Origin of the sequence: Streptomyces erythrochromogenes (assembly GCF_036170895.1) — a bacterium.
GTDB classification, from domain to species: domain Bacteria; phylum Actinomycetota; class Actinomycetes; order Streptomycetales; family Streptomycetaceae; genus Streptomyces; species Streptomyces erythrochromogenes.
This window is the reverse complement of sequence record NZ_CP108036.1, coordinates 4,918,878-5,029,023: the sequence shown is the minus strand read 5'-3', so window position 1 is coordinate 5,029,023 and position 110,146 is coordinate 4,918,878. Positions and strand designations below refer to the sequence as shown.

The window sequence follows — 110,146 nt, the reverse complement described above, 5'->3', positions numbered from 1 at the left end:
ACCGGGCGCGGATGAGCTCACGAAGCCGAAGCGTCCCGAGCAAGCAAGGATCGACCATGGCTTCCAGCCTGACGACGGCCTCACCGAGCCCCGCTCACGAGAAGACCGTCCTCGGCCACCCGATCGGCCTGGCCACGCTGTTCATGACCGAGATGTGGGAGCGCTTCTCCTACTACGGCATGCGTGCGCTTCTCGTTCTGTACCTGGTCTCCGGCGGCGTCGACGCCGCGACCGGCAGCCAGGGCGGCGGCCTCGGCTTCACCGCGGCGACGGCCACGGCGATCTACTCCGTGTACGTGGCCATGGTCTACCTGATGGCCATGCCCGGCGGCTGGTTCGGTGACCGTGTCTGGGGCGCCCGCAAGACCGTCGCCATCGCCAGCTTCGTGATCATGGCGGGCCACGTGGCGCTCGCCGTTCCCGGCCAGCTCGCGTTCTTCGTCGGCCTGCTGCTGGTCGCGGTCGGCTCCGGTCTGCTGAAGGCCAACATCTCCACGATGGTCGGCCACCTGTACAAGGACGCGGACGACCCGCGCCGTGACAGCGGCTTCACGATCTTCTACATCGGCATCAACGTGGGTGCCTTCGCGGCGCCGATCGCCATCGGCACCATCGGCGAGACGATCAACTGGCACCTGGGCTTCTTCCTCGCCGCCGTCGGCATGGGCGTCGGCCTGGTCATCTTCCTGCTCGCCGGCCGCACCCTGAGCCCGAAGAGCAGCGTCGTCCCGAACCCGCTGAGCCCGGCCGAGCGCAAGGCCGTGATCACCAAGGCCCTGGCCGTCCTCGCCGTCGTCGCCGTCTTCTACGGTGCCGTGGTCGCGGCGGACATGTTCACCATCAAGTGGGCGCTGTACCCGATCACCATCGCCGGTCTGATCATTCCGGTCGCCGTCCTCACCCGCATCAAGCGGGACAAGGACCTGACCCCGGGCGAGCAGACCCGGATGAGCGCCTACATCTGGTTCTTCGTGGCCGCCGCCGTCTTCTGGATGATCTACGACCAGGGCGGTTCGACCCTCTCGCTGTTCGGTGACAAGAGCTCCGAGCGCAGCCTGTTCGGCTGGGAAGTCCCGACCACCATCTTCCAGTCGCTGAACCCGCTCTTCGTGGTGGCCCTGGCCCCGGTGTTCGCCGCCGCGTGGGTGGCGCTGGCCCGCCGCAACCGCGAGCCCAGCACCATCGTGAAGTTCTCGGTGGCCCTGATCATCGTCGGCGCCTCGTTCTTCGTCTTCGCCATCCCGCTGAGCCAGACCGCCGGCAACGACACCAAGGTCACCATGTGGTGGCTGGTGCTCATCTTCCTGATGCACACGCTCGCCGAGCTGTGCCTCTCCCCGGTCGGCCTCTCGGTCACCACGAAGATGGCGCCGCAGAAGTACGGCTCCCAGATGATGGGTGTCTGGTTCCTGGCCGTCACCGCCGGTGACTGCATCACCGGTCTGCTCGGCCTGGCCGAGGTCCAGCTGAACGGTGTCGGCGTGATCCTCTTCCAGGCGTTCGCCGCCGTGCTCGCCGGTGTCGCGATCTTCATGTACCGCAAGAAGGTCAACGCGCTGATGGGCGGCATGAACTGACCCGTTCCGCTCCGGCGGAAGGACGGCCCGGCACACCGGAAGGTGTGCCGGGCCGTTCCCGTGTCAGCGGGTGCCGCGCAGGCGGCGCCACGGGGTGAAGGTGAACACCGCGCCGCCGAGCAGGATCACCGTGCCGGCGACGAGGGCGAGGGCCTTGATGCCGCCCTCGTCCTCCGCGCCGGTGTCGGCGAGGCCGCCCGAGGCGGTGCTGCCGGTGGTGCTGGTGGAGGAGCCGGAGCCGCCCGGCTGGGCGGTGGTGTCCAGTTCCAGCGAGACGCCGCTGCTCGTCGCCTTGCAGGGGACGTTGATCGGCGTGGAGCCGGGGGCCATCGTGACGTCGATCGTCAGCTGGTCCGGGCTGAGCGTCACCTTGCCGGACTTGCCGGGCTTGTAGGTGCCGGTCATGTCGCTGAGGCTGACCGGGGCCTTGTCCGGGATCGGCTCGGCGTTGGCCGGGCCGGAGACCTTGACCGTGCCGCTGTCCGCCCCGCCGAGCTTGACGTCCATCGAGGGCTTGAGGGCTCCGGCGGGCAGGGCCATGGGCGCCGCCATCGCGCCCTTGGCGGTCTTGACGGTGAGGTCGTAGCTGCCGCCGTTCTTCTTGGCGTTGATCGTGACCGGGGTCTTGATGCCGCCCGGGACGACCGCTCCGCAGTCGAAGGCCACCTCGACGGCCTTGCCCGGGAAGTCGGTCTGGCCGCCTCCGCCGCCGCTGCCGCCCGAGGCCGTGGAGCCGCCCGTGGTGGAACCGCCGGTCGTGGAGCCGCCCGTGGTCGTGCCTCCGGTCGTCGTGCCGCCCGTGGTGGTGCCACCCGTGGTCGTACCGCCGCTGGAGCCGCCCGACACGTCGATGGTGGCGCCGCCCTTGACCTCGCCGACCGGCGCGCACTTGGTGACGAAGGTGCCGAAGGAGAAGGACACGGCGACGTCGTACTTGCCGGGGGTCAGGGTGATCTTGCCGGCCTTGGTGAGCTTCAGCTTGCCCTTCATCGTGGACATCTGCATGGGGGCCTTCTTGGGGATCGGCGGGTTCTTCTTCTCCCCGACGACCTTCAGCTCCCCGCCACCGCCGCCCACGGTGATCCAGCCGGTGGGCTGGACGGAGTCCTGCGGGATGTCCATCAGGTCCGTGTTGTTCGAGGCCGGCTTGACCGTCTCCCAGGACACGTCGACCTCGTCGCCGACCTTGGCCGTGGCCGGCGCGGTGACCTTGGCCGTGGTCTCGCCCTCCACCGGGGAGCCGCCGCCGGCCGGCGGCACGCACTTGACCTTGAACGTGGCCTCGGCGGCCTGGGCGGTAGGAGCCGTGATGGCGAGGCCCGCGCCGCCGAGCAGCAGCGCGACCAGGGCCGCGCTCACCCTCCGTCGGTTCTTCACGATGGTCCCTTCGTCGTCGAACGGTTCTCAGACGGTGCGGACGTCTGTGGTGCTGTCTCCGGCGCGCTGTCCGGGGTGAACCACGGCAGGACCGCCGTGGTGGTAGCAGGGGGCTCGGCCGACCGCTCCTTACGGGCGGCCGACGCGGCCGGGCGGGAGGCCGGGAGCCGGGGCAGCCGGGCGGTGACGGCCGCCGCGGCCTCGGCGGGACGTACGCCCCGGTGGCGTCCGGCGCCGTGCCCGGTGCGCGGCCGGACCCTGTCGACGACGGCCATGCCGATGCGGAAGACCGCGGCGGGGATCACCACGAGGAGCAGGCCCCAGAAGAGCAGCACCCCGTACGGGCGGGCCACGCCCCAGGGCTGGGTGGCCACGACCGTCTCGCCGTACTTCAGGGAGAGCGTGTAGTCGCCGTGGGCGCCCGCGGGGAGGGTGACGTCGAGCGCGACCTCCGCCTTGCCGCCGGGCGGGATGGACCCCTTCCAGCGGGCCTCCTCCCACAGCGGTGCGAACACGCCGTGGGCGGTGCCGAGCTGGAAGACGGGGTCCTTGACGGGGGCCGTGCCGAGGTTGCCGACGGTGACCTTGAACTTCCGGGCGGGCGGGGCGCCGAACCAGGTCAGGACCCCGTCCTCGCCCTCCAGCCGGACCCCGGTGAGCATCGCGAGGCGGCCCGTGCCGGATTCGGCGGGCAGCTCGGCCACCGGATGGTCGGTGATCTTCAGGGGGACGGCGACGGTGGACCGGTCGCCGTTGACGGAGGTGACGTTGACGATGCAGGGGCAGGGTTTCGGCGGCGCCGCGACCGGCAGCTGGGCCGCGAAGCGCCCGTCCTCGGCGACGGAGACGGCCGCCCCGTCGGCGTTGGCGCAGCTGTTGGTGCCGCCGATCATGTTCTGCCCGCAGACGAGCAGCATCACCAGGGTCTTGGCCCGCCAGCCGGTGCCCGTGACGGTGATCTCGGTGCCCTTGGCGGCCTCCTGGAGGGAGAGGGCCACGGTGGGTTTGCCCTCGTCCGCGGCGGACGGGACCGCGGGGATGAGTGCGAGGGCGCACGCCGCCAGCCCCACCAGGAGGGACCGGGCGGTACCGCCGAACGTGCCGCCGACCTTGCCGCCGACCTTGGCGCTCACCTGGAGGCTCCCGTCAGTTCGTGTTCCGGTGCAGGGCTCGTCGCTCCGGGTCTCCCGGAGGGGCCGCCGTCGGCCCCGCCGGCCGCCGGCCCCCGCCGCAGGCGCCGGCCGCGTACGAGGAACAGCGCGGCGAACGCCGTCCCGCCGAGGCCGAGCAGGCCGAGGCCCGTCCAGCCGGCGGCCCGCCACGGCACGAACCAGGCGGAGGCGGACGCTGCGGCCTCGGCGCCGCCGGGGGCGGTCACGGTGACGGTGACCCGGACCCGGTCGAGGACCGGGGCGCCGGGCCAGGGCTCGGTCAGCTCGACCCGCTGGCCGGGGAGCAGTTCGACCGGCACGGCCCGCGGGCCGCGGCCCGTGACCTCGCCGAAGGCGCCCTCGGCGCGGATGTCCAGCTCGGGGGCGAGGGCGACGTTGCCGCGGTTGACCAGGGTGTAGGAGACGACCGCGGCCGCGCCCCGGCCCCGTACGGCGACGTCCTCGACGGTGAGGGCGGCCAGGGTGGGGCCGCTGACCCGCAGGTGGACCCGTACGCCGGCCTCCCGGCCCGCTTCGGCGGCGATCACGGCGGCGGGGTGGTCGCCGGGCGGTGACGTCGGAGGCACGGTGACGGTGAAGGGGACCACCGCGCGGGTGCGGGGCGGGATCTTCACGGTGGCCCCGGCGCCGAAGCTGAACCAGGAACCGGCGCCGCCCGCACGGGGGGTTGGAGCGGCCGGGCGCACCGCGAAGGCGCCGTCGGCGGTGTTGTAGGCGTCGGCCCCGCGCAGGGTGACGGTGCGTTCCTGGTCGGTGGTGTTGGTCAGGGCGAGGCGGTCCTCCAGCACGGCGGCGGGGGCGCCCTCCAGGTAGAAGTACGGGCGGGTGCCGCCGGGCCGGGCCGCGGCCGTTCCGGCGGCGGGCTCGGCGGTCCAGCCCGGTTCGTCGGCGGCCGCCGACGGGGCCGCGGGCACCGTGTGCAGCGCGGTCGCCGCGAGCAGGACCAGGAGGAGGCGGACGTCCCGCCTGGTGGTGTGGAGCACGGGCATGGCCGGAGGCGCTCCGTTCAGGACCGGGCCTGCCGGCCGCGCCGGGTCAGCCAGAGCACGCCGGCCGCGCCGGTGAGCATCACGGTGCCGCCGAGGGTGCCGAGGGCGAGGGCGGAGTCGGTGGGTCCGGTCTGCGGGAGGGTGTCGGGGCGCGAGTCGCCGCCGGACGGTGCGCCGGCCCCGCCCGCCCCGCCGGCGGCGGTGACGTCCAGTTCCAGGGAGGGCCCCGGGCCGTTGCCGGGGGTGCAGGTGGTCGTGGTGCCCATCGCCTTGATGGTGAGCACGCCCGCGGTGAAGGTGACCTTGCCGCTCTTCTTGGGCGTGTACGTGCCCGAGAGGTCGGTGATCTTGATGGGGGTGTCGGGCGGCACGGCCTCCGGGTTGGACGGGCCGGAGACCGGTACCGACGCCTTCTCGGCTCCACCGACGACGATGACGGCGCTGGGGCTCATGGCGCCCTTGCCGAGCTCGATGGGGCTGGACGAGACGCCCTTCTGGAAGGACATCGTCAGCTTGTAGCCGTCGCCCTCCTTGACGGCCTTGATGTCGATGGGCGACACCGCCGACTTGTCCCCGATCGGGGTCTTGCACTCGTAGGCCACGTCGACGACCGCGGCGTGGGCTGTGGGGGCGGTGAGCAGCACCGCCGATCCGGCCAGCGCGGAGGCCAGCGCGAGCGCGGTGGAGCGTTTGCGGTCGGACACCTTCGTCTTCCCCTCGGGCCACAAATACCTGACGGCATATCAGATCGGTGGCTCAAGGTACGCCCGGGGCCTTGCGGAGGGAAGACAAAGGACAGGCCCGAATTGACCGTTCGTCAGTAGGCGCGGACACCCTTCTGCCACACCGCGGAAACGAGCGGTACGCCCGGCCGGTAGGCCAGGTGGACATGGCTGGGGGCGTCCAGCAGGGCCAGGTCGGCGCGGGCTCCCGGGGTGAGGACGCCGATGTCGCCGCGGCGCAGGGCGCGGGCACCGCCGGCGGTGGCCGACCAGAGGGCCTCGTCGGGGGTCATCCGCATGTCGCGGACGGCGAGCGCGATGCAGAACGGCATGGAGCTCGTGTAGGAGGAGCCGGGATTGCAGTCCGTGGACAGTGCGACGGTCGCGCCCGCGTCGATCAGGCGGCGGGCGTCGGGCCACTGGGCGCGGGTGGAGAACTCGGCGCCGGGCAGCAGGGTGGCGACCGTGGTGTCCGCCGCCTGGGCGAGGGCGTCGACGTCGGCGTCGGTGAGGTGGGTGCAGTGGTCGGCCGAGGCGGCTTCCAGCTCGACGGCGAGCTGCACGCCGGGGCCGTGGGAGAGCTGGTTGGCGTGGACGCGCGGGATCAGCCCGGCGGCGGCGCCGGCGGTGAGGATCGCGCGGGCCTGGTCGCCGTCGAAGGCGCCCTTCTCGCAGAAGACGTCGACCCAGCGGGCGTACGGGGCGCAGGCCGCCAGCATCTCGCCTGTGACGAGGTCGACGTAGCCGGCGGGGTCCTCGGCGTAGTCCGGGGAGACGATGTGCGCGCCGAGGTAGGTGACCTCGTCGGTGTGCGCGGCGGCGATGCGCAGGGCGCGGGCCTCGTCGGCGACGGTGAGGCCGTAGCCGGACTTGGTCTCGAAGGTGGTGGTGCCCTGACGGCGGGCCTCGTCGAGGTGGCGCACGAGGTTCGCCTCCAGCTCGGCGTCGGAGGCGGCGCGGGTGGCGGCGACGGTGGTGCGGATGCCGCCGGCGGAGTAGGCGCGGCCCGACATGCGGGCGTTGAACTCCTGGGTGCGGTCGCCGGCGAAGACGAGGTGGCTGTGGCTGTCGACGAAGCCGGGGATCAGGGCCCGGCCCTGCGCGTCGTACGCGGCGTCGGCGGCCGGGGCCTTGTCGGCGGGTCCGACCCATGCGATGCGGTCACCGTCGATGACGACGGCGGCGTTCTCGATGAGGCCGAGCCGCGAGCCGTCGCCGAGGGCGGGGTCGTTGGTGACGAGGCTGCCGATATTGGTGACGAGGGTGGTGGTCACAGGGTTCCTCTCAGAACTTGCTTGCCCCCACCCCGCCCCTTCCCGAAACCGGGCTCTGCCCGGACCCGGTCCTCAAACGCCGGACGGGCTGGAAAGAGAAGGGCGGGGCAGAGCAGCGTCAGGCGCGGAGGGCCGCGATCGCTTCGGACAGGGCGGACGGGACGTCCTCGACGAGGGTGTGGTGGCCGTCGCGGACCACGTGCCGGCCGCCTACCACCGTGTGGCGGATGTCGGCGGACGTCGCGGCGAAGACCGCCGTCTCGGCGCCGAGCCGCGGCAGCGGGCCGGCCGTGCGGACGGTGTCCAGGGCGACCGTGGTGAAGTCCGCGAGCGCGCCCGCCTCCAGGCGGCCCGCGTCGGGCAGGCCCAGCGCCGCGTGCCCGTCGCCGGTGGCGGCGGTGAGCAGCGCGTTGGCCGTCCAGTGCCCCCGCGTACGGCTGCGCAGGCGCTCGTTCAGCTCCATCGCGCGGGCCTCTTCGAGCAGGTCGATCACGGCGTGGCTGTCGCTGCCCAGGGAGAGCGGGCTGCCCGCCCGCTGGAGCCGGGTGGCCGGGCCGATGCCGTCGGCGAGGTCGCGTTCGGTGGTGGGGCACATGCAGGTGCCGGTGCCGGTGCCGCCGAGCAGGGCGATGTCCGCGTCCGTGAGGTGTGTGTTGTGGACGCCGGTGGTGCGCGGACCGAGCACCCCGTGGTCGGCCAGCAGCTGGCTCGGGGTGCGGCCGTGGGCGGCCTGGCAGGCGTCGTTCTCGGCGGTCTGCTCGGACAGGTGGACGTGCAGCGGCGCCCGCCGCTCCTCGGCCCAGCCGGCGACGGTGGCCAGCTGGTCCGCGGGCACGGCCCGCACCGAGTGGACGGCCGCGCCGATCAGGGCGTGCCCGCGCGGCTTGAGGGCGCTGACGCGTTCGGCCCAGGCGTCGGCGGTGCCGTCCGAGAACCGCTGCTGGTGGGCGTTCGGAGCCTCGCCGAACCCGGACGAGAGGTAGGCGGTGTCGAGGAGGGTGATGCGGATGCCGGCAGCCGCGGCGGCCTCGATCAGGGCCTCGCCCATGGCGTTGGGGTCGGCGTACGGGGTGCCGCCGCGCGCGTGGTGGACGTAGTGGAACTCGCCGACGTTGGTGATGCCGGCCAGGGCCATCTCGGCGTACACGGCGCGGGCGAGGGTGAAGTAGCTGTCGGGGGTGAGGTTCTGGGCGACCTCGTACATGAGCTCGCGCCAGGTCCAGAAGGTGCCGGAGCCGATCTGGACGGTGCCGCGCAGGGCCCGGTGGAAGGCGTGGCTGTGCGCGTTGGCCAGGCCCGGGACCGTCAGGCCGCGCAGCGGCTCCGCGCCGGGCGGCGGGGTGTCCACGCCGGTGCGCAGGGCGGCGATCCGCCCCTCGGCGTCGACCTCCAGGGCGACGCCCGGCTCGACGGGGGTACCTCCCGGCGGTAGCTGGGGGCGGGTGCCGAGCCAGGCGTGCTCCAGCCAGTACGTCGTCAGCGACATGCCAGGCCTTCCAGTACGTCGGCGAGGGCGAGGACGCCGGCCACGCAGTCGTCCTCGGCGGCGAACTCACGCGGGGAGTGCGAGACGCCGGTCGGGTTCCGCACGAACAGCATGGCGGTCGGGACGGCGGCGGAGAGGATTCCGGCGTCGTGTCCCGCCCCGGTGCCGAGGACGGGGACGGACCCGCCCAGGATCCGGTTCATCTCGTCGCGCAGGGCGTGCTCGAACTCGACGACCGGGGTGAAGGACTCCCGGACGATCCCGAGGTCGATGCCGTCCTGGTCGGCGCGCTCGCGCGCGGCCTTCTCGATGGCGGTGACGACGGTGTCGAGGGTGGCCTGGTCGGCGGCGCGGGAGTCGAGCCAGCCGCGCACCAGCGACGGGATGGCGTTGACGCCGTTGGGCTCGACGGAGATCTTCCCGAAGGTGGCGACGGCGCCGGCGAGGGCCGCCTCCGTACGGGCGGCCAGCACGGTCGCCGCGTACGTCAGCATCGGGTCGCGCCGGTCCACGAGGCGGGTGGTGCCGGCGTGGTTGGCCTCGCCGCGGAAGTCGAACCGCCAGCGGCCGTGCGGCCAGATCGCCGAGGCGATGCCGACCCGGTCCCCGGACAGGTCCAGGGCGCGGCCCTGTTCGACGTGCAGCTCGACGAAGGCGCCGATCCGGCCGAGCCGTTCGGGGTCGGCCCCGATGGCCTCGGGGTCGTATCCGGCGGCCTCCATGGCCTGGGGCAGGCTGACGCCGTCGGCGTCGCGCAGCTCGTACGCCTTCTCCTTGGTCAGCTGCCCGGCCGCGAGCCGGGAGCCGACGCAGGCGAGGCCGAAGCGGGCGCCCTCCTCGTCACCGAAGTTGGTGATGGCCAGCGGCCTGGAGAACTCCGCGCCCCTCCTGCGGAGTTCGTCCAGGGCCGCGAAGGAGGACACCACGCCGAGGGGGCCGTCGAAGGCGCCGCCGTCGGGGACGGAGTCCAGGTGCGAGCCGGTGACCACGGCGTCCCCGGCGAGGGGGTCGCCGAGCCAGGCCCACTGGTTGCCGTTGCGGTCGGTCTCGTACGTGAGCCCGCGCGCCTCGGCCTGCTCCTGGAACCAGGTCCGGCAGTCGGCGTCGGCCCCGCTCCAGGCGTAGCGGCGGTAGCCGCCGGTGTCGGCGTTGCGGCCGACGGGAGCCAGCTCGGCCCACATCGAGTGGAAGGAAACGCCGGTCACGCGTCGTCGCCCTCACGCATGGGGACGCGGACGCCGCGCTCGTCGGCGACCGTCTCGGCGATGTCGTAGCCGGCGTCGACGTGGCGGATGACGCCCATGCCCGGGTCGTTGGTGAGGACGCGGCGGATCTTCTCGCCCGCGAGCTTGGTGCCGTCGGCGACGGTGACCTGGCCGGCGTGGATCGAGCGGCCCATGCCGACGCCGCCGCCGTGGTGGATGGAGACCCAGGAGGCGCCGGAGGCGACGTTGACCATGGCGTTGAGCAGCGGCCAGTCGGCGATGGCGTCGGAGCCGTCGAGCATGGCCTCGGTCTCGCGGTACGGAGAGGCCACCGAGCCGCAGTCGAGGTGGTCGCGGCCGATGGCCAGCGGGGCGGCGAGGGTGCCGTCGGCCACCATCTCGTTGAAGCGCTCGCCGGCCTTGTCGCGCTCGCCGTAGCCGAGCCAGCAGATGCGGGCGGGCAGGCCCTGGAAGTGGACGCGCTCGCCGGCCATCTTGATCCAGCGGTGCAGGGACTCGTTCTCCGGGAAGAGCTCCAGCATGGCCTTGTCGGTCTTGTGGATGTCCGAGGCCTCGCCGGACAGGGCGGCCCAGCGGAAGGGGCCCTTGCCCTCGCAGAACAGCGGGCGGATGTAGGCGGGGACGAAGCCGGGGAAGGCGAAGGCGCGGTCGTAGCCGGCCAGCTGGGCCTCGCCGCGGATGGAGTTGCCGTAGTCGAAGACCTCGGCGCCGGCGTCCATGAAGCCGACCATGGCCTCGACGTGCTTGGCCATGGACTCGCGGGCGCGGGTGGTGAAGCCGGCCGGGTCCTTGGCCGCGTAGGAGGCCATGTCGTCGAAGTCGACGCCGACGGGCAGGTACGCGAGCGGGTCGTGGGCCGAGGTCTGGTCGGTCACGATGTCGATCGGGGCGCCCTCGGCGAGCATCTGCGGGAGCAGCTCGGCGGCGTTGCCGAGGAGGCCGATGGAGAGCGGCTTGCGGGCGTCACGGGCCTCGACGGCCAGCTGGAGGGCGTGGCGCAGGTTGTCGGCCTTGACGTCCAGGTAGCGGTGCTCGATGCGGCGGTCGATGGCGCGCGGGTCGACGTCGATGCAGATCGCGACGCCGTCGTTCATCGTGACGGCCAGCGGCTGGGCGCCGCCCATGCCGCCGAGGCCGGCGGTGAGGGTGATGGTGCCGGCCAGGGTGCCGCCGAACTTCTTGGCGGCGACGGCGGCGAAGGTCTCGTAGGTGCCCTGGAGGATGCCCTGCGTGCCGATGTAGATCCACGAGCCGGCGGTCATCTGGCCGTACATGGTCAGGCCGAGGTGCTCCAGGCGGCGGAACTCCTCCCAGTTGGCCCAGTCGCCGACGAGGTTGGAGTTGGCGAGCAGGACGCGCGGCGCCCACTCGTGGGTCTGCATCACGCCGACGGGGCGGCCGGACTGGACGAGCATCGTCTCGTCCTGCTTGAGGGTCTGCAGGGTGCGGACCATCGCGTCGTACGAGCGCCAGTCGCGGGCGGCCTTGCCGGTGCCGCCGTAGACGACGAGCTTGTCCGGGTGCTCGGCGACCTCGGGGTCGAGGTTGTTCTGGAGCATCCGCAGCGCGGCCTCCTGCTGCCATCCCAGGGTGCTGAGCTCGGTGCCGCGCGCGGCGCGTACGGGGCGGGGTCCTGACATGGCGGGTGCCTCCTCCGATGTTGTTAATTCCATTCACATACTCGCGCTCTGAATAGATTCAGTCAACAGCTGCGGGCGGCCCCGTCGGATGATGGGATGGCGGACATGGCCGCAGACACGGAGGGCAAGGGCGCCGCCGGGCGCCGGGATCTGGTCGTACGGGCCGCCGTCGAGCAGGGGCTGGTGGGCGGGGCCGACTCCGCGGAGCCCCTGGCCTGCCTGCTGGACGGCGACGGGATCCGGGCCTCCGCCGCGGCCCTGACCGCCGCCTTCGCCGACGCCCTGGCGCCCGGCACGCCCGTCCTGCACGCCTTCGCCGTGAAGGCCGCCCCGCTCGTGCCGGTGCTGCGGCTGCTCGCGGACGCCGGGCTCGGCTGCGAGGTCGCCAGCCCCGGCGAGCTGGCGCTGGCCCGCGCCGCCGGGGTTCCCGCGGCCCGGACCGTCCTGGACTCCCCAGCCAAGACGACCGCCGAACTGCGCGAGGCACTGGCGCTGGGCATCGCCGTCAACGCCGACAACCGCCAGGAGCTGGAGCGCCTCGACGCCCTCGTCGCCGCGGCGCCCACCGCCTCCCCGATCGGGGTGCGGATCAACCCGCAGACCGGCGCGGGCGCCATCGACGCGCTGTCCACGGCGACGTCCACCTCGAAGTTCGGCGTCGCCCTGCGCGATCCCGGGGCGCGCGCGTGGCTCGTACGGGCCTTCCTGGACCGGCCGTGGCTGACCCGGCTGCACATCCACTCGGGCTCGCAGGGCGTCCCCCTGGAGCTGATCGCGCAAGGCGTACGGGAACTGCACGCACTGGCCGAGGAGATCAACGCGGCGGCCGGGCGGCGCCGGATCGACACCCTCGACATCGGCGGCGGGCTGCCGGTCAACTTCGCCTCCGACGAGGCGACCCCGACGTACGCCCGGTACGTGTCCGCCCTGCGCGAGGCGGTCCCGGCGCTCTTCGACGGCTCGTACGGCCTGGTCACCGAGTTCGGCCGGTCCCTGCTGGCCAAGCACGGCCTGGTGCTGGCCCGGGTCGAGTACACCAAGAGCAGCGGATCCCGGCCGATCGCGCTCACGCACGCCGGCGTCCAGCTGGCGACCCGCACCGCCTACGCGCCGGCGGCCTGGCCCGTGCGGATCCTGCCGTACGACGCGAAGGGCGCCCCGAAGGCCGGCGACCCGGTGGCCCAGGACGTCGCGGGCCCGGCCTGCTTCGCGGGGGACCTGCTCGCCACGGGCCGGGAGCTGCCGCTGCTCGCCCCCGGCGACCTGATCGGCGTACCGGACACCGGCGCGTACTTCTTCACGGCCCACTACGGCTACAACAGCCTGCCGCGCCCGGCGGTCCACGGCTTCACGGTGACCCCGCGGGGCGGCGTCCGCTTCAGCCTCGCCCGGCCCGCGCAGTCCGCCGCGGACATCGTGGCGGAGGCGGGCGGCGCCTTCGGCGACGCGCTGCTGTAGCGCGGCTCACCCCGCCAGGGTGGCCGCCAGCGCCGGGGCCAGGCCCGCAACCAGGTCGTCCGGGCTCAGCGCGGTGACCGCGGGCAGCCGCAGCAGGTAGCGGGTCAGGGCCAGGCCCAGCAGCTGGGCGGAGACCAGGCCGGCCACGCGGGCGGCCCGGTCGGGGCCGAGGGCCGCCGCCAGCGCCGGGGCGACCTGCGCCGCGAACACCTCCCGCATCCGGTCCGCGGCCTGCTCGTTGGTGACGGCCGAGCGCAGCAGCACCAGCAGGGCGTCGTCGGCCGGATCGCCCCCCCACCGCTCGACGAAGTGGCGCACGAGGACGGCGGGAAGCTCCCCGGCCGACACGGCGCCCAGGTCGGGCAGGCGCAGGTCCACCGCCAGGGCGGCGTCGAAGAGCTGCTCCTTGCTGCCGAAGTACCGCATGACCATCGACGGGTCGATCTCCGCGTCCGCGGCCACCGCCCGGATGGTCGTGCGTTCGTACCCCTGGGCGGCGAACCGCTCTCGCGCGGCGCGCAGGATCACGGCCCTGGTCTGGTCGGATGAGCGTCGCTCCGTCATGTCAACAACCGTAGGCCAACATCCGTGTGCCAACAAGCGTTGACACAGTCGCGATGCAGGCGCATGCTGATGCCAACAGTTGTTGGCCAACGAACGTTGGCACGCCGGAGGAGGTCACCATGACCAGCACCGCCGCACTCCCGCTCCCCGCCCGCACCGAGGTCGCCATTGTCGGCGCCGGCCCCACCGGCCTCGCCCTCGCCGTGACCCTGGCGGGGGCCGGCATCGACTTCGTGCTCCTCGACCGGCAGGCCGAGGGCTGCAACACCTCCCGCGCCGCCGTCGTGCACGCCCGCACCCTGGAGGTCCTCGACGAGCTCGACCCGAGCGGCGCACTGACCGCAGACCTCGTCGGTCACGGCGTCCCCGTCTCCCGCTTCCGGATCCGAGACGGTGCCCGCCCGCTCGCGGCCGTCGACTTCGACCGCCTGCCCACGGCCCACCCGTACGCGCTGATGGTCCCCCAGTACGAGACCGAGGCCGTCCTGCTGCGCCGCCTGCGGGCGCTCGGTGGCGACGTCCACCGCCCGTACGAGGTGGCCGGCGTCACCCAGGACGCGGACGGGGCCACCCTCACCACCGCCACCGGCGAGACCCTGCGCGCCGCGCACGTCATCGGTGCCGACGGGATGCACAGCACGGTCCGCACCGCAGCCGGCATCGCCTTCGAGGGCAGCGCGTACGAGGAATCCTTCGTCCTCGCCGACGTGGGTCTGGACTGGGCCCCGGGCCCGCGCGAGGTCTCGCTCGTCTTCGGCGCCGCCGGGCTCATGGTGGTCGCCCCGCTGCCCGGGAGCACCCTCGGCGCCTCCGGGCGCTACCGGATCGTCGCCACCGTCGCCGAGGCCCCCGCCGAGCCCGACCTCGCCTTCGTCCGGCGCCTGCTGGACGAACGCGTCCCCGGCCAGGCAGCCGTCCGCGAACTGATCTGGTCCTCCCGGTTCCGGATCCACCACCGCGTCGCCGAGCGCTACCGCGCGGGCCGCCTGCTGCTCGCCGGGGACGCCGCCCACGTGCACAGCCCGGCCGGCGGTCAGGGCATGAACACCGGCATCCAGGACGGCTACGCCCTGGGCCGCGCCCTGGCCGGCGGCGACCTCGACGGCTACGAGGCCGCGCGCCGCCCCGTCGCCCTGCGCGTGGTGGCCCTCACCGACCGGATGACCCGGGTCGCGACCACCCGGAACAGGGCGCTGCGGGCCGTGCGCAACACCCTGCTGCCCGCCCTCGCCGGCATCCCGGCGCTGCGCACGCGCCTCGCCACCGAGCTGGCGGAGCTCAACTACCGCTGAGGCTCACTCCACGAACAGCCCGCGGGCCGCCGCCCGGGTGTCGAAGGCCTCCAGGCGGGCCTGCGCGTCCGGCAGCGCGTCCGCCATCGCCTCCAGCAGCACCCGGCCCAGCAGCATGGGCGCGCACGCCGTGTCGAAGGCCAGGCCGGTGCCGACCGGGGCGGGGATCAGCAGGTCCGAGTGGCGGGCCACCGGGGCGAAGGCCGAGTCCGCGACCGTCACCACGGTCAGGCCGGCCTTCCGCGCACGTTCCAGCGTGTCCACGACCTCCCGCGGGTGCCGGGGCAGTGCGAAGCACAGCAGGGCCGTGGCGCCCTCGTAGAGGGCCGCGTCGATGCGGTCCTCCATCATCGAGCCGCCCTCGTCGAGGAGCCGTACGTCCGGATGCACCTTGGCGGCGAAGTACGCGAAGCCGCGCGCCTGCGAGGACGCCGCGCGCAGCCCGAGCACCGGCAGCGGGGTCGAGGCGGCGAGCAGCCGCCCCGCCTCCTCCACCGGCGCGGGGTCGGCGAGCATCTCGGCGAGCTGCCGCAGGTTCTCGATCTCGCCCAGGACGGCCTGCTGGTACTCGTTGTACGAGTCCTCCCCGACCGCGGCGGCCCGCTCGGCCGGAGCCACCTCGCGCAGGTGCTTGCGCAGCGCGGGATAGCCGTCGAAGCCGAGCGCCACGGCGAACCGGGTCACCGACGGCTGGCTCACCCCCGCCAGCTCGGCGAGCTCGACGCTCGACAGGAACGGCACCTCCGCCGCCCCGCGCACCATGCAGTGCGCGATCCGCCGCTGGGTCGGCGTCAGCCGGTGCCCCTCGAACAGCGCCTGGAGCCGCGCCGCCGGGCTGTCGCTCATGCCGTCCCCCTCCGTCCCGGTGGTCTATTCAGTCACGGAGCACTCTGCATGCGGTTATGCAGCGGGGCAAGCCGGTGCCCGCGATGCGGATACGGGGGCTAGCCCCAGTGCCGGGGCCTGCGGCGCTTCCTACGGTGAGGGCATGGACGCCCACGCCCAAGAGCTGAAGAAGGAACTCGACGCGACGCTGAAGGCCCGGCGGGATCTGGGCCCGGAGTACGAGGCCGCGCTGGTGGACTCGTTCGTCGAGAAGGTCGACACCCAGGTCCGGCGCCGGCTCGCCGAGGAACGCCTGGCCGCGGCCCGCGGCGAGGGACCGTACGCCGGCCCGGTGGACGGGAACTTCGGCGAACGCTTCGGCTTCGCGATCATCACGCTGGTCCTGGCGGTCCCGCTGTCGGCCATCGGCGCCGCGCAGACGGGCTTCAAGGGGATGGTCGTGGCCTGGGCGGGCATCGTGGGGGTGAACTTCATCCACGCCGCCCGCCTGCGGAGCGCTCGGCCCGATTCCCTCGACTGACCGTCGCACCCGGGTGCGGCACCACTGCGGGGCGCTGCCCGGGCCTCGCGCCTGAAACCTCCGCAGCACCGGATCCGGCGAGCCGGGCCCGAAGGAAGGGGCGATTGCGCGGGGACCGCCGCACCCTCGCGGGCGAGGGGCGGGACGACGGCGGTCCCCGCGGTGGACACGGCCGGGTCAGGGCCGTCCGCGTCCATGGCGTTCGCTGGTCCGGGAGCCGCTCCGGACGTATGCGAACACCGTCGGTGGTGCCGGCCTGGTCCGGTCTCCCGGGCTCCCTGCCGACAACCACCACTGTGCCGGAGCCGTGTTAAGGCCGTGCTGCTGTCACGTGTCCGGCCCGTACCGTTTGCGCGACGGCCGGAAAACGCGGGTGCCCGGGCGGGCGTCGGGCCGTGTGGGGCCCGCGCCCCGTCCCCGGGCGGGCGGCGGGCTACTTCGCGGTCTTCGCCAGGAAGGCGAGGAGGTCCTGGCGGCTCACCACACCGGTGGGCTTGCCCTCGACCAGCACGATCGCCGCGTCGGCCTCGCCGAGCACCGTCATCAGCTCGGACACCGGCTCGCCGGAGCCGACCTGCGGCAGCGGGGAGCTCATGTGCTTCTCCAGCGGGTCGGAGAGCGAGGCGCGCTGCGCGAACAGCGCCGCGAGCAGCTCCTTCTCGACCACGGAGCCGATGACCTCGGCGGCCATCACGTCGGGGTGGCCGGCGCCCGGCTTGACGATCGGCATCTGGGAGACGCCGTACTCGCGCAGGACCTCGATGGCCTCGCCGACGGTCTCCTCGGGGTGCATGTGGACGAGGGAGGGGATGCCGCCCTCCTTGTCGTCCAGCACGTCGCCGATGCGGGCGGCCGGTCCGGCCTCCTCCAGGAAGCCGTGTCCGGCCATCCACTCGTCGCTGAAGATCTTGCTGAGGTATCCGCGGCCGCTGTCCGGCAGCAGGACGACGACCACGTCGTCCGGGCCGAGGCCCTCCGCGGCCTTGAGCGCGGCCACGACGGCCATGCCGCAGGAGCCGCCGACGAGGAGGCCCTCCTCCTTGGCGAGGCGGCGGGTCATCTGGAAGGAGTCCTTGTCGGACACCGCGATGATCTCGTCCGTCACGTTCGGGTCGTAGGCGGTCGGCCAGAAGTCCTCGCCGACACCCTCGACGAGGTACGGCCGGCCGGAGCCGCCGGAGTAGACCGAGCCCTCGGGGTCGGCGCCGATGACCTTGACCTTCCCGCCGGACACCTCCTTGAGGTAGTTGCCCGTGCCCGAGATCGTGCCGCCCGTGCCGACGCCGGCGACGAAGTGGGTGATCTTCCCGTCCGTCTGCTCCCACAGCTCGGGGCCGGTGGTCTCGTAGTGCGAACGGGGGTTGTTCGGGTTGCTGTACTGGTCGGGCTTCCAGGCGCCGGGCTCGCGTGCGAGGCGGTCGGACACGTTGTAGTACGAGTCCGGGTGCTCGGGGTCGACGGCGGTCGGGCAGACCACGACCTCGGCGCCGTACGCGCGCATGACGTTGATCTTGTCCATGGACACCTTGTCGGGGCAGACGAAGATGCACTTGTAGCCCTTCTGCTGGGCCACGATGGCGAGTCCTACACCCGTGTTGCCGCTGGTCGGCTCCACGATGGTGCCACCGGGCTTGAGGGCTCCGCTCTGCTCGGCGGCCTCGATCATCCGTACGGCGATCCGGTCCTTCACGGATCCACCGGGATTGAAGTACTCGACCTTCGCAAGGACGGTGGCCTGCAGGCCTTCGGTCACACGGTTGAGCTTCACCAGCGGGGTGTTGCCGACGAGGCTGATCATCGAGTCGTGGAATTGCACCATGTTCTCCAAGGAGGGGACTCCACGGGTTCTCCGGGAGGTCCGGCCAGGGTATGCGGAAAGGGATTGACCGACCGCTCGTACGGGGCAGGTAGGGGTCAATGAGACGCGAGGAGGTGGCCTGAAGGATGTCCAGGGCGAGAACAGCCCGCCGGATCGCGGCGGGGGCAGCGTACGGCGGAGGCGGCCTCGGACTCGTCGGGGCCGCCGCGGTCGGGCTGGTACTGGCGGAGGTGCAGTTCGCCAAGCGCACGGTGGGCACCGGGCTGGGCGAGCCGCCGCGCGCGGACGGGCTGTACGGGAGCGAGTTCGGCGGCCCCGAGCAGAGCCCGGGCCCGCTGCGGCTGGGCATGCTGGGCGATTCCACGGCCGCCGGGCTCGGCGTGCGCCGGGCCCGGCAGACTCCCGCGGCGCTGCTGGCCTCGGGGCTCGCGGCGGTCGCGGAGCGGCCGGTGGAGCTGCGCAACGTGGCCCTGTCGGGTGCCATGTCGGACGACCTCGACCGCCAGGTGGGGCTGCTGCTGGACCGGGACGCGCCCGCGCCCGACGTCTGCGTGATCATGATCGGCGCGAACGACGTGACGCGTCGGATGCCGCCGACCCAGTCGGTGCGGCTGCTGACGTCGGCCGTGCGCCGGCTGCGCCTGGCGGGCGCCGAGGTCGTCGTGGGCACCTGTCCGGACCTGGGCACGATCGAGCCGGTGTACCAGCCGCTGCGCTGGCTCGCGCGCCGCGTGTCACGGCAGCTGGCCGCCGCGCAGACCATAGGGGTGGTCGCGCTGGGCGCGCGTACGGTCTCGATGGGCGACCTGCTGGGCCCCGAGTTCGCCGCGAACCCGCGCGAGATGTTCGGCCCGGACTCCTACCACCCGTCGGCGGAGGGGTACGCGACGGCCGCCATGGCCGTGCTGCCGACGCTGTGCGCCGCGCTCGGCCTGTGGCCGGAGTCGGACCGGCTGGACGTGTCGCGGGACGAGGACATGCTGCCGGTGGCGAAGGCGGCGTCGGCCGCGGCGGGCCAGGCCGGTACGGAGGTCACGGCGGCCCGCGGCCCCTGGGTCCTGCTCAAGCACCGCCGACGGCGGCGGGTGCCGGGCGAGGACCCGGCCCCCGCGGCCCCGGACACGGCGGAGCTCGCCCCGTAGCGGCACGGGGTCCTGCGGCTCACGGCCGGGGAGGCGCACCCTTGGGGGTGTGGGCCCCGGCCGACCGGGCCGGCGGGAGCGACCGGCATCACACCCCCAGGCCGGTGCCTTCGACCGTACGGGGCGGTAACTTCGCATCCGGTCCCGCAACGACGCACCCCTTGGAGTCCCGATGCCCGAAGCCGTCATCGTTTCCACCGCCCGCTCTCCCATCGGGCGCGCCTTCAAGGGATCCCTCAAGGACGTCCGCCCGGACGACCTGACCGCAACGATCATCCAGACCGCCCTCGCCAAGGTCCCCGAGCTGGACCCGCGCGAGATCGACGACCTGATGCTGGGCTGCGGCCTGCCGGGCGGCGAGCAGGGCAACAACCTGGCCCGCATCGTGGCCGTGCAGATGGGCATGGACTTCCTCCCGGGCACGACCATCACCCGCTACTGCTCCTCCTCGCTGCAGACCTCCCGCATGGCCCTGCACGCCATCAAGGCGGGCGAGGGCGACGTGTTCATCTCCGCGGGCGTGGAGACGGTGTCGCGCTTCGCGAAGGGCAACTCGGACTCCTGGCCGGACACCCACAACCCGCTCTTCGGCGACGCGGAGGCCCGTACGGCCGCCGTCGCCGAGAGCGAGGGCTCGTCCTGGCACGACCCGCGCGAGGACGGCCTCGTCCCCGACGCGTACATCTCGATGGGCCAGACCGCGGAGAACCTGGCCCGCCTCAAGGGCGTGACCCGCCAGGACATGGACGAGTTCGGCGTCCGCTCCCAGAACCTGGCCGAGGAAGCCATCAAGAACGGCTTCTGGGCCCGCGAGATCACCCCGATCACCACCCCGGACGGCACGGTCGTCTCCACCGACGACGGCCCGCGCGCCGGCGTGACCCTGGAGGGCGTGCAGGGCCTCAAGCCCGTCTTCCGCCCCGACGGCCTGGTGACGGCCGGCAACTGCTGTCCGCTGAACGACGGCGCCGCCGCGCTGGTCATCATGAGCGACACCAAGGCCCGCGAGCTGGGTCTGACCCCGCTGGCCCGGATCGTCTCCACCGGTGTCACCGGCCTCTCCCCCGAGATCATGGGCCTGGGCCCGGTCGAGGCGTCGAAGCAGGCTCTGAAGCGGGCCGGCCTGACGGTCGGCGACATCGACCTGTTCGAGATCAACGAGGCCTTCGCGGCCCAGGTCATCCCGTCGTACCGGGACCTGGAGATCCCCCTCGAGAAGCTGAACGTCAACGGCGGGGCCATCGCCGTGGGTCACCCCTTCGGGATGACCGGCGCCCGCCTGACCGGCACGCTGATCAACAGCCTGCAGTTCCACGACAAGCAGTTCGGCCTGGAGACGATGTGCGTGGGCGGCGGCCAGGGCATGGCGATGGTCATCGAGCGGCTGAGCTGAGCCGTAGCGGAGGGTAGGGGTCGGCCCGAGGAACGAGGGCCGGCACCTGCCCGCAGCGGTGGCGAAGCCCAGCGCGACCGACAAAGAGGGCGGCTGAGCTGAGCCGTAGCGGAGGGTAGGGGTCGGCCCGAGGAACGAGGGCCGGCACCTGCCCGCAGCGGTGGCGAAGCCCAGCGCGACCGACAAAGAGGGCGGCTGAGCTGAGCCGGCTCCTCGGTGCCGAAACCCCGCCCCTGCGTAGCCGAAAGTAGGGCTCCGGTTACTGGATCATGGGCGGGGCCAGGCGCCGCAAGGACCCTTGGCCCGTACTGACGCCGGTTCTAATCCCGTCGCGGCCGACCTGTGACCGAATCTCCCCCAGGATGTGACCTATGTCCTGGGGGATCGGTGTTTATGCAGGTCAGAACCTGCACAGAGGTGCAAGGTGTGACGAAAGCCCTGTCCATTTCGTGACGTAATGCACTGCACGCCATTCCCAGGCCGGGACACTCTGATGTAGGAAGTCGGGGGATCGAATCACCTCAGGAGTTAGTCAGTGAGCGCCATGTCTCTTGCCCTGCTGCTGACCACGGCCGCTGCCACGGCCGTGGGCGCTGCTGCTCTGCACGCCGTCCACGGTCTGCGCAAGCAGGTCACCGCCCTGCGCAGTGAGCTGGCGGTGCCGGTGCACGCCCGCGGCACGACCGTCCCGCACGCCCGCCACGCCGCCGAGTCCCCCGCCGCGGAGATACGAGCCGCCGTGGCCGAGGCCCTGGCCGAGGAGCGCGAGCGGGAGCTGGCCGAGGCGCGCGCCTTCTGGGCCGCGCAGGAGGCGCGCGACGCCGCCGACGCCCCTTCGCTGCTGGGCGGTCTGCCCGGGCTCGGCGAGGACAGCCCGGTCTTCCTGCCCCGGCAGGCGGACCTGGTGGGCCTGGAGCCGGTCATGGGCGAGGAGGCGCTGGACGAGTTCCCCGGGTACCCGGAGGACTCGGCCGAGCTGGCCGCCGCCCGCCGGCGTCACCCCTCGCACCCCGACTTCGTACCGGTCCAGGCCTCGCACCCCGGCGCCGACCACGAGCGCACCGTGAACCGCCTGGAGGAGCTCGCCGAGGCCCGTACGGCCCTCGCGGACGTCCGTCCCGGCCCGCTGGGCACGCTCGACGTGTACGTCTTCACCGACGGCACGACGCTCTGCATGACCCCGGGGCACCGGGAGACCGCGGAGCGCCTCGCCGAGGCACTGCGCTCGGGCACCGCCCCGGTCCTGCTCGGCGGCTCGGGGATCTCCGGCGCCTACGCCCTGACCTTCTCCTGCGGCGACTCCGAGGACCCCGACAGCAACGTCTACATCCTCGCGGACCGCGTCATCGCGTCGCTCTGATCTCCGCCTGCTCCACCAGCGATACGGCCTCGTCCAACATCTCGGACGGGGCCTTCGCGCTTCCCCGGGCGCCCGATCCGTCGCGCAGGGCCTCGGCGAGGTCCAGTCCGGCCACCGCCACCTGGTCCCCGACGACGAAGATGCCCGCGTCCGGCATCTCCCGCGGCGCCTCGCCGGGCGCCTCCAGCCGCTGCGCCCGTACGGAGAGCTCGCGGGCCAGCTCCAGCGCCACGGCGGCCGCTCCCTGCTGGAGGCGGCTCTGCGGTGCGGCCCGCAGCCGGTCGGCGAAACGTTCCACGGCGGCGCTCAGGGGCGAAGTATCCAGCACCCGGCCGACCTTACGCGCCGCCCGGGCACCATTGCCAACGGGCGAACTCTCCGGCACGGTGGCGTGAAGAGAACAGCACGGCAAACCTTCCGGAGGCGCCCATGTCCGTAGAGTTCTCCGAGCAGACCCACCGCAACATGATCGACAGAATCCCCCAGACCACCGGTCGTGAGGTTTCCGACTGGCTCCGCACCGTCGACGAAGGCCCCTCCCTCGTCCGGTTCGAGGAGAAGGTCAGCTGGCTGCGCGGCGCGCACGAGCTGTCGTACGGCCAGGCCAAGGCGATCATCCACGAGTACGACCTGCGCAGAGCCGCACGCCGGTTCGGCTGACCCCCTCCCCCGACCCCGTAGTCCCTCCAGACGCGGGAAGGCCCCGCGAGCAGTCGCTCGCGGGGCCTTCCCCGTGCCGTGCGTGGCGCACCGTGCGGGCCGGGCGGCCCGCAGGTGCTGCTAGTCGTCGCCCGAGAGGATCGAGAAGATGCGCAGCATCTCGACGTAGATCCACACCAGGGTCATGGTGAGGGCGAAGGCCGCCAGCCAGGACTCCTCGCGGGGGGCACCGTAGGTGATGCCGTCCTCGACCTGCTTGAAGTCGAGGGCGAGGAAGCAGGCGCCGAGGATGACACCGATGGCGCCGAACAGCAGGCCGAGGCCGCCGCTGCGGAAGCCGAGGCCGTCACCGCCGCCGAAGACCGCGAACAGCGTGTTCACGAGCATCAGCAGGATGAAGCCGAGGGTCGCGGCCATCACGAAGCCGTAGAAGCGGCGGGTGACGCGGATCCAGCGCATCTTGTACGCGAAGAGCACGGCGGCGAAGACGCACATCGTGCCCATCACGGCCTGCATGACCACGCCGGGGCCGAGGTAGGTGCTGACGGCCGCGCTGATGACGCCGAGGAACACGCCCTCGAACGCCGCGTAGGCCAGGATCAGGCCCGGGACGGGCTTGCTCTTGAAGGACTGGATCATCGCGAAGACGAACGCGACCAGGGCGGCGCCGATGCCGATGGCGTACGACTTGCCGAGGTTGGCCGGGTCGACCGGCAGCAGCACCCAGGAGAGGGTCGCCGTCACGATGAGCGTGCCGAGCGTCATGGCCGTACGGCTCACGACGTCGTCCATGGTCATCGCGTTGGTGCGCGCCGGCGCCTGCGGCATGCCCGTGGCCGGGTCGGTCGCGTAAGGGTTGGTCGCGTACGGGTTGGTCCCGGCCTGCTGGTGCTGCGCGTCAAAGCCCGCGTAGCCACCGTTGTCGCGGCTGAACCCCCGTCGCGAGAAGACCGGGTTACTGCTCCTCATCTCACTCCTCCGTGGCCACCGAGCGCGGCCTTGCAACAAGAGTAATGCGCTCGCAAAGAAAGCACCCTACTGCTGGAGGAGGATCTTAGAAGAAGGCATGGCGAAGCGCAGGGGATAAACGAGGCGGCCCCGCCGCAACTGCGAGGAGGACCTCGCCAGAGCTGCGGAGTGCCCGGAGCCGGACTTGAACCCGACCCGTTAGGGCCTCTGACCTGCACTAACGTGCTGACCTCAAGGTCTCGTCCGGTCTCGATCCCCTTCGGCCGGTCTCGACCGGTCTTGACGGGCGTCCGTGTTCCCGGGGGAACACGCCCGGGAACACGCCGTGACCCGCCATCAGCTCGCTTTGCGGCCCTGCTGTACGCCGGGCGGCAGCTGCTCGCCAAGGCGGCGGAGGACTTCCTCTCGCACGCGCGCCGGCAGTCCATCGAGGATGGTGAGGATCGCCTCGACCTGGGGGTCGGAGGGCGGAGCGGCCGCCGACTCCGGCGCCTCCGGGGCGGCCGGCCCGGCGAGGACCGCCGGCTCGCCGCCGGCCTCGGCCACCTCGAACCCGCCCGTCTCCCACTGCAGCGCCCGCTCGAGGCCGCGGCGAGTGAGGTCCCCCCCGGCCTGCTCCCCCTTACGGATCGCCCGGAGGGTCTCGTACGAGATGCCCGCCTGTTCCGCGACCTGGCGCCAGTTCAGCCCGAGAGCCTGCCTCCGCCTGTTCATCGCGCCATCGAGCCCCGACAGCTCCGGCATCCCTACACCCTTCCACCCGACAGATTCAACGCAGATTAGCGCAGGTGCCTGCGGCCCGTATCAGTACCCGCAAGGGCCCACGCCGAATCTCCACAGATCCGTCTGCACAGATCTGCGCAGATCTGTTGCCACCCCTCTGGAATCTGCGTTAATCTGCGTCGCATGCCACAGAAAGCCGCAGGAGAAGCGGGCCACCTGGCCCTGCGCCGCCGCCGCCTCAAGGTCGGTCTGACGCTGACCAAGCTGGCCGGCCGCTGCGCCGAGGCCGGGGTGCCGGTCTCCCACTCCCACCTCAGCAAGTTGGAGCGAGGGCTCTACACGCCCCGGCCGCACCTGCGGCTGGTCCTGGAGCAGCTCCTCGACCTGGACCTGGACCCCCTGGCCTTCACCGCGCCGTCGGAAGGGGCCATGCCGTGAGCCTGCAGAACTACTCCATCGCCCAGACCGCAGAGATCCTCTGCTGCTACGTGGGTTTCCTCGAGGAGAACCTGGCCGACCTGCCCCACCAGAAGATCGGCAAGGCGGTCGCGTTCGACGACGAGGAGATCGCGCAGATCAAGGAGATGTTCCGCGTCCGGCCGGCCGCCCCGTCGGCCCGGGCCGCGAGCGCGCCTCCTGCTGGGGCCCCGTCCATCACGCAGATCCGTCCCAAGGGCGCGCGCCGTACGGGCTGACGCGCCACCCGCTGCACCCCTCACACAGCCAACCCGCAATGAAGCGAGGCCCTCGTGAGCACCGACACCTCCCCGCCCCGTACGCAGGCGACAGCCGCCACCGCCCTCGTCAAGCTCCTGGTACGGACGGAGCACGACCCGGCCATCGGCCCGCTGCTCCCGGCCGTCACGTGGACCATCAGCATGAGCGCCCGGGTCACCGGGTCCTTTTACCACTACGGCCACCGCCGTGACGCGGGCGCCGAGTTCCTGCAGGCCGCCCGGTCCCTGCTCGGCGGCGAGATCTCGTCGACCCTCGACCGCTACGACAGCGACTACGCCTGGCACATCCTCTCCACCACGGTCGCCGGTGTGCCGGTCACCCTCAAGGCGCCCGTCGCCTCGGCGTCCGTCGAGGCCCAACTGCGGCAGCGGATCCGGGAGCTGGAGGCGGCCGCCGCTGCGCCGACCCCGGCATGAGCGGCGAGGCCCGGATCCAGGCGGCAGCCGCCACGATCCGCGCTGCGTGGGAGGCCGGGTACGCCACGGCCGGGGACCTGGCCCTCGCGCTCGACTCCTGCTGCCTGCTGCGCTCGCCGGACCCGCTTGCCGTACCGGCGCCGCTGCAGGCGCCGGCCGAGGGCGGTGTCCCGGATGCGGCCTGAACTGCCCTTACTGCTCCTGGCCGTTGCTGCCCTCGCCGTACACCTGCTGCAGGACATCGTCAGCCGCCGTGTTCACGCCGTACCGCTGCCGCGGGTCACGCAGGCCGTCCCCCGCGGGGACTGGCCGGCCAACCCCGGGACCGGCCGCCACCGCCGCGGCGCCCCCGAGCCGGACGCATGGCTCGCCTGCCACACCACGAGCTGCGCGCACCTCACCACCGCCCACACCCGTACCCCCGCCGGCCTCGTCTGCGACGAGTGCGGCACCCCGAATCAGGGAGTCCCCGTGCACAACGACACCATCGAGGAGGAGCTGTGACGACCTGGCTGCGCACCAATCGCCGACTGCGGTCCGAGGTCGCCTACCTCCGCGAGGAACTGGCCAAGGCCAAGGAGCAGCCCGCGCCGCTCATCGTGACGACCGGCCCCCGCCCGGGCCCGCAGCCCGGCCAGACGCCGGCCGCGCCGCCTCCGTCCCCGGCGGCTGGCCGGACCGAGGTGGAGGAGAAGCTGCGCGCCGAGCTCCGCGTGCTGCAGGAGCTGCGCACCGAGCCGGGCGTCCTCGCCCTGGCCCGGGACCGGCGGGTGTGGCGCGACCGTACCCGGGCCCTGGACGAGCGGCGGCTGGAACTCCAGGACGACAACGAGTCCTTGACCCGCGCGCTGAGCGGGATGACCCTCCGGGCCTACACCGCCGAGCAGCAGCTGGCGAAGGTGTCCCGTACGGCCGAGCTCAGATCGGGCACGGCATGACCGGGGGCCTGCCCGCGCTCGTCGTGCTGGTCGTGTTCGCCACCGGCTGCCTCGCCTGGCTGCTGGCCCTGGTGCTGGCCCTCGTCGGCCTGGCCCGCGCCCTGGTCGCCGCGTGGACGTACGCCGTAGCGGCCGCCGTCCGTCGGCTGTGACCCGCTCGCGCCGCCCCTGCGACTACGCGGCCCTGCCGCACGGCCTGCAGGCGGCCCGGCCCTACCCGTGCGGTTGGCGCTGCGACCGACACACGCCCAACGCCCTCGCCGGGCGGGCCGAGACTCCGCCCGGCCCGGGCTGGCCCGCCGGGTCCTACCTCTCCCGCCTCACCGAACCGCCCGCCCAACCCTCTCCCTCGACGGAGGAACCGTGCCCACTCCCCTCGACGTCGCCCGCCGCGCCCTCGCCCCCGCCCCGGTCGACGGCACCTACCGGGTCCGCTACATCCAGGGCATCCGCTGCAGCCGGATGCACCCGCACACCCGCCTCGTCGCCCTGACCCTCGCCTCGTACGCCGGCCCGAACGGAACGATCGCGGACGCCGACCAGCCCGGCCTGCTCGGCCTCGTCGAGGCCACCGGGCTGACGGCCGGCCGGGTCGCCGTCCAGCTGCGGGCGCTCGAGGGCCGCGGCTGGATCCGCCCGGTGCGCGGCGCCCGGTACGAGGTCGCCCACCTGGCCCTGGCCCTCCCGCAGTACCGCGCCGACCAGTTGCGCCGCTGACCACCGCAGCAGTCCGCCGTACGACCGCAACCACGAGAGAGCTCCCGTGCCCGATGAGCAGCCGGATAAGACCTGGAACAACAGCGTCCCGCACGACTTCCGTAACGCTCTGTACTGGAGGTGGGCCAAGGAGATTCCGCGCCCCCTGCGCGGTGGTTTCCTCACCCTGCTCTACGCCATGGCCTCCGCCGCGAACACCGCCGGCGTCCTGCGGATGCGGGACGGCACGGTGATCCGAGTGCAGAGCATCGCCCGCGGCTGCGCCTCCGACATCAAGGAGGTACGCCGGTGGCTCGCGGCGGCCGAGGCCGCCGGGGTGGTCGGTGTGCAGGGGGAGCGCGTGCGCGGCATCCCCACCGTCTACACGATCTTGATCGCTCCTCGCCCGGACTGGGCTGCGGCCGTCGCCTCGCTCACTGCCAGCCGCCGGGTCCGCCCGAAGAAGGCGGCGGCGCCCTGGTCCGAGGAGGAGCAGAACCTGGGGGGACCGGCCCCCCAGGCAGAGGACCCGAGTTGGGGGGACCGGCCCCCCAACTTCGCAGACGAAAGCTTGGGGGACCGGCCCCCCAACCCCAAGGGGGGACCGGCCCCCCTTGGGTTGGGGGGACCGGCCCCCCAAGGTCCCAGGGGTTCCCACGTACTACCCCAGGAGACGGCTGCTGTTGGTGGTCACCCGTCCCTGGGGGGAGCTCCCCCCGGTGACAGCGACCCGCCGAACGCGGATCCCCCGCCGGACACCGACCGGCCGCCCCTGGCGCTCACAACCCAGGAGCGGCGCGACCGCCGGGCCGCCGAGGTCAAAGCGAAAAGCGCCAGCAGCCAGGGGCAGATGCCGCTCCTGCTGTCGGTCCGCGCCCCCGAGCACGTGGCCACGGTCGCCGAGGTACGCGCGGCCGCTGAGACCGACCCCGAGGCCGTACTGCGGGCGATCCGCACGCTCGGCCGCCGAGAGGCCATCCGGGTCTACGGCTGGCGCCTCGTCTCCCCGCACATCACCGACTTCACCGACACCGACACCGCCTGAGAGGCCCACCCCATGACGATCGTCCTCGCCTCCGCCGAGCTGGACTACGCCGAGGAGTACGGCACCGTCCCGGTCCCGTTCGCGGCCGAGCCCGTACCGTCGGCCGTCCTCGCCGCCGAGGCCCTGGCCGCCGAGGGCCTGCACGTCCACCTCGTCGCCGCCGACGTGCAGTGCGTCAGCCACGACTGCATCGACCTCCCCGGTACCTGAGGAGTTCCCGATGCTCAGTGACCACGACGTCGCCTCGTGCGGCAGCTGCGGCCAGCGGATCCGCTGGACCGTGACCGTGGCCGGCCGCCGCCAGGCCGTCAACGCCGACCCCAACGCGCTCGGGAACGTGGCCGTGTACCGCGACGGCGTCGGCACCCTGCGCTCCCGGAGCCTCAGCTCCGACCGCCCCGACGTCGAGGCGTACGAGCGCCGCTACATGCCCCACGTGGCCACGTGCACCGCGCCGCCCCGGCCCGGGCGCAGCAGCCGCAGCATGCCCCAGCAGCGCGCCGGTGTCCGCCCGGTGCGCTGGCAGGGATGGACCCGCTGAGACCACCCCGCCCCCGTTCCACCCGAATCAGAAAGAGAACCGCCATGCAGGTCACCACCAAGACCCTGATCGCCATGCACCGCGACGGCCTGAGCGACCAGGCCATCGCCGACCGTACGGGTGTCGAGCTGGCTGCCGTCGAGAGGATCATCAGCGCACACCAGAACGAGGTCGCCGCGCACCGCGCCGGCACCCTGACCCCGCCCCGTCCGGCCCCTGTTGCTGCCTCGGCACCGAGCGCAACCCCCGACGTGGCCGACCTCCTGTCCTGGGCCGCGGACCACCCCTCACCCTCCATCCGCACGGCCGGGGTGCGCGCAAGCACCGCCCTGGACGTCCTGCAGAACCGGCGCCGTCAGGACGCCGAGTTGGAGGCCGTGACCTCCAACGTGAAGGAGCTCGAGGCCCGCATCGAAAAGCTGCGGGCCCGGGCGGCCGAGCTCAGGGACGGGCAGAAGACCCGCCAGGTCAAGCCGCGCGACTACGTGCCCGCCGAGGTCCGGGCCTGGGCGCGCGAGGAGGGGATCCCCTGCCCGGTCGCCGGGGTGGTGCCCGCCTCGGTCGTCGCCGCTTGGCGCGCCTCCCACGCCACGTCGTGAGCGGCATCTCGTCGACCTCGATGGCCGTACTCACGGCGGCCATCGAGGACTACCGAGTCCTCACCCCGCCCGACGAGGCCACCCCGGCCGGCCTCGCCACCGCCATCGGCGAGTACCTCGCCAGCAGCGGCCTGACCATCTGCCCTGACACCGATGCCTGAGGAGGAACCGATGCCCACACTCGTCACCAACCGCCGCAGCCGCCCTCACGCCGACTCCGCTCCCGACGCCCACTGGCAGCAGCGCGCGGCATGCGTCGGCCGGCTGCTCGAGTTCGAGTCGAGCGAGGCCATCGCCCGGGCCATGTGCGGGGTCTGCCCGGTCAAGGGCCGCTGCCTCGACGAGGCCCTGCTGGAGGAGGGCGCGGTGTCTCCCGCCTACCGGGACGGCGTTCGCGGCGGCCTGAACCCCACGGAGCGCGCTGCCCTCACCGGCTACCGGCAGCACCGTAAGGCCGCCACCGGGGGCCACATCGCCGGTGACATCGACGAGGCCGAGCGGCTGCTGCAGGCGGGTGAGCTGAGCGACCAGGACATCGCCCGCCGCACCGGTCTCGGGCGCGACTCCGTCGGCAAGCTGCGCCGCTCCCTCCACCTCCTCCCGGCGGGCGGCCCGCAGGCCGCCACCCCGCAGGAGGCCCTCGAGCGGCGGACCCGGGCGGCCGAGGACGGCCACCTGCTGTGGGTCGGCAGCAGCCAGGCAGTCATCGGCGGCCGCAAGGTGAAGGGAACGCGCCTCGCCTTCGAGCTGGGCTACGGCCGGCAGCCCGAGGGCCGCGTCGACCGGGCGTGCGGCGCTGCGGGGTGCGTGGCCTGGCCGCACCTCACCGACAGCGTTCTGCGGCGCGCGGCCCGGGCCCTGCCGGCGCCCGTCGAGTACCTGTACGGGATCCAGTCCGGGCACTGGGACAGAGAGGGAGACGAGCGCTGGGTGCCTGCCCGGGTCATCCGGTTCCCCATCCTCAAGAAGACCGCCCGGCGCATCTACTACGCCGTGGGCGAGGGCGCCGAGACCAAGCTGCGGAGCGTGGACCGGGCTGCCCTCGAGGCCGAGGGCGAGATCTGCCGGAGCAGGATGACCGGCTGGTGGGAGCCCGACAAGTTCCTGTACCTCGAGGCGCCCACCGTCGGCCCGGCCCCGGCCCCGGCCGCCGACCTCGGCGAGCTCCGCGCCGCCATGACCGCCGCGCACCCCGACCGCGGCGGCAGCGTCGAGGCCTTCACCGCCGCCCACGCCGCCTACGCCGCCGCCCGCGCCCTCGACGCTGCGGCCTGACACCACTGCCGGAGCCACCCATGACCCACACCATCACCTTCGAACCTCTCCCCAAGGCCACCGAGAAGGGCCAGTGGGGCATCAACATCGCCATTGCCGCCCAACTCCGCGATCACCCCGGCAAGTGGGCTTACATCGACTCCAAGGGCAGTCGCGCATCCGCTGGCAGCACCGCCTACGCCATCCGTACCGGCAAACTCCGCGCCTACGCCCCCGCAGGTCACTACGAAGCCAAGGCCCGCACCGTGGACGGCGAATTCCGCGTCTACGCCCGCTACTGCGGCCCGCACCCCGACGCCACCTGACCGGCGCGTATCCGGATCGCCCGCCCTCCCACACCAAGGAGACCCGACATGCACCCCACCCTGTTCACCACCCCCGGCCTCGCCCGGTTCGCCCAGGAGCTCGACGCCGAACGTGGCCGGCAGCTCGCCAAGTTCGGCGACCAGCGCCACCCCGACGGCACTCAGGACGACGCCTACAACCGGACCATGCGCGACGCCGCCCGCGCCATCTGCGAGCAGCACGCCAACAGGGAGACGCTCACCTGGGCCCACGTCCTCGACGAGGAGTACCGCGAGGCCCTCGCCGAGACCGACCCCGCGAAGCTGCGCGCCGAGCTGATCCAGATCGCCGCGGTGTGCGCGGCATGGGTGTCCGACCTCGACCGGCGGCCGGCCGTGGTGCCCGAGCCCGACCTGCCCGACCTGCCCGACCTGCCCGACGAGCGGGACTACTGCCAGGCCTGCAACGGCACTGTCCACACCTGCGTCTGCTCCGACCTCGTCACGCCCCGCCCTAGCGACCTGTGAGGAGCAGTGAGCGCCTCCATCACCCTGCACTGCAACACCGTGTGGAGCGAGGCCGCCTGCATTGGGGCCATCACGATCTACTGCTGGACTACCGACGAGGCCCGCGCTGCCGCCCGGGCGGCCGGCTGGCGGTCGCACCCCGGCGACGTCGACTACTGCCCGGGCTGCTCCGGCAGCCGGCCCCGCAGCCCCAGGGCCAGCGTCACGCGGCTGTCGCGGCCGCCCCAGCAGAGGGAGCCCCGTCCGTGACCGCCCTCGGCGTCCTCGCCGTCTGGGTCGCGGCCAGCTTCCTCGCTGGCCTCGTCCTCGCCTACCTCGGCTACCGCCGCAAGACCGTCAGGAGCAAGAGATGAACGCCCGTCCCTGCGTGTGCCGTGCGGCGCTGCCCGCTGACGAGACGCTGTGCCCGCGGTGTAGGGCAGCGACGTCCGGACGGCTGCGCCGCCTGCCCGCCCTGTACCGGCTGCTGCAGCACGAGCTGCAGCCCGCTGCTGGCGGCCCGTCGTACGGCCGCGTCCGCCTCGTCGAGGCGCCCCTGCCCGTGGCTGCGGACGTCCTGACCCTGCGTGGCCCGGGCGGCATCGTCGGCGTCCTCGAGGACTGGTGGTCCGCGATGCAGGCCTCGCGCTGCGGGTCGGCGCCCGTCATCGCCGGCACGTACAACGACCGTGTGACGGCCGCCGCCACGCGCCTGGCCTTCCACCTCGACTACGTGGTCACGTGGGACCAGGGCGGCCAGTTCGCGATCGAGATCCGGAGGCTCGACGAGCGGGCCCTGGCGATCGTCTGCCCGGCCGACACCGCGGAGCGCGGGACCCGGCTCGGCCCGTGCCCGGCCGAGAACCCCGACGGCACGCTGTGCGGCGCCGTCCTGCGCCACTACCGCAGCAGCAGCGCGGTGACGTGTCCCTGGTGCGAGGTGGTGTACCCGCCGAGCTCTTGGGCGCACCTGAAGGAGTGGATCGACCACGACCGCGACCAGGGCCACGAGGAGGCGCCGCTGCTCGCCGGATAGCCCCAGTAACAGAGCGGCCCCCGACGGTGCGCGAACACCGGACGAGGGCCTGACCAACCCCCCTTGATCCAGCAAGGAGAACGGCTGTGCCCGATCTTGCCATGTCCACCCCTGTCGCCGCGCCCGCGCCCGCCCGCCGGCTCATCGCCGCCGGCCGCATCCAGCGCATCGGCGGCCGCGTCCTCACCGTCCGCGTCACGGCCGCCGGTGTCACCGGCACGATCACCCCGGCGGTGAACCGATGACCGGCCAGCCGCCCAGCGACACCTGCCGCACGCTGCTCCTGCAGATCGCGTCGTACCTGGACCGGTCCCGGCCCGAAAGCTTGATGTGGCCGGCCTCGCGGGACCTCCTCGTCGGTCAGTTCGCCGCCGAGCACTACGGCATCCGCCGCGACCTCGTCGCCGAGGCCGAGGCCGAGCTGCTCGCCCACGCCCCCGGCGTCGTCCCGGGCATCAAGCGGAGCCAGTACGCCGAGCAGCTGCGCGCCGCCGCCGCCTGACCCACCCCTCCCGGCCGGGCCTGTCGCCAACCGCGACAGGCCCGGCCGCGACCGCGACAGGACCGACCCATGACCGACCCGAAGACCATCTCTGTCGCGCAGCGGCGCGCACTTGTCGCCGAGCGGCGCGCGCGTGTCGAGGAGCTCACCCGCGACAACTGGACGATCCGCGACATCGCCAAGGAGCTCGGCGTGTCCAAGGATGTGGTGTACCGCGACAGGCTCGCGACGCGCGCGACACGGATGGCTATGTACCGCGACAAGGCAGGTCAGGCCGCTGCGGCCATGGCAGCGCTGCGCGCGGCGGTGACCGCGGCAGAGGCGGCCCGGCCCGCTTACCAGATCCTCGTTGACGACGAGACCGCCGCTCAGTGGCTCGCCCAGCTGCGCGACGACGCGGCCGCGCTCTTGGCTGTCGCGGACACGTTCCGCGACTACTACCCGTACCTCACCGGCCCGACCGCGACACCGCCCGGCCCGACCGCGACAGAGGCCGTTGTCAGACCCGGCCCGTAGCGTGGAGACATCCCATCAGCGCTTGTGTGGCTGCTGGCGCTACTCGGGACCAGGCCCCGTCCGATCACGCATCGGGCGGGGCTTCCTGCGTCTCGTACACGTGCGGCGGGTCGTCCTGCCAGCCGATGGCTGCCGAGTCCCCCAGGACGAGCTCCTCGGGGTCCGGGAGGTCGATGCGACGGAGGAACTCGACCAGGTCCCGATCGCCGTACGCCACGCCGAGCACGGTGTCGACGCCGCCCACGCGGATCGTCACCCGCCGGCCGCCCGACGGGGAGATCCGGTGCACGGTGATCGGCGCCCGCTCCACCTCTCCAGCCTGCTGCCCGCCGCGGCCGCACGCATCCGGAGTGCGGGGGGCCGGTGCGCAGCGCGTGTGCGTGCGTCGCTCGGCGAGACTGATCAGCATGGAGTACCGATCGCTTCCGCCCGGCCTGCTCACCACCACCACGGCCGCGCTCGCCTGCGGGGTGCAGCCGGCCACCATCCGGGACTGGGTGCGCCGGGGTGTCCTGGCCCGTGCCGGGGGTACGCCCAAGCGGCCGATCTACCGGTTGCGTGACGTCCTGGCGGCCCGGGACGCCCCCAAGCCGTCCCGGCCCGGCCAGCGCGCCGAGAACGCCGCTTGACACGAGATCATCACGCGCGCCACGATTTGGGCGTACAGCCATGCCCAGACGCAGGCTGACCACGACACACGGAAGGCCCCGACCGCCACGGTCGGGGCCTTCCGCGTTCCCACTCCTGCCGCCCGGAACCCGACGCCGGGCGGCAGGGCACACCACTCCGGCGGGAGTGGAGCGGGGACGGCCGCCCGGGACGAGGGCCCCGGGCGGCACCTCGCCGATCCGTCCCCCTCGAAGGAGGCCCCGGTGGCCAGTGCGCTCTACCCCTCGTTCAAGCAGCTGCTGCTCGGCGGTGACATCGACCTCGCTGCAGACGACATCCGCGCCGTCCTCGTCGACACCGCCGACTACACCTACAGCGCTGCGCATGACTTCCTCGACGACGTCGCCGCCGGCGCCCGCGTGGCAGTCTCCGGCGCGCTCGCATCCAAGACGATCGCGTCCGGCGTGTTCGATGCCGCGGACGTGACGTTCACCGCGGCCACCGGCGACAGCGTCGAGGCGATCGTGCTCTACAAGCACACCGGGGCCGACGCGACCGCGCCGCTCATCGCGTACATCGACGGCGTCAGCGTCACCCCCAACGGCGGCAACATCGTCGCCCAGTGGAACGCCAGCGGCATTTTCGCCTTGTGAGGTGACGTCATGGCCGTAGGTCAGCTCGTCCACCTCGCCGACACCGTCACCCTCTCCTCGAGCTCCTCGGCGGCCGCCACCGTCCCCAACGACGGCAGCGTCGCGATCGGGGACCTGCTGCTCGCCGCGTGCGTCATGCCGTCCGGGTCCAGGACGTTCTCCATCGCCGGCGGCGCCGGCGCCTGGACCAGCCTCGGCACCGCGATGCAGTCCGGGCACATGTCTCAGCTGTGGTGGCGCATCGCCGAGGCGGGCGACCTCGGCGCCACCATCACCGTCACCCCCAGCACCGGAGCGATCCGCCAGGTGCTGCTCCTCGGCCGCGTGCGCGGCGCCCTGGCCTCCAACCCGATCGCCGCAGCCTCCAACACCTCGGCGGCCGCCACCACCAAGACGACGCCGTCCCTCGGCTCGGTCGGAGCGTCCAGTCGAGAGGTCGGCGTCGTCTGGGACTCCCGCGGCGCCGCCACACCGCAGACCGCGGCCTGGACCGCGCCAGCGGGCCACACACGCCGTGGGCAGGCCTTCACCACCTCGGGCAGCGGCGCCTGCTCCGCCGCCTGGGGCGACTCCGACACCACGGTGTCCGGCACGATCGGCTCCCGCGCGTGGACCGCAGACCAGTCCGCCCTCGGCTCCGCCTGGACCCTGGCCGTCGCCCCCGGCGAACAGACCGTCGACACGGCCCGCATCGAGTCCACCGCAGCCCAGTACGCGCCCACCCTCGCCCCCGGGCCCGTCACGCTCACCCCGGCCCGCATCGAGCCAACCACCGCCCTGTACACGCCCGTCCTCGCCCCCGGGCCCGTCACGGTCGCTCCCGACCGCCTCGAGGCAGCCACGGCCCTGTACGCGCCCGCGCTCGCCCCGGGGCCCGTCACGCTCGCCCCGGCCCGCATCGAGCCGACCACGGCCCTCTACGCGCCCACCCTCGACGGGTTCGACCCGGACATCACGCTCACCATCGGCGCCCCGACCTCCGCCTGGGCGGTGGCGGCGCCGGCCAGCCGCTGGGAGGTCGGTCCGCCGTGTTGATCCCTGCGAGCAGCACCGAGTACGTCACCGTCACCGTGACCGCGCAGCCCGCAGGAGTCGACCTCACCGGCGCTGCGCCGCGGTTCGCTTTCCTCCCCGACGCCCGCCGCGGCAACCCGACGGCCGCGGACTGGCTCACCGGCGAATGGGACGACGCCGACACCGCGCGGATCCTCGTCGGCCCGGACGGGGCGAGCAGCCTCACGCGCGGCGCCTGGCACGTGTGGATCGAGATCGACCCCCCGAACGACGAACTGATCGTCCGCCAAGCCGGCACCCTCACCATCACGTAGGTCACGGAACGGCCATACCGGCCCGTCACCAGGCACGCCCGGCGCATGATGCCTCCTCACAACAACGTCCTGGGGGGACACCATGCGCACCATCCACGCGGCCACGCTCGGCCTCGCGCTCCTCGCCGCCACCGGCTGCGGCACCGACGCCAGCACAGCCAGCAAGGCCCCGTCCCCGTCAGCCACGTCCGCCGCAGCGCCGACGAGTAGCCCCTCACCCTCCCCCACACCGACCCCCGACCCGGTCTTCACCGTCGGTCACGCATGGGCCTTCGAGGGCACCATCGGAGCCGAACAGGTCTCCGGCAACGCCGCGGTCCTGGGGTACCGGCACAAGGTGCGGTCCGTCGGCTCGGCCGCCGACGAGTCCGGCACCGCCGGCTACGTGTGGGCGGCCCTAGACGTCAAGGTCTGCAGCGACAAGGGGACGTTCGTCGCCACAGATCAGCCGTGGACGCTGACCTACGCGGACGGGGCCCGCATCGCCCCGTCCAGCACGACGTTCGACGACTTCCCCAAGCCAGCCTTCCCCTTCGAGACCACGCTGACCGCAGGCAAGTGCGTCAAGGGGAACATCGTCTTCGCGGTCCCGGACAACCCCCGACCGAGCACCGCCGCATACGCCCCCAACGGGCTCGCAACGCCCCGAGAGTGGGACATCAGCAAGCTGTAGCGGGAGGTGGCGCCCGTGCCCGCCAACCCGCGCAACGGGCGCCCCTACCGCAACCTCTGCGCCTGGCAGCGCGCACTGCGCCTGCCCTGCTGGCTGTGCGGCCACGACATCCGCTACGACATCACAGGGCCAGAGGCCGGCCGACACCCCGACGCCTTCACCCTCGATCACCTCCTGCCGCTCAGCCGCGGCGGCGACCTGCTCAACAAGGCCAACGCCCGCAGCGCTCACCGGCGCTGCAACAGCGCCCGCGGTAACCGGACCAGCGTCCGCGTCCAGGGCTCGTCGAGGAGGTGGTGACCGTGGGTGCTGCGCTACGGAGCCTCGCCCGCCGGCTGCTCGGCCGGCGCCTCGGGGAGTACCTCCTCGCCCCCGGCGACGTCGCCCGGGCCGCGGCCGTCACGCCGCTGTGCTGCGGCTGCTCCGGCGACACCTGCTGCAGCTGCGGGCCGGAACCGTGCTGTACGTCGTGACCGGGCCGCCGGCCGCAGGCAAGAGCAGCTGGATCCGGGCGAACGCCAAGGCGAGTGACGTGGTGATCGACCTGGACCTGATGGCGCTCGCGATGGCCGGCCCCGGGGCCGATCATCATCAGCACGACCCCACCCTGTTGCGGATCGTGCACCGTGCCCGGCAGGCAGCGATCCACGAGGCGGAGCGACACCTCGACAGCACCGACGTCTACCTGATCCACACCATGCCGCAGGCCAAGGCCTTGGCCCGGTACAAGCGGCTCGGTGCACGGATCGTGACCATCGACCCCGGCGAGGAGATCGTCCGGCGTCGGGTGCGGGACATGCGGCAGCCGGAGATGGAGCGGGTTGTCACTGTCTGGTATCGGCAGGCAGGCCGTCGCACCCCACACTCCGTCACCCCGCAAGCCTCGCGCGCTTGGTGAACGCAACCAGCGACGACGATCAAGGCCGATCGCGCTCTCGAAGCGTGACGTATACCCAGGTCGGGGCGGGGAGTGGGTCAAAAGTTCAGCGACCCTCCGGGCGACCCAAACGCCCTTCTCGCTCTGTTTTTTGCGCGAGGACCCCTCGTTGCTAATTAGGCATTGGGCCCTCGTCGGTAAATAGCTACTCTCCGTAACCGTCACAGTGGGTAACAAGCGGAGGTGATCATGAGCGGCGCCGTCGACGCGACCCGCGAAGAGATCACCGCGCTCGGCGCCGAGGACATCGCGCCCGGCCTCGCCGCCATCGCGATCACCCTGGCCACCGCCCTCGACGCGGACCCCAGCTCCCCCGCCACGCCCAGCCTGGCCCGGGAGCTGCGGGCCACCCTCCTCGAGCTCCGCAAGATGTCACCGCCCAAGGCCGAGGGGGACGCGCTCGATGACCTCGCTGCTCGACGTGCCCAGCGCCTCGGCGCCTGACCGGCGCGACGGAGCTCCCTCCGGGGTGCCCGACGCCCGCGGCCAGCAGCGCCCCAGGGTGTTCACCGCCCCCGCCTTCACCTCCAGTGCAGGTCAGGAGGCCATCGAGCTGGCCGCCGTGGCCGGTCTGCACCTCGATCCGTGGCAGCAGTTCGTCCTGCACGTCGGCCTGGGCGAGAACCCCGACGGCAGCTGGGCCAGCTTCGAGACCTGCGTCAACGTCCCGAGGCAGAACGGCAAGGGCGCGATCATCGAGGCGAGGTCGCTGGCCGGCCTCTACCTCCTCGGCGAGCAGCTGATCCTGCACTCGGCGCACGAGTTCAAGACCGCGATCGAGGCGTTCCGCCGCATCGAGTCACTCATCGTGAACACCGATGAGCTGCGCAAACGCGTCAAGCGGGTCCGGCGAACGACCGGCGAGGAAGCCATCGAGCTCCTGAGCGGGCAGCGGCTGCGGTTCCTGGCCCGCAGCGGCGGCTCCGGCCGCGGCTTCACCGGCCAGACCAACCTGATGGACGAGGCGATGATCCTCGGCGACGAGCCGATCGGCGCTCTCATGCCGACGATGGCCGCGGTCAAGAACCCGCAGCTCTGGTACTTCGGCAGCGCCGGCATCGGGGCGGCGTCCCGCCACCTGGCCCGCCTGCGGCGCCGTGCGCTGCAGGCCATGGAGACCGGCATACCGGACCCGTCCCTCGCCTACCTCGAGTGGTCGATCAACCCGCACGTCAAGGAGTGCGCGGCCGACTGCAGCGACCACGACGACCCGCTGAGCGCGCTCTCCGTGGCCAAGGCCAATCCGGCGCTGGGATACCGGCTCACGCCGGAGCACACCGAACGGGAGCGGCTGAGCATGAGCGGCGAGGTCTACGGCCGGGAGCGGCTCGGGGTGGGGGACTACCCGTCCGACGAGGAGGACGCGTGGTCCGTCATCGGCGAGGAGGCCTGGCGGGCGCTGGGCGACGGCACGTCGCGTCCGGACGACCCGCTGTGCTTCGCACTGGACACGACTCCGGAGCGGACGCACACAGCCATCTGCGCGGCCGGCGCGAACGGCGCCTCGACGCACGTCGAGGTCATCGACCACCGGCCCGGTACGGGCTGGGCGGCCGAGCGCCTGGCCGAGCTCGTCGTGAAGTGGCGGCCGTGCGCGGTCGTCATCGACGAGGGCGGGCCCGCCGGCTCCCTGGTCCCGGCCGTCAAGCGCGCCCTGAAGGACCCGGAGCTGCTGAAGGGCGCCCAGCTGACCGACGACGAGGTCGACGAGCTGCTCGTCTTCCCCAAGGTCCGGCAGATCGCCGCGGCGTGCGGCCAGTTCTACGACGGCGTCGCCGAGCAGCGCATCGTGCACCTGGCGCAGGCGCCCCTGGCGACCGCTCTGGCGGGCGCCGACAAGAGGCCCATCGGGGACGGCTGGGGCTGGGCCCGGCGCGGCGTCAGCGTCGATATCAGCCCCCTGGTCGGCGTCACCTTCGCCGCCTGGGGCCACGCCGAGCGGGCCCACATCGAACCGGAAGGGGCGCCGAACCTGTGGTGAGACTCGTGCTCGTCCTCGAGTTGCTGTGTACCGCCGCGCTGCTGCTCGGCGTGGCGCTGATGAGCGTTCCGGCCGCCCTGGTCCTGGGCGGCGCCCTGGGGGTGGTCGCCTGCGAGCGGGCGACGGCCGGCCGTGAGACGGGAGGTGGGCGGTGAGGAACCTCTTCGGCCTCTTCGAGCGCCGTTCTCCGGGTCTGGAGAGCCCGGCCGTACCGCTGACCTCGGCCAGCCTGCTGGACGTCCTCGGCGGCGGCACCACCGACTCCGGGGTGGCCGTCACGGAGCGCAGCAGCCTGCACATGCCCGCCGTGTGGCGGGCTGTGAACGTTATCGCCGGGGTCAGCTCGGCGCTGCCTCTGCACACCTACAAGACCGGCACGCGGGAACGCACGACGTCGCCGCTGCTGGCGAACCCCCACCCCGAGCTGACCCCGCTGGAGCTATGGCGGCTGGCCTACACGCACCGCGTGCTCTGGGGCAACAGCTACCAGCAGAAACTCCGCAACGGGGCCGGCCAGGTGACGGAGCTGTGGCCCATCTCCCCGGACCGGGTCCAGGTCGACCGCGAGAAGCCGACACCGGCGGAGCCGGGCGGCAAGGTCTTCTGGGTCACCGACGACTGGGGCACGGTCCACCGGCGGACACCGCGCGAGATCCTGCACATCCCCGGCCTGGGCTACGACGGCATCACCGGCTGCTCGCCGGTCCGGCTGGCGGCCGCCGGCATCGGCCTGGCGCAGGCTGCGGAGAAGTCCGCGGGCCGTCTGTTCGGCTCGGGCAACATGATCGGCGGTGTGCTGCAGACAGAGCAGCGGCTCAACCCGGACCAGGCCAACGCTCTGAAGGAGCGCTGGCGGGCCAAGATGAGCGGCGTCCAGAACAGTCACGAGGTGGCCGTCCTGGACTCCGGAGCCTCGTTCAAGCCGGTCGCCATGCCCTACAAGGACGCCCAGTTTCTCGAGAGCCGAGAGTTTCAGGTCGTCGAGATTGCCCGGATGTTCGGTGTCCCGCTCTTCCTGCTGATGGAGACGGCCAAGTCGACGAGCTGGGGCACCGGGCTGGAGCAGCAGGCCACCGGGTTCGTCACCTTCGACCTCAGCCCGACCTGGCTGGCACCGACGGAGCAGCGCGTCACCAAGGAACTGCTGGTGCCGGGCCAGGAAGATGCCCGGTACGCCGTACAGGGCCTGCTCCGCGGCGACGCGGCGAGCCGGGCCACGTTCTACCGGGCGATGCGGGACATCGGCGCCATGTCCTCCAACGACATCCGCCGCCTCGAGGACCTGCCGCCGATCGGCGCCGAGGGCGACATCTACCTGCAGCCGACGTACATGGCGCCGCTGGGCTCCAACCCGCTCGCCGACCAGCAGCCGCCCGACGGCCGCTCCAACGCCGCCCGTGCGGCCGCCCTGATGGCGGAGGCGCACCGGCTGCTCCAGACCCCGGACACCACCGAGGAAGGCACCGCCCATGAGAACCCTGACCAGGACGACGACTGAGGAGCGCCGCCGCCTGCCGTTGTCCACGGCAGGGCTCAGCATCCGCGCCGGCGGAGAGGGCGGCGCCGAGCGCTTCCACGGCTACGCCGCCGTCTTCAACTCCCGGACCAGCATCGGCAACCCGCTGCGCTGGGGGTTCTACGAGGAGGTCGCCGACGGCGCGTTCACCAAGACCGTCGCCGAGGGTGACGCCCGGATGCTCATCGACCACGACTCCTACTTCGTGGTCTCCCGAGTCTCCGCCGGGACCCTGGGGCTGGCCCAGGACGCCCGCGGCCTGGCCGTCGACTCCGCTCTCGACGCCGAGCTGTCGTACGTCTCCGACCTGAAGGCGAACGTCCGCAACGGCAACATCACCGGCATGTCGTTCGGGTTCCAGGTCGTCAAGGACGACTGGCAACTCATCGACGTCGAGACCACCGACGGCGACACCGTGCAGGCCGAGCTCCGGATCCTCCGAGAGGTCCGCCTCTTCGAGGTCTCGGCCGTCACCTTCCCCGCCTACACCGACACCGAGGCCTCGCTGCGCAACGTCGCCGCGGCCCTGGCCCACCGGGGCGACCAGGACGCGATCGAGAAGCGCGCCCAGTACCGCCCCGAACTGCTGGACCTGCTGAAGTACCGCGAGCCGGGTGAGTCCACTCGCGGAACCGAACCGCCCGCCGAGCCGGCTGCTGCCACTCGACGTGATCGCGACTCGGTCGACCGCCGCATGCGGGCGCTCGCTGCCCGCTACGGCCTTCCCGCGAACTGACACCCACCCCGCCAGCCCGGCCCGCGCGCCGGCGCTCTGGCATGCCCTGAGGAGGGCTCATGACGACCGCACAGCTCACCCGACTCGTGACCGAGCAGAACACTCTGTGGCAGCGGATGCAGGAGATCCAGGCCGCCGCCGAGACCGACGGCGGCCGGGACTGGTCCGCCGAGGAGCGGACCAACTGGGACGCCGCCGAGGCCCGGCTGACCGAGGTCTCCCGCGACATCGAGCGCATCAACCGGATGTCCACCCTGTCGACCGTCGACCGCAGCCAGCTCATCACCACCGGCGGGGGCGGCGACGAGCGTGGCGCCGAGGACGAGGCGGAGCTTTACCGCAGCGCGTTCTCCCGCTACACCCGCAACGGCATGGAGCGGATGACCAACGAGCAGCGTGAGCTGCTGATGGGCAACTTCACCGAGGTCCGTGCCCAGTCCGTCGGGTCGGACCCGGCCGGCGGGTACCTCGTCCCCGACGAGTTCCGCAACACCATGACCGAAACGATGAAGAGCTTCGGCGGCATCCTGTCGCTGGCAAACGTCATCACCACGGCGACCGGCAACGACCTGAACTGGCCGACCAACGACGACACCGCCAACGAGGGCGCGCTGCTGTCCGAGAACAGCCAGATCAGCGAGCAGGACGTCACCATCGGCCGACGCACCATGAAGGCGCACACCTTCACCAGCAAGCTGGTGCGGGTCAGCCTGCAGCTGCTCAACGACTCGGCGTTCCCGCTGGAGACCTGGCTGGCTGGCAAGCTCGGCGAGCGCATCGGTCGTTCGGCCTCCGGGTACTTCGCCACCGGTACCGGCATCGACCAGCCCGAGGGCATCACGACCTACGCCACGGTCGGCAAGACCGGCGCCGGCGGCCAGACGACGTCGATCATCTACGACGACCTCGTCGACCTCGAGCACTCCGTCGACCCGGCCTACCGGTCGCAGGGCCGGTACCTGATGAACGACGCGATGCTGAAGGTGATCCGGAAGCTGAAGGACAGCCAGAACCGTCCGCTCTGGGTGCCGGTCCCGGCGCCCGGCTTCCCGTCCACCATCAACGGGTTCGAGTACACGATCGACAACAAGATGCCGGTCCCGGCCGCGTCCGCCAAGTCGATCATCTTCGGTGACATCAAGGCGGGCTACATCATCCGCCAGGTCCAGGGTGTGCAGATGATGCGCCTGGCCGAGCGGTACGCCGACTACCTGCAGGTCGGGTTCTTCGGGTTCGCCCGCCTCGACGCCCAGGTCGACGACGCCTCGGCGATCCGCGCGTACCAGCACCCCGCCAGCTGATCCCGTCCCGGGCGGCACCCGCCGCCCGGGACCTCCCAGGAAGGGACTCACCCCGTGCGAGACATCTACAGCAACGTGCTGGTCAAGGCGTCACTCAAGCCCGCGGCCAGGACGGCCACGGCGAACGGCACCAGCGTGGACCGGGCTGACGGCTCGAACGCGTCGATGTACCAGGACGCCCTCGTCGTGCTGAACGTGGGCACCGTCACCGACGGAACCCACACCATCACCATCGAGGACTCCGACGACAACTCCTCGTTCGCCACGGTGGCGGCCGGCTACCTCGAGGGGGACACCCCTCCGGCCCTGATCACCTCCAACGACGAGACGGTCTACGAGACCCGGTACACCGGCGGCAAGCGCTACGTCAGGGTCGTGACCACGGTGACCGGGTCGCCCTCGACGGGCGGCCTCTACACCGCCGAGGTCGTGCTCTCCAACCCCCGCCGCGCCGCGGTGGTGCACCCGTAGTGGCCCGCATCCGCATCCTGCAGGGCGTCTCAGGACTCGACTTCTCCTGGGTCGCCGGTGACGTGGTGGAGCTCGGTACCGACGAGGCTGCGGTATGGGCCGACGGGTACCGAGCCGAGTACGTCAGCCCGTCGGCCCCGGCTGAGGACGACGACCAGGGCGACGAGCACGCCGAGGACCAGGGCGCGGCCGTCGCCGAGAAGGCAGCCACCCGGTCGCGCGGTGGCGGCCGCGGCCGCCGTACGACAACCCGCTGAGGAGGTGGTGAGCCGTGCCGTTCGATCTCGGCGACACCGTGCGCCTGGAGGCTGCCTGCCGTAGTGCGGCCGGCACCCTCACCACCGCCGCGACCGCCGTGGTGACGATCACCCTGCCGGACGGCACGGCCGTCACCCCGGCCGTCGCGGCGCCCGCCTCGGCGGGCGAATACCTCGTCGACTACCCGACCGTCCAGGCCGGCCGCCACGCCGTCCGCTGGCAGTTCACCGCCCCGGCCAGCGCGTACACCGATTCCTTCGACGTACGCGAGGCCGAGCCGGCCTACATCCTCAGCCTGGCCGACGCGCGCCGGCACCTGCGGTACGCGCCCGGCGACACCGGCGACGACGAGCAGATCCGCGAGTGGCTCGAGACCATCACGATCGGGGTGGAGAGCTTCGCCGGGGTCTGCTGCAGGCGCACTGTCACCGAGACCCACGACCTGCCCTCGCACGGCGTCCCGACACTGGTGCTGCGCCGTACCCCGGTGCTGTCGCTGACGTCGCTCACGGCGGTCCACAGCAGCGGCACCTCGTACCTGCCTGCAGACCTGGACGTCGACGGCCCGACCGGGGTGGTCCGCCGCCTCGACGGCGGCCGCCTCTACGGGGTGCTCCGCGGCATCTACGTGGCCGGCAGAACCGTGATCCCCGCCAACCTGAGCTCCGCCGCCCGCATCATCCTGCAACACCTCTGGCGCACCCAGTACGGGGCATCCCGGGGGCTGTCCCAAGTGGGCGGCGGAGACGACTACCTCGTCACCGAGCCGATCCCGGGCTTCGGCTACGCAATCCCCAACCGCGCGCTGCAGCTCCTCGAGCCGGACCGACTCCCACCGGGGGTGGCGTGATGCAGACCTCCCGCGTACCCGCCGCCGTAGACGCGTTCCTGGAGCTGCTGCGTGCAGCTGACGGCCTGGCCAACGTGCGCATCCTCGACGGGCCGCCCACGACCAACCTGGCCGATGACTGGCTGTCGGTCGGCTGGCAGCCCGGCGGGGACGGCGCCGTCACCCTGACGCAGGCCTTTGCCGGGGCCGGCGCCCGGCAGCGCGACGAGGACTTCAGCATCCACTGCTACGCCGAGTCCCGCGCCGGCGGCACCGACCTGGGCGCCCGGCGCCGCCGGGTCTTCGAGATCGTGGGCGAGGTCGAAACGATCCTGCGGGCCAGCAACGACCGGCCCGAGGCGCCGACCTTGAACGGCACCGTGCTCTGGGCGCACCTGACCGCCGGCGACCTCGTGCAGGTCCAGGCCGAGGGCGCCCTGGCTGGCCTGGACTTCACCCTCAGCTGCCGCGCCCGCATCTGACCCATCCCCTGTACGGAGCCCGCGCGCGCGGGCCCGCCGCCATGCCCCGAAGGAGAACGCCCATGGCGAAGGTCCGCTGGATCGGCCCCGTGCCGGTCGAGGTGCCGGAGCTCGCAGGCCGCATCGTGCAGCCCGACGAGGTCGTCGAGGTACCGGACGCCCGGTACGACGCCTACGTCTGCCAGACCGCGAACTGGGAGCCCGTCGAGGAACCCAAGGAACCTGCCGCGCCGAGGAAGGCCGCGGCAAAGTCGACGAGGAGTGATGGCTGATGGCGATCGGATCCGGCCTCGGCGGCCAGCTCGGCATCGTCGCCGAGTCCAGCTACGGAAGCTTCACCGCGCCGACCCGCTTTCTGGAGTTCACCAAGGAGAGCCTGGTCCTGAAGAAGACCACCGAGCAGAGCGCTGGTGTCGCGTCCGGCCGGCTGCTGGCGCTGTCCAACCGGCGCGTGCTGACCCAGCAGGAGGTTACTGGCAGCGTCGACCTCGAGGTCACTAACACCGGGATGGGCCTGTTCCTAGCGTCCCTGATGGGGAGCGCTGGCACCCCGGTACAGCAGGCCGCCACGGCCGCCTACCTGCAGACCCACACTCTGGCCGACTCGTTCGGCAAGTCACTGGTCATTCAGAAGGGTGTGCCGTTGACAAGCGGCACGGTGACGGACAAGACGTTCCTGGGCTGCAAGGTGACTGCGGCCGAGTTCTCGTGCGAGTCCGGCGGGATGCTGACGTCGTCGTGGGAGATCAACGGCCGGACGTGCGACGAGACGCAGACCCTGGCGGCCGCCAGCTACCCGGCCCGGGCCCCGTTCCACTTCGCACAGTTGGCCGTCAAGACCGGCACGTTCGCCTCGGAGACCGCGCACGACGGCGTCCGCAAGGTGAACGTCAAGATCGAGCGGCCCATGGCCACCGACCGCTACTACGCCGGCCAGGCGGGGCTCAAGAAGGAACCGATCTCGAACGCGCTGGTGAAGATCTCCGGCACGATCGAGATGGACTACGTCTCGACCACCCTCGACGACCTGCACACCTCGGACGGTGCGACGTCGCTGGTCCTGGAGTGGGTTGGCCCGCTGATCGCCAGCACGTATTACGAGACGTTCCGGATCACCCTGCCCGCGATCAAGGTGGACGAGGCGCCTCCGGTCATCGACGGGTTCGAGGTCGTCAAGCCCTCGTACAGCTTCACTGCCCTGTACGACGGCACCAACCTGCCGGTGATCCACTACATCTCCACCGACACGGCGGTGTAGCCGTGACCCGGGACATCCGCATCCTCAACACCGGCGCGCTGCTGGAGCTCTCCCGTCGGCTGCGGTCGGTGAACGAGGAGGCCGTGCGGTCCTCGATGCACCGCAGGATCCGGCGAGCGGCCGAGCCGCTGCGCACCGACCTGCAGCGCACCGTCCGGACCCTGCCGTTCGCGAGCCAGGGCGCCCGCGGCCGCGGCGGCCCGTCCCCGACGGCGCGGCCGCTGCGGGCCACCATCGCCGCGGCCATCCGCCTGTCGGTCCGGACGACGGGCAACCCCGGTGCCCGGGTCTGGATCGACCGGGCCGCGCTCCCCCCTGACCTGCGCAACATGCCCACCGTCATGAACAGCGGCCGGATCCGGCACCCGGTGTACGGCAACCGCCGCCGCTGGACGACACAGACCACCACGCCGCTGTGGTGGGAGACCACCATCCGCCGCCACCGGCCGCGCATGGAGCGCGAGGTAGAGCGGGTCCTCGACGACATACGCCGACGCCTCGGCTGAACGGAGCAAACGTGATCATCCTGTACCAGCCCGCGGACGGCGAGGAGCAGCAGTTCGACATGCGTCGGCTGCGAGCCTCCGAGGCGCAGATCATCGAGCGGACCACCGACATGAAGTGGTCCGCGATCAAGATCGGCGTCCGGGACGACGACCCGACCGCCATGCGCGGCGTGGTCTGGGCCATGCTCAAGCGGCAGCAGCCCAGCTTGCGCTGGAGCGAGTTCGACCCCGCCGTCGACGAGCTCACGAGCCGGTTCGATGCACGCGAGGTCGCCAGCTATGCCGCGGACATCGTGGCGCTGCCGGAGGACAGGCAGGCCGGCGCCATCGCCGAGTTGAAGGCGTATGCCCTCGACCCGGCAGGGGTGGACGACGCGATCGCCGAGGCGGCCGACCCCCCAAAAGAGACCCCGACGAATGGGACTTCAGCAGCCGACGGCTGACCTACATAGGCCTGTTCGCCCACCTGCTGCACTTGGGCCCGCGCGACGTCGACGAGCTGTACCTCGACGAGTTCGACGAGCTCTGCAACTGGATCGACCGACACCAAGCCGCCGCGGCACGGGAGGAATCCAGTGGCTGAGCGTATGGCCTTCATCCTCGACGGAGACGACAACCTGTCGCCGGTGTTCCGGCGCATCGGGGAGTCCGCCGAGCGGTTCCACCGCCGCATCAACGAGGCCGTCGACGAGTCCGGCGGCGAACTGCGCGCCTTCACCCGCGGAGCCGGAGGTGGGCTGCAGGAGCTGGCCCGCACGATGGACGACGCTGGCCGCTCAGCCGACAACCTCGGCGACGGCAGCTCGGACGCAGCGATCGGCGTACGGAACCTCGGCGATGCAGCGGGCGACGCGAACAACCAGATCGCACAGCTGACCCGCGACTCCCGCGGCCGCGTCCGGGATCTGCAGGGCCGTTTCATCTCGGCGAGCGAGGCAGCCCAGCGGTTCGGGGTCGACATCAACACGGTGGTACCCGGGCTGAACCGGGTGAGCGGCGCCGCGGGCGACGCGGCCGCCGAGCTCGGCGCGCTGGGTGGCAAGGGCGGCGGCGGGATGGGCGGCGTCATGGGCGGGGTGGCGGCCGTCGCCGGTCTGTCCCTGCTGCCCGCCCTCGGCGCCCTGGTCCCGATGCTGGTCGGCGCCGGCACGGCGGCCATCACCATGAAGCTCGGTTTCTCCGGGGTGTCCGACGCCCTGGAGGCGGCGACCAAGGGAAAGAAGGAATACGAGAAAGCTCTCAAAGCCCTCCCCCCTCCGGCTCGCGAATTCACCAAGCAACTCGTCGAAACGAAAAAGGAATTCTCCGGGCTGAGCGGCGAGATCCAGAAAGCCATGCTGCCTGGATTCACGCAGGCCCTCAAGGATTCCAGCCCGATCATCAAGATTTTCGGCGCCGGTATGACGGAGCTGGGCGCCGGGTTCGGGAAGGCGGCGGCCGGGGCCGGCCGCTTGATGAAGGACGGCGAGTTCCAGAGGGAGCTCACCGCCAACATGAAGCTCGGCAAGGTCTTCGTCGACGACCTGACTCGAGGGCTGGGCGGGCTGGGCCGCGGCTTCCTGCAGTTCGGCGCGACCAGCGAGCACACCCTGCGCTCCCTGTCGGGCGGCCTCTCCGATCTGCTCGCCAAGGGCCTGCCCGGCATGTTCCAGGGGCTGCAGCGCGGGACCGAGGGATCGTCCGCGTTCCTCGACGGACTGTTCGGCATGATCAACAAGGTGCTGCCGGCGGTCGGTCGGTTCAGCGGCGAGGTCGCGCGCATCTTCGGCCCGTTCCTCGGCGAGCAGATGTCTCTCCTGGGGAACGTCGGCAGTCGCGCCCTCGACCTGTTCGGCGTCGCGATCCGCACCCTGAGCCCCGTGTTCAAGGACTTGACGTTCGGGCTGAAGGCGGCCTGGCTGATCGCCCAGCCATTCGCGTCCGCCTTCAAGGACGCCGGCTCGGCCATCCTCGGCGCCCTCACTCCGGGCACAGAGGCGGTCAACAACTTCCGCGGGCCGCTGCAGCGACTGCACGCCACCGTCGAGGAAAACAAGATCGGCCTCATGGAGTTCGCCCGCATGGGCGGCAACATGATGATCACCCTGGCCGAGGGTGTGATCAAGGGACTGCCGACCGCGCTGGCCGGCTTCCGCCTGCTGGCGACCGGCGCCCTGATGTCGCTCGACGTGATCGTCTCCGGGCTGGCCATGGCACTCGGGCCCATCCCGAAATTCGGCGAGAAGTTCCGCGAGGCAAACACCGAATTCGACAAATTCAAGAACTCGTTTATCGGCGGCCTGCACACCGCCGAGGAGAAGACGCAGTCATTCTCGAACGCCGTCCTTCCGCGGCTGAGTCAGAACAGACTGCAGATGAACATCTCGGCCTGGGAAAGTCAGATCAGTGTCGCCAAGGGGCAGCTGGCCTCGGTCCCGCCGGAGAAGCGGGCTGCCCTGCAGGCGCACATCGGGCAGCTCGAGGCCAAGGTCGCCGAGGCCAAGCGGGAACTGCGGAGCATCCCGGACGAGACGGTCTACCTGACCGTCATCTCCCGGAACCTCACCGACTCCTCGCTGAACCGGAGCCGGATCGTCGACGGCCGGCTGACGCGCGCCCGCGGCGGCATCGTCCGAGGCCCCGGCACCGCCACCTCGGACAGCATCCCCGCCTGGCTCTCGGACGGTGAGTACGTCGTGAGCGCCGCCGCCGTGCAGCGGGTCGGCGTCAGCAACCTCGACGCGCTTAACCGCGGGAACACTCCGGCCCTGCCGGCGACCCGCGCGGCAGCGTCCTCGGCCCGGGCCGCAGTCCCGCAGGGCCGGGCCGGTGTCATCTTCGCGCCGCAGATCACCGTCAACGGTGCGATCGATCCGCTGAGCACGGCGCAGCAGCTGCGGACGATGCTGCTCGAGCTACAGCGCAACTTCGGACTACCTGAAGGGGAGCTGATGGTATGAGGCCAGTCCTACGGGCAGCGTTCGGGTACGCCCCGACCGCTACGTCGGTCACCTGGACCGACATCACCCGATGGCTGAACCTGAAGGCCAGCGTTCGGGTATCGCGGGGTGCGTCCGACGAGCTGACGCAGACGCAGCCGAGCCTGATGAGCCTCACGCTCGACAACGAGGACGGGCGGTTCTCCTCGGGGCTGGCCTCGTCGCCGTACTACCCCTACGTCCGGCCGAACTGTCCGATTCAGCTCGGGGTGTTGACCGGCGGGAAGAACCTTGCCCAGTCCCCGTCGTTCGAGGGCGGTGTCACGACCGGCTGGGCGGCCAGCACCAGCACGCCGCCCCTGGCGGTCGCGGCCGACGGCACCCGCGCCCACTCCGGTACCCAGTCGCTGCTCATCGACTGGCAGAGCACCGGCACCGGCGGCGTCGTAGAGCAGATCGTCTACGACCTGCGCATCGGGCAGACCTACACCCTCTCGGGCTGGGTCTGGGTGCCCGCCGGTGACGCTGCCGTGCGGTGGAAGCTGGTGGACACCGGCGCCGTCGGCACAGCCTCGGCCGTCACCGCGGCCTGGACTCAGATCAGCCTCACGTTCACCGCGACATCGACGAGCCACACCATCGGGATCACCACGGCCGCCAGCCCCCCGGCGGCCGGCGACCGGGTCTGGCTCGACGACGTCCAAGTGGAGAGCGGCGCCTCGGTGACGTCGTTCGACAGCGCCGGGACTGTCATCCACTGGCGGTTCTACGGGATGGTCAACGGCTGGAAGTCGACCTGGCGGGGTCTGGAACCCGTGGTGGTACTGACCGCGACCGACCTTTTCAAGCACCTGAACAAGCAGCCGCAGCTCGGCAGCCTGCTGGCCGAGGAGATCAAACAGGCGCAGCCGGTCATCTACTACCCGCTGACCGAGCCCTCGACCTCGACCTCGGCCGGCGACGTCGCCGGGACGGGCGGCGGCTCCCTCGTCCAGGCGCAGGTCGGCAGCGGCGGCACGGTGACGTTCGGGCAGCAGGACGGCCCGCCCGCCACCGGCGCAACCGCAGTGACGTTCGCGCCCGCCTCGGCGTCCAACGGCATCCGCCTGGACGCCGACATGGGCCCGGCCGCGACCGCTTCGACGACCACGGACTTCATCAAGTTCGAGTGCTGGTTCAAGACCACGACGGCGAACCGGCAGTTCTACCACTGCCGCGACGAGACGTTCCAGTACCAGATCGCCTTCACCCTGAACGCGTCCGGCTACCTCACCATCGAGCACACCGACGTGGGCGGAACGAGGACAGCGTCCGTCATCGGCTCGACGAACCTGGCCGACGGGCAGTGGCACCACGTCGTCTACACCGAGTATCTGAAGGACGTCTACATCGACGGCGGCGCCCCGATCGATGTGATCTTCCTGCCGTTCATGTACGCCCTGAAGTACATGACCATCGGCGGGAACACCGGCGCGTTGTGGGAGGGGTCCGTCGCTCACGCCGTCCTCTACACCGGGACGGCAGTCGACAGCGCGCTGCTCGCCGCGCACTACGACGCCGGCGCGAACGGGTTCTCCGGCGAGGACGCCGACGAGCGGATGCTGCGCCTGGCCGGGTACGCCGGGATCGCGTCCATCGACGCCCAGGGAGACTTCTCCCCCGTCGACTCGCAGGGCCCCGGCGGCTCGAGCGCGCTCGAGATGATGCGCGTCGTCGAGGCCACCGAGGCGGGCAAGCTGGTCAGCCACCGCGACGGCCACGGCCTGCTCTTCCAGAGCCGGACCGTCCGCTACAACGCACCGGTCGCGGTGTCCATGGCGTTCGCCGACCTCGAGACGGACGAGGCCAGCCTGCCGACGGACGACCAGAAGCAGGTCAACCAGCTCACCGCCCGCCGCCCGGGCGGCGCGACGCAGCGCGTCGTCTCCGCCGAGTCCGTCGCCGCGTTCGGCCCGTACCCCAAGGACCTGTCGATCATCAAGACGAGCGACACCGAGGCGGTCGACGCCGCGCACTGGATCGTCTCCCGGTACGCGGTCCCCGAGCCCGAGCTGCGCGAGGTACCCGTCAAGGCGTACAGCCTGCCCGCTGCCACGTACGCCGCGCTCCTCGAGGCGGACATCTCGTCCGTGCTGGAGATCACCGCCCTGCCCGACGAGGCGCCGGCCCCGACCACGACGGCCACCATCGAGGGGTACAGCGAGGAGCTCGGCCTGAACTCCCACTTCATCCAGTTCCACACCTCGCGCGCTCAGATCGGCGCGGTGTGGGGGCTGGACCACACCACCTACAGCGTGCTCGGCACGACGACCCGGCTCGCCTACTAGGAGGCCCCGATGAAGGAGATCCCCACCCAGCGGGCCGAGTCGTTCTACCGGCCGTCCCCGGCCCTGCCGGCTGGCGCCTGGGACCGCGTGCCACCCGCCGAGCGGGTCTGGCGCTGGTACGAGAACACCGCGCAGCGCAGGCTGACCCCGCCGGCCGGGGTCCTGCTCGGCGAACGGATCTACGCCCGGATCAACCACAACCGGTGGGTGGCCGACTGCGTCTGCGGCAGCGCGCAGATCGTGACCCCCACCGACCCTCGGTTCGCCTGCCCTGAGTGCGGCTACGGCTGGGTGCAGATCACGTTCCCCGCCAACCCCGAAGCGGCCGAGGCCGAAGTCTCGGCCCGGGCCCCGCACGAGCGGAACTGGTGGCACGCCGACGACAAGGCATGGGACCGGCCCGGGCCGCCCGCCCCCGAACCCGAGAAGGAGCCTGGCCGCGGCCCGGCGGACCCGACGCCGGAGGAGCCGGCGCCCGAGGAACCGAAACCCGAGGAGCCCGCAGGGGCCGGACCGAAGGGGAGCCTTAGCCGATGATGATGTTGGCCACGCCCCGTACCTGGGTGGTCGGCGAGGTCGTCACCGCCGCCCACATGAACGCCGAGATCCGCGACCAGTTCAACGCGCTGATCGCCGCCGCCCCCGAGATCGTCAAGTCCGGCGACACGGGCCGGACGTCGACGACGTCGCTGGCCGCGGACCCGCACCTCGCGCTGACTGTGGCGGCGAACGCCACGTACGCAGTCGAGGGTTTCCTCGACTTCGACGGAGCGTTCGGCGCCGGCGGCCTGAAAGTCGACTTCACCCTGCCGGCTTCCGCGACCCTGCGCTGGGGCCTCCTCGGCAACGTCGTCTCCGACACCAACCAGAAGGCCGCGACCAACACCACCGACCAGACCGGGTCGCTGTCCGTCGGTACGTACGGCACGGGCGGCACCCACACCCACGCCCTGCTGTCCGGTCACCTCACCACCGCCGGCACGGCCGGGACGATGGCGTTGCGCTGGGCGCAGAGCGTCTCGAACGCGACCGCCACCACGGTCTACGCCAAGAGCCGGATGCGCCTGCGCCGCATCACCTGACCCACCCCACCCCCGCAGCCCCGTGCCATCGGCCGGGGCTTTCCTCATGCCCTGGAGGCGCCCCGTGGACCTCGTCCGCAGATCCCAGTACGGCCTGCCCGCCAGCTCCCCCGCCGCGCACATCGCCAGCACCGGCGGTGTCAAGGTGCACTACCTCGGATCCGAATACAGCAGCCGTCGCCACGACCTGTGCGACGACTACGTCCGCGCCATCCGCGCCAGCCACCTCGCCAACACCGTCGAGGACTACGTCGACATCGCCTACAACGCAGTCGTCTGCGAGCACGGCACGGTCTACGAGGGCCGCGGACCCAACCGCCGCAGCGGCGCCAACGGAACCGCAGCGCTGAACACCAAGGACTACTCAGTGTGCGCGCTCCTCGCCAAGGCGGGCGGCGGCCTGGACACCCCGCCCGACGCCCAGCTGCACGGCATCCGTGACGCGATCGACTGGCTCCGCGCCGAGGGCGAGGCTGGCGACTACATCGGCGGCCACCGCGACGGCCACGCCACCACCTGCCCCGGCGACAAGCTCTACGACTGGGTCCGCCGAGGCGCCCCCCGCCCAGGCGCCACCCCGCCGCCCGCGCGCCCGGTGGTGGATCTCTCCCGGCTGATCTCCGCCGCCCACGTCGACCCGCCCAAGGGCGGCACCCCGGTCAGCTACGGCGGCGTCCGGACCGTCGAGGCCGCGCTCAACGCCGAGGGGCTGCTCGCTGGCGGCCTCGTCGACGGCCACTTCGGCACGTCGACCATCACCGCTTACCGGGCCTGGCAGAAGCGTTGCGGCTACAGCGGCGCGGACGCCGACGGCATCCCCGGCAAGACCAGCCTGACCCGCCTGGGCCAGGCCCGTGGCTTCACCGTCATCGACTGAAGGGTCACCACCATGAAGGACAGCACCAAGCGCACCGCCCGCACGGTCCTGCAGAGCGCCGTCGGCCTGGCCGTCACCCTGCCCGCGATCGTCACCGCCTCCGGTATCCCCGAGGCCCTGCCCTGGGTGGCCGGCTCCCTGGCCGTGGCCGGCGGGTTCGCCCGCGTCATGGCGGTACCCGGCGTCCAGGCCCTGCTGCCCAGCTGGCTGCGCACCGACGAGGACGGCCAGGGGTGACCCCCGCCGAGTCCGGTCAGGTAGCGGTGGAGCTGGAGCGCATGCGCGGCACGATGGAAGCCGGGTTCGCCCGAGTCGACGGGTCGCTGGCGCTCCTCGTCCAACGTGGCGACCAGACCGACAAGACCATCGACGACCACGAGCGGCGCCTGGACGCGCTGGAGAAGGGCCGCTGGCCCCTGCCCTCCCTCGCTGCACTGGTCAGCCTGGCCGCGCTCGGCGCAACCATGTACCAGCTCGCCGCCCGCTGAAGAACACGTCGCCCCCTCCCGGCCTTTGGCCGGGAGGGGGCGCTTTCGTGCGTTCTGGATCACACAGATCCGGCCTTGCCCCATACCCTGTCAGTGTCGAGCTGCAAGGTAGGAGGGCAAGGCCGTTATGTCTTCTGATGCTACCCCGGACCCCTACGACAACCCCGTCGCATTCGGGCAACGTGTCCAGATCTACCGCAACCGCCGAGGCATGACCCGCGAGCAGCTGGCCGGACTCCTCGGCCACCACTCCTCATGGGTCAAGAAAGTAGAGACCGGCACCATGAGAATGCCGCGACTGCCGGAGATCCTCCGCATCGCTGAAGTGCTGCGCGTCCGCCGGCTGAACGACCTCGTCGGGGATGTCGGCGCCGAGCCCCACACCGATCTGTTCCTGGGGCCGGGCCACGACCGCCTGCCTGCCGTCCGTGCAGCACTCGCCGCCTACCCGGCGCCGGGCACCCGGAACGCGCCGTCCCCGGAGTTCCTGCGCGCCGCCCTGGACGCCGCATGGGCCGCCCGCCACGGTGCCGCGAACCATCGGGAGGTGATCGGCGGGCTGTTGCCGGGGCTGATCCGGGACGTGCAGCTCGCTGTCCGGGAAGCCGAGACCGCGGCCGACCGGCGTACGGCCCTAACCCTGCAGGCGGAAGCCTTCTTCCTGACCCAGTTCTTCGTCGCCTACCAGCCCGACCCGTCCCTGCTGTGGCGAGTGGCCGAGCGTGGCATGGCGGCCGCGCAGGAGTCCGAGGACCTGCACGCGATCGGCATCGCCTCGTGGCTCTCTGCGCAGGCTCACCGCGACTCGGGCCCTGGCCACTACGACGAGGCCGACGACGTCGTGATGCAGGCACTGGAACTGCTGGAGCCCCGCCTCGAGGGCGCAACGCACGACGTGCAGGCAATCACCGGCGCACTCCGCGTCGAGGCCGGACTGACCGCCGCCAAGAGGCGCGACACCGGCACAGCATGGGGCTGGTGGGACCGCGCGGGCGGCATCGCCCGGCGGCTCCCCGCCGGCTACTTCCACCGGGTGACCTCGTTCGGGCAGGCCGTCATGGGCGCGCACGGCGTAACCGTCGCGGTGGAGCTGCGCGCCGGTGGCGAGTCGGTACGGCAGGCCAACCGGGCCGAGGCGGAGATCATCCCGTCGCGGCCGCGCCGGGCCCGGCACCGCATTGAGCAGGCCCGCGCCTACTACCTCGACGGGCAGCGGCAGACAGCGCTGGCGACGCTGGAGCAGGCGCACGCAGCAGCACCGGAGACGATCCGCTACAACGGCTACGCCCGCTCGATCGTGCTGGAAGAGACAACGTCCCGGGTGCCGGAGCGGAGGCAGAGAGCCAGTCAGCTGGCAGTAGATATCGGCCTGTTGGCCGCATAACGAGGGGGCCCGAACCGGGCCCCTTCTTCGTTTGCCCTGCCATCACGCTGGTGCTTCCACTCGCTGACGACGGCAGGGAGCCCCGGTATGCAGCCCGGCTTGGACACGGTTAGCGCCCTCGTGAAGAGGGCCCTCGCCCCGTACAACCAGATGCCCGACAGCGTCACGATCGCGTGTCTCGCCGACGACCTGCTGCGCCACGGGGAGGAGCTCCTCGCCCGCGTCGCGGGGCACGAGGAGGCTGAGGCTGCGCTGCGTGACTGGCGCCGCCTCACAGCCGACGGCCCCACCGACAGCCCCATGGGCAACTGGAACCACGCCCGGGCCCTCGCTCGCACGATCCGGAGCTTCCTCCGCGTGCTCGGCGAACAGTGACCCAGCCCGAGGTCGTCTACGTCGTCGTCCTCCTGGCGCTCCTGGCCGCCATCGTCGCCGGCGCCCGCTGACCCACGCTCTGCCTCATCGAAGGAGAAGCCATGTCCACGCCCGTGCCTCCCCCCTGCAGCACCGGCCCCGACACCCCGCCCCCGCCCTCTCACTCCGGAGGAACCATGACGCTCACCGCTCCGCCCAAGCGGAACGCGCACGCGCTCATCACCGACGACGAGTTCGTGGCGGTCACCGCGACCGTCGCCAGCAACAACCCGGACATGTCCTGGGTGAACGCCGAGCGGATCGTCGACGAGGCCCTGAAGTTCGTGGCGGCCGCGGCCAAGTTCCCCGGCGGCATGCGGCCGTCCCGCACGGTCGACGAGGGCTGGCACGCGCTCATCCTGCACACCATCGTGTACGCCCAGCTCTGCACGCGTCTCGGTCTGTTCGTCCACCACGTCCCCGAGCTCCCCGACCCCAACCGGTACAAGCCGGGCGCGCTCGACCACACCATCGGCCGGATCCGCGAGGCCGGGTTCGAGGTCGACATGGATCTCTGGACCAGCCCGCTCGAGGGGATCCCTGTCGCAGCCACCTGCCAGCACGACAACGGGTGCGCGGACGGGAACTGTGAGGCCAACTGCCGAGCAGACCACCCTAACTAGACCCCGCTCGCGCTACGCTGCTGGGCTATGACCGCGTGGCAGAGCCCCGATTACGGGCCGCTGATCAACCACCTGCAGGCACTACGACGGAAGGGGAGCATCCCCGCCCGCCGCAGCGAAGTCACTGGGGGCTGCGGCGCCTGCCGCGGTTTCCGCAGGACGATCCTCATCGACGGTCAACGACGGGTCGTCTACAGCCAGCCGTGCCTGGCCTGCCGCGGCGGCGGCGCCACCGACCGCGAGCACACGTCAGCCTGACGTAGGCCCCGGCCGCCCACCGGCGGCGCCCCGACGACAGCCAGCCCGGCCGCTCTCCAGCGGCCGGGCCCTCGGCGTTCGGCAGATACCTGCCGCAGCCACGCGTATCCGACTTGCTCGACTCGCACAGCTCGACCACCAATCGTCCCCGTTCGGCGTCCGAACTCTGAGAAACAGGAGCGTGCGGCCCATGGCGCATGGCATGTGCTCCTGGCAACCTAGCTAGGGGGTCTGTACGGATGGATGTTCGAACTGTTCGCGCCGTGCGTGAGGAGAGCAGCGATGCGGAGGCTCACCCCAGGGGGCGGCACCGACCGGGCTCCGCGCGACGCCGGCCTTTACAGCCGGACGAGGTCGGCAAGGGATACGTGCAGCGCATCAGCCAGCCCCAGCAGGACACTCAGCGTCGGGTCGCTCACGCCGTACTCGATGCGGTGGACCGTCTTGTTGTCGATCCCGACCGCCTCGGCGAGCGCTTCCTGCGTAAGGCCGGCGTCCGTACGAGCCGCCCGGATGCGGGCGCCGATGACGCGTCGACGAGCAAGCACCCTGTCGGGCTGGGAAGGGGGTGGCACCCGTCCACGTTGTAGTGATCTTGACCCGATGTCCTTACCTGGCCAGGTAAATGTGTGAGCCACGTGCACAGGGGTATGGGGCTGACCTACAGTGACTTTCAGCCAACCGACTGGAATCACTTTCAATCGAGATCATTACAGTTTGTACTGTTGAAGCTACAAATAGGCGGTATAGCCTACGCACCACAGAGACATCAGGACAATGCCGCGCCCCCACGGGACACCCCCCACGGCAGCCCTGCGGTACCCAAGCCGGGAGAGGCGATGTACGAAACCGTTTTCGATGTGAGCACCCTGGTCCTGATCGTGGTAGCCACCGTCGCCTGCGCCGTGCACAAGCGCTCCGTCACCCGCCAGGTCGACGAGGTCAACCGCCAGATGGACGAGCTCCGCACCGAGGTTGCGTGCGCCCGGATCGAGGGTGTGCTGGGCCAGCAGCCGCGCGCCGGGGAGAAGCCTTCAGTGCCCGCCCCCGCGCGCGGCCAGGGCTGACCTACCCGACCGACCGCAGCGGCGCTCGGCCGCCCGCCAGGGACGCCTCGATGGTCGCCATGGCATCGTCGTCAGCCTCCGGCAGGAGGTGGCCGTAGACGTCGCTGGTCGTCTGGATCGACTGGTGCCCCACCCGCCGCTGGACGTAGGGCAGGCCGTGGCCAGCGGAGATGAGCGCAGCAACGTGGGAGTGGCGCAGGTCGTGCGGGGTCGGCTTCTTGCCCGCGGTGAAGACGCCGGCCTGGCGGGCGAGCCGGACCGCGCGGGCCCAGCGGTCGCCGAACGTGCTGTAGTGCAGGCGGGTCCCGCCGGCCCCGGTGAAGAACAGCTCGTCGTCGCCCAGCTCGTACAGCCCCAGCTCGTCGAGGGCCTCGACCACGCCCGCCGAGATCCGGATGGTGCGCCGGGCCTTCTTCGTCTTCGGGGGCCCGAGGAAGTAGGCGCCCTCCTCGTCCCGCTTCCATGCACGCTGTACCCGCAGCTTCACCTTGCCGGTGTCCCGGTCGATGATGTCCTGGGGCATGAGCGCGGTGAGCTCCCCGAACCGCAGGCCGGTGCCGTAGGCGACGGTGACGAGCAGCTGGTCCTGGCGGACGCTGAAGCACCGGAGCAGGCCGTCGACTTCCTGCGGCGTCATGAAGCACATCTCGTCGTCGATCTGGTCATCGGCACGCGGCAGGTTGCTCAGCTTGCAGGGGTTGCGGCTGCGCAGCGGGGGCTCCGCGAGGACGGCCCGCTCGAGGACGGAGCTCAGCAGGCCGTGCAGGTTCCGGACGGTCTTGGGGCTGAGCCTCTTCTTGTCGGCGCCGCGCCAGATCCACAGCAGCTCGAGCTTGCGGAGCCACGCGTCGATCGTGTCCGAGCTGAAGTGCTCCGTGCTGCGGACGTCGCACTCCCCGAACGTGGGGAAGATGTACGTCTTCAGGTCCCGGATGCAGTCCCTGCGGTACCGCTCCTCGATCCCCGTCCGGTTCTCGATCATGGTCGTCGCGTAGTTCCGGAACCGGTACTTCTCGTCCGGCTGGGCTGGCTCCGCCACGATGTACCCGCGGCCCTTGACCCAGCCAGGGGGCCAGCGGTTGCCGGCCTCGTCGACCGCCGTCTTGAAGACGCCGGCCTGCACCTCGTCCTCGAACGTCTCGGACTGCCAGGCGCCGTCGCGGCCGCCGCCGTCGCGCCACTTGACCTGATAGCTGGTGATCTCTCCTGCGCGGTTCTTCCGCGGGTGCACGCTCGCCATAGGGCGCACTGTAGCGCCGGTGTTCCCGATGTGTTCCCACGCATGCAAAAGATCATGCTCACGTGTACGCGTCTTGCCTGGTCAGAGCGTGTGCCACGAGTGGTGCCCGGAGCCGGACTTGAACCGGCACGGCCCGAAGGCCAGCGAGGTTTAAGCTCGCCGTGTCTGCATTCCACCATCCGGGCAGGGCGTGGCGGCCCCCGTGGAAAAAGCCTTGAACGCTGTGCCGAGCCTATCCGGAACACACTCGCCGCCGACCGGCCGCCTATCCGATGTTGTCTGATTTTATTGGCGCTTGAGGGTCCGTCAGGCCCCAGAATGCACGGTCGGCCCGTTCTGGACGTCGATCACCACCTGTACGGGAATGACGGGATTTCGATGGCCCGCGCCACCCCGCGCGCCACCCTCCGCGCCACCCCGGGCCACCGCCCGCCGATCAGGGCTCCTGTCATACCAGAGGAGGAGGCGCACCCGCCCGCCGTCACTCTCGAGTGGGCCCGGGAACAGGCACGGCGGCTGATCCGCAACAGGTAAGGGCGCGGTGAAGATGGAGGAGTCCCCGCACAACAGACCGAGGAGCCGTCCTGTGACCACCATGAACTACGCCCCGCACACCGCCCAGGCCGTGGCCGCCCGCGCCACCGGCCTCTCCAAGGTGTACGGCCAGGGCGAGACCCAGGTGGTCGCCCTGGACAACGTCTCCGTGGACTTCGGCCAGGGACAGTTCACCGCGATCATGGGCCCCTCGGGCTCCGGCAAGTCCACCCTGATGCACTGCGTCGCCGGCCTGGACACCTTCTCCGCGGGCTCGGTCCGCATCGGCGAGACCGAGCTGGGCTCCCTCAAGGACAAGCAGCTCACACAGCTGCGCCGGGACAAGATCGGCTTCATCTTCCAGGCGTTCAACCTGCTGCCGACGCTGACGGCCCTGGAGAACATCACGCTCCCCATGGACATCGCCGGCCGCAAGCCCGACAAGCAGTGGCTGGACACCGTGGTGGACATGGTCGGCCTCTCCGGCCGCCTCGGCCACCGGCCCACCCAGCTCTCCGGCGGCCAGCAGCAGCGCGTGGCCGTGGCCCGCGCCCTGGCCTCCCGCCCCGAGATCATCTTCGGTGACGAGCCGACCGGAAACCTGGACTCCCGCTCCGGCGCCGAGGTGCTCGGCTTCCTGCGCAACTCCGTGCGCGAGCTCGGCCAGACCGTCGTGATGGTCACCCACGATCCCGTGGCCGCCTCCTACGCCGACCGCGTCATCTTCCTCGCCGACGGCCGGATCGTCGACGAGATGCTCAGCCCCACCGCCGACGGCGTGCTGGACCGCATGAAGGCCTTCGACGCCAAGGGCCGCACCAGCTGATCCCGGGTCCCGCCCCGGCCCTTCCTCCAAGACTTCCAGCCCCAGGACTGAGATCTCCCATGTTCCGTACCGCCCTGCGCAACGTCCTCGCGCACAAGGCCCGGCTGCTGATGACGGTGCTCGCCGTCACCCTCGGCGTCGCCTTCGTATCCGGCACCCTCGTCTTCACCGACACCCTCAAGAAGTCCCTCTCCGGCCAGTCCGCCAAGAGCTACGAGGGCATCGCCGTCTCGGTCACCTCGTACGGCCAGGGCCGCAACGAGCAGGGCGAGAAGGAGGGCGAGCCCGGCCTCGGCCAGCAGACCCTCGACAAGATCAAGGCGCTCCCGGGCGTCGACACCGTCTCCGGCCGCGTCTCGGGCTTCGCCGGCGTCGGCGACGAGAACGGCAAGCTGATCGGCTCCGGCTGGTCCAACCAGGGCGCCAACTACACGCCCGTCAAGGACGGCAAGGACCCGCGCTACGCCTTCGCCCAGGGCGCCGGCCCGGCCAAGGCCGACGAGGTCGCCCTCGACAAGGCCACCGCCGACAAGGGCAACTACAAGGTCGGCGACAAGGTCCGCGTCGCCACCAACGGCCCGGTCAAGGAGTACTCCCTCGCCGGCGTCTTCACCACCGAGGACGGCGCCGTCCAGGCCGGCGGCAGCCTGGTCCTCTTCGAGACCAAGGTCGCCCAGGAGCTCTACCTCAAGCCCGGCTACTTCCAGGAGCTGTCGGTCGGCGCGAAGAACGGCACCTCCGCCGACAAGCTGCTCGCCGACATCAAGCCGCTGCTCGACAAGAACACCAAGGCGCAGACCGGCGCGGCGCTCGCCGCCGAGCAGGCCAAGCAGATCGAGAAGGGCCTCAGCAACCTCAGCACGATGCTGCTCGTCTTCGCCGGCATCTCGCTCTTCGTCGGCATCTTCCTGATCTACAACACCTTCACCATGCTGGTCACCCAGCGCACCAAGGAGCTGGCCCTGCTGCGCGCCGTCGGCGCCAACCGCGGTCAGGTCATGCGCTCCGTGCTCAGCGAGGCCCTCGTCGTGGGCGTCCTGTCGGCCGCCGTCGGCCTGGTCAGCGGCATCGGCCTGGCGATCGGGATCCGCTCCGTCATCGGCTCCCTCGGCGCGAAGCTGCCGGGCGGCGCCCTCGTGATCGCCCCCGGCACCGTCACCGCCGCCCTCGTCATCGGCGTCGTCGTCACCACCGTCGCCGCCGTGCTGCCGGCCTGGCGCACCGGCCGCATCGCACCCGTAGCCGCCATGGGCAGCGCCCACCTGCCGGCCACCTCGAAGTCCCTGCTCGTACGCAACATCCTCGGCTCGATCATCAGCCTCGGCGGCATCGGCCTGGTCTTCCTGGGCGTGTCCACGGGCGGCAACTCGGGCCGCATGACCATGGGCGGCGGCGCCTTCTTCATGCTGATCGGCATGATCGTGCTGCTGCCGCTGCTCTCCAAGCCGGTCATCGGCGCCGTCCGCCCGCTGCTGCAGAAGGTGTTCGGCGTCCCCGGCAAGCTGGCCGCCCAGAACGCGGTCCGCAACCCGCGCCGCACCGCCGTCACGGCCGCCTCCCTGGCGATCGGCCTGACCCTGGTCACCACGCTGTCCGTCCTCGGCATCACCGTCGGCAAGGTCGTCGACCGCATGAGCACCGAGAAGCTCAAGGCCGACTACCGGGTCTCCATGTCCTCGGACGCGGGCAGCCTCGACAAGTCCGTGGCCGAGACCCTGTCCAAGGCCCCCGGCATCAAGGCGGTCTCCCCGCAGACGGCCGGCTACTTCCTGGTCGACGGCGACTTCCGGGCCGCCTCCGGCGTCAACCCGGCCACCATCGGCCAGCTCCTGAACGTCGAGGTCCTCAGCGGCTCGCTCGACAGCCTCGGCAAGGGCGAGGTCGCCGTCGCCGAGAAGACCGCCAAGAAGCAGAACTTCACCGTCGGCACCCCGCTCAAGGTGAAGTACGACGACGGCCAGGAGGCGTCCGTCAAGGTCGGCGCGATCTTCAAGGACATGGAGGGCCTGCTCTCCCCCTACGTCATCGACAACAAGATCCTCACCGAGCACAGCGAGGAGATGTACATCCCCGAGGTGTACGTCAACGTCGACGGCGGGGCCTCCAAGGCCGCCCAGCAGAAGGTCGTCGACGCCCTCGGCAAGAACCCGGCCATCACCGTCGCCACCCAGCAGGACATGCGCAACGAGATGGGCGGCATGATCAACACGATGCTGAACATCATGTACGGCCTGCTCGGCATGGCACTGGTCATCTCGGTGCTCGGCGTGGTCAACACCCTGGCCATGTCCGTCTTCGAGCGGACCCAGGAGATCGGCATGCTGCGGGCCATCGGCCTCGACCGCAGCCGGGTCAAGAACATGATCCGCCTCGAAGCCGTCGTGATCTCGCTCTTCGGTGCCGCCCTCGGCGTCGTCATCGGCATCTTCCTCGCCTGGGCCGTCGGCTCCACGCTGGCGGAGGCCATGCCCGGCTACGCGCTGATCCTCCCGTGGGACCGGATCGGGATCTTCCTCCTGCTGGCCGCCGTGGTCGGCGTCCTGGCCGCCATGTGGCCGGCCCGCAGCGCCGCCCGCCTGAACATGCTGACCGCCATCAAGACCGAGTAGCGCGAGCGCGGAGCGAGGACAGCAGCAGGCGGACACGGAAGGGCCCCGGGGCGACACGCCCCGGGGCCCTTCCCGTCGTCCGCGCAGCGCAGGAACGATTACGCCGGCTGCGCGCCCCAGGTCCGCAGGCGCAGCGGCAGCCCCGAGTCCCCGCGCGCCGCGGAGCGCACGGCGAGCACCTGGTTGACCCCGAGGCGGCCCCGTTCGAAGCCGAGCGCGGAGGCGGCCATGTAGAGCTGCCAGACCCGGGCCCGGCCGGCCGAGGTGAGGGCCACGGCCTCGTCCCAGTGCTCCTCCAGCCGTGCCACCCAGGCCCGCAGGGTCAGGGCGTAGTGCTCGCGCAGCGCCTCCACGTCGCGGACCTCGAAGCCGGCCCGTTCCAGCTCGCCGACCGTGGTGCCGACCGGGGAGAGCTCCCCGTCGGGGAAGACGTACGCGTCGATGAACTCGTCCACCCGGTAGGCCGCTTCGTCGGCCTCCGGCGGGCGGGCGATCTGGTGGTTGAGCAGCAGGCCGCCGGGGCGCAGCAGGGCGTGCAGGGTGCGTGCGTAGTCGCGGTAGCGGTCGGCTCCGACGTGTTCGGCCATCCCGATGGAGGAAATGGCGTCGTAGGGGCCGTCCTTGACGTCCCGGTAGTCCTGGATGCGGATCTCGACCAGATCGGCCAGGCCTTCGTCCGCGACCCTCTTGCGGGCGTACGCGGCCTGTTCGCGCGAGAGCGTGACCCCGGTGACGAGGGCGCCGTACTCGCGGGCCGCGTGCAGGGCCATGGAGCCCCAGCCGCAGCCGACGTCGAGGAGCCTCTGGCCGGGTGCGAGGGCGAGTTTGCGGCAGACCAGGTCGAGCTTGTCGTGCTGGGCCCGCTCCAGGGTGGAGCCGGGGGTCCAGTAGGCGCAGGAGTACACCATGGAGGGGCCGAGGACCCGCTCGTAGAAGTCGTTGCCGACGTCGTAGTGGTGGCTGATGGCCTGCCGGTCACGGCCCTTGGTGTGCCGGGGGCCGCCGCGCCGGTCCGCCTCCTCCGCGGGCGGCGCGGGCGCCGGCCACGGCCTGGCCAGGGCGACGAGGTCCCGTACGGCCTCCCGCGCGTCCGGGTCGCCCAGCAGCGCGGCGGCGGCCGCGGCGCTGTCCGCGGCGGCCGAGACCCGCCGGGGCAGGCGCGGGCGCAGCGCGCCCAGGAGGGAGGAGGGCGGGGCGGGCGCGGGCTCCCGGTCCCGTTGCCAGAGCAGGCCCGCCACCCGGTCCAGCAGCTCGAACAGGTCGCCCTCGACGGTCAGGTCACCGGCCACCCAGGCCCGGGCCAGGCCCAGCTCTCCGGGCTTCCACAGGATCCGGCGCAGGGCACGGCGGCCCCGGACGACGAGTACGGGGCCGTCGGGCGGCCCGGCCTCGGTTCCGTCCCACGCGCGGATGCGCACGGGCAGGGGGCCGCCCAGCAGGGTCTCGGCAAGAGCGGCCAGCCGCGGAGCGGCGTCGGTCATGGCGCACCTCCACAAAGTTCCGACCCATCCCTCTACCCATCCGCGGCCCCGGGTACGCCGAAGGGGCCGCCCGCACCACGGATGGCGGGCGGCCCCTTCGGGGTCGTACATTCGGCCGGCTCAGCGGCCGGGCCACCGACTCAGGGTCAGGAGGCCTTGGCCTTCTCGGCCGGGGCAGCGGCGGCGGCCGGGGCCGGCGCCGGCTTGGCGGCCTCGTAGAACTCCTCGCGCGGGGTCTCCAGCGCGCCGAGGGAGACGACCTCGCGCTTGAGGAACATGGCGAGGGTCCAGTCGGCGAAGACGCGGATCTTGCGGTTCCAGGTCGGCATGGCCATGCCGTGGTAGCCACGGTGCATGTACCAGGCGAGCCGGCCCTTGAGCTTGATCTTCGTCTTGCCCATGACGATCATCGCGACGCCCTTGTGGAGGCCGAGGCCCGCCACCGCACCCTTGTTGGAGTGCGAGTACTCGGCCTGCGGGAAGCCCCGCATGCCCGAGATGACGTTGTCGCCGAGGACCTTGGCCTGGCGCAGCGCGTGCTGGGCGTTCGGCGGGCACCAGGCGTTCTCGACGCCGGCCTTGCGGGCGGCGACGTCCGGAACCTGGGCGTTGTCACCGGCGGTCCAGATGTAGTCCGTGCCCGTGACCTGGAGGGTCGGCTGGGCGTCCACGTGGCCGCGGGGGCCCAGCGGCAGGCCGTAGCGGGCCAGGACCGGGTTGGGCTTGACGCCGGCGGTCCAGACGATGGTGTTGGAGTCGACCTCGAGGCCGTTCTTCAGCACCACGTGGCCGTCCACGCAGGAGTCCATGGAGGTGTTGAGGTAGATCTCGATGCCGCGGGACTCGAGGTGCTCCTTGCCCCAGGTGCCGAGCTTGGGCCCGACCTCGGGGAGGATCTTGTCGGCCGCGTCGACCAGGATGAAGCGCATGTCCTCGCGCTTGATCGTGGAGTAGTACTTCGCGGCGTCGCGGGCCATGTCCTCGACCTCGCCGATCGTCTCGGCGCCGGCGAAGCCGCCGCCGACGAAGACGAAGGTGAGGGCCTTGCGGCGGACGTTCTCGTCCGTCGTGGACTCGGCCTTGTCCAGCTGCTCGAGTACGTGGTTGCGCAGGCCGATGCCCTCCTCGACGCCCTTCATGCCGATGCCCTGCTCTGCGAGACCGGGGATCGGGAAGGTGCGGGAGACGGCGCCGAGCGCGATCACCAGGTAGTCGAAGGGCAGCTCGTACGCCTCGCCGACCAGCGGCGTGACGACGGCGACCTTGCGGTCCTGGTCGATGCTGGTGACCCGGCCGGTGAGAACCTCTGCCTTGGGCAGCACGCGTCGCAGCGGGACGACGACGTGCCGAGGCGAGATGCTGCCTGCGGCCACTTCGGGGAGGAAGGGCTGGTAGGTCATGTACGAGCGCGGGTCGACGACCGTGACGGTCGCCTCGCCGTAGCGCATCTTCTTCATGATGCGCTTGGCTGCGTACAGGCCTACGTACCCACCTCCTACAACGAGGATCCTGGGACGCTCCGTGGTGCTCATGAGAACGAGTATCCAGCACCCAATGGGGTGTTGCTCGTGAGCCCCTTCACAAGGAGTCGGAAGGCCTCTGCTACACTCCGCCGCCCACGTGACGGACGTCATGGCGCGCAACGGGAACCAAGGGGTAATCGGAGTCGTTGTTCACCCGTCCTGAACTGGCCTCCGAGGCTTTGACCGGAGTAGACCACCGGGTTTCGTCCATACCTCTGACGCGCGGCCCGCCGCCTCCGTCGATCGCACGAACGCGAGACAAAAGGGGCCCGAGGACCTCCGGAAGGCCCCGAAGGGCCCTTCCGGGGACCCAGTAGGCCCCTTTTCCTTGTGAAGAACTTCACGAACTTTTTTTGGATCATGGGTCCCGAGACCCCCACACGCTGGTTCGAAGGTCGTTTGGCCGATGGACCAGGTGATTGTGTCCGTGAGAACGCCGTGACCGTGCGCGAAGCACGGGTCCGTTCAACGCCGCGACGCCAACCGCAACGTCTGAGAACGTGGCGGCGCTCCGGTCGGTCGACCGGAGCGCCGTCGTCGTCTCGCCGGCTCAGCGCCTCACACCGCGGCGCCTGCCGCGCTCCGGGCGATTCCGTCGAGCATTCCCGGTGAACCCACACCTGTTTGTGCGACACCCGACGGGTGTACACATACACGCGTACACTGGCCTTCATGAGTGATGAGAACGCCGTGACCGTGCGCGAAGCCCGCGCCCATCTTGCGGACCACATCAACCGTGCCGAGCAGGGCGCCCCGACCATAATCACGCGGAACGGCGCTCCGGTGGCCGCCCTCGTCCCCATCGCGGACTTCAACGCGCTCGAAGAGGCGGCGGACGAGCTGCTCGCACGCGAGGCGGAGGCGGTACTCGCCGAGGGCGGATCGACCGTGACGATGGCCGAGCTGCTGGCCGACCTGTTCAGCGAACGGGGTGACGGCGCGGCGTGAAGTACGCCTTCCGGTTCACGACCGCGGCGCAACGGCAGCTCCGGGCGATCGACAGGCCGGCAGGCATGCGGATCCTCGCCGCCCTGACCGCGCTGGGGGACGATCCGTACCGCGAGGACGCCGACATCAAGAAGCTCACCGGCCCCTCCGGCCTGTACCGGCTCCGCGTCGGCAGCTACCGGATCGCCTACCAAGTCCTGGACGGCGAGCTCGTCATCCTCGTCGTCAAGGTGGGCGACCGCCGCGACATCTACCGCAACATCTGACCCCCAGGCCGACGGCGGCGCTCCGGTCGACTGACCGGAGCGCCGCCGTTCGGCATTTCCGCGGGTCAGGAGCGCTGCTTGTCCGTCTCGACCTCTTCTGCGGTCTTCCAGGCGATGCCGTCGAGGATGTCGTGTTCCGAGACCACGACCTCCGGGGCACCGGTGCGTTCCATGATGGCCAGCAGGACCAGCGCGCCCGCACCGATCACGTCGACCCGGCCCGGGTGCATCACGGGGATCGCCGCGCGCTCGTCGTGCGTGGCCGTCAGCATCCGCTCGGTGATCGCGCGGACCTGCTCGTAGGAGATCCGGGAGTGGTGGATCTCGGAGGACCGGTACTCGGGCAGCCCCAGCGCGATCGCGGCGATCGTGGTCACCGAGCCCGCCAGGCCCACCAGGGTGCGCGCCTCGGCCAGCGGGACGGTCTCGGCCGCCAGGTCCAGCGCGGCCTCGATGTCGGCCCGGACGGCCGCGATCTGCTTCTCGGACGGCGGGTCGGTGACGACGCCGTCCACCACCAGGTGGCGCTCGGTCATCCGGACGCAGCCCACGTCCACGGAGCGGGCGGCCCGCACGTGGTCGTCGCCGACGACGAACTCGGTCGAGCCGCCGCCGATGTCGACCACCAGGGACGGCCGCTCCAGGTGCTCGTGCGCGGTCAGCTCCCGGGTGGCGCCGGTGAAGGAGAACTCCGCCTCCTGGTCGCCGGAGATCACCTCGGGCTCCACGCCCAGGATCTCCACGACACCGCGCACGAAGTCGTCGCGGTTCTCGGCGTCGCGGGAGGCGGAGGTCGCCACGAAACGCACCCGCTCCGCGCCGAACTCCTTGATGACCGCCGCGTACTCGCGGCAGGCGGCGAAGGTGCGCTCCAGCGCCTCCGGGGCCAGGCGCCCGGTCTTGTCCACGCCCTGGCCGAGCCGGACGATGGTCATCCGCCGGTCCAGCTCGACCAGCTCGCCCGTGGCCGGGTCGCAGTCCGCCACGAGCAGCCGGATGGAGTTCGTACCGCAGTCGATGCCCGCGACCCGGGTCACTCGGCCCCCTCTTCCTTCTTCTCGCCGCACGGCGTGACGCAGGCGCCCTTGGCCCACCACTCGGGCAGCATCGCGAGGGCCTCGTCGCCGAACGGGTTCACGCCGGGGCCGGCGGCCAGGGAGTGGCCGACGAGCACGTGCAGGCACTTGACCCGGTCCGGCATCCCGCCGGCGCTCGGGAAGCCCTGGAGCACCTCGATGGCGTCGCGGCGCCGGATGTAGTCCTCGTGCGCGGCCTGGTAGGCGGCGGCGAGCTCCGGGTCCTCGGCGAGCCGCGCCTGCATCTCCTTCATCACGCCGTTGGCCTCCAGCGTGCCGATGGCGGAGGCCGCGCGCGGGCACGTCAGGTAGTACAGCGTCGGGAAGGGGGTGCCGTCGGGAAGCCGCGGCGCGGTCTCCACCACGTCGGGCTGCCCGCAGGGGCAGCGGTGCGCGATGGCGCGCAGCCCGCGCGGCGGGCGGCCGAGCTGCTGCTCGAACGCCTCGATGTCCGCGTCGGTCGGCTCGGTCCGGTCGGTCTGGGGCGGGGGCGTCTGCATGCCTGGAGGAAGTCTCTTCGTTCTCGTGGATGGGTGCTGCGGTGCTAGTCGTTGGGGCGGTCGGCCTTGTCGACGCCGTCCCAGACGTTGGAGTACCAGGGGCGGTCGGAGCCGGCCTGGCCGGTCCGGTGCGGCTCCGGGGGCCGGGATCCGGGGTCGCCCATGATGTAGCCGACCTCCCCCGGACGCAGGAAGTGCAGGTGCTTGCGCGCCTGCTGCTCCGCGTAGGCGTCGTCCTGCCAGCGGGCCTTCTCGTCGCGGAGCCGCTCCAGGCGGTCCCGCGCTGCCGCGGCGGCCCGCTGCTGCTCCGCGATCTCCGAGCGCTGGGAGACGTACTGGCGCATCGGATACGCGAGGGCGACGACCAGCGTACAGAGCACCAGCACCAGGAGTGCGGCCCTGCCGGTGAGGCGGCTGCGGCGCACCTGCCGGCGCGACTGCGAGCGGTAGACGTGGGCCGCGGTCCGCTCGCCGAGCTGCTTGAGCCGCGTCGCGGTGGAGAAGGTGGAGAACCGATCCCGGTTCCCGGCCATTGGTCCGCCTCCCCTTATGTACGCACTACGCAATACGTCCCCGCACACGGTACGGGACCGAGTGCGGGGACGTACGGAGGCAGAGCGTGATTAGCCCTTGAAGCGCGGGAAGGCGCTGCGGCCCGCGTACACCGCAGCGTCGTCGAGGATCTCCTCGATGCGCAGCAGCTGGTTGTACTTGGCGACGCGGTCCGAGCGGGCCGGGGCGCCGGTCTTGATCTGACCGCAGTTCACGGCGACGGCGAGGTCGGCGATGGTGACGTCCTCGGTCTCGCCGGAGCGGTGCGACATCATGCACTTGAAGCCGTTGCGCTGGGCCATCTCGACGGCGTCGAGGGTCTCGGTCAGCGAACCGATCTGGTTCACCTTCACGAGCAGGGCGTTCGCGGAGCCCTCCTCGATACCGCGGGCCAGACGCTCCGGGTTGGTGACGAACAGGTCGTCACCGACGATCTGGACCTTGGCGCCCAGGCGGTCGGTGATGGTCTTCCAGCCGGCCCAGTCGTCCTCGAACAGCGGGTCCTCGATGGAGACCAGCGGGTACGCCTCGACGAGCTCGGCGTAGTAGTCGGTCATCTCGGCGGCCGAGCGGGACTGGCCCTCGAACTCGTACTTGCCGTCCTTGTAGAACTCGGACGCGGCGACGTCGAGCGCCAGCGCGATGTCCTTGCCCGGGGTGTAGCCGGCCTGCTTGACGGCCTCGATGATGAGGTCGAGCGCGGCGCGGTTGGACTCCAGGTTGGGGGCGAAGCCGCCCTCGTCGCCCAGGCCGGTGGAGAGGCCCTTGGTGTGCAGGACCTTCTTCAGCGTGTGGTAGACCTCGGCACCCCAGCGCAGCGCCTCGGAGAAGGACTCCGCGCCGATCGGGGCGATCATGAACTCCTGGATGTCGACGTTGGAGTCGGCGTGCGACCCACCGTTGAGGATGTTCATCATCGGAACGGGCAGCAGGTGCGCGTTCGGACCGCCGAGGTAGCGGAAGAGCGGAAGGTCCGAGGCCTCGGACGCGGCGTGCGCGACGGCCAGGGAGACGCCGAGGATGGCGTTGGCGCCGAGGGAGCCCTTGTTGTCGGTGGCGTCCAGGTCGAACATGGCCTGGTCGATCAGGCGCTGCTCGGTGGCGTCGTAGCCGACGAGCTCCGGGCCGATCTGCTCGATGACGGCCAGGACGGCCTTCTCGACGCCCTTGCCGAAGTAACGGTTGGGGTCACCGTCACGGAGCTCGATGGCCTCGAATGCACCGGTGGAGGCGCCGGACGGAACGGCAGCACGGCCGGTGCTGCCATCGTCGAGGCCCACCTCGACCTCGACCGTGGGGTTGCCTCGGGAGTCCAGGATTTCCCGGGCTACGACGACGTCGATGGACGGCACGAGCATCTCCTTCTGGGATGTGACGCTGGGTGTGCGGTGGCGTGTCAGGCCGTGGGATGGCCTTGCCGCCTAGAGCCTAACCGGCTTCCGGGGTTCGACCGGCCGACCGCCCGACCCCTGGGACGAAAAAGGGACCGAATACCCCTCTTCCGGGACATACGACTCTTGATCACCGGCTTGCGGGGCCGCACACACCGCCGCCCGGCGCGTGGGGGGAAGGGCGCCGGGCGGTGGGAATTCTGCGTGTGCGTACGCTTTTGCGGCTATTGCCGCAGCGTTCAGCTGAGCTTCAGCTTCTGACCGGGGTAGATCAGGTCGGCGTCCGAGACGATGTCCTTGTTCAGCTCGAAGAGCTGCTGCCAGCCGCCCTTGACGCCGTTGGCCTCGGCGATGGTGCCCAGGGTGTCGCCCGGCTTGACCTCGTACGAGCCGTTGCCGGTCTTCGGCGCGGCCGGAGCCTCGGTGCGCTCGGAGCGGGTGGTCGGGACCTCGGTGCGCTTGGTGTCCTTCTTCGGCGCGGCCTTGGTCTCGGTCTTCTTGGTCTCGGTCTTCTTCGTCTCGGCCTTCGGCTTGGTGGAAGCCGGGGTCTCGGTGGAGCCGCCACCGGTGTAGGACGAGTTCGACAGACCCTTGCCGCAGTGCGGCCAGGCGCCCTTGCCCTGCTTCTTGAGGACCTTCTCGGCCACGGCTATCTGCTGCGCCTTCGAGGCCTGGTTGGCCTGCGCCGCGTACGACTTGCCACCGAACGCGGCCCACGTGGAGGACGAGAACTGCAGTCCGCCGTAGTAGCCGTTGCCCGTGTTGATGGACCAGTTGCCACCGGACTCGCACTGCGCGACCTTGTCCCACTCGGACGCGGTGGCGGCACTGGCGGCGCCCGCGGTCATCAGGGGGGCGGCGACGGCCACACCGGCGACACCGGCGAGCGTGACGATGCGAACGGCCTTGGAACCGCGACGATGCTTGCCCTTGCCGGAAAGCAGCATGAGGTTTCTCCTCACCGACGCCTACGAGGTGAGCTGTCGGGTTCGGGCCTGTGAGTGCCCGGCGGTGCGACCTTGCGCCCCGCTTAACCCCAAGCCGGTTGCGTGACCGTCTCTCAACGGCCGCTCGCGGCACCTACCTTGGTTCCCCCGCTCCTGCCTTCGGCGCTTGACGCGACGACTGTTCCCCCCGTCCGCCGGCAGGATTCGGCGATGCGGTCGAAGGAGCCCGCGGTGGCGGGCGAATCAGAAGGTAGACATGTCCCTCCCCGATGCTCAACCAGGAACATCGGGGAGAAACGGCCCCTACTTGCGCTCCCCATGGGGGTGTTTGCGCAGGTGAGAACGGGGTTTGCGGAACCCCCGGGGCGGGACACGCCAGTTGACCGGAAGAGACACATGTCTCACTTACAGAAAACAGACAATCAGGTCTTTCCGGTCGAACCAACTGTCCTTATTAGGTGGTTAGATCCAGGTTCTGCCCGGGCTTGATCAGGTTGGCGTCTCCGCCGATGACCTGCTCGTTGGCCGCGTAGAGCCCGCTCCAGCCGCCCTTCAGGCCCTTGGCATCCGCGATGGTCGCCAGGCTGTCGCCCGCCTGCACCGTGTAGACGGGGTCCGACGCGGCATCGGACGGGGCGCCCTCCTCGGGGGAGGGGGCACCGCGGTGCTTGCCGTTGCCCTCGGCGGGAGTGGCGTCCGGGGTCGCCGGGGTCGTCGGTGCCACGGGGGCGGTCGGGTCGGCCGGGGACGGACTGGGGGTGACCGGCGGGGTCGTGGGCGCCGTCGGGTCCGCCGGGAGGGTCGGGGCCGTCGGGTCGGCGGGGGTCACCGGCGGGGTCGTCGGGTCGGTCGGGGCGACCGGGGTGCCCGGGTCGGCCGGCGGCGTCGTCGGGACGTCGGGCGCGGGCATGACGGGCAGTCCGACGGACGGAGCGTCGGGAATCAGGAAGGGGCTGCCCGAAGGGCTCGGGGTCTCCGCGGTCGGGAGCCCGAAGTCCGTGGCCGGCTTGCCGCCCGTGGTGGAGGGCACCGTGTCGTCGGGGCGGGACGGCGCGGGGCCCACCGCACCGGGGCTGCCCGGCAGACCGGGGTCGACGACGGCGGCCGGACCCTGCTGGTCCAGTCCGGCCGAGGCCGCGCACAGCGGCCAGGCCTGCGGGCCCTGGGAAGCCAGCACACGCTCGGCCACGGCTATCTGCTGCGAGCGGCTCGCGAGGTCGGCGCGCTCGGCGAAGTCCAGACCGCCGGCGTTCTGCCACTGCTCCTGGGTGAACTGGAGACCGCCGTAAGCGCCACTGCCGAAGTTGGCGCTCCACGAGCCGCCGCTCTCGCACTCGGCCACCTTGTCCCAGGTGGTGGTGTCGGCAGCGGTCGCGCTGGTGGCTGCCAGCAGCGGCATGGCCAGCGCAGAGCCAGTGACTCCGGCTGTGACAACCAGCGCGGGGACCTGGCGGGGGCGTCTGTGACGGCCGTTCCCGGAGAGCATGAGGGATCACCTTTCGCATAACAGCGGGGTAACGGCAGAACCTAGCGGCCTTCGAACGATTGTCACAAGTTCAAGCTGAATCTGACTTTTAATCAGATGTCGCACAAGTGTTTTGAGCCGTGAAGCGAACGGGAAGAGTGCGTAGCCCTCGCATGATCAACCCCCCACGCCAGCGCAGGTCTTGGGGTGGAACGGCCAGTTCCAGATCGGGCAGGCGCGTCAGCAGGGTCGCGAGAGCGGTCTGCCCTTCGAGCCGGGCGAGCGGCGCGCCCAGGCAGTAGTGGATGCCGTGCCCGTACCCGAGGTGCTGGTTGTCGGTCCTGGAGAGGTCGAGGGTGTCCGGATCGGCGAACCGCTCGGGGTCCCGGTCGGCGGCCGCGAGGACGACCAGGACCGGATCGCCGGTCTCGATGCGCTCGCCGCCGAGGGTCAGCGGCTGGGTCGCGAACCGCCACGTCGCCAGCTCCACGGGGCCGTCGTAGCGCAGGAGTTCCTCGACACCGGTGGCCAGCAGCCCGCTCTCCCCGGCGGCCAGGGAGCTCTGCAGCCGCTCGCGCTGGACGGGGTTCATGAAGAGGGAGTGGACGCCGTTGCCGATGAGGTTCACGGTCGTCTCGAAGCCGGCGAAGAGCAGGATGAAGGCCATCGCGGTGGCCTCGCCCTCCGTCAGGTGGTCGCCGTGGTCGCTCGCCCGGATCAGGTCGGAGATCAGGTCGTCGCCCAGATCATCCCTTTTGCGGTGGATGAGTTCGCCGAGATAGGTCCGCATCTGCTTCACCGACCGGGCGACGCCGCCGCGCGGGCCGCCGCCGTGGCGGATCATCATCCCGGCCCAGTCGCGGAAGTCGTCCTGGTCCTCGCGCGGTACCCCGAGCATCTCGCAGATGGCGTAGATCGGGAGCGGGAAGGCGAACTCGTGGATGAGGTCCGCCTCCCCCCTCGCCGCGAACCCGTCGATGAGGTGGTCGGTGAGCGCCTGCACCCGCGGGGTGAACTCGGCGACCCTGCGCGGGGTGAACGCCTTCGACACCAGGCGCCGCAGCCGGGTGTGGTCCGGCGGGTCGATGTTCAGCAGATGCGTCATCAGCTCCGCCTTGCGCTCCCCCGGGATCCCGGTCTTGCCCTTGGCGTGCGCGGGCTCCGCGTGGTGCGCCGGATTCTTGCTGAGCCGCTGGTCGGCGAGGGCCTGGCGGGCGTCCGCGTACCGGGTGACCAACCAGGCGTCGACCCCGCTGGGGAGCTTGGTGCGGTGTACCGGCGCGTTCTCGCGCAGCCACGCGTAGGCCGGGTAGGGGTCGGTCGCGAACTCCCACGTGAAGAGTTCGGGCGCCGCGCCGACGGAGGGAGGGGACGACTGATCGTGCATGTCCCCGACAGTAGCCGCCGCGTCCCGGCGGACCGGCGCGGGCCGCGACCCGCCGATTCGTCATCCCATATGACTGCTTCGTCGCGGCTGTCCGCAGATCGGACAACGCTTGACCTCGCCCCGTCCGGCACTCCTACTTTCGGTTGGTGGATGTGAGGATCTTGAAAAGCAGTTTCGCGGTGGTGGAGAGACGGGCCGAGCACGCGGTCAAGTTCTTCTATTCGCACCTCTTCTGGCACAACCCCGGAGTCCGCGACCTCTTCCCGGTCTCCTCCGAGGACATGGAACGCCAGCGGGACCGGCTCTTCGCCGCACTCACCCACGTCGTCTCCCGCCTCGACGACGAGACCCTCGGCCCCTACCTGCGCGACCTGGGACGCGACCACCGCAAGTTCCTGGTCCGCCCCGAGCACTACGCGGTCGTGGGCTCCAGCCTGCTCGCCGCGCTCGCCGAGACCTCCGGCGACGCCTGGACCCCGCAGGTGGAGAAGGCGTGGACCGAGGCCTACCAGCGGATCGCCGACGCCATGCTCGCCGGCGCCGACGCGAGCGAGGCCCCCCCCTGGTGGGACGCGGAGGTCGTGCGCCACCTCCAGTACGGGCGGGACATCGGCGTGCTGACCCTGCGGCCGCACGCCCCCTTCCCCTATCTCCCCGGCCAGTACACGAGCGTGAGCAGCGAGCGCGTCCCCAGGACCTGGCGCACCTACTCCCTCGGCAACGCCCCCCGCCCGGACGGCACCGTCGACCTGCACGTCAGCCGGATCGACGGCGGGCGGCTCAGCACCGCCCTGGTCCACGAGACGCGGCCCGGCGACGTCCTGAAGCTCGGCGCCGCGGGCGGGGCGCTGACCTTCCGGCGCTCGGACCGCCCGGTCAGCCTGATCGCCGCCGGCACCGGCTGGGCCCCGATCCGGGCCATGCTGGAGGAGCTCGCGGACCGGCCGCCCGATCAGGACGTACGGCTCTTCGTGGTGGCCCGCGACGGCGCGCACCTCTACGACCGGCCGCTCATCGACGCGTACGGCACCTCGTGCGGCTGGCTCGACGTCACCTACATCACTCCCGCGCCCGGCCGGCACCGCAACGAGGCCACCGACCGGCTCGCGACGGCGCTGTGCAACCGGGGGCTCTGGCCCGACCAGGACGTCTACCTCAGCGGGCCGCCTCAGTTCATCGACGAGACCGCCCGGCTCCTGGAGGGGCTCGGCGCCCGCCCCGGCCGTCTCTTCCACGACTCCGTACCCGCCGGGGGCACCGGCAACGGGCCGGGGGGCCGCCCGCTGGGCTTCGGCGAATGGTTCCTGAACCGCCCGGCACCGCACTGGCACGACCCCTCGGCCCGCGTCCCCAGGGAGTACTGAACGGACGGGAGGAACTACCGCGCGGGGGCTCCGACGCCCTCGGCCGCCCGGATCGCGTCCCGGTAGACGCGGGCCGCCGCGCGCAGCGCGGTCTCGGGGTCGACGCCCTCCGCCTCGGCGCGCGCCGCCAGTTCCAGCAGTTCGTACCCGATGCCCTCGCCGCGGGGCAGCTCCACGGCCACGCCGCCCGCACGGGCCCGTCCCGCGAGTTTGGCCGCGAGCGCCAGGCCCGGCTGGCCCACCGGGACCCCGTCGGTGACCGACTCCCGCCGCTTCTCGACCGCCTTGGTGCGCTGCCAGTGGGCGTGGACGTCCTCCGGGGTCTCCGCCTGCTCGTCGCCGAAGACGTGCGGGTGCCGGTGGATCAGCTTCTGCACGAGGGCCCCGGCCACGTCGTCGATGGAGAAGGCCCCCAGGGCCTCCCCGTCGTCCTCGCCGTCCTCGCCGTCCTCGCCCGCCGGGACCCCCTCCTCGGCGATCCGGGCGTGGAAGACCACCTGGAGCAGGACGTCGCCGAGCTCCTCGCGCAACTCCTCCCGGTCCCCGTCCTCGATCGCCTCGACGAGCTCGTACGCCTCCTCGATCGCGTACTTGGCCAGGCCCCGGTGGGTCTGCCGGGAGGTCCACGGGCATTCGCGGCGGACCCGGTCCATCACCTGGACCAGGTCCAGCAGGCGCGCCCCCGGCAGGTCGTAGGAGCCGGGCAGCAGCTCCAGGTCGGGCATCGAGACCCGGCCGGAGCCGGCCAGCCGGGCCAGCCCGTCGGTGAGCCGCTGGTCGCCCTCGCCGCCGGGGAGCACCACGACCGTGCGGCCGCCCGCGCAGGCAGCCACCAGCTCGTGCGCGTCCGCAGCCGTGTGCTCGACCTCGACGCCCGCCTCCCGCAGGTACGGCAGCTGCGGGTGGCCGGGGTCGGCGCACAGCACCCGGTCCGCGGCGTGCAGGGTCTGCCACGCCGGCCAGGACAGCACCCCGGGGGCGACCCGGTGGCTGGTGGTCAGGAGGACGATACGGCCGGTGGGCTCGGCGGCGGCGGCGGTGGACTGGGAGTGGTCGGTCACCCTCCGAACCTACCTCCGCCGGCGGACGTCAGGCTCCGGCGGGTTCCTGCTCGGGCCGGGTCCGCTGGGTGATCCATGCGGTGTCCGCCGGGCCGAGGCCCACCTGCTTGGCGTCCCAGGCCCCGTAGCGCGGGTTCACCTCGATGTGGAGGGCCTCCGACGCCTTGGTGAGCGGCTCGATGATCCTCTCCTCGCCGAAGCGCTCGCTCAGCTTGTCGAGCAGCAGCCGGAAGCGCAGGTCCTCGTCGATCTGCCCGGGCGCCAGCGGGACCCGGGCCTGGAGGGCCAGCTGCTCCAGTGCCGCCGCGCCCTTGTCGCCCTCCTGCGCCTTGCGGGCGTCCTCGATCTCCTTGGTCGTGACCGAGATGCCCGCGTCCTCGGCCGCCCGCTCCAGCACCCGCAGCTGGATCATCTTGCCGAGCTTGATCCGCTCCAGCTGCGGGGTGTTGGCGATGAGCGTGGCGGCCTGCTCGGACCGGTTCTGTGCGGTGCGGACGTCGTTCACCTGGGCCTGGAGCGCGGAGGTGGTGATCCGTTCACCGCCGACGACGGCCGCGGTGCCGGGCCGGGTCTCGCCCGAGCAGGCGGACAGCAGGGGCGCCGCCACGAGCAGGGCGGCGGAGACGGAGAGCGCAGTGCGACGGTGCAAAGGAGCCTCCAGGGCCGGGAGATTGTGCGTCAATGCACAAGGGCCGTGCGGTGATCGATGTTATGCAGTAAGGGTGGCCCGGGCCACCGGTTCGACCAACGATTCGCGGGGTGTCCGGGGTACGTGTCTGTTCGTGTCGCAGCCACTCCGCGGCCATCCCCGCTTCCCTCCGTGCTGCCAGGGTCGGCCCACCATGTCGACACCGCACCGCTCGCCGCGCCGCGCCAGTCTGTCCGGTTCGGCGCTCGCCGCCCTGCTCACGGCGGTGGCCGTGTGTGCCGGAGACGCCGCCGCCCGCGTCTTCCCGTACGGATCGCGCCACCGCAGCGTCAACGACCTCGGCAATCAGTTCGTACCGTTCCACGCGCACCTGTGGGACCTCCTGCACGGCCGCGCGCAGGGCGGACTGCTGTTCAACTGGCAGTCCGGATACGGCACGAGCTTCCTGCCCGACCTCGGCACCTATCTGACCAGCCCGCTCTCCGTCCTCGTCGCCGTCTTCCCGCGCGCCGACATCGACCTGGCCGTGTACGTCGTCACCGTCCTCAAGACGGCGGCCGCGGCGGCTGCCATGGCCTGGCTGCTGCGCACCCTGCACCGTGGGCCGTGGTGGGCGGCCGGACTGCTCGGGGCCTCGTACGCGCTGTGCGGCTGGTCGGTGATCGAGGCCTCCTACAACCCGATGTGGCTGGACGGGCTGATCGCGTTCCCCCTGCTGTGCCTGACCGGTGAATGGGCCCTGCGCGGGCGGCGGGTGCTGCTCGCGCCGCCGGTCGTGGCCGTCTGCTGGACGGCGAACTTCTACACCGCCTACATGGCGACGCTCGGCGCCGCGCTGGTGCTGCTGGTACGGGTGGTGCTGACCCGGGAGGGCGTGCGGACCCGGATCGCGGTGATCGCGCGGGCGGCAGGAACCACCGCGGCGGGCATCGCTGTGGCGGCGCCGGTCCTGCTGCCGCTGTTCCTCAGCTCGGGGCAGGCCTACCCGGGATGGGTCAAGGAGTTCCGGCCGGTGTCCTGGGCGGACCTCTTCGCGCGGCTGCTGCCCGGGACGTACTCCTTCTCCTCCCCCGCCGTCTTCGTCGCCACCGGCATCCTGCTGCTGGTCGCCGCGCTCCCCTTCCACCGGTCACTGCCGCTGCGCGACCGGCTGTGGTGGACGGGACTGACGGCGGCCGTCGCGCTCTCCCTGCAGTGGGCGCCGACCCATCTGGCCTGGCACCTGTTCGCCACCCCGAACGGCAGCCCGTACCGGCAGACCTTCGTCCTGGCCGGGATCGCCGTCATCGCCGCCTGGACCGCGCTGGAGCGCGGCCTGCCGCGGCTGCCCGCGCTGGCCGCGGGGACGGGCCTGCTGGCGGCCGCCGCGCTGTGGGCGCGCACCAGCACCCTGACCACGACCTGGGGGTACGCGCTGTTCGCGGCCGGCCTGGCGCTGGCGGGCGCGGCCTGGTGGGCGCTGCGCCACCGCCGCCTGGCGCTCCCGGCAGCCGCCGTGCTGGCCCTGGTCCTGCTCGCGCAGGCCGCGGCGACCACCGCCTTCGGCCACAAGGGCAAACTGGGCGGCCTCGACGACTACCCGTCCTGGGGGCAGGGCCACACCGCGCGCGCCCGGGCCCTGGCGGCCGCCGAGGGCTGGCCGGCGTACCGCACCGACCCCAGCCGGCCCGCCCTGTCCGGCAACGACCCGCTGCTGCTGGGCGGGGAGGGCGGCTCCTACTACAGCAGCCACACCCCCGAGGTGTTCACGCGGACGATGGTCGCGCTCGGCGCCGGCTGGACCTCACGCGGCCGCAACGTCCAGAGCATCGACAACCCGGTCACCGACGCCGTCTTCGCGGTCGGCGCCCGCCTCCAGCCGGACGGCTCGGTGCTGCGCGCCGAGGTGCCCCCGCTGGTGACGACCCGCCCGACCGGCGCGGCCCTCTCCTACGGCGACTCGCCCTTCGCCAACCAGGAACTGCTGCTGGGTGCCCGCGTGTACGAGGACCCGCTCGCGCCCGGGGTCTGCCGCGCGGGCACCGAGGCCCACCTGTGGGCGCCGGAGTACAACGCGACGGCCCGCCTCGCCGACGGCCCGGCCTTCCGGCTGAACGGCAACGCCCCCCGCAACCGGGCCGCCCTCCAGCCGATGGGCGTCTCCCGCGGCGCCTCCTCGGCGCTGGTCTTCGAGGCGGCCCCGCCGCCGCGCTGGACCCTGTCCTGCCTGGACCGCCCCCGACTGGACGCGGCGGTGGCCGCCCTGCGCGCCACGGCCGCGACCTCGGTCCGGGTCGGCTCCTCCGGCGTCCGGGCCGACCTGCCCGCGGGCAGCACGGGCACGGCGGTCCTCTCCGTCCCCGCGATCGCCGGCTGGACCTGCAACGACCGCCCCGCATCGACCCACCTGGGACTGGTCGCGGTCCCCCTCGACCCCGGCACCACGCGGGTAGCCTGCTCCTTCCGCCCGCCCGGACTGCTCCCCGGACTGTCGGTCGCGGCGGTGGCCCTGGCACTCCTCGCGGTCACCGCCCTGCGCACCCGCGGCGGCGGCCGCCGGCAGCCGTGACGGGGCCGCACTGCGACGGGCCGGACGTCAGCGGACCTGGCTGAGCCACTGCAGGGTGCGGCGTATCTCCGACGGGAAGGGATGGGCCGGGCCGTGCAGGCGTTCCGCGTCGAACAGCAGCCGGGCCAGGGTCTCGTGGGCCGCCGGACGGTCGCCGAGGGAGAGCAGCAGGTGCGCGATCCGGCGGCGGATCTCCAGCGGCAGGGCCTGGTCCGGGTTGGCGTAGCGGTTCTCGAAGTACGGGAGCAGCGAGCGGTACTCCGCCAGGGCGGCGGCCGGCTCGCCGAGCTGCTCCAGGCACTGCGCCGCGTCGTAGCGGAACCGCAGCGCCTGGGGGTCGCCCGCCGGGAACTCCTCGGCGAGACGCCGCAGTTCGGGCAGGGCGCGGCGGTACTGCCCGTCGTCCATCAAGGTGGCCGCGTACTGCTTGCGCAGGGAGCGGACCACCGGTGAGTGCTCGCCGTGCTCGGCGGCCGCCGCCGGGAGGATGCCGCCGAGGATGTCCACGGCCTGCGTGAGCCGGCCCTGGTCCAGGAGCGTGCGGGCCTGGTCCACCGCGCCCGGGATGTCGGGCTTCTGCGGCACCGGAACCGGCGCGGGGGTCCGCGTCGGCGTCGGCGCGGACGTGGGCGGCACGGGGGTGCCCGTCGGCGTGGACGCCGGCGGGGCGGTCGGCCGCGGCGGGATCACCGCGGCCCGGTCCGGCCAGGGTGCCTGGGGCCGTACGAAGGGCCGGGTCGGATCGAGCGGGCCGGACGCGCCGCGGCCGTCGCGGGCCGGCAGCAGCGGGGCGAGCGCCTCGTAGACCTCCTGCGCCGAGGACGGCCGGTCCTGCGGGTCCTTGGCGAGCAGGCGCATCAGGAGCGCCTCCAGCTCCTGCGGGACCTCCGGGCGCTGCGGGCGCACCGGGACCGGGGGCTCGTACAGGTGGCGGTGGAGCACGCCCAGGGCGGTGGACCCGGCGAAGGGGACGTTGCCGCTGAGGAGTTCGTAGAGGAGCACGCCGAGCGCGTACAGGTCGGTGTACGGGCCCACCGCGCCGCTCATCGCCTGCTCGGGCGCCATGTACGCGGGGCTGCCGATGGGCGTGCCGGTGCTGGTGAGGCGGGTGGTGTCGGTGTCCATGACCGAGGCCACGCCGAGGTCGAGGACCAGGACGGTGCCGTCCGGGCGGACCATCACGTTGCGGGGCTTCAGGTCGCGGTGGACGATCGGCACCGCGTGCACGGCCGACAGGACCGAGCACAGCTGTGCGACGACCGCGACCGCCCACTGCCACGGGTAGGGGCCGTGGGCGGCGAGGTGGTCGGCGAGGTCGGAACCCTCCACGTAGCCCATGACGAGGAACAGCTCGTCGCCGTCGCTGCCCGCGTCGTGGACGGTGACCAGACCGGGGTGGTCCACCTGCGCCGTGACCCGGCACTCGCGCACGAAGCGGCGGCGCAGCTCCTCGGCGACCGTGCCGGGGCCGGCGACCTTGTCGGGGCGCAGCAGCTTGACGGCGACCCGCCGGTCCAGGCGCCGGTCGTAGGCCGTCCAGACCTGGCCCATGCCGCCCTGTCCCAGGATGCTCGCCAACTGGTAGCGGTCTCCGATGAGGCGGTCGGTCACTGCTGCGGGTCCCGGAAGGCGGTCTGGTTCGGGTCCTGGTGGTGGCCGCCGGGCGGCGGGGTCTGCTTGCGCAGCAGCTCACTGAGCTCGTCGAGTTCGGCGCGGACCTGCCCGATGCGTGGGGGCGGGGTCGGCTGCGGCGGCACCTGCGGGACGGCCGGCGTCTGGCCCGAGACCACGGTGGGGGCCTGGGCGTGCGGGTAGCCGTAGGAGGGCGAGGTCTGCTGCGGGTGGTTGTACGGCGCGGCCTGCCCCGGGTACCAGGGCGCGGGCGCCGCGGACCGCAGGGCCTCGTGGTGCTTGATGTCGGCGACGAGGAAGTACACGCAGACCGCGAAGCCCGTGAGGATCGAGCCGCCGGCGCCGAGGTTGCCCTGCCAGCCGTTGACGTCCGGGGTGGGGTCGATCTGGATGAACGTCATCCAGACCACGGCGAGCACACCGCTGAGCACCAGCAGCGCCCAGTCCCGGGACTTGCGGGTGACCAGCGCGAGCCGCAGCATCGAACCCCAGGCCAGGAAGCCGCAGCTCAGGATGGGCAGCAGCATGAACACCACGCGCAGTGTCACCACGCCGCCCGAGGTGGACTGGGGGGCGTGCTGCGGCGGAAGGCCGGGGCCGTGCATCGCTGCTCCTGACGGGCCGTGCGGAAGAGGTTTCGGTCTGAGGGTATACAGCGTTCCCGGCCATCAGTGAGGGGATGCGCGCAACCGTTGCAGGGTCGCAGCACGGCACCCGCCGTGGTGGGGGCCGCGGCCGGGGAGCCCTCGCTCCCCGGCCGCGGCCGCCGGTGCCTACGAGCCGAGGATGGTGGTGAGGAACTCGCCGGTCCAGGCCAGCAGTTCCCGGCCGACCACCGGCTTGCCGCCGATCTTGCCCGCCTTGGGGCGGGGGATCAGCACCTGCGAGGTGGCGGGCTTGAGCACCGACCCCGGGTAGAGGCGCCTCAGCCGCAGCTCCTGCGACTCGCGCAACTCGACGGGCCCGAAGCGGATGTTGTTGCCCTGGAGGGTGATGTCGCCGACCCCGCAGGCCCGCGCCAGCATCCGCAGTCCGGCCACCAGCAGCAGGTTCTCCACCGGCTCCGGGAGCTTGCCGTAGCGGTCGGTGAGTTCCTCGCGCACGGCCTTGATGTCCGCCTCGGAGGTGGCGGAGGCGATGGACCGGTACGCCTGCAGGCGCAGCCGCTCGCCGGGCGCGTAGTCGTGCGGGACGTGCGCGTCGACCGGCAGCTCGATCTTGACCTCCAGCGGCGGCTCCTCCTCCACCCCGCCCTCGACCGCGGCCCGGTAGTCGGCCACGGCCTCGCCGACCATGCGGATGTAGAGGTCGAAGCCGACGCCCGCGATGTGACCGGACTGCTCTCCGCCGAGCAGGTTGCCCGCACCGCGGATCTCCAGGTCCTTCATCGCCACGTACATGCCGGCGCCCATCTCGGTGTGCTGGGCGATCGTCGCGAGCCGCTCGTGCGCGGTCTCCGTCAGCGGCTTCTCCGGCGGGTACAGGAAGTACGCGTACCCGCGCTCGCGGCCGCGTCCGACACGGCCGCGCAGCTGGTGCAGCTGCGAGAGGCCGAAGTTGTCGCCGCGCTCCACGATGAGGGTGTTGGCGTTGGAGATGTCGATGCCGGACTCGACGATCGTCGTCGAGACGAGCACGTCGAACTTCTTCTCCCAGAAGTCGACGACGACCTGCTCCAGCGCCTGCTCCGACATCTGGCCGTGCGCCGTCGCGATCCGCGCCTCGGGCACGATCTCGCGCAGCTTGGCCGCCGCCCGGTCGATGGACTCGACCCGGTTGTGGATGTAGAAGCACTGGCCCTCGCGCAGGAGTTCACGGCGGATGGCCGCGCCGATCTGCTTCTCCTCGTACGGGCCGACGAAGGTGAGCACCGGGTGGCGCTCCTCCGGCGGTGTGGTGATCGTCGACATCTCGCGGATGCCGGTCACCGCCATCTCCAAAGTGCGCGGGATCGGCGTCGCGGACATCGTCAGCACGTCGACGTTGGCGCGGAGCTTCTTCAGCTGCTCCTTGTGCTCGACGCCGAAGCGCTGCTCCTCGTCGACGATGACCAGGCCCAGGTCCTTGAACCTCGTCTCCTGCGAGAACAGCCGGTGGGTACCGATGACCACGTCCACCGAGCCCTCCCCCAGCCCCTCCAGCGTGGCCTTCGACTCGGTCTCGCTCTGGAAGCGCGACAGCGCCTTCACATTGACCGGGAACTGGCTGTAGCGCTCGGAGAAGGTCCCGAAGTGCTGCTGCACGAGGAGGGTGGTGGGTACGAGGACGGCGACCTGCTTGCCGTCCTGGACGGCCTTGAAGGCCGCCCGGACCGCGATCTCGGTCTTGCCGTAGCCGACGTCGCCGCAGATCAGCCGGTCCATGGGGACCGACTTCTCCATGTCCTCCTTGACCTCGGCGATGGTGGTGAGCTGGTCGGGCGTCTCCGCGTACGGGAAGGCGTCCTCCAGCTCGCGCTGCCAGGGGGTGTCGGGGCCGAAGGTGTGGCCGGGGGCCGCCATGCGCGCGCTGTAGAGCTTGATGAGGTCGGCGGCGATCTCCTTGACGGCCTTCTTCGCGCGCGCCTTCGTCTTGGTCCAGTCGGCGCCGCCGAGCCGGTGCAGGGTCGGGGCCTCGCCGCCGACGTACTTGGTGACCTGTTCCAGCTGGTCGGTGGGGATGTAGAGGCGGTCGCCGGGCTGCCCGCGCTTGGCCGGCGCGTATTCGACCAGGAGGTACTCGCGGGTGGCGCCCTGCACCGTGCGCTGGACCATCTCGACGTAGCGGCCCACACCGTGCTGCTCGTGGACGATGTAGTCGCCGGCCTCCAGGGTCAGCGGGTCGATGGTCTTGCGGCGCCGGGTCGGCATCCGGCCGAGGTCCTTGGTGGCGGTGCGCTGGCCGGTCAGGTCGGTCTCGGTGAGGACGGCCAGGCGCAGCACCGGGTCGACGAAGCCGTTGTCGATCGAGCCGCAGGCGACGTGGACCAGGCTCGGCTCCAGGGCGCGCAGTTCCGGCTCCAGCCGGGCGGCGATGCCCTCGCCGGCGAGCACCTCGACGGTGCGGGCGGCCGGGCCGTGGCCCTCGGTGAGGTAGACGGTGTGCCAGCCGTCGGCGATCCAGCCCTTGGTGTCGGCCAGCGCGCGGGCGGTGTCGCCGCGGTAGGCCTCCGGGGCGCGCATGCCGAGCTTGAGGGTGTCCGAGCCGGACGCGTCCTCGTCGGCGGCGAACGGGGAGATCGACCACCACATCATGTCCAGCTCGCGGGCCCGGTCGCGGACGTCCGCGATACCGCGCAGCGAGGCCGCGCCGACGTCGATGGGGGCCTCGCCGCCGCCCGCGGTGGCCGCCCAGGAGGCCATCAGGAACTCCTGGCTGGTCGCGACGAGGTCGGCGGCCCGGGTCCGTACCCGCTCCGGGTCGCAGACCACGGCCATCGCCCCGGCGGGCAGGACGTCGATCAGCAGCTCCATGTCGTCGACGAGGACCGGGGCGAGGGACTCCATGCCCTCCACCGCGATCCCCTCGGCGATCTTGCCCAGCAGTTCGCCGAGCTCCGGGTGCGCCTCGGCGAGGGCCAGGGCCCGCTCGCGTACCGCGGCCGTCAGCAGCAGCTCACGGCAGGGCGGAGCCCACAGCCCGTGCTCGGCGATCTCCAGGGAACGCTGGTCGGCGACCTTGAAGTAGCGGATCTCCTCGACCTCGTCGCCCCAGAACTCCACGCGCAGCGGGTGTTCCTCGGTGGGCGGGAAGACATCGAGGATGCCGCCGCGCACGGCGAACTCGCCGCGCTTCTCGACGAGCTCGACGCGTGCGTACGCGGCCGCGGCCAGGGCCTCGGTGACCTCGCCCAGATCCGCGGTCGCCCCCTGCCGAAGGCTCACCGGAACCAGCTCTCCCAGGCCCTTGACCTGTGGCTGGAGCACGGACCGGATGGGCGCGACGATCACGCTCACGGGACCCGCGGCCGGGTCGTCCTTGCTGGGGTGCACCAGTCGGCGCAGTACGGCCAGCCGGCGGCCCATGGTGTCGCTGCGCGGGCTGAGCCGCTCGTGCGGCAGCGTCTCCCAGGACGGGTAGTCGGCCACCTCGTCGGGCGGCAGCAGGGAGCGCAGCGCGGCGGCCAGGTCCTCGGCCTCGCGCCCGGTGGCGGTGACCGCCAGCACGGTCCGCTGGGTCTGCCGGGCCAGCGCGGCGATCGCGAAGGGGCGCGCGGCAGCCGGTCCGACGAGGTCCACGTGCATGCGGTTGCCGTCACCGGCCGCGGTGACCGCCTCGGTGAGGGCGGCGTCCCGGGTGACGGCGTCGAGCAGTCCGTGCAGGCTCATGAGGAGGCTTTCCGTCCGGTGAAGGGGCAACGCGAAGGACCCGACACGTCGTACGGGCCGGGGGTTCCCACCCTACGACGGCGCCCACGGCGACGCGCGAGGGATTCGGGCCATGGCTCGGACACGGGCGCGGGCGCGGGCCCCTCGTCATCCTGGAGGCGTTGCTCCCGCTTTACGATGTTCGGGTAACCACCGCCTGAACTCGCCGCGTCCTTACCCGCAGGAGTTCACGCCGAACGGCCGAGGAGCACGAGTCCGTGACGAGCGATGCCATAGCCCGCCCGGCACAGGCGGCCCAGGCCCCTCCGAGGGCGGCCACGCCCCGATGGGCCGGACCCTGGCTGGTGGCCGCCGGGCTGTTCCCCGTCTACCTCGTCCTGTCCGTCGGCCGGTTCCGGCGCATGGACTGGGCCTCCTGGGACCTGGGGATCTTCGAGCAGGCGATCCGCGCGTACGCCCACCTCCAGGCGCCCGTGGCCGACCTGAAGGGGCCGGGGGCCAACATCCTCGGGGACCACTTCAGCCCGATCATCGCGCTCGTCGCCCCCGTCTACCGGGTCTTCCCCGGGCCCGTCACGCTGCTGGTCGTACAGGCCGCGCTGTTCGCGCTCTCCGCCGTCCCCGTCACCCGGGCGGCCGCACGGCTCCTCGGCCGGCCCCGCGGCATCGCCGTCGGCGTCGCGTACGGCCTGTCCTGGGGCATCCAGCGGGCGGTGGAGTTCGACTTCCACGAGATCGCCTTCGCCGTGCCGCTGCTGGCCTTCGCCCTGGAGGCGGTCCTGGCCCGGCGCTGGCGGGCCGCCCTGCTGTGGGGGCTGCCGCTGCTCCTCGTCAAGGAGGACCTCGGCTTCACGCTGGCCGCCCTGGCCGTCGTGGTGGCCTGGCGCAGCCGCACCGCCGACCGGCGCACCGCCGTGACCGCGCTCGGCATCGCCGCCGCGGCCTGCGTCTTCGCCGTACTGGTGTTCACCGTGTTCATACCGGCCTTCGCGACCGACGGCTACGGCTACTGGCACAAGATCGACGGGGCGGGGCCCTTCGCCGGCACCGGTACGAAGCTGGCCACGCTGGGATGGGTGCTGATCCCCACCTCCGGGCTGCTCGCCCTGCGCTCGCCGCTGCTGCTGGTCGCCGCCCCCACCCTCGGCTGGCGGTTCCTGTCCGGGGACGACCACTACTGGTCCACCGACTGGCACTACAGCGCCGTGCTCATGCCCGTCGTCGCCCTCGCCCTGGTCGACGCCATCGACACCGTCCGGCGCGGCGAGCGGCCCTGGCTGCGCTCCTACGCCCTCCAGCTGCCCACGGCGGTGCTCGCCGCCTCCCTCGCGCTGGCCCTGACCAGCATGCCGACGGCCAAGCTCACGGAGGCGTCCACGTACGAGAAGCCCGACCGCGTCGTCGCGATCGAACGGCTCCTCGACCGGATCCCCGACGGGGCCACCGTGGAGGCGGACACCACCCCGCTGACCCGGCTGACCTCCCGCTGCCGCGTCCTGTGGATCGGCGGCAGCAAGGGCGTCGTCCCCGACTGGATCACCATCGACAACGGGAACAAGTGGGCCGGGGAGGACCCGACCCACTACGCCTCCCAGCTCCACCCCGGCGAGCGGTACACCCTCGTGGGCGAGGCCGGCGGGATCGTCCTGATGCAGCGGGACACCACCGGCTGACCCGGCACCGGCCCGTACCGGATACGGAGAAGGCGCAGACCCGGGACGGTCCAGTCCCGGGCCTGCGCCTACCCCCGTACGAACGCGGCGCCGGCTACTCGCTCGCGATCGCGTTCAGGACGTTCATCCGTCCCGCCCGGAAGGCCGGGACCAGTGCGGCGAACAGGCCCACGAAGGCCGATGCCGCGAACACCCCGATGATCGTCGGCCACGGGATCTCCAGGACCTTCAGGCCCTCCAGCGCCAGCAGCTGCTGCGCGGTGGCCCCCCAGCCCATGCCCAGCCCGAGCCCGAGCAGGGCGCCGAAGAGGGCGATGACCACCGACTCCAGGCGGATCATGCGGCGCAGCTGGCGGCGGGAGAGGCCGATGGCGCGCATCAGGCCGATCTCACGGGTCCGCTCGACCACCGACAGGGCCAGGGTGTTCACGACGCCCAGGACCGCGACGATGATGGCGAGGCCGAGGAGCCCGTAGACCATGTTCAGCAGCTGGCCGACCTGGTCCTTCAAAGCCTGCTTGTAGTCGGCCTGGTTGCGCACCGCGTACTGCGGGTACTCGCCCATGGCCGCCTTGACCGACTTGTACGCGGCGGCGTCGGACTGCCCGTCCTTCGCGGTGGCCAGCATCATGAAGGGCAGCGGCATCCGGTCCGCCGGCACGTTCGCCCGGGCGGTCTCGGTGCTGATGTACTTCATGCCCTTGTCGAGGTTGCCCTCGTCGCTGGTGATCGCCGCGACCTTCAGCTTGACCGTGTTGCCACCGGTGAACGCGACCGTCATCTCGTCGCCGAGCTTGATGCCGTGCGCGGTGGCGTACAGGGAGCCGACCGACATGGAGCCCGCGCCGTAGGCCGCCGCGTGCTCGCCGGCCGTCATCTTGCGCCGGATGTCCTTGGCGTACGTCGGGTCGGTCGCGCCGAGGTCGGTCTCCTCGGTGGTGCCGTCGGGCGCGGTCAGCTTGACCTCGAGCTGGCGGTAGGCCGTGACGTGGTCGAGGCCGGTGGTGGCGCGCAGGGCCTGCTCGGCCTGCGGCAGGACGGGCTGGCCGGACTCGGAGGCGACGATGTAGTCCGCGCCGACCGACTTGTCGAGCTCCTCGGTCGCCGAAGCCACCATCGAGGACCCGACGACCGACAGGCAGGCGACCAGCGCGAGGCCGATCATCAGCGCGGCGGCGGTGGCGCCGGTGCGGCGCGGGTTGCGCAGCGCGTTGCGCTCGGCGAGGCGGCCCACGGACCCGAAGGGCCGCAGGACCACACCGGAAAGCACCCGCACCACGCCCGCCGCGAGCAGCGGGCCGATCACGATGAAGCCGACGAGGGTGAGGACGACGCCCAGGCCCAGCCAGAGGGATCCGGCCGCGGCCTTCTCGGCGGCCCCGGCGAGGTAGAGGGAGCCGCCGCCGACGGCGGTGAGGACCAGACCGAGGGCGGCCCGGACACGGCCGGCCTTCTTGTCGCCCGGTGTGCCGGACTCGCGCAGTGCGGCCATCGGGGAGACCTTGCCGGCGCGGCGGGCGGGGACGAAGGCGGAGACGACGGTCACGACGACGCCGAGGACGATGCCCACGACGGGGGTGGTCCAGGCGACGGTCAGGTCGTCGGTGGACAGGTGCATGCCCATCTGGCCCATGAGTGCCATGAGGCCGACGGCCAGGCCCACGCCCGCTGCCACGCCGAGGACCGAGCCGACCACGCCGAGCAGGAAGGCCTCGAGGACCACGGACTTGAGGACCTGCCCGCTGTCGGCACCGATGGCGCGCATCAGGCCGATCTCACGGGTGCGCTGGGCGACCAGCATGGAGAAGGTGTTGAAGATCAGGAAGATGCCGACGAGGAAGGCGATGCCGGCGAAGCCGAGCATCACGTACTTCATGACGTCGAGGAAGGCGCCGACGTCCTTGCGGTTGGCGTCCGCGGCCTCCTTGGCGGTCTGCAGCTTGTAGGCGTCCGCGCCGAGGGCGCTCGCGATGTTCGCCTTGAGCTGCTCGTCGCTCACGCCGTCCACGGCGGTGACGTTGACGTGCGTGAAGGAGTCGGGCGAGCCGAGCAGCGCCTGCTGCGCGGTGGCCGTGTCGAAGTAGACGACGGCCGCGCCCGGGTTGGTCACGGTGAAGGTGGCGATACCGGTGATCTTCGCGCGGATGTCGCCGGTGATGGCGATGGTGCGCAGCTCGTCACCGAGCCCCAGGCCGTGCTTCTTCGCGGTGTCGGCGTCGACCATCACCTCGGTGGGGCCGCGCGGCGCCTGACCCGAGGTGATCTTCATGGACTTGAGCTCGTTGTCGCTCCAGTTGCCCGCGATGGTCGGGGCGCCGGTGGTCGAGCCCATGTTCTCGTTCTTGGAGTTGACCACCGTGACGGCCATCGAGACGACGCCGCCCTCGGCGCCCTTGACACCCTCGGCCTTTTTGACCTGCTCGACGACCGAGCCCGCCAGCATCTCGGGCTTGCCCCGGTCGGGGGTCTCCTCCCCGCTCTCGGCGGTCTTGGGGCTGACCGTCACGTCGGAGTTGGTGACGGCGAACAGCTTGTCGAAGGTGGTGTTCATCGTGTCGGTGAACACCAGCGTGCCGCAGACGAAGGCGACGGAGAGCAGGACAGCGACGGCCGAGAGCGCCATCCGTCCCTTGTGCGCGACGAAGTTGCGCCGCGAGGTCTTCAGGACCGTGTTGCTCATGAGGTCCGCCCGCGCGCGTCGAAGTCCTTCATCCGGTCCAGGACCTGGTCGGCGGTGGGCGCGTGCATCTCGTCGACGATCCGGCCGTCGGCCAGGAAGATGACGCGGTCGGCGTAGGAGGCTGCCACGGGATCGTGGGTGACCATGACGATGGTCTGGCCGAGCTCGTCCACCGAACGGCGCAGGAAGCCGAGGACCTCGGCGCCCGCACGGGAGTCCAGGTTTCCGGTCGGCTCGTCACCGAAGATGATCTCGGGGCGGGCGGCGAGGGCGCGGGCCACGGCGACGCGCTGCTGCTGGCCGCCGGAGAGCTCGGTCGGACGGTGCTTGAGTCGGCCGGCCAGGCCCACGGTCTCCACCACCCGGTTCAGCCACTCCGCCTCGGGCTTGCGGCCCGCGATGTCCATGGGGAGCGTGATGTTCTCCAGGGCGTTGAGCGTGGGCAGCAGGTTGAAGGCCTGGAAGATGAAGCCGATCCGGTCGCGGCGCAGCCTCGTGAGCTTCTTGTCCTTCAGCCCGGTGATCTCGGTGTCGTCCAGGTGGATCTGCCCGCTGGTCACCGTGTCGAGGCCGGCGAGGCAGTGCATCAGCGTGGACTTGCCGGAACCCGACGGACCCATGATCGCGGTGAACTGGCCGCGCATGATGTCCACGTCCACCTCGTCGAGGGCGACGACACGCGTCTCCCCGGAGCCGTAGGCCTTGACGACCTTCCGCGCCCGGGCCGCGACGGCAGCATGCCCTCCAGTACCCCCGTGCCTGGTTTCGGTCATTGCCGTTGTCACGGTCTGTCTCCTTCTTCGAATGCGTGCGTCTGCGTGCGTGCGTCGCCGTGATGAAGTCTGCGGCGCCCCGGCCTACGGCGCGCTGGTGCCCGTAGCCGTATCCGCCCGGGGGTTATCCCCACCCGCACCCCCGGTTCGTATGCTCCAGTTAAGGAGACGCCCGACGCCTCCACCTCCTCCGCCGGGAGGAAAGACCCCTGGCCCGTAGTGCGGAGGGACCCCTAGGGGTTGTCCGCCCTTCGGACTACGCGGCCTGAGGGATACCGCCCGCAGGGCGGCGGTGAGATGGTGTCCCCCGCAAGTACGTGCAAGGGGAAGGGATCTCGGTGCCCGCAGCGGACAGCACGGACGGAGGTCCGGACGGCATACCCGCCGGGCGCGCGGGCGGCGCCCCCGGTGCGGCCGTTTCGGCCAAAGGCGCGACCGGCGTCGGAGCCGGCACGCCGGACGGACGCCCCCCGACCCCCGTCGTCGTCTCGCTGATGCTCGGCATGGCCCTCGTCGCCCTCGACAGCACCATCGTCGCCACCGCCGTCCCCCAGATCGTCGGCGACCTCGGCGGCTTCTCCGTCTTCTCCTGGCTCTTCTCCGGCTACCTGCTCGCCGTCACCGTCACCCTGCCGGTCTACGGAAAGCTGTCCGACACCTTCGGCCGCAAGCCCGTCCTGCTCTTCGGCATCGCCCTCTTCCTCCTCGGCTCGCTGCTGTGCGCGTCCGCCTGGAACATGGCCGCCCTCATCGCCTTCCGCATCGTCCAGGGCCTCGGCGGCGGCGCCCTCCAGGGCACCGTCCAGACCCTGGCCGCCGACCTGTACCCGCTCAAGGAACGCCCGAGGATCCAGGCCCGCATGTCCAGCGTCTGGGCCACCTCGGCCGTGGCCGGCCCCGCCCTCGGCGGACTGCTCGCCTCCTACGCCCACTGGCGGTGGATCTTCCTGATCAACCTGCCACTGGCCGCCCTCGCCCTGTGGATGATCACCCGCCACCTGACCGAGCCCGTCCGCTCACCCGGCCGCCGCGGCCGCGTCGACTGGGCGGGCGCCCTCGGCGTCTTCTGCTGCGGCGGACTCCTCCTCTTCGCCCTCGTCCAGGGCGGCGTCGCCTGGCCCTGGCTGTCCGCCCCCTCCCTGGGCCTGCTGGGCGCGAGCGCCGTACTGGCCGCGGTGGTCGTCCGGGTGGAACGGCGGGCGGAGGAACCGATCCTGCCCGGCTGGGTGTGGCGCCGGCGCACCATCGCCGCCGTCAACCTGGCCATGGGCGCCCTCGGCCTGCTGATGGTCGCCCCGATGGTCTTCATGCCGACGTACGCCCAGTCCGTACTCGGCCTCGGACCCGTCGGCGCCGGACTCGTCATGTCCGTGATGACCCTCAGCTGGCCCGTCACCGCCGCCCTCAGCCAGCACGTCTACCGGCGCATCGGCTTCCGCAACACCGCGGCCGTCGGCATCGCCCTGGCCGCGGTCATCCTCTACTCCTTCACCCTGCTCCCGTACCCCGCCCGGCCGTGGCAGCCGGCACTGGTCATGCTGCTGCTCGGCGCCTCCCTCGGCCTCTTCCAGCTCCCGCTGATCGTCGGCGTCCAGTCCACCGTCGGCTGGGCCGAGCGCGGCACCACCACCGCCTCGGTGCTCTTCTGCCGCCAGGTCGGCCAGAGCGTGGGCGCCGCCCTGCTCGCCGCCGTCGCCAACGCCACCATCGCCGCCCGCCTGGCCGACGCCCCCGCACCGGGGGTCCCGGGCCACCTCGACGACGTGGCCAAGGCCCTGGAACACCCGGGCCTGCTCCCCCGGGCCGCCGCCGACCACCTGCGCGAAGCAGTGGCCGCCGCCGTCGAGCACATCTTCCTCGGCGCGACGGCGGCCGCCGTGGCCGCGCTCCTCGTCCTGCTCCTGGTGGCACCCCGCAGGTTCCCGGTCCTCCCCGAACTGCGCGACGAGTAGCCGGAGAGCCGCCTTGTCATGACCAGGGCAGTCGGCGACCCTCGTACGCAGCACCGTCATCCGGGGGGACACCATGGCATCCACACTGTGCGCACTGCTCTTACTGGCCGCGCTGGCCGGCCCGATCTGCCTGCGGCTGCGCACCAGCCCGGCCTTCATCACCGGCCGCGACGGCCGGCTCTCCACCTCGATCGCGCTCGCCCTGGCCTGGACCGTGATCCTGGTCTGGCTCCTGCTCGCCATCCTGGGCTACGGCCTCACCGCGGGCGGCGGCGTGCAGTACTTCAGCGGCTCCGACGGCCCGCTGTCCACCCTGACGACGGTGTACCTGCCACTGCTCGGCGGCCCGTACGTGGCGCTGATCGCGGCCAAGACGGTCGTCGGCCTGCGCGTGGAACGCGGCAGCCTCGCCAAACCGGCCGCACCGCCCACCGCGTCGGGCCGGCGCCCGCTGCGGGAGCTCATCGCGAACGACAGCGGCCGCACCGACCTCGTCGACCTCCAGTACGTCACCCTCAGCGCGGTCACGATGCTCTACGTCGTCCTCTTCTTCCTCGCCGACGTGGGCGCGGGCCTCCCCCGCCTCCCCGAGGGGATCTGGGCCCTCACGGGCGCCCCGGCCGGCGCCTACCTCGTCAACAAGATGGCCACCCGCGCCAACCCGGTGATCACCGGGGCCTCGCTCTCCGGCGACCGCCTCACCGTCGAGGGCGGCGGCTTCACCCCCGACCCGGCGGGCCGCCCGCCCCTCGTCACCGTCGACGACACCCCGCTGGAGGCACGGCCCGACCCGCTGACCGGCGCCCTGACGGCCACCCTGCCGCCGACGGCGACGCCGCCCCTGACGGTGGTGGTCACGTCCCGGGGCCTGCGCAGCGACCCGTACTGCTACGAGGGCCCCACCGTCCCGGCACAACCCACCCAGGCCGTCACCCGGCACGGACGTCAGACGTCCTTGTAACGGGCGTAGTAGCGGGCCACCCGGGCCCGTTGCCGCAGACACCGGCCACGCACCAGCGGCGGCGCGGGTGCGCGGGCAGGAACAGCAGCACGCAGTCAGGTGCCTCGCACTCCCGCACCTGCCCGGCCCTCGGGTCGGTCAGCAGCTCCGCCACCGCCTCGGCCGGCCCGGCCGCACCGACGCCCAGGCCGACCTGGCCTTCGACTACGCCTCCGACTTCGCCCACTACCCGGCCTGGCAGGCCTGGCTGCGCAGCTCCCGCGTACCCGTACTGGTCGTCTGGGGAGCCGGCGACCCCTTCTTCACCCCGGCGGGCGCGAAGGCCTACCTCCGCGACGCCCCCGACGCCGACGTCCACGTCTTCGAGGGCGCGGGCCACTTCGCCCTGGAGACCCACCTCCCCCAGATCGCGCCGCTGATCGAACACTTCCTCAGGACGCCTTCCGTAGGCAGCGGCGGGAGACACGTACCGGGACCCACCCCTGCCCCGGGCAACGGCCAGGGCAGGGCAGCGGCACGGGCCAGGGCAACGGCAACGGCCTCAGCCCTCCGCCGGAGCCCTCCCCGTCAGCGCCGACAAACTGGCCCTGACATGCGCCATGTGAGCCCGCATCTCCTCCTGTGCCTCCACATGCTCGCGCAGCACCCGCTCCGTCTCCCGCGAGATCCGCTCCTGCGCCACCCTCGCCTGCGCGACCAGCTCCGCGGCCCGCGCCTCCGCGTCCTCCTGGCCGTGCCGCGCCGCCTCCTCCGCCTCCGCGAACCCCCGCCGCGCCTCCGCCAGCCCGGACTCCGCGTACCGCTCCGACTCCGCGAGGCGCGCGTCCAGCTCCGCCTCCCGCGCCGCCAGCTCCCGCCCCGCCGCCTCCCAGCGTTCCCCCTGCTCCCGCTCCCGCTCCACCCGCGCCGCTTCCGCCCGCCGCCGCACCTTCGCCAGCACCGCCGCCGCGTCCGCCCGCCACGTTGCAGCGTCCTGGCGCGCTCCCGCCCGCAGGTCGTCCGCCTCCCGCTCCGCCCGCAACAACCCCTGCCGCGCCCGGACCTCGGTCTGCTCGCGCACCGCCTCCGCGTCGCCGCGCGCCAGCTCCGCCACCCGCTCGGCACGCACCCCGGCCGCGTCCAGCGTCGCGGACACGTCCGCCCGCGCCTCCGTCCGTACGGCCTCGGCCTCCTCCTCCGCCAGCAGCAGGATCCGCCGGGCACGCTCGCCCAGCTCGTCGTACGTCTGCGGGGCGAGTCCGGCCACGACCTCGCGCAGCCGTGCCGCCTCCGCCTCCATCTGCTTGGCCAGGACCGTCAGCCGCGCCACCCGCTCCCAGGCCTCGTCACGGCTCCCGGAGAGCCGGGCGAGATACCGGTCGACCTCTTCCATGCGGTAGCCGCGACCGCGCACGGTCGCAATGGGTGCACTCATCCTGGATGCGCCTCTCTCGCGGGGATTCCCGTCAAGGATGCGCCATTTGATCCCTGAAGCCCGAATGGCCGGGCCGAGACCCCCTCGGAGGGTCCCGACCCGGCCATTCAACCGATCACGCGATGGCGCAATGCCGCAATCAGACGGACATCACAACAGCCCGTCCCACATCTGCTCCAGCAGGACCGACCACCAGCTCTCCGGCGACGACAGCGCCGCACTGTCGAGCCCCGCCAGATTCGCCTGGAAGTCGACGGTCCAGCGGCCCGCCTGCTCCGGCGTCAGATGCTGCCGCAGCCGCCACATGTGACCCAGCATCGCCATCGAGCGCGCGAACTGCGGCAGGCTCGAATTCACGAACTGCGGCGGCACCGGAGCACCGCCCGGACCGCCCTCCACCGGCACCGCCACGATGTGCGCGGTCCCGTACTGCACGCACAGCGCCTTGCCGAAGTCACTGCCGATCACGAGGTACGAGCCCGCGTCCGACGCCGGCTGGACCTGCCGCTGCGCCGCCAGCTCGGCCAGCGTCGGCACCGGCTGCCCCGGCACCGCCTGCGCCCAGAAGAACGGCCCGAAATCGACGGGCAGGCCCGCCCACATCAGCGTCTGCGCCACGATCTCCGGCACACCCTGACGGGACACCGCCCGCTGGTCGAAGCGGAACACGCCCTGCGGCCCGAACGCAGCCGCCAGCTCCTGCCCGATCGCATCCAGCGGGATCGCCGGCTGCAGCGGAACCTGCGGCAGCGGCGCACGCACCGGCGCCGGCCGCGCCGGACCGTCCGCGACCTGGTGCAGCTCTCCCTGGTGGGTGAGCAGGTGCCGCATGCCCTGCCGGCGGCCCGCGTGGTCCTTCCCGTACGGAGCCACGCTGGTGATCCGCACCTGCGGCCACGTCTCCCGGATCATCCGGGCGCAGTAACCGCCGGGCAGCTCACAGGACTCCAGCTCGGTGTGCAGCTCCAGCACCTGCTGCGGCGGCACGTTCATCGCGCGCAGCTCGTAGAGGATCTGCCACTCCGGGTGCGGGGTACCGGGCGCCGAGCGGCGGATGAGCTGCTGCTCGGAGCCGTCGGGAGCGCGGTAGCGCAGCACGGCCTGGTAGCCGGGGCCGACCGTGGGCGCACCCGTCGGGGTGGCCTGCGGCTGCGCCGCGGGCCCGCCCGGCGGCGGGCCGGGAGGACCGGGAGGCTGCGGTACGCCGGGACCCGCGAGCATCGTCGCGGCATGGTCGAGCCCACCCCCGGGCGCGCCGGGAGCACCGGGAGCACCCGGCGGACCGGGAGGCTGCGGTACGCCGGGGCCCGCGAGCATCGTCGCGGCGTGATGGGCCCCGCCACCGGGCGCACCGGGAGGACCGGGAGGCTGGGGCGCACCGGGCGGACCCGGAGGCGTCGGCGGCTGACCCGTCACGGCCGGACCGGCCAGCATCGTCGCGGCATGGTCGAGCCCGCCACCGGGCGCACCCGGGGCACCGGGAGGACCGGGCGGGCCGGGAGGCTGGGGCGCACCGGCACCCGGAGCACCGGGCGGGCCGGGAGGCGCCGGCGGCTGACCCGTCACGGCCGGACCGGCCAGCATCGTCGCGGCATGGTCGAGCCCACGGCCCAGCGATCCGGGAGTTCCGGGCGGGCCGGGAGGCGCGGGCGGCTGACCCGGAGCACCGGGCGCACCGGGCGGACCCGGAGGCGCCGGCGGCTGACCCGTCACGGCCGGACCGGCCAGCATCGTCGCGGCATGGTCGAGCCCGCCACCGGGCGCACCCGGGGCACCCGGCGCACCGGGAGGAGCTGGCGGCGTAGACGGCTGCCCCGCACCCGAGGACGCGTCGGCGCCCGGCCGCGAGACCCGGGCCCTGCTCGTCGGCGCGTCCGCGATGTCCTGCGGCGAAGACCCCAGCGCGGGCACCACGGCGGTCCTCGGCAGCTGGCTGCCGCCCGGCATCAGCGTCGTCTTCGCCTCGGAAGCCACCCCGGACGACGGCGCGTCCTCCAGGTCGGACCCGGACAGCGGCGGCGCGAACACGGTCGCCGGCAGCGGCACGGACGCGTCGTCCGAGCCGGAGTTCACATCGGTACCCGCCCACGGCGTGGCCCCGATCGGCACCGCGGCAGCGGGCGTCGCCGGAACCCCGTCGTTGGCGGTCGGCTCGTACGGGATCTCGCCCCCGCGCCGCAACGGCACCGCGTCCGCGGCACCCGGAACCGCAGCCGGCCCGGACTCCGCCGAAGCCGAACCCGAACCCGAAGCCGACGCAGACGCAGACGCAGACGCGGAATCGGACACCGCGTCCGACGCCACAGACGCCGGGGACGCCGGGGCAGAAGCCGCAGCCGACCGCGGCGCAATCCCCGCCCGGTCCGCCGCCTCCTGCAGCCACTCCGGAGGACTCAGCATGAACGAGGTCTGCTCCGAGTCGATCCGCGGCGGCGGAACCGAAGCCTCAGAAGCCGCGTTCGCAGCCACGGCCCCGTACTCCTCCTCGTACCGGCGAATCACCTCACCCACCGGCAGCCCCGGCCACAACGTCACCTCGCCGCTGTCCCGGGCGATGACCAGCCGCTGCCGGCCGCCCCCCGACACCGGACCCGCCGCACGGTCCTCCGCCCACACCACGAACCCGAGCCCGAACTCCCGTACCCGCACCTCCCGGTGCTGGTACGCGGGCACGTCCCCGTTGATCCACTCCTCGGCGCGCTCCTGCGCCTGCGCAAACGTCACCACCGCGCCGTCACCCCTCATCCGAACCGGCACGCGCCACCGGAACCGAACGTGCGAATCCGCCGTCCACCATCAGACCGGCCACCGTCTCCAGTTCCGGCGGGTTACCCGCCAACCGCTCCAGGAAGGAGTCGAAATCACCGCCGCACGGCAGCAAAAGCCGCTCCACGCGCTCCTGCACCGACCATCCGTCCTGGTCGCGTGCGTCGTCGTACGGGGAGAACCACACCGATCCGATGCCCTCGCCCTTCACCTTCAGCGCGAGCAGCCCGCCCTGCGCGAAGGCCACGCACAGGTAGTCCTTCGTCAGGTGGTCGCGCAGGCACTTGTTGACGTAGACGAGGTCGTTGACCGCCGCCTCCTCACGCACCGTGAAGAACGGCTGGTCCACCAGCAGACCGAGCTCCACGTCCAGGCCGGCACCCACCGGCGCACAGCCGCCCGCCGCCTTCAGGAACGAGCGGTACGCCTCCGGCAGCCGGTAGCCGAGGTCCTCCTCGACACCCTGCACCTGGCTCTCGGAAACCGACACCACGGACTTCGGCAGCCCGATGTGCACCGGACGCACCTCCTGCAACGGCCGCGTCCCGCGCTTCTCGTGGTCCACCGGAGCCGTCGCCAGACCCGCGTGATGCCGCAGCAGCGCCTTCACCTCGACCGGGACCAGCTCCATGCGCCGCGAACCCGCCACGTGGTGCCAGGTCCAGCCGTGCGGGGTGCCGACCGGCCCGACCGTGTCCCACAGCTCGTGCCCCGCGGCCTTCATCGCCGCGTTCGCGGACACGTAGTCCGTCAGCCGCAACTCGTCCACGCCGAAGCCCTCGGGCGGCTCGGCGATCTCCACCGCCGCACGCGCGTAGGCGGAGAAGTCCGGATACCCGTCGCCGTCCATCCGCACTCCGTGGGGATGCCGAGCGGCCCGGACCGGGTCCGGGAAATGCACGACCTGCCCCGAGTAAGCGGCGTTGGGTGGCGCGGCCTGCTGCCCGAGCCGACCTGTCGTCATGGCGGTAGCCCCCTGCTGGATCTGGCTGGTTCACCACAGCCTATGCGCTGGGGCAAGAGGCTCCCCCGCCCGCGACCCGCACACCAGCCCGACGGCCAGGAACATCCGAATTGATACGAAAATTCGACCCCGCTTCCGTATGACAGATGACATTTGGCAGGCTGTCCCCGCAGCACGGGGGCGTGCGCGACAGCGGTCACCACCGCCGCCACGGGAGGGAAAGCGCGACCATGCAGAACACGGCAACACGTACGGAACCGGGCGACGGCACCGCCGACGCGGCAGGCACACCCGCCGAAGCAGGCGGCGCCACCGGCGACCCCCGCCTGCGCTGGAGCAGCAGCGACGGCCGGCCCACCCCACCCGTCCTGCGCTTCCGCCGGGACGGCATCCTGCCCACCGTCGCCGCCGCGCTGTCCGTACGCGGCGAGACCCTCACCGGCACCGCCGGCAAGGCCGACCAGCCGCCCGCCCTCCACCCCCTCGTCCAGGACTTCCTGGACACCCTCACCAGCGGCCAGCGCGAACGTTTCACCGGGCGATGTCCGGAAGCGATACTGCTCTCCCGCCACCTGGCCTCCGTCGAGGCCGCCCGCTCCCGACGCGCCTCCCGCAAGCCCCTCTCGCCCAGCGAGGCCCGCCGCTCCCTCAAGCACGCGAAGATCACCGCCCGGCGCATCCGCGAGGACGGCGACCCCCTCCACGGCAGCTACGCGCCCCCCTGCCGCTCCTGCGACGCCCTCCTCGCCCACTTCGGCGTACGCCCCGTCGACCTCACCCCAGCCGAGTAGCCATGACGACCACCTCAGCCTCCTACGACCGCTCCTCGACCACCCGCTTCCCGGTCGCGGTGGACTCCGCGCTGCGGACCGCCGGCTGGGAACCCGGCCGCTGGGACGCCAAACAGGCCGAGTACTGGGCCGACGCCCTCCGGGACCACACCACCCCCGCCGGCCACCGGCACACGGTCTTCCCCGCCGCCGTCGAGGCCTGGGCGGAGTTCGGCGGCCTCACCGTCACCGCGCCCGGACCCGGCCGCCAGATCGCCCCTACCCCGCTACGGATCGACCCCCTCACCGGACTCCACCTGGCGCGCACCTTCGCCGACCTGGGGCGGGCCCTGTCCACGCAGCTCTGCCCCCTCGGGGTCGAGGCCGACGGAGACTCCCACCTCGCCCTCGACCGCGAAGGCCGCGTCTACGGCATCGACCACACCGGCGACTGGTACCTCGGCTCCACGGTCGACGAAGCCCTCACCCTCCTCCTGACGGGCCTCCAGCCGACGCGTCTCACGACGGCGCCGTAACCCTTCCGCTCCCGCCGGGGCAGCATCCCGGCCCGGCCCCGGCCCCCCGCCTTCCCGCTCGCACGGGGCGGGGCGGAATCCATTCCCCGTGCCGTTCCCCTCCCGGGGGGGGCGGGCGGATCCGGGCCGGGCCGTGGCATCGCAGTGCCGGCGGGATTCGGGCGCGGTGCCGTTCCCCTCCCGGGCGGGCGGGCGGATCCGGGCCGGGCCGTGGCATCGCAGTGCCGGCGGGATCCGGGCGCGGTGCCGTTCCCCTCCCGGGCGGGCGGGCGGATCCGGGCCGGGCCGTGGCATCGCAGTGCCGGCGGAATCCGGGCGCGGTGCCGTTCCCCTCCCGGGCGGGCGGGCGGATCCGGGCCGGGCCGTGGCATCGCAGTGCCGGCGGGATCCGGGCGCGGTGCCGTTCCCCTCCCGGGGGGGCGGATCCGGGCCGGGCCGTGGCATCGCAGTGCCGGCGGAATCCGGGCGCGGTGCCGTTCCCCTCCCGGGGGGCGGATCCGGGCCGGGCCGTGGCATCGCAGTGCCGGCGGGATTCGGGCGCGGTGCGGGCGGGTCGCGGTGCCGCGGAGGGGTGTCTCCTCGGCTCGCGCCAGGCGGGCACTTCTCGGTTGTGCGGGGTGGTTGCGCGCTCGTCCTGCGGGGACACCCCTCCCCGTCCCCGCTCCAGCAGTACGAGCCCGGTTCCGAAAGCACCGGAGCGCCGGCGTGGGGTGGGGACACGGCGGAGTGTCCCCGCAGGACGAGCGCGCAACCCCGGCCGCCTCGCCGCGACACACCCGCACGCGCCGAGCCGAGGAGACACTCCGGCGGGGCACCGCCCCACCCCATCCATCCCGCCCCGCGACAACCCGCAACCCCAGCGGGAGCCGAGCCGCCGAAGGACCAAAGCCGCCCCGCGACAACCCGCAACCCCGGCGGGAGCCGAAGGGCTAGTGGACCGGGAGCACCGCCGAGACCCTGAAGCCCCCCGCGTCCGTCGGACCGGACACGAAGACCCCGCCCAGGCCGAGCACCCGCTCCCGCATGCCGACCAGCCCGTTCCCACCGCTCGGCAGGCCGACCCCGTCGGCCTGCCCCTCGCACGGCCCGTTCTCCACCTGCATCGCCACCTCGCCCTCCCGGTGCGCCAGCCGTACGACGACCCGCGCCCCCGGAGCGTGCTTGTGGCAGTTGGTGAGCGCCTCCTGCACCACCCGGTACGCCGTCTGCTCCAACTCCGCCGCGTACGCCGCCCCCTCGCCCTGCACGACCATCTCGACGGCCATCCCGGCCGCCCTCGACTGGCCGACCAGCGCCTCCAGCTCCTCCAGCGACGGCCCCTCGTCCGCGCCGCCCACGAGCGCGACCGGACCCACCGGCACCGCCGTCGCGGCGGCCGCAGCCACGGCCACCTTCGGCGGCGCCGCCCGCAGCACGCCGAGCATCTGCCGCAACTCCGTCAGCGCCTGGCGTCCCATGTCCCCCACCAGCGCGGCGTTCTTCGCCGCCCGCGACGGGTCCTTGACCGCCACCGCCTCCAGCGCGGCCGCGTGGACGACCATCAGCGACACCCGGTGCGCGACCACGTCGTGCATCTCGCGCGCGATCCGCGTCCGCTCCTCGGTACGGGCCCACTCGGCCCGCTCCTCCGCCCGGTCCGCCAGCAGCGACAGCTCCCGCTCCAGTGAGTCGGCCCGTTCCTGCAGGCTCTCCATCAACCGGCGCCGGGCGCCGATGTAGAGCCCGAGCAGCATGGGCGGCACGGTCAGCGCCACCGCCACGAACCCGGACAGCGCGACCACGAGCGCCGGATCGGCCTCCACGTCCCCGCGGGTCTTCAGGTACATCACGACGAAGGTGGCGACCAGCGACATCGAGGCCAGCGCGGCGATGATCCGCCGGGGCACCTCGGACGAGGCGAGCGAGTACATCCCCGCCACCGACAGCAGGAACCCCATCTCGGCCGGCGCCACGGCGATCCCCACGAGCACCACGGCGATCGGCCAGCGGCGCCGCAGCACCAGCGTGGCCCCCACCGCGGCACCGAACAGCACCCCGGCGGCCACGGGAATCCCCGCCTCGTGCGCGAAGCGGATCCCCTCCCACGCGCACTCCGCCGCGGACACCGCGGCCAGCGCCGCGTCCACCACGGCATCCCGCCGCCGCGCCCACCACAAAGGCGGCCCAGCGCGGCCTTCCACTTCCCCCGTACTGGTCATGCCGTCCAGCGTACGCAGGCGTCCCGACAGACCACCGACAGAAATTCCTCCGCGCACCGACACTCGTGCACCCGGCCGAACCGGCCGAATGCCGAGACCTGACTCCCCTACTCAGGACCACGCCGCGGCACACGCCCGCAAGGCGCGATCTTTACCGTCGCGTCCAAGGGCGATGGTGCGGCATAGTAGGTGCCGTCGACTCGACCCGGCGCACAATGTCCGGTTCAGTCGCACATAGTCCCCTGTGGTGTAATTGGCAGCACTGAGGCTTTTGGTGCCTTATGTCCGGGTTCGAGTCCTGGCGGGGGAGCTTGCGCACATTCGGGTCCTGACCGCAGAGGTCGGGACCCGGCCTCGTTTCACGGCGTTAACGCCCCGGTATCCTTCACGGGTCCACCCCCGAAGCCGAAGGGCACACCCGTGAGCGCCAACCGCCCGGCAGCCGTCGTCGTACTCGCAGCGGGTGAAGGCACCCGCATGAAGTCGGCCACACCCAAGGTTCTGCACGAGATCTGCGGGCGCTCGCTCGTCGGTCACGTCGTCGCCGCCTCCCGCGAGCTGGACCCCGAGCACCTCGTCGTGGTCGTCGGACACGCCCGGGAGCAGGTCACCGCGCACCTCGCCGGCATCGACGCCGACGTCCGCACCGCCGTCCAGTACGAGCAGAACGGCACCGGCCACGCCGTCCGCATGGCCCTCGAAGAGCTCGGCGGGCCCGTCGACGGCACCGTGATCGTCGTCTGCGGCGACACCCCGCTGCTGACCGGGGAGACCCTGGGCCGGCTCGCGCAGACGCACGCCGCCGACGGCAACGCCGTCACCGTGCTCACCGCCGAGGTGCCGGACTCCACCGGCTACGGCCGCATCGTGCGCGACGCCGGCGGCGCCGTGACCGCGATCGTCGAGCACAAGGACGCCACCGACTCCCAGCGGGCGATCCGCGAGATCAACTCGGGCGTCTTCGCCTTCGACGGCGCCCTGCTCTCCGACGCGCTCGGCAAGGTCCGCACCGACAACAGCCAGGGCGAGGAGTACCTCACCGACGTCCTCGGCATCCTGCGCGAGGCGGGCCACCGCGTCGGCGCGGCCGTGGGCAGCGACCACCGCCAGATCCTGGGGATCAACAACCGCGTGCAGCTCGCCGAGGCCCGCGCCCTGCTGAACGCGCGCCTGCTGGAGCAGGCCATGCTCGCGGGCGTGACGGTCGTCGACCCGGCCAGCACGTTCGTGGACGTGACCGTGACCTTCGGGCAGGACGCGATCGTGCACCACGGCACCCAGCTCCTGGGCGCCACGCACATCGCCGAGGGCGCCGAGGTGGGCCCCAACACCCGGCTGCGGGACACCCGGGTGGGCGCGGGCGCGCGCGTGGACAACACGGTGGCCGAGAGCGCGGTCGTGGGCCCGCAGGCGAGCGTGGGTCCGTTCGCGTACCTGCGTCCGGGCACGAACCTCGGGGCGAAGGCCAAGGCCGGCACCTACGTCGAGATGAAGAACGCGACGATCGGCGAGGGCACCAAGGTGCCGCACCTGTCGTACGTGGGCGACGCGACGATCGGCGAGTACACGAACATCGGCGCGGCGAGCGTCTTCGTGAACTACGACGGTGAGCACAAGCACCACACCACCGTCGGCTCGCATTGCAAGACGGGGTCGGACAACATGTTTGTGGCACCCGTCACGATCGGGGACGGGGCCTACACGGCCGCCGGGTCCGTGATCACGAAGGATGTGCCGCCCGGTGCGCTGGCCGTGGCCCGTGGCCAGCAGCGGAATATCGAGGGCTGGGTGGCTCGCAAGCGTCCGGGAAGCGCCGCTGCCACGGCGGCGCAGTCGGCGGCCTCGGAGGACTCCGAGCGCCCCTGAGGTGAACTGACCGGAAACAGGTACGTCTCGAACGGCGTACCGTGATAGGTGCACGCAATTCGGCTGGCTCACCGTGTGCGGGACGGACGCACATGGGGGCGAGCAGCTTCAACACGTCTGAGGAGACAGTGCTGTGACCGGGATCAAGACGACCGGCGAGAAGAAGCTGATGCTCTTCTCCGGCCGCGCCCACCCCGAGCTGGCCGAGGAGGTCGCGCACCAGCTGGGAGTCGGCCTCGTGCCGACCAAGGCCTTCGACTTCGCGAACGGTGAGATCTACGTCCGCTTCCAGGAGTCGGCGCGGGGCGCGGACTGCTTCCTGATCCAGAGCCACACGGCTCCGATCAACAAGTGGATCATGGAGCAGCTGATCATGATCGACGCGCTGAAGCGCGCGTCGGCGCGTTCCATCACCGTGATCATCCCGTCCTACGGGTACGCCCGCCAGGACAAGAAGCACAAGGGCCGCGAGCCGATCTCGGCGCGTCTGGTGGCGGACCTGCTGAAGACCTCGGGTGCGGACCGCATCCTGACGGTCGACCTGCACACCGACCAGATCCAGGGCTTCTTCGACGGCCCGGTGGACCACCTTTCGGCGCTGAACGTCCTCGCGGACTACGTGGGCGCGAAGGTGGACCGAACGAAGCTGACGATCGTGTCCCCGGACGCCGGCCGCGTGCGCGTGGCGGACCGCTGGTGCGACCGGCTGGACGCGCCGCTGGCGATCGTGCACAAGCGCCGCGACAAGGACGTCGCCAACCAGGTGACCGTCCACGAGGTCGTCGGTGAGGTCAAGGGCCGCGTCTGCGTCCTGGTCGACGACATGATCGACACGGGTGGCACGATCTGCGCCGCGGCCGAGGCGCTCTTCGCGCACGGTGCGGAGGACGTGATCGTGACGGCGACGCACGGCATCCTGTCGGGACCCGCGGCCGACCGTCTGAAGAACTCGAAGGTGAGCGAGTTCGTCTTCACGAACACGCTGCCGGACCCGTCGGACCTGGAGCTGGACAAGATCACGGTGCTGTCGATCGCCCCGATGATCGCGCGTGCGGTGCGCGAGGTCTTCGAGGACGGTTCGGTGACGAGCCTGTTCGAGGAGCAGCAGTAGCCTCCGCGTAGATCCTTTTGAAGTGCGGCCTTCCCGCCGGGTAGACTCATGAAGTTGCTCGGCGAGGGAGGCCGCACTTTCGTGTGCGGGCACTCCGTTATCGACGCGCTCTTCGTAGCAGGCCGTTCAGGCCGGGTGACTGTGTCCATTTCCATCACCCCACGAGGAGTGAGCATGTCCGAGGTCAAGCTTTCCGCCGCCCTGCGCGACACCTTCGGCAAGGGCTCTGCCCGCCAGGCCCGTCGTGACGCCCTGACCCCCGGTGTCATCTACGGCCACGGCACCGACCCGAAGCACGTCAACGTCGAGGCCCACGGCCTGATGATGGCGCTGAAGACCCCGAACGTCCTGCTGTCCCTGGACATCGCGGGCGGCGGCACCGAGCTGGTCATCCCGAAGGCCGTGCAGCGTCACCCGCTGAAGCGCACCATCTCGCACGTCGACTTCCTGATCGTCAAGAAGGGCGAGAAGGTCACCGTCGAGGTTCCGGTCGTGACCGAGGGCGAGCTGGCCGCCGGCGGCAACCTGCTGGAGACCCTGCTGACCACGATCTCCGTCGAGACCGAGGCCACCCACATCCCGACCGAGATCACCGTCTCGATCGAGGGCCTGGAGGCCGGTGCGGCCGTGCACGCCTCCGACCTGAAGCTGCCGGCGGGCACCACCCTGGCCGTCGACGGTGAGACCGCCGTCCTGCAGGTCGTCGCCCCGCAGGCCGAGGAGCCGGCCGCCGAGGCCGAGGGTGAGACCGAGGGCGCCGAGGCCTGAGCCTCGCCCCTTCCCCTCAGCAGTTGCTGACCGACCGCCGTCCGGCTCCACTGGAGCGGGACGGCGGTCGTCTTCGTTCTAGGCGGTAAGGAGCTTTTGATGTCGGACGACGCGGCGCCCTGGCTGATCGTGGGCCTGGGCAATCCGGGTTCGGAGTACGCCGGGAACCGCCACAACATCGGGTTCATGGTGGTCGATCTGCTGGCGGAGCGGATCGGCGGGAAGTTCAAGGCGCACAAGGCGCGGGCTCAGGTGGTCGAGGGCCGGATGGGTCCGCCGGGGCCGGCGAACCGCCGGGTGGTGCTGGCCAAGCCGATGTCGTTCATGAACCTGTCGGGTGGGCCGGTGACGGCTCTGCGGGACTTCTACAAGGTGCCGCTGGAACGGATCGTGGCGGTCCACGACGAGCTGGACATCGACTATCCGACGCTGCGTCTGAAGCTGGGCGGCGGGGACAACGGGCACAACGGCCTGAAGTCGATGACGAAGTCGATGGGTGCGGACTACCACCGGGTGCGGTGTGGCATCGGGCGGCCTCCGGGCCGGATGCAGGTCGCGGACTTCGTGCTGAAGGACTTCTCCTCCACGGAGCGCAAGGAGCTGGACTGGTTCGTGGACCGGGCGGCGGATTCGGTGGAGTGCCTGGTCTCGGAGGGTCTGGAGCGCGCGCAGTCGGCGTACAACGGGTAGCGCACCAGGCATCTTCACAAGGGACAAGTGGCCCGGAGCAGGTCAGTTCATAGCAAATATGGACGCCTGGCTCTTGACCGGGGCGGTGTCGCGTCAGCATGCTGGCGCCGCCGCCCCCCATGGCCCCATGTTTCCCGCTCTCCCCAGAGGTGCCTTGATGCTCCGTTCCCGTAAGCGCTGGGCGGCCGTTGCCACTGCGCTGCTACTCTCCGCGTCCGCCGGACCGGCGTTCGCCGCCGACTCCTACGAGGTGCCGCTGCACCAGGCGAAGGACCTGCCGATCTACGCGGTCCAGTACAAGGGCAAGCCCGGCGAGACCTGCGCGTCCATCCCTGCCACGAAGGACGGCTGGCACTTCATCGCGCCGGGCAGCCCCAACGAGGTCTCCTTCGTGAAGCTGACGGTGAAGTTCGAGCCGGGCGGCGAGCAGGTGATCACCACCTTCGGTCCGCCGAACGAGAACCACGCGTACGCGGCTTCGGAGCCCGGTGCGAAGCTGGTCTCGGCGGTCGCCCTGGTCGAGGGCACCACGGGCGGCGGCAAGAAGCTGGAGTGGTTCAACCTCTCGCACACCTGCCCCTCGACGGCGACGAGCGAGCCGACGCCGTCGCAGTCCTCCACCGAGCCGGCGCCGTCGACCTCGACCTCGGCCTCGACGTCGCCGAGTTCCAGCACGTCGGCCTCGCCGTCGACCTCGGCGAGCACGAGCACGGGCCCGTCGTCCTCGACGAGCACGTCGCCTTCCTCGTCCGTGTCCTCACCCGCTCCGTCCGCGTCGGCGTCGGCCTCCGGCGGTACGACCGGTGGTGACCTGGCGAAGACCGGTTCGGACGCTCCGGTCGGGCTGCTCGCCACGATGGCGGCGGCGCTGATCGCGGCCGGTGCGTTCCTGGTGGTCCGCCGTCGCCGGTCCGGCGCCCGGGGCTGAGCGCCGTAGTACGGAAGAAGAGAAGGGGGTCCCCCGCGCCGGTCGGCGCGGGGGACCCCCTTCCTCGTGGGTACGGCGGCCGGTCAGCCGGTGTTGCGCAGGCCTGCGGCGACGCCGTTGACGGTGAGGAGCAGGGCCCGGGAGAGGAGCGGGTCGGCTGCTTCGCCGCGGGCGGCGGCGGCGCGCTGGCGGGCCAGGAGGGAGACCTGGAGGTAGGAGATGGGGTCGAGGTAGGCGTCGCGTACGGCGAAGGTCTGCTGGAGCACGGGGTGGGAGTCGAGGAGCTTCTCGCCTCCGGTGATGCGCAGGACCTCGCGGACGGTGAGTTCGTGCTCCGCCTCGATGCGGGTGAAGACGTGCTTGAGGTGGTCGGGGACGAGGGTGTCGACGTAGTGGCGGGCGATCCGCAGGTCTGTCTTGGCCAGGGTCATCTCGACGTTGGACAGGAAGTTGCGGAAGAAGTGCCAGCGCTCGCCCATCTCGGTGAGGGCGTCTTCGTGGCCGGCTTCGCGCAGGGCCTTCAGGCCGGAGCCGACGCCGTACCAGCCGGGGACGATCTGGCGGGACTGGGTCCAGCCGAAGACCCAGGGGATGGCGCGCAGGCCGTCGAGGCCGGCTCCGGAGTCGGGGCGGCGGGAGGGCCGGGAGCCGAGGTGGAGGTCGGCGAGTTGGTCGACGGGGGTGGCGGCGAAGAAGTACGCGGGCAGGTCGGGGTCTTCGACGAGGGCGCGGTAGGCGGCGTGGGCGGCGTCGGAGACGGTGTCCATCGCCGCGTCCCAGCGGGCGAGGGCCTCGTCGGACTGGCGGGGCGCGGTGTGCAGGGCGGAGGCCTGCAGGGTGGCGGCGACGGTCAGTTCGAGGTTCTCGCGGGCGAGGGAGGGGACGAGGTACTTGTCGGAGATGACCTCGCCCTGTTCGGTGACCTTGATCTCGCCTTCGAGGGTGCCCCAGGGCTGGGCGAGGATCGCGTCGTGGGAGGGGCCGCCGCCGCGGCCGACGGTGCCGCCGCGGCCGTGGAAGAGGCGCAGGCGGACACCGTAGCGGTGGGCGACGTCGCGCAGGCGTCGCTGGGCGCGGTGGATCTCCCACTGGCTGGTGGTGATGCCGCCGAACTTGGAGGAGTCGGAGTAGCCGAGCATGACCTCCTGGACGTCGCCGCGGAGGGAGACGAGGCGCCGGTAGGAGGGGTCGGCGAGCATCTCGTCGAGGATGACGTCGGCGGCGCGGAGCTCGTCGGTGGTCTCCAGGAGCGGGACGATGCCGATCTTGGCCCAGCCGGCGTGGAGGTCGAGGAGGCCGGCTTCGCGGGCGAGGACGGCGGCGGCGAAGACGTCGTCGGCGCCCTGGCACATCGAGATGATGTAGGACTCGATGACTTCGGGGCCGAACTTCTCGAAGGCGTCCTTGACGGCGGCGAAGACGCCGAGGGTCTTGGCGCCGGCGGCGTCGAGGGGGGCCGGGGTGGGGGCCAGCGGGCGGCGGGAGCGGAGCTCCTTGGCCAGGAGCTTCTGG

At 72.0% G+C, this 110,146-nt stretch carries 117 protein-coding genes, 2 tRNA genes, 1 pseudogene and 1 riboswitch (1 of these 121 running past the window's edge); of the genes and pseudogenes, 80 read left to right on the top strand and 40 right to left on the bottom strand.

Going from position 1 to position 110,146, the window contains the following annotated elements; translation table 11 throughout:
• Positions 1–56: 56 nt before the first annotated feature.
• Positions 57–1,577 carry a peptide MFS transporter gene (locus OHA91_RS23065; protein WP_031150891.1) on the top strand — a complete coding sequence of 507 codons (1,521 nt, stop codon included), beginning with the start codon at positions 57–59 and terminating at the stop codon, positions 1,575–1,577.
• 63 nt (positions 1,578–1,640) lie between these two features.
• Here OHA91_RS23065 and OHA91_RS23060 read toward each other — a convergent pair whose 3' ends face one another.
• The 8 genes from OHA91_RS23060 to hutU form a co-directional block, all read right to left on the bottom strand.
• Positions 1,641–2,954 carry a hypothetical protein gene (locus tag OHA91_RS23060; RefSeq protein WP_328739928.1) on the bottom strand — a complete coding sequence of 438 codons (1,314 nt, stop codon included), beginning with the start codon at positions 2,952–2,954 and terminating at the stop codon, positions 1,641–1,643.
• Positions 2,951–4,087, bottom strand: a complete 1,137-nt coding sequence (locus OHA91_RS23055; protein WP_408059179.1) for a hypothetical protein — start codon at positions 4,085–4,087, stop codon at positions 2,951–2,953. The genes OHA91_RS23060 and OHA91_RS23055 overlap by 4 nt, the downstream gene beginning before the upstream one ends.
• Complete coding sequence (locus OHA91_RS23050) at positions 4,084–5,115, bottom strand: hypothetical protein (protein ID WP_328739927.1); 1,032 nt, start codon at positions 5,113–5,115, stop codon at positions 4,084–4,086. Before OHA91_RS23050 ends, OHA91_RS23055 begins: the two co-directional genes overlap by 4 nt.
• Positions 5,116–5,132: 17 nt before the next feature.
• The gene (locus OHA91_RS23045) at positions 5,133–5,819 is read right to left on the bottom strand and encodes an LPXTG cell wall anchor domain-containing protein (protein ID WP_031150883.1); all 687 of its coding nucleotides are present in this window, start codon (positions 5,817–5,819) and stop codon (positions 5,133–5,135) included.
• Positions 5,820–5,932: 113 nt separating this feature from the next.
• Entirely contained in the window at positions 5,933–7,111 is a 1,179-nt protein-coding gene (gene hutI / locus OHA91_RS23040; protein ID WP_328739926.1) for an imidazolonepropionase, read from the bottom strand.
• A gap of 118 nt (positions 7,112–7,229) precedes the next feature.
• Positions 7,230–8,597 carry a formimidoylglutamate deiminase gene (locus OHA91_RS23035; RefSeq protein WP_031150879.1) on the bottom strand — a complete coding sequence of 456 codons (1,368 nt, stop codon included), beginning with the start codon at positions 8,595–8,597 and terminating at the stop codon, positions 7,230–7,232.
• Positions 8,588–9,778: an allantoate amidohydrolase gene (locus tag OHA91_RS23030; protein ID WP_031150877.1), complete on the bottom strand. Its 1,191-nt coding sequence runs from the start codon at positions 9,776–9,778 to the stop codon at positions 8,588–8,590. Before OHA91_RS23030 ends, OHA91_RS23035 begins: the two co-directional genes overlap by 10 nt.
• Positions 9,779–9,798: 20 nt before the next feature.
• On the bottom strand, positions 9,799–11,463 hold the full coding sequence (gene hutU / locus OHA91_RS23025; RefSeq protein ID WP_328739925.1) for a urocanate hydratase: 1,665 nt from the start codon (positions 11,461–11,463) through the stop codon (positions 9,799–9,801).
• Between the two features lie 105 nt (positions 11,464–11,568).
• On the opposite strand from hutU, the gene OHA91_RS23020 reads away from it, so the two are divergent.
• Complete coding sequence (locus tag OHA91_RS23020; protein WP_328739924.1) at positions 11,569–12,921, top strand: type III PLP-dependent enzyme domain-containing protein; 1,353 nt, start codon at positions 11,569–11,571, stop codon at positions 12,919–12,921.
• Between the two features lie 6 nt (positions 12,922–12,927).
• Here OHA91_RS23020 and OHA91_RS23015 read toward each other — a convergent pair whose 3' ends face one another.
• Complete coding sequence (locus OHA91_RS23015; RefSeq protein ID WP_328739923.1) at positions 12,928–13,485, bottom strand: TetR/AcrR family transcriptional regulator; 558 nt, start codon at positions 13,483–13,485, stop codon at positions 12,928–12,930.
• A 119-nt stretch (positions 13,486–13,604) separates the two neighbouring features.
• On the opposite strand from OHA91_RS23015, the gene OHA91_RS23010 reads away from it, so the two are divergent.
• Positions 13,605–14,777, top strand: coding sequence for an FAD-dependent oxidoreductase (locus tag OHA91_RS23010; protein ID WP_031150868.1), 1,173 nt, complete (start codon positions 13,605–13,607; stop codon positions 14,775–14,777).
• 3 nt (positions 14,778–14,780) lie between these two features.
• Here OHA91_RS23010 and OHA91_RS23005 read toward each other — a convergent pair whose 3' ends face one another.
• Positions 14,781–15,623 carry a MurR/RpiR family transcriptional regulator gene (locus tag OHA91_RS23005; RefSeq protein ID WP_031150866.1) on the bottom strand — a complete coding sequence of 281 codons (843 nt, stop codon included), beginning with the start codon at positions 15,621–15,623 and terminating at the stop codon, positions 14,781–14,783.
• A 142-nt stretch (positions 15,624–15,765) separates the two neighbouring features.
• Here OHA91_RS23005 and OHA91_RS23000 point away from each other — a divergent pair, with 142 nt between their 5' ends.
• A complete protein-coding gene (locus tag OHA91_RS23000; protein ID WP_031150864.1) occupies positions 15,766–16,143 on the top strand; it encodes a hypothetical protein in 378 nt (125 codons plus the stop codon).
• A 433-nt stretch (positions 16,144–16,576) separates the two neighbouring features.
• Here the strand turns inward: OHA91_RS23000 and OHA91_RS22995 are convergent, their stop codons facing one another.
• On the bottom strand, positions 16,577–17,959 hold the full coding sequence (locus OHA91_RS22995) for a cystathionine beta-synthase (protein WP_031150862.1): 1,383 nt from the start codon (positions 17,957–17,959) through the stop codon (positions 16,577–16,579).
• 128 nt (positions 17,960–18,087) lie between these two features.
• Here OHA91_RS22995 and OHA91_RS22990 point away from each other — a divergent pair, with 128 nt between their 5' ends.
• The 3 genes from OHA91_RS22990 to OHA91_RS22980 all read left to right on the top strand — a co-directional run bounded on the left by OHA91_RS22990 (position 18,088) and on the right by OHA91_RS22980 (position 21,857).
• A complete protein-coding gene (locus OHA91_RS22990) occupies positions 18,088–19,104 on the top strand; it encodes an SGNH/GDSL hydrolase family protein (RefSeq protein WP_031150860.1) in 1,017 nt (338 codons plus the stop codon).
• Positions 19,105–19,276: 172 nt separating this feature from the next.
• Positions 19,277–20,497, top strand: coding sequence for an acetyl-CoA C-acetyltransferase (locus OHA91_RS22985; RefSeq protein ID WP_031150858.1), 1,221 nt, complete (start codon positions 19,277–19,279; stop codon positions 20,495–20,497).
• A gap of 544 nt (positions 20,498–21,041) precedes the next feature.
• Positions 21,042–21,857: a hypothetical protein gene (locus OHA91_RS22980; RefSeq protein WP_063835538.1), complete on the top strand. Its 816-nt coding sequence runs from the start codon at positions 21,042–21,044 to the stop codon at positions 21,855–21,857.
• Here OHA91_RS22980 and OHA91_RS22975 read toward each other — a convergent pair.
• The gene (locus OHA91_RS22975) at positions 21,841–22,185 is read right to left on the bottom strand and encodes a hypothetical protein (protein WP_328739922.1); all 345 of its coding nucleotides are present in this window, start codon (positions 22,183–22,185) and stop codon (positions 21,841–21,843) included. The genes OHA91_RS22980 and OHA91_RS22975 overlap by 17 nt on opposite strands.
• A 101-nt stretch (positions 22,186–22,286) precedes the next feature.
• Here OHA91_RS22975 and OHA91_RS22970 point away from each other — a divergent pair, with 101 nt between their 5' ends.
• Positions 22,287–22,517, top strand: coding sequence for a DUF4287 domain-containing protein (locus OHA91_RS22970; protein WP_030716449.1), 231 nt, complete (start codon positions 22,287–22,289; stop codon positions 22,515–22,517).
• A 120-nt stretch (positions 22,518–22,637) separates the two neighbouring features.
• Here the strand turns inward: OHA91_RS22970 and OHA91_RS22965 are convergent, their stop codons facing one another.
• Both OHA91_RS22965 and OHA91_RS22960 read right to left on the bottom strand, forming a co-directional pair.
• On the bottom strand, positions 22,638–23,486 hold the full coding sequence (locus tag OHA91_RS22965) for a Bax inhibitor-1/YccA family protein (protein ID WP_031150851.1): 849 nt from the start codon (positions 23,484–23,486) through the stop codon (positions 22,638–22,640).
• A 336-nt stretch (positions 23,487–23,822) separates the two neighbouring features.
• Positions 23,823–24,230 (bottom strand): hypothetical protein, encoded by a 408-nt coding sequence (locus OHA91_RS22960; protein WP_051734991.1) that lies wholly within the window; start codon positions 24,228–24,230, stop codon positions 23,823–23,825.
• A 162-nt stretch (positions 24,231–24,392) separates the two neighbouring features.
• Between OHA91_RS22960 and OHA91_RS22955 the strand changes: the two genes are divergently transcribed.
• The 21 genes from OHA91_RS22955 (at position 24,393) to OHA91_RS22855 (ending at position 33,302) form a co-directional block, all read left to right on the top strand.
• Positions 24,393–24,647, top strand: a complete 255-nt coding sequence (locus OHA91_RS22955) for a helix-turn-helix domain-containing protein (RefSeq protein WP_030659785.1) — start codon at positions 24,393–24,395, stop codon at positions 24,645–24,647.
• A complete protein-coding gene (locus OHA91_RS22950; protein WP_030659784.1) occupies positions 24,644–24,904 on the top strand; it encodes a hypothetical protein in 261 nt (86 codons plus the stop codon). Before OHA91_RS22955 ends, OHA91_RS22950 begins: the two co-directional genes overlap by 4 nt.
• 54 nt (positions 24,905–24,958) lie before the next feature.
• Positions 24,959–25,363 carry a hypothetical protein gene (locus OHA91_RS22945; protein ID WP_030659782.1) on the top strand — a complete coding sequence of 135 codons (405 nt, stop codon included), beginning with the start codon at positions 24,959–24,961 and terminating at the stop codon, positions 25,361–25,363.
• Complete coding sequence (locus OHA91_RS22940; protein WP_030659780.1) at positions 25,360–25,548, top strand: hypothetical protein; 189 nt, start codon at positions 25,360–25,362, stop codon at positions 25,546–25,548. Before OHA91_RS22945 ends, OHA91_RS22940 begins: the two co-directional genes overlap by 4 nt.
• The gene (locus tag OHA91_RS22935) at positions 25,538–25,867 is read left to right on the top strand and encodes a hypothetical protein (RefSeq protein ID WP_328739917.1); all 330 of its coding nucleotides are present in this window, start codon (positions 25,538–25,540) and stop codon (positions 25,865–25,867) included. Before OHA91_RS22940 ends, OHA91_RS22935 begins: the two co-directional genes overlap by 11 nt.
• A complete protein-coding gene (locus OHA91_RS22930) occupies positions 25,864–26,301 on the top strand; it encodes a hypothetical protein (RefSeq protein WP_328739916.1) in 438 nt (145 codons plus the stop codon). The genes OHA91_RS22935 and OHA91_RS22930 overlap by 4 nt, the downstream gene beginning before the upstream one ends.
• Positions 26,298–26,453 carry a hypothetical protein gene (locus OHA91_RS22925; RefSeq protein ID WP_328739915.1) on the top strand — a complete coding sequence of 52 codons (156 nt, stop codon included), beginning with the start codon at positions 26,298–26,300 and terminating at the stop codon, positions 26,451–26,453. The genes OHA91_RS22930 and OHA91_RS22925 overlap by 4 nt, the downstream gene beginning before the upstream one ends.
• Positions 26,454–26,664: 211 nt before the next feature.
• Positions 26,665–27,018, top strand: a complete 354-nt coding sequence (locus OHA91_RS22920) for a hypothetical protein (protein ID WP_328739913.1) — start codon at positions 26,665–26,667, stop codon at positions 27,016–27,018.
• Positions 27,019–27,064: 46 nt separating this feature from the next.
• Positions 27,065–28,042 carry a hypothetical protein gene (locus OHA91_RS22915; protein WP_328739912.1) on the top strand — a complete coding sequence of 326 codons (978 nt, stop codon included), beginning with the start codon at positions 27,065–27,067 and terminating at the stop codon, positions 28,040–28,042.
• Positions 28,043–28,054: 12 nt separating this feature from the next.
• Positions 28,055–28,252 carry a hypothetical protein gene (locus OHA91_RS22910; RefSeq protein WP_328739910.1) on the top strand — a complete coding sequence of 66 codons (198 nt, stop codon included), beginning with the start codon at positions 28,055–28,057 and terminating at the stop codon, positions 28,250–28,252.
• Between the two features lie 10 nt (positions 28,253–28,262).
• Entirely contained in the window at positions 28,263–28,583 is a 321-nt protein-coding gene (locus OHA91_RS22905) for a hypothetical protein (RefSeq protein WP_328739909.1), read from the top strand.
• 44 nt (positions 28,584–28,627) lie between these two features.
• Positions 28,628–29,182 (top strand): Lsr2 family DNA-binding protein, encoded by a 555-nt coding sequence (locus OHA91_RS22900; protein ID WP_328739908.1) that lies wholly within the window; start codon positions 28,628–28,630, stop codon positions 29,180–29,182.
• Complete coding sequence (locus tag OHA91_RS22895; RefSeq protein ID WP_328739907.1) at positions 29,179–29,343, top strand: hypothetical protein; 165 nt, start codon at positions 29,179–29,181, stop codon at positions 29,341–29,343. Before OHA91_RS22900 ends, OHA91_RS22895 begins: the two co-directional genes overlap by 4 nt.
• Positions 29,344–29,353: 10 nt before the next feature.
• Positions 29,354–30,457: a WhiB family transcriptional regulator gene (locus tag OHA91_RS22890; protein WP_328739906.1), complete on the top strand. Its 1,104-nt coding sequence runs from the start codon at positions 29,354–29,356 to the stop codon at positions 30,455–30,457.
• Positions 30,458–30,477: 20 nt separating this feature from the next.
• Positions 30,478–30,762: a hypothetical protein gene (locus OHA91_RS22885; RefSeq protein WP_328739905.1), complete on the top strand. Its 285-nt coding sequence runs from the start codon at positions 30,478–30,480 to the stop codon at positions 30,760–30,762.
• Between the two features lie 48 nt (positions 30,763–30,810).
• On the top strand, positions 30,811–31,269 hold the full coding sequence (locus tag OHA91_RS22880) for a hypothetical protein (RefSeq protein WP_328739904.1): 459 nt from the start codon (positions 30,811–30,813) through the stop codon (positions 31,267–31,269).
• A gap of 6 nt (positions 31,270–31,275) precedes the next feature.
• Entirely contained in the window at positions 31,276–31,518 is a 243-nt protein-coding gene (locus OHA91_RS22875) for a hypothetical protein (RefSeq protein WP_328739903.1), read from the top strand.
• A 100-nt stretch (positions 31,519–31,618) separates the two neighbouring features.
• The gene (locus OHA91_RS22870) at positions 31,619–32,284 is read left to right on the top strand and encodes a hypothetical protein (RefSeq protein ID WP_328739902.1); all 666 of its coding nucleotides are present in this window, start codon (positions 31,619–31,621) and stop codon (positions 32,282–32,284) included.
• An 86-nt stretch (positions 32,285–32,370) separates the two neighbouring features.
• A complete protein-coding gene (locus OHA91_RS22865; protein WP_328739901.1) occupies positions 32,371–32,529 on the top strand; it encodes a hypothetical protein in 159 nt (52 codons plus the stop codon).
• Complete coding sequence (locus OHA91_RS22860) at positions 32,526–32,786, top strand: hypothetical protein (RefSeq protein WP_328739900.1); 261 nt, start codon at positions 32,526–32,528, stop codon at positions 32,784–32,786. The genes OHA91_RS22865 and OHA91_RS22860 overlap by 4 nt, the downstream gene beginning before the upstream one ends.
• A 69-nt stretch (positions 32,787–32,855) precedes the next feature.
• Positions 32,856–33,302 (top strand): hypothetical protein, encoded by a 447-nt coding sequence (locus OHA91_RS22855; protein WP_328739898.1) that lies wholly within the window; start codon positions 32,856–32,858, stop codon positions 33,300–33,302.
• 64 nt (positions 33,303–33,366) lie between these two features.
• On the opposite strand, the gene OHA91_RS22850 is transcribed toward OHA91_RS22855, so the two are convergent.
• A complete protein-coding gene (locus OHA91_RS22850; protein WP_328739896.1) occupies positions 33,367–33,612 on the bottom strand; it encodes a hypothetical protein in 246 nt (81 codons plus the stop codon).
• A 97-nt stretch (positions 33,613–33,709) separates the two neighbouring features.
• Between OHA91_RS22850 and OHA91_RS22845 the strand changes: the two genes are divergently transcribed.
• The 32 genes from OHA91_RS22845 to OHA91_RS22690 all read left to right on the top strand — a co-directional run bounded on the left by OHA91_RS22845 (position 33,710) and on the right by OHA91_RS22690 (position 57,211).
• Positions 33,710–33,931 (top strand): hypothetical protein, encoded by a 222-nt coding sequence (locus tag OHA91_RS22845; RefSeq protein WP_106981587.1) that lies wholly within the window; start codon positions 33,710–33,712, stop codon positions 33,929–33,931.
• A gap of 243 nt (positions 33,932–34,174) precedes the next feature.
• Entirely contained in the window at positions 34,175–34,564 is a 390-nt protein-coding gene (locus OHA91_RS22840; protein ID WP_030659750.1) for a hypothetical protein, read from the top strand.
• Between the two features lie 9 nt (positions 34,565–34,573).
• Positions 34,574–35,599, top strand: coding sequence for a hypothetical protein (locus OHA91_RS22835; protein WP_328739891.1), 1,026 nt, complete (start codon positions 34,574–34,576; stop codon positions 35,597–35,599).
• Positions 35,593–35,892 carry a hypothetical protein gene (locus OHA91_RS22830; RefSeq protein WP_328739890.1) on the top strand — a complete coding sequence of 100 codons (300 nt, stop codon included), beginning with the start codon at positions 35,593–35,595 and terminating at the stop codon, positions 35,890–35,892. Before OHA91_RS22835 ends, OHA91_RS22830 begins: the two co-directional genes overlap by 7 nt.
• Positions 35,893–35,974: 82 nt before the next feature.
• Positions 35,975–36,565 carry a DUF4352 domain-containing protein gene (locus OHA91_RS22825; RefSeq protein WP_328739888.1) on the top strand — a complete coding sequence of 197 codons (591 nt, stop codon included), beginning with the start codon at positions 35,975–35,977 and terminating at the stop codon, positions 36,563–36,565.
• Between the two features lie 15 nt (positions 36,566–36,580).
• Positions 36,581–36,865: an HNH endonuclease gene (locus tag OHA91_RS22820; protein ID WP_328739887.1), complete on the top strand. Its 285-nt coding sequence runs from the start codon at positions 36,581–36,583 to the stop codon at positions 36,863–36,865.
• 109 nt (positions 36,866–36,974) lie between these two features.
• Positions 36,975–37,463 (top strand): AAA family ATPase, encoded by a 489-nt coding sequence (locus tag OHA91_RS22815; RefSeq protein ID WP_328739886.1) that lies wholly within the window; start codon positions 36,975–36,977, stop codon positions 37,461–37,463.
• Between the two features lie 228 nt (positions 37,464–37,691).
• Positions 37,692–37,946 carry a hypothetical protein gene (locus OHA91_RS22810; protein WP_328739884.1) on the top strand — a complete coding sequence of 85 codons (255 nt, stop codon included), beginning with the start codon at positions 37,692–37,694 and terminating at the stop codon, positions 37,944–37,946.
• A complete protein-coding gene (locus tag OHA91_RS22805; RefSeq protein WP_328739883.1) occupies positions 37,906–39,483 on the top strand; it encodes a terminase in 1,578 nt (525 codons plus the stop codon). The genes OHA91_RS22810 and OHA91_RS22805 overlap by 41 nt, the downstream gene beginning before the upstream one ends.
• On the top strand, positions 39,477–39,638 hold the full coding sequence (locus OHA91_RS22800; protein ID WP_328739882.1) for a hypothetical protein: 162 nt from the start codon (positions 39,477–39,479) through the stop codon (positions 39,636–39,638). Before OHA91_RS22805 ends, OHA91_RS22800 begins: the two co-directional genes overlap by 7 nt.
• Positions 39,635–40,981, top strand: coding sequence for a phage portal protein (locus tag OHA91_RS22795; protein WP_328739881.1), 1,347 nt, complete (start codon positions 39,635–39,637; stop codon positions 40,979–40,981). Before OHA91_RS22800 ends, OHA91_RS22795 begins: the two co-directional genes overlap by 4 nt.
• Complete coding sequence (locus OHA91_RS22790; RefSeq protein ID WP_328739880.1) at positions 40,953–41,735, top strand: HK97 family phage prohead protease; 783 nt, start codon at positions 40,953–40,955, stop codon at positions 41,733–41,735. The genes OHA91_RS22795 and OHA91_RS22790 overlap by 29 nt, the downstream gene beginning before the upstream one ends.
• A gap of 59 nt (positions 41,736–41,794) precedes the next feature.
• Complete coding sequence (locus OHA91_RS22785; RefSeq protein ID WP_328739879.1) at positions 41,795–43,036, top strand: phage major capsid protein; 1,242 nt, start codon at positions 41,795–41,797, stop codon at positions 43,034–43,036.
• 54 nt (positions 43,037–43,090) lie between these two features.
• Entirely contained in the window at positions 43,091–43,507 is a 417-nt protein-coding gene (locus OHA91_RS22780) for a hypothetical protein (RefSeq protein ID WP_030659728.1), read from the top strand.
• Complete coding sequence (locus OHA91_RS22775; protein ID WP_328739878.1) at positions 43,507–43,764, top strand: hypothetical protein; 258 nt, start codon at positions 43,507–43,509, stop codon at positions 43,762–43,764. The genes OHA91_RS22780 and OHA91_RS22775 overlap by 1 nt, the downstream gene beginning before the upstream one ends.
• 14 nt (positions 43,765–43,778) lie before the next feature.
• Positions 43,779–44,615, top strand: a complete 837-nt coding sequence (locus OHA91_RS22770; RefSeq protein ID WP_328739877.1) for a hypothetical protein — start codon at positions 43,779–43,781, stop codon at positions 44,613–44,615.
• On the top strand, positions 44,615–45,076 hold the full coding sequence (locus OHA91_RS22765) for a hypothetical protein (RefSeq protein WP_328739876.1): 462 nt from the start codon (positions 44,615–44,617) through the stop codon (positions 45,074–45,076). Before OHA91_RS22770 ends, OHA91_RS22765 begins: the two co-directional genes overlap by 1 nt.
• Positions 45,077–45,138: 62 nt before the next feature.
• The gene (locus OHA91_RS22760; RefSeq protein ID WP_328739875.1) at positions 45,139–45,348 is read left to right on the top strand and encodes a hypothetical protein; all 210 of its coding nucleotides are present in this window, start codon (positions 45,139–45,141) and stop codon (positions 45,346–45,348) included.
• Positions 45,348–46,334, top strand: coding sequence for a phage tail tube protein (locus OHA91_RS22755; RefSeq protein ID WP_328739874.1), 987 nt, complete (start codon positions 45,348–45,350; stop codon positions 46,332–46,334). Before OHA91_RS22760 ends, OHA91_RS22755 begins: the two co-directional genes overlap by 1 nt.
• A 2-nt stretch (positions 46,335–46,336) precedes the next feature.
• Positions 46,337–46,840 (top strand): hypothetical protein, encoded by a 504-nt coding sequence (locus OHA91_RS22750; RefSeq protein ID WP_328739873.1) that lies wholly within the window; start codon positions 46,337–46,339, stop codon positions 46,838–46,840.
• 11 nt (positions 46,841–46,851) lie between these two features.
• Positions 46,852–47,283, top strand: coding sequence for a hypothetical protein (locus tag OHA91_RS22745; RefSeq protein WP_328739872.1), 432 nt, complete (start codon positions 46,852–46,854; stop codon positions 47,281–47,283).
• Between the two features lie 144 nt (positions 47,284–47,427).
• Complete coding sequence (locus tag OHA91_RS22740) at positions 47,428–49,779, top strand: hypothetical protein (RefSeq protein ID WP_328739871.1); 2,352 nt, start codon at positions 47,428–47,430, stop codon at positions 49,777–49,779.
• Positions 49,776–52,085 (top strand): carbohydrate binding domain-containing protein, encoded by a 2,310-nt coding sequence (locus tag OHA91_RS22735; RefSeq protein ID WP_328739870.1) that lies wholly within the window; start codon positions 49,776–49,778, stop codon positions 52,083–52,085. Before OHA91_RS22740 ends, OHA91_RS22735 begins: the two co-directional genes overlap by 4 nt.
• Before the next feature lie 9 nt (positions 52,086–52,094).
• Positions 52,095–52,622 carry a hypothetical protein gene (locus OHA91_RS22730; RefSeq protein ID WP_328739869.1) on the top strand — a complete coding sequence of 176 codons (528 nt, stop codon included), beginning with the start codon at positions 52,095–52,097 and terminating at the stop codon, positions 52,620–52,622.
• A complete protein-coding gene (locus OHA91_RS22725; protein ID WP_328739868.1) occupies positions 52,619–53,167 on the top strand; it encodes a hypothetical protein in 549 nt (182 codons plus the stop codon). Before OHA91_RS22730 ends, OHA91_RS22725 begins: the two co-directional genes overlap by 4 nt.
• A gap of 64 nt (positions 53,168–53,231) precedes the next feature.
• Positions 53,232–54,044 (top strand): N-acetylmuramoyl-L-alanine amidase, encoded by an 813-nt coding sequence (locus OHA91_RS22720; RefSeq protein WP_328739867.1) that lies wholly within the window; start codon positions 53,232–53,234, stop codon positions 54,042–54,044.
• A gap of 12 nt (positions 54,045–54,056) precedes the next feature.
• Positions 54,057–54,281: a hypothetical protein gene (locus OHA91_RS22715; protein WP_328739866.1), complete on the top strand. Its 225-nt coding sequence runs from the start codon at positions 54,057–54,059 to the stop codon at positions 54,279–54,281.
• Entirely contained in the window at positions 54,278–54,532 is a 255-nt protein-coding gene (locus OHA91_RS22710) for a hypothetical protein (RefSeq protein ID WP_030659704.1), read from the top strand. The genes OHA91_RS22715 and OHA91_RS22710 overlap by 4 nt, the downstream gene beginning before the upstream one ends.
• A gap of 127 nt (positions 54,533–54,659) precedes the next feature.
• On the top strand, positions 54,660–55,916 hold the full coding sequence (locus tag OHA91_RS22705; protein WP_328739865.1) for a helix-turn-helix domain-containing protein: 1,257 nt from the start codon (positions 54,660–54,662) through the stop codon (positions 55,914–55,916).
• A 99-nt stretch (positions 55,917–56,015) separates the two neighbouring features.
• Positions 56,016–56,291 carry a DUF6415 family natural product biosynthesis protein gene (locus OHA91_RS22700; RefSeq protein ID WP_328739864.1) on the top strand — a complete coding sequence of 92 codons (276 nt, stop codon included), beginning with the start codon at positions 56,016–56,018 and terminating at the stop codon, positions 56,289–56,291.
• Positions 56,292–56,467: 176 nt separating this feature from the next.
• Positions 56,468–56,953: a glycine-rich domain-containing protein gene (locus OHA91_RS22695; RefSeq protein ID WP_328739863.1), complete on the top strand. Its 486-nt coding sequence runs from the start codon at positions 56,468–56,470 to the stop codon at positions 56,951–56,953.
• Between the two features lie 27 nt (positions 56,954–56,980).
• Positions 56,981–57,211: a hypothetical protein gene (locus tag OHA91_RS22690; protein ID WP_328739862.1), complete on the top strand. Its 231-nt coding sequence runs from the start codon at positions 56,981–56,983 to the stop codon at positions 57,209–57,211.
• A 338-nt stretch (positions 57,212–57,549) separates the two neighbouring features.
• Here OHA91_RS22690 and OHA91_RS22685 read toward each other — a convergent pair whose 3' ends face one another.
• Positions 57,550–57,759, bottom strand: a complete 210-nt coding sequence (locus OHA91_RS22685) for a helix-turn-helix domain-containing protein (protein ID WP_328739861.1) — start codon at positions 57,757–57,759, stop codon at positions 57,550–57,552.
• 291 nt (positions 57,760–58,050) lie between these two features.
• Between OHA91_RS22685 and OHA91_RS22680 the strand changes: the two genes are divergently transcribed.
• Positions 58,051–58,278: a hypothetical protein gene (locus OHA91_RS22680; RefSeq protein WP_030659690.1), complete on the top strand. Its 228-nt coding sequence runs from the start codon at positions 58,051–58,053 to the stop codon at positions 58,276–58,278.
• A 1-nt stretch (position 58,279) separates the two neighbouring features.
• On the opposite strand, the gene OHA91_RS22675 is transcribed toward OHA91_RS22680, so the two are convergent.
• The gene (locus OHA91_RS22675; protein WP_328739860.1) at positions 58,280–59,518 is read right to left on the bottom strand and encodes a tyrosine-type recombinase/integrase; all 1,239 of its coding nucleotides are present in this window, start codon (positions 59,516–59,518) and stop codon (positions 58,280–58,282) included.
• Between the two features lie 100 nt (positions 59,519–59,618).
• A tRNA-Leu gene (locus OHA91_RS22670) sits at positions 59,619–59,703 on the bottom strand.
• 410 nt (positions 59,704–60,113) lie between these two features.
• Between OHA91_RS22670 and OHA91_RS22665 the strand changes: the two genes are divergently transcribed.
• Both OHA91_RS22665 and OHA91_RS22660 read left to right on the top strand, forming a co-directional pair.
• Positions 60,114–60,878, top strand: coding sequence for an ABC transporter ATP-binding protein (locus OHA91_RS22665; protein WP_107064705.1), 765 nt, complete (start codon positions 60,114–60,116; stop codon positions 60,876–60,878).
• 59 nt (positions 60,879–60,937) lie between these two features.
• Positions 60,938–63,487 (top strand): ABC transporter permease, encoded by a 2,550-nt coding sequence (locus OHA91_RS22660; protein WP_031150845.1) that lies wholly within the window; start codon positions 60,938–60,940, stop codon positions 63,485–63,487.
• Positions 63,488–63,585: 98 nt separating this feature from the next.
• On the opposite strand, the gene OHA91_RS22655 is transcribed toward OHA91_RS22660, so the two are convergent.
• Both OHA91_RS22655 and OHA91_RS22650 read right to left on the bottom strand, forming a co-directional pair.
• The gene (locus tag OHA91_RS22655) at positions 63,586–64,968 is read right to left on the bottom strand and encodes a cyclopropane-fatty-acyl-phospholipid synthase family protein (protein ID WP_328739859.1); all 1,383 of its coding nucleotides are present in this window, start codon (positions 64,966–64,968) and stop codon (positions 63,586–63,588) included.
• 146 nt (positions 64,969–65,114) lie between these two features.
• The gene (locus tag OHA91_RS22650; RefSeq protein WP_031150840.1) at positions 65,115–66,500 is read right to left on the bottom strand and encodes an NAD(P)/FAD-dependent oxidoreductase; all 1,386 of its coding nucleotides are present in this window, start codon (positions 66,498–66,500) and stop codon (positions 65,115–65,117) included.
• Positions 66,501–67,163: 663 nt separating this feature from the next.
• Here OHA91_RS22650 and OHA91_RS22645 point away from each other — a divergent pair.
• Together OHA91_RS22645 and OHA91_RS22640 are read left to right on the top strand one after the other, a co-directional pair.
• Positions 67,164–67,439, top strand: a complete 276-nt coding sequence (locus tag OHA91_RS22645) for a type II toxin-antitoxin system Phd/YefM family antitoxin (RefSeq protein WP_031150838.1) — start codon at positions 67,164–67,166, stop codon at positions 67,437–67,439.
• A complete protein-coding gene (locus tag OHA91_RS22640; protein ID WP_031150836.1) occupies positions 67,436–67,705 on the top strand; it encodes a type II toxin-antitoxin system RelE family toxin in 270 nt (89 codons plus the stop codon). Before OHA91_RS22645 ends, OHA91_RS22640 begins: the two co-directional genes overlap by 4 nt.
• A gap of 65 nt (positions 67,706–67,770) precedes the next feature.
• Here the strand turns inward: OHA91_RS22640 and OHA91_RS22635 are convergent, their stop codons facing one another.
• The 7 genes from OHA91_RS22635 to OHA91_RS22605 form a co-directional block, all read right to left on the bottom strand.
• On the bottom strand, positions 67,771–68,742 hold the full coding sequence (locus OHA91_RS22635; protein ID WP_328739857.1) for a Ppx/GppA phosphatase family protein: 972 nt from the start codon (positions 68,740–68,742) through the stop codon (positions 67,771–67,773).
• On the bottom strand, positions 68,739–69,281 hold the full coding sequence (locus OHA91_RS22630; protein WP_031150832.1) for a DUF501 domain-containing protein: 543 nt from the start codon (positions 69,279–69,281) through the stop codon (positions 68,739–68,741). The genes OHA91_RS22635 and OHA91_RS22630 overlap by 4 nt, the downstream gene beginning before the upstream one ends.
• A gap of 44 nt (positions 69,282–69,325) precedes the next feature.
• Entirely contained in the window at positions 69,326–69,814 is a 489-nt protein-coding gene (locus OHA91_RS22625) for an FtsB family cell division protein (protein ID WP_031150830.1), read from the bottom strand.
• Positions 69,815–69,904: 90 nt separating this feature from the next.
• The gene (eno, locus tag OHA91_RS22620; protein WP_031150828.1) at positions 69,905–71,191 is read right to left on the bottom strand and encodes a phosphopyruvate hydratase; all 1,287 of its coding nucleotides are present in this window, start codon (positions 71,189–71,191) and stop codon (positions 69,905–69,907) included.
• A gap of 272 nt (positions 71,192–71,463) precedes the next feature.
• The gene (locus OHA91_RS22615) at positions 71,464–72,171 is read right to left on the bottom strand and encodes a transglycosylase family protein (RefSeq protein ID WP_031150826.1); all 708 of its coding nucleotides are present in this window, start codon (positions 72,169–72,171) and stop codon (positions 71,464–71,466) included.
• Positions 72,172–72,174: 3 nt separating this feature from the next.
• A riboswitch (cyclic di-AMP (ydaO/yuaA leader) is annotated at positions 72,175–72,346 on the bottom strand.
• A gap of 279 nt (positions 72,347–72,625) precedes the next feature.
• The gene (locus OHA91_RS22610; protein ID WP_308289027.1) at positions 72,626–73,570 is read right to left on the bottom strand and encodes a transglycosylase family protein; all 945 of its coding nucleotides are present in this window, start codon (positions 73,568–73,570) and stop codon (positions 72,626–72,628) included.
• A 175-nt stretch (positions 73,571–73,745) separates the two neighbouring features.
• Positions 73,746–75,023 (bottom strand): cytochrome P450 family protein, encoded by a 1,278-nt coding sequence (locus OHA91_RS22605; protein WP_266500703.1) that lies wholly within the window; start codon positions 75,021–75,023, stop codon positions 73,746–73,748.
• 179 nt (positions 75,024–75,202) lie between these two features.
• Between OHA91_RS22605 and OHA91_RS22600 the strand changes: the two genes are divergently transcribed.
• Positions 75,203–76,387 carry a globin domain-containing protein gene (locus OHA91_RS22600; protein WP_328739855.1) on the top strand — a complete coding sequence of 395 codons (1,185 nt, stop codon included), beginning with the start codon at positions 75,203–75,205 and terminating at the stop codon, positions 76,385–76,387.
• A gap of 14 nt (positions 76,388–76,401) precedes the next feature.
• Here the strand turns inward: OHA91_RS22600 and OHA91_RS22595 are convergent, their stop codons facing one another.
• Together OHA91_RS22595 and OHA91_RS22590 are read right to left on the bottom strand one after the other, a co-directional pair.
• Positions 76,402–77,448, bottom strand: coding sequence for a nucleoside triphosphate pyrophosphohydrolase (locus OHA91_RS22595; protein WP_328739854.1), 1,047 nt, complete (start codon positions 77,446–77,448; stop codon positions 76,402–76,404).
• Positions 77,449–77,476: 28 nt separating this feature from the next.
• The gene (locus OHA91_RS22590; protein ID WP_031150816.1) at positions 77,477–78,097 is read right to left on the bottom strand and encodes a SurA N-terminal domain-containing protein; all 621 of its coding nucleotides are present in this window, start codon (positions 78,095–78,097) and stop codon (positions 77,477–77,479) included.
• Between the two features lie 193 nt (positions 78,098–78,290).
• Between OHA91_RS22590 and OHA91_RS22585 the strand changes: the two genes are divergently transcribed.
• Entirely contained in the window at positions 78,291–80,645 is a 2,355-nt protein-coding gene (locus OHA91_RS22585) for a YfhO family protein (protein WP_328739853.1), read from the top strand.
• A gap of 27 nt (positions 80,646–80,672) precedes the next feature.
• Here the strand turns inward: OHA91_RS22585 and OHA91_RS22580 are convergent, their stop codons facing one another.
• The 3 genes from OHA91_RS22580 to mfd all read right to left on the bottom strand — a co-directional run bounded on the left by OHA91_RS22580 (position 80,673) and on the right by mfd (position 86,584).
• Positions 80,673–82,256, bottom strand: a complete 1,584-nt coding sequence (locus tag OHA91_RS22580; protein WP_031150812.1) for a serine/threonine-protein kinase — start codon at positions 82,254–82,256, stop codon at positions 80,673–80,675.
• On the bottom strand, positions 82,253–82,882 hold the full coding sequence (locus OHA91_RS22575) for a hypothetical protein (protein ID WP_031150810.1): 630 nt from the start codon (positions 82,880–82,882) through the stop codon (positions 82,253–82,255). Before OHA91_RS22575 ends, OHA91_RS22580 begins: the two co-directional genes overlap by 4 nt.
• A 168-nt stretch (positions 82,883–83,050) precedes the next feature.
• Positions 83,051–86,584, bottom strand: coding sequence for a transcription-repair coupling factor (mfd, locus tag OHA91_RS22570; RefSeq protein ID WP_031150809.1), 3,534 nt, complete (start codon positions 86,582–86,584; stop codon positions 83,051–83,053).
• A 257-nt stretch (positions 86,585–86,841) separates the two neighbouring features.
• Here mfd and OHA91_RS22565 point away from each other — a divergent pair, with 257 nt between their 5' ends.
• Positions 86,842–88,257, top strand: a complete 1,416-nt coding sequence (locus OHA91_RS22565; protein WP_408059178.1) for a DUF2079 domain-containing protein — start codon at positions 86,842–86,844, stop codon at positions 88,255–88,257.
• Between the two features lie 94 nt (positions 88,258–88,351).
• Here OHA91_RS22565 and OHA91_RS22560 read toward each other — a convergent pair whose 3' ends face one another.
• Both OHA91_RS22560 and OHA91_RS22555 read right to left on the bottom strand, forming a co-directional pair.
• Complete coding sequence (locus OHA91_RS22560) at positions 88,352–90,937, bottom strand: ABC transporter permease (protein ID WP_328739851.1); 2,586 nt, start codon at positions 90,935–90,937, stop codon at positions 88,352–88,354.
• The gene (locus tag OHA91_RS22555; RefSeq protein ID WP_276566535.1) at positions 90,934–91,710 is read right to left on the bottom strand and encodes an ABC transporter ATP-binding protein; all 777 of its coding nucleotides are present in this window, start codon (positions 91,708–91,710) and stop codon (positions 90,934–90,936) included. The genes OHA91_RS22560 and OHA91_RS22555 overlap by 4 nt, the downstream gene beginning before the upstream one ends.
• A gap of 338 nt (positions 91,711–92,048) precedes the next feature.
• On the opposite strand from OHA91_RS22555, the gene OHA91_RS22550 reads away from it, so the two are divergent.
• Positions 92,049–93,662: an MDR family MFS transporter gene (locus OHA91_RS22550; RefSeq protein WP_328739850.1), complete on the top strand. Its 1,614-nt coding sequence runs from the start codon at positions 92,049–92,051 to the stop codon at positions 93,660–93,662.
• 73 nt (positions 93,663–93,735) lie between these two features.
• A complete protein-coding gene (locus tag OHA91_RS22545; protein ID WP_328739849.1) occupies positions 93,736–94,623 on the top strand; it encodes a hypothetical protein in 888 nt (295 codons plus the stop codon).
• On the opposite strand, the gene OHA91_RS22540 is transcribed toward OHA91_RS22545, so the two are convergent.
• Positions 94,592–94,714, bottom strand: a complete 123-nt coding sequence (locus OHA91_RS22540; protein ID WP_328741159.1) for a hypothetical protein — start codon at positions 94,712–94,714, stop codon at positions 94,592–94,594. The two genes, OHA91_RS22545 and OHA91_RS22540, sit on opposite strands and share 32 nt — an antisense overlap.
• Between OHA91_RS22540 and OHA91_RS22535 the strand changes: the two are divergent.
• Positions 94,691–94,960, top strand: a pseudogene (locus OHA91_RS22535) (alpha/beta fold hydrolase); the annotation flags it as partial. The gene OHA91_RS22540 and the pseudogene OHA91_RS22535 sit on opposite strands and share 24 nt — an antisense overlap.
• A 204-nt stretch (positions 94,961–95,164) precedes the next feature.
• Here OHA91_RS22535 and OHA91_RS22530 read toward each other — a convergent pair.
• The 3 genes from OHA91_RS22530 to OHA91_RS22520 form a co-directional block, all read right to left on the bottom strand.
• Positions 95,165–96,037, bottom strand: coding sequence for a coiled-coil domain-containing protein (locus OHA91_RS22530; RefSeq protein ID WP_031150794.1), 873 nt, complete (start codon positions 96,035–96,037; stop codon positions 95,165–95,167).
• Between the two features lie 150 nt (positions 96,038–96,187).
• Positions 96,188–98,764, bottom strand: a complete 2,577-nt coding sequence (locus OHA91_RS22525; protein ID WP_328739848.1) for an SUKH-4 family immunity protein — start codon at positions 98,762–98,764, stop codon at positions 96,188–96,190.
• Between the two features lie 7 nt (positions 98,765–98,771).
• A complete protein-coding gene (locus OHA91_RS22520; protein ID WP_078959279.1) occupies positions 98,772–99,767 on the bottom strand; it encodes an SMI1/KNR4 family protein in 996 nt (331 codons plus the stop codon).
• 230 nt (positions 99,768–99,997) lie between these two features.
• Between OHA91_RS22520 and OHA91_RS22515 the strand changes: the two genes are divergently transcribed.
• The gene (locus tag OHA91_RS22515; RefSeq protein WP_037632309.1) at positions 99,998–100,558 is read left to right on the top strand and encodes a YwqJ-related putative deaminase; all 561 of its coding nucleotides are present in this window, start codon (positions 99,998–100,000) and stop codon (positions 100,556–100,558) included.
• A gap of 2 nt (positions 100,559–100,560) precedes the next feature.
• On the top strand, positions 100,561–101,073 hold the full coding sequence (locus OHA91_RS22510; RefSeq protein WP_031150786.1) for an SUKH-3 domain-containing protein: 513 nt from the start codon (positions 100,561–100,563) through the stop codon (positions 101,071–101,073).
• Positions 101,074–102,002: 929 nt separating this feature from the next.
• On the opposite strand, the gene OHA91_RS22505 is transcribed toward OHA91_RS22510, so the two are convergent.
• On the bottom strand, positions 102,003–103,271 hold the full coding sequence (locus OHA91_RS22505; RefSeq protein WP_328739847.1) for a sensor histidine kinase: 1,269 nt from the start codon (positions 103,269–103,271) through the stop codon (positions 102,003–102,005).
• 238 nt (positions 103,272–103,509) lie between these two features.
• Between OHA91_RS22505 and OHA91_RS22500 the strand changes: the two genes are divergently transcribed.
• The 6 genes from OHA91_RS22500 (at position 103,510) to OHA91_RS22475 (ending at position 108,634) form a co-directional block, all read left to right on the top strand.
• A tRNA-Gln gene (locus tag OHA91_RS22500) sits at positions 103,510–103,581 on the top strand.
• Between the two features lie 110 nt (positions 103,582–103,691).
• Positions 103,692–105,137, top strand: coding sequence for a bifunctional UDP-N-acetylglucosamine diphosphorylase/glucosamine-1-phosphate N-acetyltransferase GlmU (glmU, locus tag OHA91_RS22495; RefSeq protein ID WP_328739846.1), 1,446 nt, complete (start codon positions 103,692–103,694; stop codon positions 105,135–105,137).
• Positions 105,138–105,270: 133 nt separating this feature from the next.
• On the top strand, positions 105,271–106,248 hold the full coding sequence (locus OHA91_RS22490; protein WP_030027111.1) for a ribose-phosphate diphosphokinase: 978 nt from the start codon (positions 105,271–105,273) through the stop codon (positions 106,246–106,248).
• 174 nt (positions 106,249–106,422) lie between these two features.
• Positions 106,423–107,016: a 50S ribosomal protein L25/general stress protein Ctc gene (locus OHA91_RS22485; protein WP_031150780.1), complete on the top strand. Its 594-nt coding sequence runs from the start codon at positions 106,423–106,425 to the stop codon at positions 107,014–107,016.
• Between the two features lie 99 nt (positions 107,017–107,115).
• Positions 107,116–107,706, top strand: a complete 591-nt coding sequence (pth, locus tag OHA91_RS22480) for an aminoacyl-tRNA hydrolase (protein ID WP_031150778.1) — start codon at positions 107,116–107,118, stop codon at positions 107,704–107,706.
• 157 nt (positions 107,707–107,863) lie between these two features.
• Positions 107,864–108,634: an LPXTG cell wall anchor domain-containing protein gene (locus tag OHA91_RS22475; RefSeq protein ID WP_328739845.1), complete on the top strand. Its 771-nt coding sequence runs from the start codon at positions 107,864–107,866 to the stop codon at positions 108,632–108,634.
• Positions 108,635–108,717: 83 nt separating this feature from the next.
• On the opposite strand, the gene ppc is transcribed toward OHA91_RS22475, so the two are convergent.
• Positions 108,718–110,146: the 3' portion of a phosphoenolpyruvate carboxylase gene (ppc, locus tag OHA91_RS22470; RefSeq protein ID WP_051893144.1), read on the bottom strand. The gene runs 1,340 nt beyond the window's last position; the window shows 1,429 of its 2,769 coding nt (coding positions 1,341–2,769); its start codon lies off the right edge, out of view; it ends in the stop codon at positions 108,718–108,720.

What these genes read in the sequence shown, in the direction of transcription:
- OHA91_RS23065 (WP_031150891.1), top strand. Translation starts at nt 57, where the DNA reads ATGGCTTCCAGCCTGACGACGGCCTCACCGAGCCCCGCTCACGAGAAG.
- OHA91_RS23050 (WP_328739927.1), bottom strand. Translation starts at nt 5,115, where the DNA reads ATGCCCGTGCTCCACACCACCAGGCGGGACGTCCGCCTCCTCCTGGTC.
- OHA91_RS23035 (WP_031150879.1), bottom strand. Translation starts at nt 8,597, where the DNA reads ATGTCGCTGACGACGTACTGGCTGGAGCACGCCTGGCTCGGCACCCGC.
- OHA91_RS23030 (WP_031150877.1), bottom strand. Translation starts at nt 9,778, where the DNA reads ATGTGGGCCGAGCTGGCTCCCGTCGGCCGCAACGCCGACACCGGCGGC.
- hutU (WP_328739925.1), bottom strand. Translation starts at nt 11,463, where the DNA reads ATGTCAGGACCCCGCCCCGTACGCGCCGCGCGCGGCACCGAGCTCAGC.
- OHA91_RS23020 (WP_328739924.1), top strand. Translation starts at nt 11,569, where the DNA reads ATGGCCGCAGACACGGAGGGCAAGGGCGCCGCCGGGCGCCGGGATCTG.
- OHA91_RS23015 (WP_328739923.1), bottom strand. Translation starts at nt 13,485, where the DNA reads ATGACGGAGCGACGCTCATCCGACCAGACCAGGGCCGTGATCCTGCGC.
- OHA91_RS23010 (WP_031150868.1), top strand. Translation starts at nt 13,605, where the DNA reads ATGACCAGCACCGCCGCACTCCCGCTCCCCGCCCGCACCGAGGTCGCC.
- OHA91_RS23005 (WP_031150866.1), bottom strand. Translation starts at nt 15,623, where the DNA reads ATGAGCGACAGCCCGGCGGCGCGGCTCCAGGCGCTGTTCGAGGGGCAC.
- OHA91_RS23000 (WP_031150864.1), top strand. Translation starts at nt 15,766, where the DNA reads ATGGACGCCCACGCCCAAGAGCTGAAGAAGGAACTCGACGCGACGCTG.
- OHA91_RS22990 (WP_031150860.1), top strand. Translation starts at nt 18,088, where the DNA reads ATGTCCAGGGCGAGAACAGCCCGCCGGATCGCGGCGGGGGCAGCGTAC.
- OHA91_RS22985 (WP_031150858.1), top strand. Translation starts at nt 19,277, where the DNA reads ATGCCCGAAGCCGTCATCGTTTCCACCGCCCGCTCTCCCATCGGGCGC.
- OHA91_RS22980 (WP_063835538.1), top strand. Translation starts at nt 21,042, where the DNA reads ATGTCTCTTGCCCTGCTGCTGACCACGGCCGCTGCCACGGCCGTGGGC.
- OHA91_RS22970 (WP_030716449.1), top strand. Translation starts at nt 22,287, where the DNA reads ATGTCCGTAGAGTTCTCCGAGCAGACCCACCGCAACATGATCGACAGA.
- OHA91_RS22965 (WP_031150851.1), bottom strand. Translation starts at nt 23,486, where the DNA reads ATGAGGAGCAGTAACCCGGTCTTCTCGCGACGGGGGTTCAGCCGCGAC.
- OHA91_RS22960 (WP_051734991.1), bottom strand. Translation starts at nt 24,230, where the DNA reads ATGCCGGAGCTGTCGGGGCTCGATGGCGCGATGAACAGGCGGAGGCAG.
- OHA91_RS22955 (WP_030659785.1), top strand. Translation starts at nt 24,393, where the DNA reads ATGCCACAGAAAGCCGCAGGAGAAGCGGGCCACCTGGCCCTGCGCCGC.
- OHA91_RS22940 (WP_030659780.1), top strand. Translation starts at nt 25,360, where the DNA reads ATGAGCGGCGAGGCCCGGATCCAGGCGGCAGCCGCCACGATCCGCGCT.
- OHA91_RS22935 (WP_328739917.1), top strand. Translation starts at nt 25,538, where the DNA reads ATGCGGCCTGAACTGCCCTTACTGCTCCTGGCCGTTGCTGCCCTCGCC.
- OHA91_RS22925 (WP_328739915.1), top strand. Translation starts at nt 26,298, where the DNA reads ATGACCGGGGGCCTGCCCGCGCTCGTCGTGCTGGTCGTGTTCGCCACC.
- OHA91_RS22910 (WP_328739910.1), top strand. Translation starts at nt 28,055, where the DNA reads ATGACGATCGTCCTCGCCTCCGCCGAGCTGGACTACGCCGAGGAGTAC.
- OHA91_RS22905 (WP_328739909.1), top strand. Translation starts at nt 28,263, where the DNA reads ATGCTCAGTGACCACGACGTCGCCTCGTGCGGCAGCTGCGGCCAGCGG.
- OHA91_RS22900 (WP_328739908.1), top strand. Translation starts at nt 28,628, where the DNA reads ATGCAGGTCACCACCAAGACCCTGATCGCCATGCACCGCGACGGCCTG.
- OHA91_RS22890 (WP_328739906.1), top strand. Translation starts at nt 29,354, where the DNA reads ATGCCCACACTCGTCACCAACCGCCGCAGCCGCCCTCACGCCGACTCC.
- OHA91_RS22885 (WP_328739905.1), top strand. Translation starts at nt 30,478, where the DNA reads ATGACCCACACCATCACCTTCGAACCTCTCCCCAAGGCCACCGAGAAG.
- OHA91_RS22880 (WP_328739904.1), top strand. Translation starts at nt 30,811, where the DNA reads ATGCACCCCACCCTGTTCACCACCCCCGGCCTCGCCCGGTTCGCCCAG.
- OHA91_RS22870 (WP_328739902.1), top strand. Translation starts at nt 31,619, where the DNA reads ATGAACGCCCGTCCCTGCGTGTGCCGTGCGGCGCTGCCCGCTGACGAG.
- OHA91_RS22860 (WP_328739900.1), top strand. Translation starts at nt 32,526, where the DNA reads ATGACCGGCCAGCCGCCCAGCGACACCTGCCGCACGCTGCTCCTGCAG.
- OHA91_RS22855 (WP_328739898.1), top strand. Translation starts at nt 32,856, where the DNA reads ATGACCGACCCGAAGACCATCTCTGTCGCGCAGCGGCGCGCACTTGTC.
- OHA91_RS22845 (WP_106981587.1), top strand. Translation starts at nt 33,710, where the DNA reads ATGGAGTACCGATCGCTTCCGCCCGGCCTGCTCACCACCACCACGGCC.
- OHA91_RS22835 (WP_328739891.1), top strand. Translation starts at nt 34,574, where the DNA reads ATGGCCGTAGGTCAGCTCGTCCACCTCGCCGACACCGTCACCCTCTCC.
- OHA91_RS22825 (WP_328739888.1), top strand. Translation starts at nt 35,975, where the DNA reads ATGCGCACCATCCACGCGGCCACGCTCGGCCTCGCGCTCCTCGCCGCC.
- OHA91_RS22810 (WP_328739884.1), top strand. Translation starts at nt 37,692, where the DNA reads ATGAGCGGCGCCGTCGACGCGACCCGCGAAGAGATCACCGCGCTCGGC.
- OHA91_RS22805 (WP_328739883.1), top strand. Translation starts at nt 37,906, where the DNA reads ATGACCTCGCTGCTCGACGTGCCCAGCGCCTCGGCGCCTGACCGGCGC.
- OHA91_RS22790 (WP_328739880.1), top strand. Translation starts at nt 40,953, where the DNA reads ATGAGAACCCTGACCAGGACGACGACTGAGGAGCGCCGCCGCCTGCCG.
- OHA91_RS22785 (WP_328739879.1), top strand. Translation starts at nt 41,795, where the DNA reads ATGACGACCGCACAGCTCACCCGACTCGTGACCGAGCAGAACACTCTG.
- OHA91_RS22765 (WP_328739876.1), top strand. Translation starts at nt 44,615, where the DNA reads ATGCAGACCTCCCGCGTACCCGCCGCCGTAGACGCGTTCCTGGAGCTG.
- OHA91_RS22760 (WP_328739875.1), top strand. Translation starts at nt 45,139, where the DNA reads ATGGCGAAGGTCCGCTGGATCGGCCCCGTGCCGGTCGAGGTGCCGGAG.
- OHA91_RS22755 (WP_328739874.1), top strand. Translation starts at nt 45,348, where the DNA reads ATGGCGATCGGATCCGGCCTCGGCGGCCAGCTCGGCATCGTCGCCGAG.
- OHA91_RS22740 (WP_328739871.1), top strand. Translation starts at nt 47,428, where the DNA reads ATGGCCTTCATCCTCGACGGAGACGACAACCTGTCGCCGGTGTTCCGG.
- OHA91_RS22735 (WP_328739870.1), top strand. Translation starts at nt 49,776, where the DNA reads ATGAGGCCAGTCCTACGGGCAGCGTTCGGGTACGCCCCGACCGCTACG.
- OHA91_RS22730 (WP_328739869.1), top strand. Translation starts at nt 52,095, where the DNA reads ATGAAGGAGATCCCCACCCAGCGGGCCGAGTCGTTCTACCGGCCGTCC.
- OHA91_RS22725 (WP_328739868.1), top strand. Translation starts at nt 52,619, where the DNA reads ATGATGATGTTGGCCACGCCCCGTACCTGGGTGGTCGGCGAGGTCGTC.
- OHA91_RS22715 (WP_328739866.1), top strand. Translation starts at nt 54,057, where the DNA reads ATGAAGGACAGCACCAAGCGCACCGCCCGCACGGTCCTGCAGAGCGCC.
- OHA91_RS22705 (WP_328739865.1), top strand. Translation starts at nt 54,660, where the DNA reads ATGTCTTCTGATGCTACCCCGGACCCCTACGACAACCCCGTCGCATTC.
- OHA91_RS22695 (WP_328739863.1), top strand. Translation starts at nt 56,468, where the DNA reads ATGACGCTCACCGCTCCGCCCAAGCGGAACGCGCACGCGCTCATCACC.
- OHA91_RS22690 (WP_328739862.1), top strand. Translation starts at nt 56,981, where the DNA reads ATGACCGCGTGGCAGAGCCCCGATTACGGGCCGCTGATCAACCACCTG.
- OHA91_RS22680 (WP_030659690.1), top strand. Translation starts at nt 58,051, where the DNA reads ATGTACGAAACCGTTTTCGATGTGAGCACCCTGGTCCTGATCGTGGTA.
- OHA91_RS22675 (WP_328739860.1), bottom strand. Translation starts at nt 59,518, where the DNA reads ATGGCGAGCGTGCACCCGCGGAAGAACCGCGCAGGAGAGATCACCAGC.
- OHA91_RS22665 (WP_107064705.1), top strand. Translation starts at nt 60,114, where the DNA reads ATGAACTACGCCCCGCACACCGCCCAGGCCGTGGCCGCCCGCGCCACC.
- OHA91_RS22660 (WP_031150845.1), top strand. Translation starts at nt 60,938, where the DNA reads ATGTTCCGTACCGCCCTGCGCAACGTCCTCGCGCACAAGGCCCGGCTG.
- OHA91_RS22655 (WP_328739859.1), bottom strand. Translation starts at nt 64,968, where the DNA reads ATGACCGACGCCGCTCCGCGGCTGGCCGCTCTTGCCGAGACCCTGCTG.
- OHA91_RS22650 (WP_031150840.1), bottom strand. Translation starts at nt 66,500, where the DNA reads ATGAGCACCACGGAGCGTCCCAGGATCCTCGTTGTAGGAGGTGGGTAC.
- OHA91_RS22645 (WP_031150838.1), top strand. Translation starts at nt 67,164, where the DNA reads ATGAGTGATGAGAACGCCGTGACCGTGCGCGAAGCCCGCGCCCATCTT.
- OHA91_RS22630 (WP_031150832.1), bottom strand. Translation starts at nt 69,281, where the DNA reads ATGCAGACGCCCCCGCCCCAGACCGACCGGACCGAGCCGACCGACGCG.
- OHA91_RS22625 (WP_031150830.1), bottom strand. Translation starts at nt 69,814, where the DNA reads ATGGCCGGGAACCGGGATCGGTTCTCCACCTTCTCCACCGCGACGCGG.
- eno (WP_031150828.1), bottom strand. Translation starts at nt 71,191, where the DNA reads ATGCTCGTGCCGTCCATCGACGTCGTCGTAGCCCGGGAAATCCTGGAC.
- OHA91_RS22615 (WP_031150826.1), bottom strand. Translation starts at nt 72,171, where the DNA reads ATGCTGCTTTCCGGCAAGGGCAAGCATCGTCGCGGTTCCAAGGCCGTT.
- OHA91_RS22610 (WP_308289027.1), bottom strand. Translation starts at nt 73,570, where the DNA reads ATGCCGCTGCTGGCAGCCACCAGCGCGACCGCTGCCGACACCACCACC.
- OHA91_RS22605 (WP_266500703.1), bottom strand. Translation starts at nt 75,023, where the DNA reads ATGCACGATCAGTCGTCCCCTCCCTCCGTCGGCGCGGCGCCCGAACTC.
- OHA91_RS22585 (WP_328739853.1), top strand. Translation starts at nt 78,291, where the DNA reads ATGTCGACACCGCACCGCTCGCCGCGCCGCGCCAGTCTGTCCGGTTCG.
- OHA91_RS22575 (WP_031150810.1), bottom strand. Translation starts at nt 82,882, where the DNA reads ATGCACGGCCCCGGCCTTCCGCCGCAGCACGCCCCCCAGTCCACCTCG.
- mfd (WP_031150809.1), bottom strand. Translation starts at nt 86,584, where the DNA reads ATGAGCCTGCACGGACTGCTCGACGCCGTCACCCGGGACGCCGCCCTC.
- OHA91_RS22560 (WP_328739851.1), bottom strand. Translation starts at nt 90,937, where the DNA reads ATGAGCAACACGGTCCTGAAGACCTCGCGGCGCAACTTCGTCGCGCAC.
- OHA91_RS22555 (WP_276566535.1), bottom strand. Translation starts at nt 91,710, where the DNA reads ATGACCGAAACCAGGCACGGGGGTACTGGAGGGCATGCTGCCGTCGCG.
- OHA91_RS22545 (WP_328739849.1), top strand. Translation starts at nt 93,736, where the DNA reads ATGGCATCCACACTGTGCGCACTGCTCTTACTGGCCGCGCTGGCCGGC.
- OHA91_RS22530 (WP_031150794.1), bottom strand. Translation starts at nt 96,037, where the DNA reads ATGAGTGCACCCATTGCGACCGTGCGCGGTCGCGGCTACCGCATGGAA.
- OHA91_RS22520 (WP_078959279.1), bottom strand. Translation starts at nt 99,767, where the DNA reads ATGACGACAGGTCGGCTCGGGCAGCAGGCCGCGCCACCCAACGCCGCT.
- OHA91_RS22515 (WP_037632309.1), top strand. Translation starts at nt 99,998, where the DNA reads ATGCAGAACACGGCAACACGTACGGAACCGGGCGACGGCACCGCCGAC.
- OHA91_RS22510 (WP_031150786.1), top strand. Translation starts at nt 100,561, where the DNA reads ATGACGACCACCTCAGCCTCCTACGACCGCTCCTCGACCACCCGCTTC.
- OHA91_RS22505 (WP_328739847.1), bottom strand. Translation starts at nt 103,271, where the DNA reads ATGACCAGTACGGGGGAAGTGGAAGGCCGCGCTGGGCCGCCTTTGTGG.
- OHA91_RS22485 (WP_031150780.1), top strand. Translation starts at nt 106,423, where the DNA reads ATGTCCGAGGTCAAGCTTTCCGCCGCCCTGCGCGACACCTTCGGCAAG.
- pth (WP_031150778.1), top strand. Translation starts at nt 107,116, where the DNA reads ATGTCGGACGACGCGGCGCCCTGGCTGATCGTGGGCCTGGGCAATCCG.
- OHA91_RS22475 (WP_328739845.1), top strand. Translation starts at nt 107,864, where the DNA reads ATGCTCCGTTCCCGTAAGCGCTGGGCGGCCGTTGCCACTGCGCTGCTA.